The sequence below is a fragment of the Paenibacillus xylanexedens genome (genome assembly GCF_017874615.1).
Lineage (GTDB): Bacteria > Bacillota > Bacilli > Paenibacillales > Paenibacillaceae > Paenibacillus > Paenibacillus xylanexedens.
On sequence record NZ_JAGIKV010000019.1, the window covers coordinates 57672 to 150359 of the forward strand.

Consider the following 92688-nt stretch of genomic DNA (forward strand, 5'->3'; position numbering starts at 1 on the left):
AAGAGCTCGAACACTGGAATGCGTTCAAGAACAAATGGGAAGCGTATCTCAAGATTAATACGCAATCGATCAAACTGAGTGATGAGGGTCAGACACAGCTGGCGAAGGAAGTAGCTGATAAAGGTGCTGATTCCTTCGACACGATGCAAGTCGATCTTGATTATCTCGTGGAATACAATCAGGAACAGTCCAATCTTGCGGCGGCCCAAACGATCAGATCGGTACAGGATGGTAGATTAATCATCATTATCGGTGTTCTTGTCATGATTGCCATTACAGCGATCAGCATTCCGATTATTCGTTCACAGGTCGTGAAACCACTGCTACGTGTCATTAGTGCGGTGAAACTGATTGCAGAAGGACAATTGAATGTTCAGGACATACATACCAAACATGAGGATGAAGTTGGTGTTCTGGCCAAAGCGGTGAATGACATGAAAGGTAACCTGACTTCCATGGTTCTGAGCGTCAGACGAATTGCGGAAGCTGTTAATCTGCAAAGTGGGGAACTGGCAATATCCTCAGAAGAGGTTAAGATTGGTAGTCGCCAGATTGCTGTGACCATGGAAGAGTCAGCCAAGGCCGCAGAGAGCCAGGCAGAGACAGCCGTGGAATCAGCCCGTACGGTTGAAGTGTTGAATGATCACATTCAGAATCATACGGAACAAGGCAGCCAGTTGCGCGTCATGTCGGATCTTGTACTGGAGCAAGGGTTGAATGGTCGCAAGGTGATGGAACAATCAGTGCAGCAGATGCAACAGATTTCCGGTTCGGTCTCTGCTTCCATGAACAAGATGGAACGATTGAATCGTAAAAATGAAGATATTTCCAAGCTGGTTCAGGTCATTCATGACATTGCACGCCAAACCAATCTGCTAGCATTAAATGCCTCCATTGAGGCAGCGCGTGCGGGAGAGAGTGGACGCGGATTCGCCGTAGTGGCATCAGAAGTGAGGAAGTTATCTGAGGCTGTGCAGACTTCGGTTGAAGAGATCACGGCGATTACCGAGGATATTCAGCAGGAGTCACAAGGGGTGGTTGCGGAATTACGTACGAACGTTCAGGAGACCGAACTGGGTCAGGAACATGTTCTTACTTCAGGTCAACTCTTCCGTACAATTAATGAATCGGTGGAAGGCATGGTTGGTGTCATCGGCACTATGACAGATGGTCTCGCAGGCATGCAGGAAGCAAGCGGACGAATGAATGATTTCAGTCAGCAGATTTCCGCTGTTTCGGAACAATCGGCAGCGAGTGTGGAAGAAGTTTCTGCATCGGCGGAAGAGCAAGTAAGTTCTATGGAAACGATTAGCGGCAACATTCAAAGTCTGAAAGAATTATCGGAAGATTTGCTTACATCCATTGAAAAATTAAAAATATAACCTTGTTCTTATAATAGAAGAAGCTGGAATCACGCAGGCGGCTAATGGTGAGAAATCAGTATGATATATGAGCTGTTGGCCTATAACGTTTACTGGCAAGAGCGATTAGATTTTCAATGTTATAATCTCAAAATAAAGTAAGGCGTTCCTCAACAATGGGAACACCTTATTTTTTTTCTTTCCAAATAGATACGTGCAAGGAAATGGATAGTTGTCTAGGAGCCTAACATTGTATACAATGACTACCTGAAAGCAAACGTATGAGTCGTATTTGATATGTCTTCAATGAGCTTACTATTTATATAGAAGAAACATGATTAATGAAGGAAGGAGAGGGGAATTTTGCCTGATGAAACACTCGGTATGTACGCTACTTCTGGGAAACACCTCTACACCTTTGCTTGCCACGAGAACGAGCAAGAACTATGCATGCTGGAGCTGACTACGCTGCTTGAACCGAGTTCGGAGATCCGTATGGATATGGGGGCGTATGTGTGGTCTGAACGATGTATTCCACCTGGACGCAGTCCTTTTATCCACGGCAGACTAGACGTGATCGGCGAAGGGGAGACTGTGATGGATCTGCTTCCTCTTGCCAAAAATATTCACCTGTTGCCAGATGAGACATTCAAGGTAGTTTGTCTAAAAGAAGGGGATCAAGCCCCTGATTATGCACAGTCTCGTCAACTGGAAAAAGAAGTTGGCATGTGCATTAAAGGCAAGGCACAGATGAAACAACCTAAGGTGACTTTCGGCCTAATCCGAACAGGAGAAAAATGGATCTTGGGCCAGTGGACAGAAGCGGATCGATCATGGCAGATTCATCGGCAGAAGCCGCAAAATTACTCAACTGGATTTGGCATCACACTTGCGAGAGCGCTCGTTAATATTGCTGTTCCGAGAGTAGAAAATCATCGATTGCTTGATCCATGCTGTGGTATGGGAACGGTTGTGATTGAGGCTTTATCCATGGGAATTGATGCAAAAGGTAACGATCTCAATCCTCTGGCTGTCCGAGGTGCGCGAATCAATCTGCCGCATTATGGATATGATTCAGATCGAATCACACTGGGGGATATGAATGAACTGCAAGATTTGTATGATGCGGCAATTCTGGACATGCCCTATAATCTCTGCTCTGTACTTCCGGATGCTGAGCAACGAGCCATGCTGGAGAGTTTGCGCAGATTGGCAAAACGGGCGGTGATTGTTTCCACAGAGTGGGTAGAAGAGCACTTGTTGGAAGCGGGATGGACTGTAAAAGAGTACCGAACAGTACACAAAGGCACGTTTATACGTCATATTTGGTTGTGCATGTAAGCGTAAAAAAACAAAAACGCTACCTTTAAGGGAATTTAGATTTCCCAGAGGTAGCGTTTTTTATTGCGTACATATCCATTGAACTAATTGATATTGATTTGCACAATATTGCATGGGAACGGGTGTTTGTGTTAATATTTATGACTATAATCCACAAGGTTCACCGGCAGGGTATCGCCAGCGACGTAAGCTTCTAGATTTTTGACGAAAATATCGACTGCTCGATCCGCGTATTGCTCTGTACTTCCTGCGATATGAGGCGTAATTAACACGTTCTCCATGCCCCATAGCGGGTGGTCTGCAGGAAGAGGTTCTTCTTCGAACACGTCCAGTGCGGCGAAGGCAACTTGGCCGTTTTGGAGTGCATTCAGCAACGCTTCCGTTTTCACACTGGGGCCACGGCCTACATTGACAAAGCAGGCACCGGATCGGAACTGCTCAAATGCAGTTTGATCATATATATGTTTGGTTTCATCAGTTAGCGGTAAAATGTTAATTACATAATCGCCCTGGTTCAAGGCTTCATGTAAATCGGTCATGTCGTACATTTGGTCCACATTGGGGACATCCTTACCTGAGCGACGAACTCCGATTGTGTGCATGCCGAGTGCTTTGAGAATACGGGCTGTTTCCGTACCGATCTCACCTACACCAACGATGACCGCTGTTTTGCCATGTAGTTCCGGCAGTGGTTTGGCAGGAGCTTTCCATTCGGACTGCTGTTGATGCAGCATAGCTTGTCTCAGCCAGCGACTGTGGGATAACATCATGCCCAGAATAATTTCGGTGATTGGAATCGCGTGAACTCCATTTGCACTGGTGACCTGGACGTTCTTTTGTTGCAAATCTGCGAAGGGGAGATTGTCCACACCAGCAGACCAGACCTGAACCCACTTCAACAGGCTGTCCTGTTTCAATGCATGTTCTGTGACGAGTGGGGACCAGCCGAGAATAATCTCAGCTTCTTTCAACTCAGCGGGGTCCAATTCCTTGGCTTTTCCGAATTTCAGGGTGTATTCTGGTGCAGCATTCTGAATGCGTTGTTGCTGTTCTTCGGATAGAGATGGAAAACATACAATTTTACCCATAATGTGTGGTCCTCCTGAGATAAATAGTTTGATGAGTTTGATAATTAAAGTGTATCAGATTTGGTGTTGGATGTGCATTAAGGTGGGAAATGCAGGAATCTAGCCTTATTTGCAAATGGTTATATTTGTGTCACTCTATACTTACCCAACTTGAAACGATATGTATAGTTATGAAATAATAGAGCGAACTTTAGAGAGGTGTATGCAATGAATAACCAATCACATCAGGATCATTCATCCCGACGGGAAAGATTGTTTGTAGCAATTCGTCTTCCTGTTGCTGTTCAGCAGTCTCTTCAGATGGATGCGAGGCTTGTACAGAACAAGCTAGATTTTCGTAAATGGACAGATCATAGAGATTATCATATAACCTTGCAATTTTTGGGGGATACGTTAGTTAGTGACATTGGGCACCTGCGAAAAGCATTGCGCTCAGCAGCAAGCGGATTTCAGCCGTTTGAACTTCAGCTTTCCGACTGGGGCACATTTGGACTTGAAGAAGCACCTAAGGTGCTTTGGAAAGGTGTTAGCGGAGAGATAGAGCACTTGTTTTCATTGCAAAAACAAATCGTGCAGGCAACTTCGCCCCTGGGGTATGAAGCTGAATTAAGACCTTATGCTCCCCACATTACCATTGCCAGAAAATATCTGGGACAGCTTCCAGGTAATGAAAATAAAGGGGTATCGGGAGTGCTTCCGGAACATTCCACAGGTGTTAATTCATGGATGGTGGAGGACGTTGTACTTTATGTGACAAGGCTGGGACAATCGCCAATGTATGAGGTCGTGGATACGTTCACTTTTTCCTGATAATCATTTTTATGCCATAAAATCACATTGACATAACGTTTATCCCTATGTAATATTAGCCATCGTTATTCAAATTCTTTTTTTTGGGTTACTTAGTTAAGGGAATTGTTTCGACAGGAGGAATCTTCGAATGAACATTATAAGCAAAAATCGTTGGGTAGCACCGATGTTATCAGTGCTGCTTGTATGTATAGTGGGGGTAAATGTCGTTCAGGCGACGGGGAAGTGGAATGAAGCTAGTGATAGTAAACAGATGACCGAACTTGCGGCTTCTGGGCAAAATAACCAAACATCTACGCAAGAAGAGAGGCGCATGATGGAAGATGGGACAAGTCTGTCCTCTAATCTGTCTGCCCAAACCGTAGCGTGGACTGAATCTCTGCCAGCGAAGAACTGGCTTACGACTGCTCAAGAAGAGCAGGAACTGCAAGAAGCCAAGGCCAAGAACAAAGCTAGAGCGGTAGCTGCGGCCAAAGCCAAAAAAGAAGCTGCACTGAAATTGGCCAAAGTGAAACGTGCCAAAGAAGTCGCTGCTGTAACAACTCCCCCCCAAAAACTATACTTTACACGGACCAAACTTCTGAACCAGGAAGACTCGAAACTTGCAACCTGGTCATACAGTGTGTCCGATAAAGAACTGCATCTGCTGCAAAAAATCGTCATGGCAGAAGCGGAAGGTGAACCGTACGAAGGCAAAGTGGCAGTTGCCAATGTTGTCTTAAACCGGCTGCGGTCAGCCAATTTTCCCGATACCATTTACAAGGTCATCTATCAGAAATCCCAGTTTAGTCCTGTAGCGAACGGACGTATGAAACGTGTAGTTCCCAACGAGGACAGCATCAAAGCAGTGAATGCTGCGTTGAACGGGAAGAAGGAAGTTGCCGATGATACGTATTATTTCTTATCATTGACGCTTGCCGACGATCTGACAGTTGCTCGCTCGCAGAAAAAAGTAAAAACGATCGGTCATCATACTTTTTACAAGTAATCGACCCGTAAATTCTGCAAACAGGCAGGGTAGTTAACTGTGTGTGCATCACACGGCCCTTAAAAAAGCCTGAATCGTAGTTTTATTTCGTTATTTAAAAATATCGTTATACTCTAAATTACCCTTTTTTCTGTCAAATCATACGGTGGAATTAGCGAAAATAAAAGAAGGTTCCCTTCCAAAAATTCGGAAGGGAACCTTCTTTGTATATCGAGAGCAATTGTCTTGTCCCCTATAACACCTCGTGAGAGCTGTTCTATAGGTCCATAGAGGCGTCAGAATGGTATTCTGGTACCTGACAAGGACGTGGCAGTAATTCCGGCTGTGAAGCGCTCCAAAGAGGTTGTTGTGACTTCGGCTGTAGTCGGGAACAATAAGTCATGAACAGCTTGAGCACAGCACTTCGGATCATAGACCGAATGGTTACCTGAATGATGTGCTACGTTCAGCGGGCTTTCAGTTTGAGTAGATGCCTGCTCAACTAGTTGTCTGAAACGATTGGTAATCACGTCGGCAGAGTGAATGACTTGGCCGTATCCGGCTTGTACAAAGTATTCACAGTTCTCTTCCTCTTGGCCTGCAATCGGAGGAATGAACAACATCGGTAGACCCTTGGCCAGCGCTTCAGTGCATGTCATGCCACCTGGCTTCGTAATCAGCACATCGGATACATCCATCAATTTGCTTACTTCCCGTGTATATCCCAGAATACGAATATTCGGATGCTGGAAGCAAGGCATTTCCTTCATTTTTGCGATCATTTTTTCATTGCTTCCTAGACAGAAGACCAATTGAACACGATCTGCCCAAGACGTGAGAGCTTTCATATGATCCTCATCAAACGAAAGTCCCCATCCGCCACCCATAAGTAGCGCTGTAGGCATGTTCTGAAGCCCCATCTCTTCCCGTAGCTTCACCTTATCTCCAGCTTCCCAGAAGTCTGGATGCACAGGGATTCCCGTGATCTGAATATGGGAGGGATCGACACCCCGGATCTCAAGCAATGCTTTGACCTGAGGGGTAGAGACTAGATATTTGTTCACTTCCGGATTAATCCATGTTCCGTGCACGTCATAATCCGTCACAACCGTATAGAGCGGGATATTCAGACCCTGGCGTTTGAGCCGGGAGATCACAGCATTCGGAAAAGGATGGGTACAGATCACCGCATCCGGTTTCAGTTGAGATACGACCTGTGCCGTCTGTGTATAGAAAATTCGGTGCAACGCCAGCTTGGTAAAACCATTTAGTGATTTGTTGTACTGTGTGCGGTACAACAGGCTGACCAGTTTGGGTTGAACCGATAGTGTCTTTCGATATGCAGAGAAAATTAGTGGAGCTACCGTTGGGTTCAAAAATTTGCCTAGTTCAATGACACGACTGTGAACATGTGGACTGACTTTTTTGATGCCATGTGCCAGCGCATGAGCGGCCTGAGTGTGACCGGTACCGAAACCTTCCGATAATAAGAGCACTCTTGGTTTTCGCATGAGTTCACCTTTATTCATAAGTTTTAATTCAAAAAGAAGATATTCATTGTTTATTCTAGCTATGGAATGCGTTACTACATGAATATACATTGAAGCGCAAAATCATGTTTCTTCTATAAATATTTACACCATATATCTTACAATGAGACAACTTAAACTTCATTAATACACGTATTATCTGAGTCATCTTACACTATAGACGACGACAGAAGGAGTTTCCACTGCATTTAGGTTAAAAAATATTAACACAATTTTTAGAATGTTAGGGTTGCAATCTGTTTTCGAAGGTGGTATTGTAGTTTTTGACCGAATGACCGAATTGTATTTTTGGTCATTTATGTAGAGCGATTGAACAATGAATCAGCACAAAGGAGGGATTAGATGGCTCCGATTGACAGGAGACAGCAGGTTATTCATGCAGCAGCCCAGTCGTTTGCCATGTTTGGATACAAAGCAACGACGATGGATCAGGTCGCCAAGATTGCGAACGTTGGCAAAGGAACGATCTATACGTTTTTCACCAATAAGGAACAATTGTTTGATCAGATCCTGGTAGAAGTGATTCAGGAAATGAAGAACATCGCGCATCGTGAAGTACATCAGGAAAGTGCATTTTTCGATAATCTGTTTCGAGTACTGGATGCCTTGTTAGAGTTTCGTCGTGACCACGATCTGCTCGTTAAGTTATCTCAGGAGCTGAAGGACTTTGGAACACTGCAGGCCAAGGAAGGTTTGGACAAGGTGGAGAAAGTAATCTCCGACTTTCTGGCTAAGGAGCTTGAGAAAGCAAAAGACAATGGAGAGATTCGAGATTGTGATCCGCAAGTCGTCGCATTTATGATGATTCGCCTGTATATTGCACTCACCTCAGACTGGAGCAAACAACATCAACCGCTGAGCAAAGAGGAAATTAAGACTTACTTTCGCCTTTTCTTAATGGAAGGAATTGCTGCTGTAGCGTAATCCGAATTTAATCTACTATAATATAAGGATTTTCACGCGTATCAAGCAGGGAGGCTTGTCGGAAGACAGGTTGTTTTTTTGTCCTAAAGTGACCGTTTGAGGAAAGTAGTCACTTCGTGTTTCAGTATGTTTTCTGGAATGTGACATTGTATTTCATTATGGTTATTCCTGCTCATGGAGCAGAGAGATTAAGGGGAGAAAATGACATGAAATCTTTATCCGTGTTTTTCAAGGATGTGGGATCGGCCGTGAGAAACCCGAAGGTGTTGATCCCTGTTATTGCAATTATGTTTATACCGATCCTGTATAGTGGCATCTATCTGGCAGCCTATTGGGACCCGTATGGTCATGTGGATGAGATGCCGGTTGCCGTTGTTAATCTGGACAAAGGCGCTGAGCTGGAGGGCAAATCCCTCCATGTAGGTAGTGATCTGGTGGATGAGCTGAAGAAAAATGCCGATTTTAAATGGGATTTTGTCAGTGCCAGTCAAGCCAAAGAAGGCATGAGTAATGACAAATATTATATGCAAATTACGATTCCGGAGAACTTCTCATCCCAAGCAACAACATTGCTCGATGACAAGCCGGAGCCGGCTGATCTGATCTATGAACCGAATGGCAATTACAGTTTTGTCGGTGCACAGATCGGTAAGACCGCTATTAAGGACCTGAAAGCAAAAGTCTCAGCCAAAGTAACGGAATCCTATGCAGAAACATTGCTCGACAAGTTCTCCGAAGTATCGGATGGCTTGGCTGAGGCAGGCGATGGGGCAGGTGAACTGAATACCGGCGCAGGCAAACTGGATGATGGTGCTGTTAAGCTCAAGGATAACCTGGCGAAGCTTGCATCCGGAACGCTTGAACTTCAGGAAGGACTTTCTCCATTAAGTGATGGTGTTAACGCGCTGCACACAGGGGCAACCAAGCTTGAAAGTGGAACATCGAATCTTGTATCCGGTCTGCAACAGCTTCAGGCAGCCGCATCGAGCCAGCTTCAGAGCGGAGCAGATCAGTTGAAGGATGGCAGCGCCAAGTTGGAAACCGGACTCCAGTCTTCAATGGATGGCACAAGTAAGTTGCAGGCTGGTCTTAAATCATCAGAACAGGGCAGTGCGAAGCTGTCGGATGGTCTGCAAAGTGCCGTTCAGGGCAGTGGCACACTGGCAACAGGCCTGCAATCGGCTGTAGATGGCAGTAGCAAGGTAGCTGATGGCGCACAGGGCGTAGCCGCCGGATTGAAACAGCTTGCTGCATCGAACCCCGAACTGGCCGAAAATGCGGATGTACAGAAGCTGCTTGCGGCAAGTGAGGCTGTTGCTGACGGCAGTGCACAACTGCATGAGAGCGAGCAGAAGCTGGCACAAGGTGCAGATCAGCTGCATCAGGGTAACCAGCAACTGGCTGCGGGTGCAACCGAGCTTCACGGAGGTCAGGAGCAACTTCTTGCTGGTGCGAACCAACTGGTGGATGGTCAGCAGCAATTGCTGGCTGGTGCCGGGCAGCTTAGCCAAGGAGGAACGAAACTCTCTGATGGCCTGAAGCAGTTTAGCGGCAAGTTGGGTGATGCTGCAAGTGGTGGTACATTGCTTGCAGATGGTGCCAAGCAGCTGGGCTCAGGAACAACAGCTTTGCAAACGGGTGTAGGTAAACTCAGTGGTGGCGTTAGTTCACTAACCGATGGTTCCAAGCAACTGGGTGATGGCGCAGGCAAACTGGCTGACGGCCTTACTGAGCTAAAAGATGGCTCAAGTGAACTGGCAACCAAGCTGAATGATGCCGCACAGAAAACATCCGAAGTTAAGAAAACGGATGATGTAGTGAACATGTTCGCTGAACCTGTAAACTCCTCGGAGAACACAGCAGAGAACGTAAGCAATTATGGTACAGGATTGACACCGTTCTTCCTGTCGATCGGTCTGTTTGTGGGATCGTTGATTTCCACGATTGTATTGAAAATGCGGGAAACGTCCGTACCTGGTGCAACAGGCTGGAATCGTTTTGTCAGCCGGACACTGGTATTTGGCTCCGTGAGCATTTTCCAATCGGTTATCGTGGCAAGTTTCATGTTATATGGTCTTGGACTGGAGACGCACAGCGTAGGGCTGTTCTATCTGTTTACCATTATTACGGGGCTGACCTTCATGTTGATCGTTCAGGCACTTGTAACTTGGCTGGATCTGCCTGGACGTTATGTTGTCATTCTGCTTCTGGTCTTCCAGCTTGCGGCTAGTGCAGGAACCTTCCCGGTAGAACTGATTCCATCATGGCTTCAGGCATTTAGCCCTTGGTTGCCAATGACACACAGCATTATGGGCTTCAAAGCCGTGGTATCGAGTGGTAATCTGGATGTGATGTGGCATCAGGCAGGTATTCTTAGCATCTATGCAGGTGTATCCATTCTGCTGACGCTTGCTTACTTCCTCTGGAATGGCAGACGTCCGAAAAAAGAAGTCGAACAGGCTGATTCTGGTCAAGTTGTGACGGCATAAGTCGAACCTGATCTTCAGCAGGGTCATATTTTTGAAAAAAAACTTTATTTTCTTGTAGTGAAATTATGCAATATAGTAGTCAAATAGTGCAAATAGCCTGTGACCCCAAAAAGGGGTTGCAGGCTATTTTGTATACAAATGCATAGAGAAGTAAAGTTTCGCTGGCTTAAGCAGTGAAAATTTGGTGGAATTATGGATAAACGTAGGCTGCACATGGAACGATTTTCTTCTGTCAGCAATTTAATTCAGTTGTACTCTGGCTTAAAAAGTGTATAATTATTCGAAAAAGAGATGAATTTAAACGTCACTACTGTAAAGCTGTACTGCAAAACATTTCTTATCAGAGGTATTAAAAAGTTTAAATTGCGCTGATGTTAGGTCGGTGTTAAAATAATAGAACTATATCGAAAAAACGTCGCTCCATTTCAGTAGCCGTGCCAGCGGCTGCGTGTTGATTTATACAGGCTGTTTGCCGGATCGTCCGGATCAGCTCATCTCATTTAATGGCTTCTGCCCAATAGCAGGCATTATTTTTGACAGTCTCATGCTGTTACCTCTTCTATCTAGCAGGCTCTATCGCAAGCGAAAGGCCGGCTCCTCCCGTTTCATTGTTGCCTGTTGCCTATGTTCTTGATCTTTCCGAAATACTTCATTATAGAAAGGTTGCGTTCCATGAGACACATCGGATTACCTCCAAAACAGGGTCTGTATGACCCGCAGTTCGAAAAAGACGCATGCGGAATGGGTTTTGTTGCCAACATCAAAGGAGTACCTTCACACGATATCGTTAGTCAGGCACTGACTATGCTTAGTAACATGGAGCACCGTGGAGGACAGGGAAGTGAACCGAATTCCGGTGACGGAGCAGGTATCCTGATTCAGATTCCACATCGCTTTTTTGCACAGGAAGCGGAACGTCTTGGTTTTGCATTGCCTGAACAGGGCTTCTATGGCGTAGGGATGTTGTTCCTTTCCCAGGACCCTGCCATTCGCAGTGCGCATGAAGAGAGCCTTAAGAAGATTATTGAAGAAGAAGGTCAGACGTTCCTGGGTTTCCGGGATGTTCCTACTTTTGATGAAATGCTTGGCCGTTCTGCACTTGCAGCGAAACCTTATGTACGTCAGGTGTTCATTGGAAGATCCGCAGATGTGAAGGATGAGCTTGGATTCGAGCGTAAGCTGTATGTTATTCGCAGACGTGCTGAGCTGGCTATTCGTTATTCGGCAGATGAAGCAGAAGGTGGTTCTTTCTACCTTCCGAGCATGTCATGTCGCAAAATTGTATATAAAGGCATGCTGACAACCGAACAGGTTGGCGGGTTCTATCTGGATCTGCAGGAAGAACTCGTGGAATCGGCCATTGGACTTGTGCATTCCCGTTTCAGTACCAACACCTTCCCAAGCTGGGAACGTGCCCACCCGTATCGCTTCATGATTCACAACGGTGAGATCAATACGATGCGTGGTAACGTGAACTGGATGCATGCACGGCAATCCTTGTTCGAGAGCGAGTTGTTCGGTAACGACATCGCAAAAGTAAAACCGGTTATCAATCCGGACGGTTCGGATACAGCCATGTTCGATAACACGCTGGAGTTCCTGTATCTGAGCGGCCGTTCTCTGCCACACGTGGCCATGATGATGGTTCCTGAACCATGGAGCACAGATGAGGGCATGGACCCTGCCAAAAAGGCATTTTATGAATATCACAGCACAATGATGGAGCCTTGGGATGGACCAGCAGCAATGGCCTTCACAGATGGTTTGCAAATTGGTGCAACACTTGACCGTAATGGGTTGCGTCCAGCTCGTTATTATGTAACCAAGGATGACCGTATTATCCTGTCCTCCGAAGTTGGGGTACTTGATATCGCGCCGGAAGAGATCCTGTACAAAGATCGTCTGCGTCCAGGTCGGATGTTGCTTGTGGATACACAAGAAGGCCGCATCATCGCGGATGAGGAAGTAAAAGCAATCATTGCAGCGGAGAATCCGTACCAGGATTGGCTTGATGAGCATTTGATGGATCTGAGCGAGTTGCCGGAAGCACCGGAACTTCCTGATCCAAAACATGATAACGTGACCCAGCTTCAACTGGCATATGGTTATACATTTGAAGAACTGCGTAAAATCCTGGAGCCGATGGCAACAACAGGTATGGAAGCTACGGGGTCGATGGGTTATGATGCACCGCTGGCTGTGCTGTCGGATCGTCCGCAGCGTCTGTACAACTACTTTAAACAAATGTTCGCCCAGGTAACCAATCCGCCAATCGATGCAATCCGTGAAGAGATTGTAACGTCTACGGCAACAACCATTGGTCCTGAGCGCAACTTGCTGAACCCTGAACCGGAGAGCTGTCGCCAGATCCGTCTGGATACACCGGTATTGTCCAATGAAGACTTTGCGAAGATTCGCCATGTGCGTCGCCCAGGCTTCCGCTCCATGACGATTCCAATCTTCTTCACCGCTGCGGAAGGAGCAGAAGGACTTCGCAAAGCGATGGATTTGCTCTTCGAAGCTGCAGATCGTGTCATCGACAAAGGTCATAACATTCTGATCCTGTCTGACCGCGGTGTGGACGCAGAGAATGCTGCCATTCCTGCATTGCTTGCTGTAGCAGGTCTGCATCACCATCTGATTCGCCAGGGAACCAGAACCAAAGTCAGCATTATGCTCGAATCGGCAGAACCGCGTGATATTCACCACTACGCGTTGCTGCTGGGTTACGGTGTAAGTGCGGTGAACCCTTATCTGGCTTTCGAAACGCTGGATGACATGATTCAGCAAGGGTTGTTGCGTGGTATCTCGCATGAGAAAGCAGTGAAAAACTACATTAAAGCAGCTACCAAAGGCGTTACTAAAGTGTTGTCCAAAATGGGGATTTCTACGATTCAATCGTATCGTGGAGCTCAAATCTTCGAAGCGGTGGGTCTGAAATCGGACTTCGTTGACCGTTACTTTACCTGGACACCTTCCCGTATCGGTGGAATTGGGTTGGAAGAAGTGGCAGCCGAAGCGTTGACACATCATAACCGTGCCTTTACGGAAAAAGACGGTAACGATAAAGTATTGGATTCCGGTGGGGATTATCAATGGCGTAACGACGGAGAAGAGCATCTGTTCAATCCGCAAACCATTCATACCCTGCAACATGCAGTACGCACTGGGGATTACAAGCTGTATAAAAAATATTCCAAACTTGTACAAGGTGAGAATGATCAATTGTTGACCATTCGCTCCATGCTGAAGCTGAAACCGGTGGGAGCTTCCATTCCACTCGAAGAAGTTGAATCCGTAGAAGATATCATGCGTCGTTTCAAAACAGGTGCAATGTCCTTCGGTTCGATCAGTAAAGAGGCGCATGAAGATCTTGCCATCGCTATGAACCGTGTTGGAGGTAAATCCAATACCGGTGAAGGTGGAGAAGATCCGGCTCGCTTCATTAAAGATAGCAACGGGGATTCCCGTCGCAGTGCGATTAAACAGGTAGCATCCGGACGTTTTGGTGTTACATCCAACTATTTGGTTAATGCCGACGAGATTCAGATTAAAATGGCTCAGGGAGCAAAACCGGGTGAAGGCGGACAGCTGCCAGGACGTAAAGTGTATCCTTGGGTTGCCGAAGTCCGTGGTTCAACACCGGGTGTAGGTCTGATCTCGCCACCACCGCATCACGATATCTACTCGATCGAAGATCTGGCAGAGTTGATCTATGACTTGAAAAATGCTAATCCGCGTGCTGAGATTAACGTGAAGCTGGTATCGGAAGTGGGCGTGGGTACCATCGCAGCTGGTGTAGCCAAAGGCCGTGCCGACATTATCCTCGTCAGCGGTTATGACGGTGGAACAGGTGCATCACCGCAAGGTTCGATTCGCCACGCAGGTATGCCTTGGGAACTGGGTCTTGCAGAGACACATCAAACGTTGATGCTGAACAATCTGCGTGACCGTGTTGTCCTCGAAACAGACGGCAAAATGCTTAACGGCCGTGACCTAGCGATTGCAGCCTTGCTTGGAGCAGAAGAGTATGGTTTCTCTACAGCACCGCTCGTTGCACTTGGCTGTATCATGATGCGTGTCTGTCAGATGGATACCTGTCCGGTTGGTGTAGCGACACAGAATCCGGAATTGCGTAAAAATTATATGGGTGATCCAGCCCATGTGGTTAACTTCATGCGATTTGTTGCTGAAGATGTGCGTGAGATCATGGCTGATCTTGGTTTCCGTACGATTCAGGAGATGGTCGGACGTACAGATTGCCTTGAAACGGTAGAAGCCGTAGATCACTGGAAGAAAAAAGGTGTGGATCTGTCTGTATTGCTGCACGTGCCTGAAATGCCGGAAGGCTCTGCACGTTACCGCACACAGCATCAGAATCACCAATTGGAAGAAACGCTGGATATGCAACAATTGTTGCCACTGGCACAGTCTGCTATTGAATCCAGTCAACCGGTTGAAGCGGTGCTTCCAATTACAAACGTTAACCGTGCAGTAGGTACCATTTTGGGTAGTGAGATCACACGCAAATATGGACTCGCAGGATTGCCTGAAGATACGGTTAAATTCAAATTTGTCGGCTCTGCCGGACAAAGCTTTGGGGCCTTTGTACCTAAAGGTATGACCTTGACCGTTGAAGGGGATTCCAATGACTACGTAGGTAAAGGACTGTCCGGAGGTAAACTGATCGTGATGCCTTCTCCGAAAGCAACGTTTGAGGCGGAAGATAACATCATTATCGGTAACACGGCTCTCTACGGAGCAACAAGTGGTGAAGCGTATATCCGTGGTATTGCGGGTGAGCGATTTGCTGTACGTAACTCGGGCGCCAAAGTCGTCGTTGAAGGTGTAGGCGACCATGGTTGTGAGTATATGACTGGTGGACGTGTCGTTGTGCTCGGCGATACAGGTCGTAACTTTGCAGCAGGGATGTCCGGAGGTATTGCCTATGTGTATGATCCGGAGGGCACATTCCTGAAACGTTGTAATCTGGAAATGGTTCTTTTGGAGCGTATCGAAGATGTGGCCGAAAGTGCAGATTTGCGAGGCATGATTCAACGTCATGTTGCCAATACAGGAAGTGCTGTCGGTCAGCGCATTCTGGATAACTGGCAAGATGCGCTGAATCAGTTCGTTCGGGTTATTCCGAAAGACTTCAAGCGTATGACAGAACAGATCGAACGCATTCAGGCAACAGGTTTGACTGGAGAAGCAGCGCTGCTTGCAGCGTTTGAAGCGAATATGCGTGAACTTGCACGTGCTGGAGGCTAATACCTTCCTTGTTCAAGTATAAGTTGCATGAACAGGTTGTATTAAGAATAATAGGAGCTATAGGGTTGCCATTCCGGCACCGTATAGCTCCTATTTGGCTTTCGACAAAATTAGAACCCCATCAAAAAACGTTATCGCCATGAGACGACAACATCGAGGAACTTTCTCAAGTATAATAAGGCTAGTTTTGGAGGGCAGGGAAAGTATAAAGATAAGAGAGGTTAGCGGAATGAATATGAAGCATCCAAACAGGGACGATCGTAGGCCGACAGGTAAACAAGTCGAAGCAACCCAGATGGACATCATGAAGGTTTTACTGCAATGCGGAATCGACCCGGAGCGTTGGAACCATTTCGTATCCTCCGTCAACAACAAGCGTCCTTGACACAATAGACAAGCATGGAATAAAAGGGAATTAAGACACAAAAAAAGCCCAGAAGCCAGAGATGTTATCTCTCGGGAACTGGGTCCTCTTTTCGGGTTTAGTCCATGCTGCGTTCCATTCGGACAAATGCAATAAAACGACGTGCCTCTTCTTCTGTTAAAGACTTCCCATCAATCATCAGATCGAAGCGTTCTAACACTTCTTTGTCCGATAACTCCAAGGTATCCACGAATTCACGTACGTCTTCATCCATCACGACATCACTTTGCTTTGTACGTCCTATAAGATAATCAATAGACACATCAAAGATGTCAGCAAGTCTCGTTAACACTTCGAAATCCGGTTTACGTCGGTTCTTCTCGTAGTGGGAGAGAGCAGCTCTGGTAATATGAATGGAGCTCGCAAGTTCTTCTTGAGTAAGTCCCCGCTGTTCCCGTAATTCCGCAATGCGATTTCCGTAGCTCATAAGCTATTTCCCCCTGAACGACATCAAATATATATTGAAACAATCCTGAGCCAAGTGTTTGATCAGGGCAGCTTTCCTGCAAAAGAGTAACTCCTCATGTGTTTCCTTTAACCCATTTCCATTTGTAAATAGGTCTGTCTAAGGACATCTCAAATTGTCGTAAATCAAAAGAACCATGTCCAAATACCGCTTGACATGATACGTATTGTATCGTAAATTGGACGTATGGAGTTACAAAATGTATCATTTGGGATATTTTAAGTATCTCCTGGTTGCCTGGACCATATACCTGTGAGAAGGAAGTAGAGGCAGTCCATGTAGGCTAATCCATTCTAAAGGAATGAAACCATGTATTCAATAATTCAGGAATGGGCTGATATGAAATTAAATGTCCATATGTACATTCAGGAGTTTCGTGGGAAAATGGTAGACCGCAAAAGACGCCCTGTTCTGTTACTTGGAATGGACACTCAAGCAATCACCTTCCTGAGCGACCTGAACTTGCCGGTATCATCAGAAATGCTCATTGGTTTGGATGTTGAAGATCAACATGTATGTGTACGACTTCACGCAAGGTTGCAATGGAAACAGCCCTTCGGAGAGCTCACAATGTATCATTCAAACTTGCATATTCAGCACGAACAGAAACTATATATAACTGGACAGTTAAACACAATGCTTACTGAAGTTCAGTTTCCCGCGGTTTCCCGTTTTCAGTATGAAAAGGCAACAGAACAAAAGGCTCTGCAAGAACCCTATCATTACATTGATTTCACCATATAATTCCAAGTCGATTCTTAACATTTTCTGAACAAAACATGTACTTAACGCCATTTTACTATATTTCATAGCGTTATGCATTAGTTCTTTAACACCAAAAGCATTTGCGCAATGAATAAAGGGGCGAGGGGGCTCATACTATTTCAGGAAGTTTGAATCTGGTTGAAATGCACTGCCACATATTATCCGGCCTGGATGATGGTCCTGTTCGAATGGAGCAGTCCGTTGCGATGGCTGAGAAGGCGGCAGCCTCAGGAATTACCTCCATTATTGCTACTCCGCATCACCTGAACGGGCAATACAACAATGAACCGATGGTGGTCAATCAGGCCGTGAACCTGCTTCATGCAGAACTTCTCAAACGCAACATTCGCCTGGAGATCCGTCCCGGACAGGAGATCAGGGTGCATGACAACCTGATTGGAGACTTATATGCAGGAAAGTGCTGCACACTCGCCGGAAGTCGTTACATGTTGCTGGAACTGCCCTTTGGTCACATTCCCTCACAGTTCCCCAGGATACTGCATGAATTACGAATAGCGGGAATTACCCCTATTATTGCTCATCCGGAACGCAATCGTGTCATTTTGAAGAAGCCAAAGTTGTTGGCTGATTACTTGAGTCAAGGCGGACTATGTCAGCTCACAGCTCAATCTTTCACTGGGCTTTTCGGACGGAAAGTTCGGCAGTGGTGTTTTCATTTTTGCAAAGAAAACGGGTTTCATTTCATTTCATCAGATGCACATGATACGTGCAAAAGGACATTTGCCATAAGTGAAGGAGAGCGGGTCATCGAGCGTCGATTTGGAGCTGAAGCCGTTAAAAGGCTGGCAGAGAATACGTCGCACATTCTATCGAATTCGTGTCTGGTCACAGAACGCTGGAAACCTCGCAAATGGCTACTGTCCATCTGGTAGTTACATAGGATAGATCACAACGTATAGGAGGAATGAAAGTGGAACTGAAAGGATATTTTCGACTCTTACAAAAGAAACTGTGGTTGATTGTTGCAATTGCTTTGATAGCCGGTGTGGGTGCAGGGGTCAAAAGTATTTTCTTCACCCAGCCCATCTATGAAGCAAGTTCCAAACTGATCGTGAACCAGACCTCTAACGTTCAAGGCCAGGCGATGATGGACTTCAGCATGATTCAAACCAATATCAAACTCATTAACTCATACAGAGAAATTATTAAATCTTCCGCCATTATGGATAAAGTCGCTACCACGTATCCGGACCTGGGCTTAACCTCTGCTCAGCTCATGAATAGCACTTCCGTCTCTACAGCCAGCGAATCCCAAGTGATGAGCATAACTGTACTAGGGACTACCTACGAAAAAGCCGCAAAAACGGTCAATGCCATCTCCAACGTGTTCCAATCTCAAATCCCCCTAATCATGAAAATCGATAATGTGGCTATCCTCAGCGAAGCAAAAGTGGATACTAATGCATCTCCAATTAATATGAAAACCACATTAAGCATCATTGTCAGTCTGTTCGCAGGTCTTGTGCTCGCGATTGCACTTGTATTCCTGATGGATTATCTGGATGACACATTCAAATCCGAAACTGAACTTGAAAAAGAGCTGGGCCTGCCTGTGCTTACAGTGATATCCAAAATGAAAAAAGATGATCTGAAAAATACGAAAAATTACGTATCTCAACAGAAAGTGGGGGATGGCAAATATGTCGCGGCAAACCAATGAAAATAACAGTCTGGTGACCTATTTTAACTCCAAGTCTCAAATCTCGGAGGGATACCGTAAATTACGGACGAACATCCAGTTCTCCTCAATCGACAGTCATATCAAAAAAATCATGGTGGCTTCCGCTGAATCCGGCGAAGGCAAGACCACAACCATTAGCAACCTGGCGGTAACCTATGCCCAGGAAGGCAAGAAAGTTCTGCTGATCGATGCGGATCTGCGTAATCCTTCCTTGCACCAGGTGTTTTCTGTACCGAATCATATCGGTCTTAGTAGTGTGCTGTCTAATCAGTACAGTGTGGAAGACGTGCTTAGAGAGAGTTATATCGACAATCTCCAATTGTTCACTTCTGGCCCAATTCCGCCGAACCCTTCCGAGATGATCGGCTCCAACCGGATGAAAAGGCTGATTGAGAAGTTAGAGGATCAATATGATGTCATCATGTTTGATACACCGCCGGTGCTCGCAGTAACGGATGCACTCATTGTGAGTTCGCTGTGTGATGGTGTGCTGCTGGTTGTGAACTCGGGCAAGGTCAAGAAGGAACTGGTGAAGAAGACCAAGGCTGCTCTGGAGCATGTGAATGCACGAATTCTGGGCGCAATCCTGAACAATATCAAAAACGTTGCAGTTCCGGTGAGCTACGGAGAGAAGTAAATCTTCCATCCAATGCTCCCAAGTAAACAGGTAATGTCTACCGCACCTTTATCACTGTAGGCACTCGGTCATGCTGTGGGTTCAATGAACCTTAGACGTTAATCGTCGAAGGTATGACGTGAGGACGGGTTAGATGCCCTGGTTCAACTTTTATCAAACTAAAAAAAAAGAGGATAGGGTGGTATTTATGAAAAAAGTGAGAAAAGCAATCATTCCTGCAGCTGGACTAGGTACACGATTTTTGCCAGCCACAAAAGCGATGCCCAAAGAAATGCTCCCTATTGTGGACAAACCAACCATACAGTATATCGTTGAGGAAGCCATTGCCTCTGGAATCGAAGACATCATCATCGTAACGGGTAAAGGGAAGCGCGCGATTGAAGATCATTTCGACAACGCTTTTGAATTGGAACATAACTTGCTGGAAAAAGGGAAGCTGGGCCTGCTTGAAGAGGTTCGCAAATCCTCTAACGTGGATATCCATTACATAAGACAAAAAGAGGCCAAAGGACTTGGTCATGCTGTCTGGTGTGCACGTAACTTTATCGGTGACGAACCTTTTGCCGTGTTGCTCGGAGATGACATCGTCGTATCGGAAGTTCCATGCACCAAACAATTGATTGATCAATATGATCAGGTTCAACATTCCATTGTTGGCGTACAAACCGTACTTGCTGAACAAACAGACAGATACGGCATTGTAGACCCGCTTCATTCGGATGGCCGTTTGACAGAGGTTCTCAGGTTCGTAGAGAAACCTGCCCAAGGCACAGCGCCTTCCAACCTGGCGATTATGGGGAGATACGTACTGAGTCCAGAGATTTTCGAACATTTGGAGCAACAAGAGATTGGTCAAGGGGGAGAGATTCAATTAACAGATGCGATTCAGCGCTTAAATGAGACACAAGGAGTGTATGCATACGATTTCGAGGGAGTACGTTATGACGTGGGCGAGAAACTGGGATTCATTTTGACAACCATCGACTTCGCTCTGCAAAAACAGGAACTTAGAATTCCAATGCTGCAAGCTCTGCAACAGATTCTGGAAAAAGAGTCGGTAGAACATGCAGCCGGGGGGGAGTTTGAATGAGTCCATCTCCCCAAACGAAGGAAGCAGAGATCGTTATGGACCCAAGTCTGGGGTACAATGCATCAACGATGTCAGGACAAAATGCGGATAAAGTGTATCTATTTATGAAAAGAATGCTCGATTTGCTGGGTTCTTTCATAGGTTTGATCATTTTGTGCCCCTTGTTTGCGGTCATCGGATTACTCATCAAAATCGAGGCCCCGCAGGGGTCTGTTTTTTTTCGTCAGGTACGGGTCGGACAGAATGGAAAAGAGTTTCATATGTACAAATTCAGATCCATGGTTGCGAATGCAGAAGATCTGCTGGAACAGCTGATTGATCAGAATGAAGTGAACGGGAATATGTTCAAAATGAAAAATGATCCCCGCATTACCCGGATTGGCAAGTTCATTCGGAAAACCAGTCTGGATGAGCTGCCTCAGTTGTGGAACGTGTTCAGAGGAGAGATGAGTCTCGTTGGACCCAGACCGGCTCTGCCTAGAGAAGTGAAGAATTACAATTCCTATGACAGACAACGCCTTCAGATGATTCCGGGATGTACGGGATTATGGCAAGTCAGTGGTCGAAATAGTGTTGGTTTTGATGAAATGGTGGAGCTGGATCTGACGTATGCCCGTGAGCGCAGCATGATGGTGGATATCAAAATTATCTTCAGAACGTTCAAGGTGCTGGTAGGTTCGAAGGATGCGTTTTGAAACACGATTCTGGCTTTGAGGTGGCATAGTAGATATGCAAAAGACCGGTATACTTGCTGCATTAAATATGAAGTCGTTTAATATCATTCTTTTTTCGCTGGTAATTGTCTTCGCAGCAATCTATCTTCCACTAGTCTCGGTTGTTGCACTTATAGCTGTGATTCTGCTGGGCGTTTATATTAAACAGCCCAGCTGGATTTTTATGATTCTCATCGTCAGTTTTTCATTGTCCATTGATAAAATATTTAGCATTCATCTGGCAGGACTGGATTCGCTGTCCTTCTACAAGCTGGCGATTCTGGGTTTTGTCGTCTCTCTTTTTTTACGCTTTGGTATCCGCAAAGAGTTGATATATCCTGCACTGGCGATTGGTTTTTTATTTGTGGAGAGTTATTTTCTATCGGATCTGCCCAGTAAGGTTAGTCCGCTCGATCCATTCAAGGCGTTTCTGGGAGTCATTGTTCCTTTTTTGTTGCTGATGCCCCACTTTTCAAGAGAGATCAGTCAACGAATTATACGTGTACTCGCATGGTTGCCGCTGTTCAGTCTTGCTGGTGGTTATATTCTGCAACTCGCCGGCATATTGTCCATTACTAACCTGGAGATGTCGGGTGTAACCCGATTACAGGGAGCTAACATCGCCGCGCATCTGGCCATGTTGTGTTTTATCTCGATCTGCGTCTGTCTGATTCAGATCAAGCAAGGCCATCAGGTTGTTCTGTATTACATGCTTACCTTGACACATCTGGTCATTCTGGTCCAGACGGGAACAAGGGGGCCGCTTATTGCGCTTATTCCGATTATTCTGGTCTATCTTTTTGATCAACTGAAAGCCTTCATCAAAGGCAGAGTCAGTGCCATTATTCCTCTCATTCTGTTCGTTGTCGCTGTGGCCTATATGGTGATTGCGCAGTGGGACAATTATGAGATGAGGTCAGAGAGCAAAGGCCTGTCGGGAAGGGATGTAGCTTGGAATTATTTTATTGGCAAAGCAAATGAGTATCCGATATTTGGACGTGGACTCGGCTCAACTCTCGTAGCGAATGATGGAAGTATTTTTTCTGGATTCGTTGTTCCGCATAATGAATACATTCGTTTTTATTACGATGGCGGGTTAGTTGGAGCCATTCTGTTGTTTCTATCGCTGCTGCTGGTGTTTCGGGCTGTTTACTTCCGATTGGGCGGCATGATCCGGTTGTATTTTGCCGGTATGATTATCGGTTTCCTGACCTATTCCTTTTTTGACAATACCCTGTCCACGGTTCATCTGATTGCTCCATTCTGTATCTTCCTGAACGCGTTATATGCTACGGGAAATGGAGTTCATTCCAAGTCAGGGGCTGAAGCAGAAGTGGATATACAGATACAGCGAGCCAAGGACGTATCCTTTTCAAAGGAGATTAGAACATGAAGGTCTGTTTGATCAGTTCTACAGGCGGCCATTTTGATGAATTAACCAAAATTATTCCTGCGGTTGAAGAACATGATTATTTCCTGATTACCGAGAAGAACAAAAGCAGAAAAGTAGATTCGTCTCAGGGCAAAGTATACTTCTTAATGCAGCAAGAGCGTAAAAACGCGATGTTCTTACTAATCTTTGTGGCTAATATTATCAAATCGTTCTTTCTATATCTGCGTGAGCGTCCAAAGGTGATCATTACAACAGGGGCGGGAGCCACATACCCTTTTTGCCTCATTGGTAAAATCTTCGGTGCCAAGCTGATTTATATCGAAAGTTATGCCAAAATCTATTCCTCCAGCGCAACCGGGAGATTGATGTACAAAATCTCGGATGAGTTCTTCATCCAATGGGAAACGTTGCAGGATAGCTATCCCAATGCAAAGTACAGGGGGGCTTTATTTTGATATTTGCTATCGTTGGAACCCAGCGTTTTCCCTTCAATCGGATGTTTGAGCTTATTGATGAGGCGATTGAGGCAGGAATTATTGAAGAAGAGGTTGTCGCCCAATCCGGATATACCGAGTATCAGCCGCGAAATTTCACTGTGATTCCTTTCCTCACGCAGGAAGAGATGAATGAATATGTGGAGCGCAGCAGATGCATTATTTCTCATGCGGGTGTTGGCTCCATTACAAATTGTCTTGAACGCGGCAAGCCGGTTATCGTCATTCCACGCCGGAAAGAATGGGGTGAGCATGTGGATGACCATCAGCTTGAGATTTCCAAGGTTTTTCAGGATAACGGCTATGTGGCCGTCGCGGAGAGTCAGGTTGAATTGCAAAAGCTAATACCTTGCATAGAGGAGCTGTCGTTCCAGCCTTATGTGAGAAAACAGTCTGATCTGATCTCATCCATCAAAAATTACGTGAACAGCCTGTAAGAGGTCGGAAGATTAACCATGAAAAAAAAGGAGTCTATCATGAAACCAAAAGTATTGGTTGTTGGATCATCCTTGAAGGATATGGGCGGAATAGTGAGTGTCATCAAAAACATTGAGGATTCCTCCATCTCGGAAATGTACGCCATGCAGCGGGTCGAAACGTATATCACGGGCAGCGTGTTCTCACGACTGCTTATTTTTATACGGGGATTCATGCAATTCTGGATGAAGCTGTACACGTTTAAGCCGGATATCGTGCATATTCATATGGCAAACAATGGGAGCTTTTATCGGAAGTCTCTATTCCTGCTAACCGCACGAAAGTTGTTTCGAAAGTCAGTTATTCTGCATATTCATGCGGCCAGCTTTGATGACTTCTACAATCAATTTGCTCTGCAGCGCAAGTATTGTCACTACATTCTGAATCAGGCAGACAAGTTGATTGTCTTGTCCCAGACGTGGAAAGAATACTTTGCTACGATTGTGCCGGAGACAGCGATTGAAGTTCTTTATAACGGGGTCTTTGTCAAAGAACCGTTTGAGAGAGAACAACAGGCAGCCGTTAATGCTCTCTTCATGGGCAGACTGGGTGAGCGAAAAGGAGTCTACGATCTGCTTCAGTCCATTCAGCAATTAAAGGCGCTGGGCGTTACAGCCACCTTTAATCTGGCAGGGGATGGTGAAGTCGAAGAAGTCAAAGCAATCGTGCAGCAGTATGGAATAGAGGATCGTGTCAATGTACTCGGCTGGATTAACGGAGAGCAAAAGGAAAAGCTGATGCGGGAAGCGGATCTACTGGTCCTGCCTTCTTATCATGAGGGATTACCTATGGCCATACTTGAAGCAATGAATTGTGGCTTGCCCATTATATCGACCACCGTCGGAGGCATCCCCGAAGTGATTACATCCGGTCATAATGGGCTGTTAATCGAGCCGGGAGATGTGCACGGGCTGACATCAGCACTGGAATATCTCATCACGGATGAAGAGGTTAGAGCAAGAATGGGTTCACATAACAGAGAGATTATATCGGATAAGTTCGATATGAATCTTCTCGTGGGCAGATTGTCAGGAATATATGATGCACTTCAAGTGAAGGTATCCTAGTGAACAGGAAAAGGTGATGAAATGAACCCCTTGGTATCTTGCATCATTACGACCCATAACCGGGCCGAGTTATTGAAGAATGCGTTGAGAAGTGTACGTGAGCAAACACATCCGTATCTGGAGATTTTCATTGTGGATGATGGTTCAGAAGATCAGACGCCAGAGATCTGTCAGGCTTGGACCCGGGAAGATTCACGGATTCGGTACATCCGGGTTCCATATCCCAAAGGAGCCAACCATGCACGGAATGTAGGGATATCCCAAGCCAATGGCAAGTACATTGCCTTCCTGGATGATGATGATGAATGGCTGCCTGACAAAATAAAAACCCAGGCGGAAGTGCTGGAACGAACAAAGGAATCATTCACCTTTTGCAGCAAGTATCTCGCATACACGAATGAGCAGCATCAGGTGGTCAAACGGAAATTGTCGGTGGAACCTCGCGATGTTATTCGGTATGAGGATCTGCTTACATTCAACTGGATCGGGGAAACGTCCAAAATCATGGTACTTACCTCACTGGCCCGTGAAGTTCGATTCGATGAAAATCTGACATCCGCTCAGGATTATGACTTTTATCTGCGTATATTGAAACGAGGCTACATCGCCGTGAATGTGAAAGAACCGCTGGTGGATATCAACATCCACAGTGGTCCACGAATTTCAACCTCTACAACAGCCAAGTACAAGGGCCAACGCAAGATTATTTTGAAATACTACAATGACATGTCCAAGGAACAGAAGCGCCGTCAGTTACACCATTATCGAATGCTCGAATGGTCGAGAAATACACTTCGCAATAACGTTTATTTGAAAAAAGCACTGTCGCTGTATCCTTGGTGGAAAGATTGGGTGCTGCTCAAGCGTAATACAAAAATTATGATGCAAGGATTTCTAATGAGATTTCATGCAAGACGCGCAGTTGGTACGTATACAGAGGAACCTGTGCGAATGAAACTAAAGTAAGAGGTGCCTGGATGGAAAATCCGACGGTGTATATGCTGCCCAAGATGATTGAGAACAATAAATTCAATGAGCTGTTATCCGATTCCATTGAGAACAAAGGATGGGAAGTGAAACAGTTTACCAAAAGAGATCTACTCAAACTGAAAAAAAATGATGTGTTGCATTTTCATTGGCCCAGCTTCTATTACAGAGGTTCATCCGTGCTGACAACAGTGATCAAATCCATTCTATATGTATTGATGATTTGTTTTGCACGCTTGCGCGGGGCCAAATTGTTCTGGACGGTGCATAACATCTGGCCTCACAACAGCGGCAAGACGCGGTTTGATTATTGGATGAGAAAAATACTGGTCCAAAATTGCTCCAAGCTGATTGTCATGGGTAAACCCTTGATCTCGGAGATCTGTTCGACGTTTGGGATTGATTCCAGCCGGATCGAGGTCATTCCGCATGGACATTACAAAGGAGTGTATCAGGGGAAAGGTGTGAATATCCGCTCCCGGTTTGGCATCCCGGAGGATAGTTATGTGTATGCGTTCTTCGGTCAGGTGTCGCCGTACAAGGGCGTGGATGATTTGCTGGAGGCATTCAAGGATATGGATTCCGAACAAGCCCATCTGTTGATTGCCGGCAAAAAGGTAAAGGATTATGACCTTGGAGATGAATTTCTCAAGAGTGGACATATTCATACCCATTTTCATTTCATCGAAGATGATGAATATTCGGATTATTTTGATGCAGTCGATTCGATCATTCTTCCATACAAGCAAATTGCCACTTCAGGCAGTGCAATTCTGGCATTGACCTTCTGTAAACCGGTGGTGGCACCACGGATTGGCTTGTTGGAGGAATACCTGCCTGAAGATTGTGCGGTACTCTATGAACCTTCCGATCCGGATGGATTGCTCAAGGCAATGAATATGATCCGATTAAAACAATCGGAGTTTCAGGAAGGCAGTGGTTTTGTCAAAGCGTTGGAACGGCTGGATTGGCCAGTGATTGCCCAAAGGACACTTACCCTGTACTCCAGTTAGTGCAGATGAACGGGTGGACCTAATTGAAAAATATGGGGATGAAATGATGAAGGTAACCGTCGCGATCTGTACGTATAACCGTGCACATGATGCGGTAGAGGCCATACGAAGTGCAATACAACAGAATTACGCAAGCAGCGACTATGAGATCATACTCATTGATAACAATTCGAAAGACAACACACGGGAAATCGTGCTTCAAACCATTTTGCAGCATGAGAACCATTCGATCCGGTATGTTCTGGAAGAAAAGCAAGGCTTGTCTGTAGCCCGTAACCGGGCCATTCTCGAGGCGCGCGGCGAGTATATCCTGTTCCTTGACGATGATGCCTTTGCTTGCAAGGATTGGATTCGCCAGATCGTTAGCGTGTTTGAGATGAATGAAAATATCGGTTGTGTCGGTGGCAAGATTGATCCGATTTGGGAAGTACCTGAGCCGATGTGGATTCCACCCGAGAACAGGTCACTGTTCACCATTCTGGATTTTGCAGATGAAGTCACTGAAATGAAAAGTCCTTATATTCCATTTGGTGCAAATGTGGCTTTTCGCTTATCCGTCTTTGATCAACTGGCTCCCTTCCGTGAGGACCTTGGAAGAGTGGGGAATAATCTTCTCTCCAGTGAAGAGAGTGAGTTGATTGCAAGAATACGGACAAAGTTCAAGGTATATTACACGCCGTATGGTGCAGTACAACATAAAGTAGCCAAAGAGCGAACGACAAAGAACTGGTTTCTGCGCCGAATCTATTGGCAGGGTGTGAGTGATGCCATTCGGGATCAGGATCGTGGTGTTGTGCGTACGGCCAAACATGGCATCAAGCTTGCACAGGGGATCACAACCTCACTGATCTACATTTATAATGCAGATCGGTTCACACGTCAGCTTGCCAAAGTATGTTACCGAAACGGCATGATTGTTGGGTCGCTTCGTCAAAACAGTAAGGGATGAGGATCGCTATGGCGCAAGTTGCACTTCGCAAAGTATTCAGAGGAAACGGCTTAATGAGTGCCATATTTCAGACAAGTGGAACCAATCTGCTGGTCATGACACTGACGATGTTGTCTTCCATTTTGACGTCACGCATGTTCGGGGTAGAGGGAAAGGGCGCATTCTCGGCCATCCTGTTCTGGCCAGCGCTCTTAACCGGATTGGTCGGATTTGGACTACCCACTTCTATCATTTATAACATTAAACAGAGCGCAACCGAGAAGAGTGCACAGTATGTTCGGTTAAGCTTTCTTTTTCAAGTTCCGGTGTGCATCATCATTGGTATTGTGGCCTGGTTTGGGTTACCTTTCTGGCTCTCCAGCTTTCCGCCGGAGGTCGTGCAGATATCCAGATGGTATACGATTGCTACCGTTCCTGTACTTATTGTCATCAATCTCATATCAGCCCTCTCGCAGAGTCGGGAGAAATTCGCTGTATATAATGGTATCCGGTTAATGATCCCCCTGTTTAATGTAGGCGGGCTTTTTGTGTTATGGGGCCTGGGCATGCTGAGCATTCAGCTCGCGGCTGCGATCTATTTTGTAACCAGCTTCTCCGTGGTGGCGTGGGCTATCTATGCGAACCGTAATGAATTAAGACTGAGATGGTTCAAGGATCGGGTGGATCAGAGTTCGGCCAAGAAGCTTTTTGGTTATGGCAGCAGGGTGTATGGTGTTGAATTGTTAGGAACGCTGTATACCCAGTTTGATAAAATCATTATTTTGGCTTTGCTCACCCCGCGTGACTTTGGACTGTATTCCGTCGTATTTGCGTTATCCCGAATCTACAATGCGGTTCAGACGGCGATTAGCAATGTTGTTTTTCCAAAAGTGACCGGATTACCTCAAGAGCAGATTATTCGAACGGTCGGCAGAGCCTTCCGCATCTCGCTCATGGTTATGATGATCATTGTAATACCCACCATGTTTGTAGGGAACTACCTGATGGGTCTTCTGTTTGGCTCCGAATTCCTGGAAGCGAGCGTTGCGTTTTATATTTTGGCTGTGGAATGCATCATTGGTGGTGGCTCCTGGATTCTGGCATCCGCATTTAATGCACTGGGTCGGCCTGGACTTGTGATGATCAGACAGCTCATTGCACTCTCGGTAACGGTGGCTTTGTTCTTTGTATTCACCCCGCTGTGGGGGCTCAACGGAATTGCAATTGCTTTATTGATCGGGTCCATTGTACGAATGGTGGTTACTGTAGCCGCCATGAAGATTGTATTTAAGGTGAAGTTTACCGCCATGTTCTATGACAAGGAAGATCTGTCGTTTCTCTATGAACGGTTAAACAAAAAAAGAAGAAGAGTCACCCAAGGAGGAGATGGAGATGCTGGGCACTAACAATATTCATCCAATGGAAGAGTTGAAGGGACATTTACGTCAGATTTTGAAGGTCATTCCACCACGTACCGAAATCTATTATTTGGATTACCCGGTGCATAGCAATGGCGGCGATTTGTTGATTATGAAAGGTACTGAGGCTTTCTTCCGGGACAATGATATTCATGTACGTGCCAGATACAGCATTCTGGATTGCCCTTTGTCCCTCAAGGTTCCGGAAGGTATCACGATTGTGTTGCACGGGGGAGGTAACTTTGGTGATCTGTACCCTGCCCATCAGAAATTGAGAGAACGAATGATTGCCCAGCATCCGAATCACCGGATTGTCATTCTGCCACAGACGATGTTTTATAAGAGTGATATTGAATTGAAAAAGACAGCCCAAGTATTCAATCGTCATAAGGATGTACACTTTTTTGTCCGGGACACCTTATCTTATGAGATAGCCAGTAAAGAATTTCAACAAACCAATGTGTATCTATCTCCGGATATGGCGCATCAGTTGTGGCCTTTGAAGTCCAAGAGCAAGCCTACTGCTGAGATGTTGTATTTCTTTCGTAAAGACATTGAGAAAACTCAGAATCAGGTGCATTACGAATCCGTCAGTGGACCTAAGGCCACGTTTAAAGACTGGGAGACATTGTACAACCGGGTAGACCGGAAGATCATTCGCATGATTACATCCCGGTTAAAGTCAGGGAAAGGCAGCTCTTTCGCCCGCTGGTTGTGGTACAAATACTCTGATCGGATGGTACATACGGCCATTAAGGAATTCAATCAATACCAAACCATCACGACATCCCGTCTGCATGGACATATTCTGGCCTGTCTCCTGGATCAACCGAACATCCTGCTGGATAATTCATACGGCAAGAACTCGAATTATTATGCAGCTTGGACCAAGAGCAATCCGGCAGGCAGACTGGAATCCAATCAGACCAGCACATATAACAAGCCAACCGAGACCGGCAAGGGAGCAAGTACGGTTGTGCTGTCGGATGGTGCAGCCCTATGAGAAGTATTCTGTTATCCGGTGGTTCTGGCAAGCGTCTCTGGCCGTTATCCAACGATTCCAGATCCAAGCAATTTCTTAAAGTTCTTCATGGGCCAGAGGGAAGTCCGGAATCCATGGTACAGCGGGTATGGAGACAGCTGAATCATGCCGGACTTGCATCAGAGGCGCTTATCGCGACCAGTTTGCCACAGGTGGAGATTCTGACTTCTCAGCTGGGAGACGATGTGAGACTGGTTGTGGAGCCTGAGCGCAGAGATACGTTTCCTGCGATTGCGCTGGCAGCCTCCTATCTGTATTCCGTAGAGAGTGTGAGTCTGAATGAGACGATTGCAGTGTTACCTGTAGATCCCTTTGTTGAAAAAGAATTCTTCGAAGTGCTGGCAACCTTGCCGGAGATGCTTGATAAGTCTGGTGCTGATCTGGCCTTGATGGGAGTTGTGCCGACGTACCCGTCAGAGAAGTACGGATACATCATTCCGCAATCCCTATCTTCCAGTGAAAATAACAATAAATACGTGAATGTAGCGAAGTTCCAGGAGAAACCCTGCGAATCCGATGCGGTCCTCATGATTGAGCAGGCCGCATTATGGAATTGCGGGGTTTTTGCTTTTAAGCTTGGTTATTTGATCAATCTGCTCATTGAGATGGAACTGCCGATCCAGTATGACGAAATGCTGAAGCAATACGGAAGATTGAACAAGATCAGTTTTGATTACCAGGTTGTCGAGAAGGCAAATCAGATTATAGCTATTCCGTATAACGGCTTTTGGAAAGATTTAGGCACGTGGAACACACTCACGGAAGAGATGGGAAACTCGGTTGTAGGAAAAGGGTGGATTACGGGAGATTCCCTGAATACCCACCTGGTCAATGAATTGAACATTCCGGTTGCCATATTGGGATTGTCGGATGTGGTGGTCGCCGTGAGTCCGGATGGCATTCTCGTCAGTGACAAAGAAGCGAGCCCACGTATCAAGGAAATCTTGAAGAATGAAGATCAACGCCCCATGTATGAGGAGCGTAGGTGGGGTTGCTACCGGGTTCTGGATTACACAAGAAACGAAGCTGGCGGCGAGGTTCTCACCAAACGCATCTGCATCAGTGCCGGGAAAAACCTGAGTTATCAATATCATCTGCTCCGCAATGAGGTATGGACGGTTGTATCGGGAACAGGGGAATTGATTCTGGATGGGCAGAGCCGAATGATCGGGCAAGGAGATACGGTGATCATTGACCGGAGTATGCTCCATTCCGTCAGAGCCGTTACGGAACTGGAGATCATTGAAGTACAGATCGGTAGCCAGCTGATTGAGGAAGATATCGTTAGAGTGTCTACCGAATGGCAGGACATTGTTCAGACATATGTGAAGCACGCGTAACAACACATTAGAACATGGGGGAGATTATGGAATGAATATTACGGTGATTGGCACAGGGTATGTGGGTTTGGTATCGGGCGTATGTTTTTCGGAACTGGGAAATAACGTGATCTGTGTCGACAACAATGTGGAAAAAGTGAATATGTTAACGGACGGTCATGTTCCGATCTATGAACCGGGTCTGAAGGATATCATGAATGCCAATATGAAAGCAGGAAGGCTGTCATTCACCACCAACATTCAGGATGCCATCAGTCGTTCGGATATCATCATTATCGCGGTGGGTACGCCATCCTTGCCTAATGGCGAAGCAAATCTGAGCTTTATTGAGCTTGTCGCGCGAGAAATAGGTTCTTATATGGATAATTATAAAATAATAATGACTAAAAGCACGGTTCCTGTCGGAACCAACGATCGTATTCAGGAATGGATCAGCAGTTTGACGAATCATCCATTCGACATGGCATCGGTACCGGAGTTCCTGCGAGAAGGTACCGCTGTCCAAGATACGCTCTATCCTGACCGGATAGTCATTGGGACACATAGTGAGCGGGCAGTCGCCACGTTGAAAGAGCTGCATCAGCCATTAACCGATCAGATTATTGTTACGGATATTCGCTCGGCCGAAATGATTAAATATGCATCCAACGCTTTCCTGGCAACCAAGATCTCATTTATTAACGAAATCTCTAACATCTGTGAAAAAGTAGGAGCAGATGTCAGCCGTGTTGCCGAAGGCATGGGCTATGACAGACGAATCGGTGCCTCCTTTCTCAAGGCAGGCATTGGTTACGGAGGTTCCTGTTTCCCTAAGGATACACAGGCTCTGATTCAAATTGCAGGTAATGTGGATTATGACTTCAAACTGCTGAAGTCCGTGGTGGAAGTGAACAAAGATCAACGCTTCAACGTCATTCGTAAACTGGAAGACGCACTAGGCTCACTCGAAGGGAAGGAGATTGCCATCTGGGGGCTCGCTTTCAAACCGGATACCGATGACGTTCGTGATGCTCCGGCGATTGAGATCATTCAGCGTTTGCTTGAGCAGGGAGCAGTGATTCGGGCATATGACCCCATCGCTACCGAGAACTTCCGCAAAGAGGTGGATTCCCCATCCATTACGTGGGAAGAGCGTGCCATGAAAGCGGCGGAAGGTGCTGATGCACTCTGTGTTCTGACGGAATGGAAAGAGTTCATGGAGGTTAATCTGACTGATTTGGCAGCGCATATGAATCAACCCATCCTGATTGATGGAAGAAACATCTACGGAGAAGATCAGATTAAAGATACTTCCTTCCAATACTACTCCGTTGGTCGTCCAGGTCTAACCAATATCGATGGAAGAAAAACGGCAGTCATCTAACGGAGGCCATAACATGAGACGCGGGATCAAAATAACATTAGGTGCCATTTCCCTTGTTGCAGTTGTCATGATTGGATATTCTGTGTACCTGTATCTGCATGTTAAATCAGCGGCGGATCAAATGTATGAACCCCGGGAACCCATCAAGCAGGTATCTATTGTCGACCAGCGGGGTGGGGGAGATTTTCCTGTGGACATGGAGAATGAAGAACCTTTTAATGCTTTGATCCTGGGTGTGGATGAACGTTCCAATGATCGGGGGCGCTCCGATACCATGATTGTATTAAGTGTTAATCCTGCGAAACAATCCGCACTTATGTTTAACATCCCCCGAGATACCAGAACGAATATTGTTGGTCACGGCACGGAGGATAAGATCAACCATGCCTATGCTTTTGGGGGCGTTAACATGTCGGTGCAAACGGTAGAGCAATTGCTTGACGTTCCCATACATTACTACATGAAAGTGAATATGGAGGGCTTTGCACAAGTCATCGACATGGTGGGTGGAGTGAATGTGAATAACCGGTTTGCATTTGACTATGAGGGTTATCGGTTCGAGCAAGGAAATATTCATCTGGACGGTGCAGCAGCTTTGGGATTTTCGCGAATGCGTTATGATGATCCGAAGGGGGATCTCGGGCGCAATGACCGTCAGCGGGAGATTATCAAACAAGTGCTGAAAAATACGGTTCAGGTATCCAACGTGTTGCAACTGGAGACGTTGCTGGATGAAGTGAGTGCTCACGTGAGAACTGACGTTACCTTTGATGAAATGAAGCAGATGTTCTCCAATTATCGCCCGGTGCTGAATCATATCGAGTCTGTTGAGATCAAAGGCACGGGCAAGAAAATAGACGGAGTGTATTATTATATCGTGGAACAGTCAGAGCGAGACAGAATACATCAGATGATTGAAGAACATTTAAAATGATCGGATAGGGCGGTGAACCAGATGCGTATCTCCAGGCTATTGAAATTATCCCTGATTGTGCTCCTAATGTATATGCTCATGATACCTGCAAGTACAAACGTTGTTCAATCAGCTCAAAACTATCAATGGAATAATATACCTATTGGTGGTGGGGGGTACGTTACAGGCGTGGTTATTCATCCGACTGAGCCTGATCTGGTTTACGCTCGAACTGACGTTGGAGGAGCCTATCGGTTGGATGCAGCCTCAGGAGATTGGGTCCCACTACTTGATCATTTCGGAGATGAGGACAGCAATCTGTACGGTGTGGATGGGATTGCACTGGATCAGCAAAATCCTAATATCGTGTATATCGCGGCAGGTAAGTACGGGAATGTGGGGCCGAGCGATATTCTGAAATCTACAGACCGGGGAGAAACCTGGATTCGAACCGGACTCAATCTTCGGAATGAATCGAATGGAAATATCCATCGCGCCATGGGAGAGAGCATCGCGGTCAATCCAACCAACTCCAATTATCTGCATGTCGGTACACGATATGATGGATTGTACACCTCCAGTGACGGTGCAGCTACGTGGAGCAAGGTGTGGGATGTACCGAACGGTTTGTCCGGTGAGGGCATACGGAGTGTAGCCTATGGATTAAATCCGGTGACGAAGCAAGGTCAGGTTGTGTATGCAGGAGTTCGCGGCGTTGGTGTCTACAGCAAAGCACCAAGAAGCAATGGGCAGACCACATGGCAGCTTACCGGGAGAAGTCCTGAATATCCTGCACGTATGACTGTGGCGAAGAACGGAACGTTATATGTGACCACTGATAATCAGGGCGTCTACAAGTTCAATGGTGTGCAGTGGACGAATATCACGCCAAGTTCCAGTTATTCTTCTTATTATGGCATCACAATCGATCCCAATAACGATAATCATATCCTGGTCGCCGTTCGAACAGGTGGAGATAATCTGCCCTTGTATCGTTCGGTGAACGGCGGACAGAGTTGGACAACAGTGAGCAAAACGCTGGTATCCAAACCGTCCTGGTGGACACCCAACATGTTTTTCTCAGCGACATCCAGTATCAAGTTTGATCCGCATAATCCGGGCACCGTATATGCTACAGACTGGTTTGGCGTGTACAAAACGGAAAATATCAATGGTACCAATGGATTGACTGGCAATACAGCGAGCACTTGGGAAGCCATTACCGATGGTCATGAAGAAGTCGTCGCACTCACGGCATCCACACCACCTCAGGGTGTTTCATTCTTCAGTGGTTTAACGGATCAAGTCGGATTTAGACATGAAAATGTAACCGATGTTCCTCTTAATAAAATCCCGCTCGCAGGTATGCGAGAAATTGTGAGTATTGACTATCACGAGGCAAATCCGAAATACATGATATTTCTGGGAAGCAGTGACTGGTATGGTACGACCACACGTTTATTTGTCTCTTCCAATAACGGAGTTACGGTAACTCCAATGAATGTTCCGGCTGGCTCCAAACTGGGGAGGGTCGCCTACTCGGCCATCAATCCGAATGTAATTGTTTATTACCCCCAGACCGGTAATCCGGTCAGAAGCACGAATCGTGGCGCAACATGGCAAAATATGAATGGTGCCCCTTTTCAGGCCATCGGGGGAAATATGGTCTTTGCCTATAATCATCCACTGGCTGCGGATCGCATCAATGGATATAAATTTTATATGTATGCTGCTGGTTATCTGTATCGGTCTACGGATGCAGGAGCCAACTGGTCCAAAGCGAATACAGTTCGCCTTCCGATTAATACGGATATCAATACAAGCTTCATTAAAGTCGAGGCTGCACCTGGCGTGGCGAATAATGTATGGGTGAGTCTGGGAACCGATGGATTATATGCATCAACGAACTCGGGAAATACATTTTCCAAGATCCAGGGTGTGCAGAATTCCAAATTATTTGCCTTTGGTAAAGCTCAGCCCGGCAGATTGGTTCCAGCTGTCTATGTATATGGCACCGTAAATAACGTGAATGGATTCTTCCGTTCAGATGATATGGGGGTAACCTGGAACAATATAGGTCCTTTAGGTGATGGAATCGGGCTGGGCAATGAACCGCAAATTATGGTGGCAGACCGGCAAATCTATGGTCAGGTATATGTAGGTACAAATGGCAGAGGTATGTATGTTGGATCAATAGAATAACGAGAGAGATATGAAAGTGGTGAAGATCAAAATGATGGAGGAGGGCTCCGGGCGCACGAGACAAAAGCATGTACGAAGAACGTACGGATTTCTCATTGCTCTGCTGTTGATTGTGATCTGGATTCTGGTCATCTGGTCCATGTCCACGCAATCCTCTCAACAGCAAGACATTCAGCCTTTGCTTCATAAATGGTCTCAAAAGTTGCACATCGGTTTTACACTTCCCGATGTGCAATTCACTTACGGGGAGTATGAGTATTCGCTGAAGCAGCGGCCGTATGATTTTGCAGAGTTCATCTTTCGCAAGAGTGCGCACTTATTTGTATACGCTGTGCTCGCCGTGCTTGTGTACGGCGGGCTGCGGTACAGAAGAGCATCCCTTGTGACCAGTATCGTTTCTGCTCTGGCTGTAGTGTTCATTATAGCCTCCATTGATGAGTATATTCAGCAGTTCAGCCCGGACCGGACAAGCTCGATACGTGATGTTGGAGTCGACTTGCTCGGCGGTTGCTGTGGGATTGTCATATATGCAGGACTTCAGTCCATTATCCGAAGGATCAGAAAAGGAAAGCGTACTTCCATTCACAGCGAGTGATTTCCCAGGAAATTAGATGTATCGTTCAACTTCTACTTGTCTGCCATCCATCATAAGTATGGAGTAGGACAAGGAGGACTGGACATGCTGCGAAGAAGGAACCGGAATGCTTTGCTCAAAAAGATCGGGTTCATCACGATCATTGTATTATTGCTGTGGTTGATTGCCAGAACCATTCCGTATCTGTTTCAGGCAGATACATCGGATGAAGCTGCTGCTGTTGCCGAAGAGTTTTACAAATATGAGCAGACGGGTGACTTCGGCAGTTCGTGGGAACTCTTTCATCCCCTGATGAAAGAGCGGTTTCCCAAGAGTGCTTACGTACAGAACAGAGCACATATATTTATGCAGCATTTTGGCGTGGAAACGTTTGAGCTGGAGATGGAGAAGCCGGAGCACGAGTTCGATGTAACCGTGATCGAAGGGGTTAAGCCATTTTCTGAAGCCTACAGAATCCGGGTCACCCAGAAGTACTCAGGTACCTTTGGCCAATTCGATATTGTGCAGACCTGTTATCTGGTAGAGGATGGCGATGAGTGGACCTTACTTTGGTATTATCCAAATCAGAAAAATGAGGATACCTCGCAGGTCGACAAAAGTCACTGATCAGGAAATAATATTAACCCATACATTGAACCGAATTGTATCATTTACCTAACACAAAGCTCCATAAATGCGAGACTTTTGTCGCATTTATGGAGCTTTTTTTCGTTTTATTTGTTTTTATTCCGTTATAAGCCTTGACATTAGTCCCGGTGTCAAGTAAATTACGAGGTAGGATACAAAATGTATCAATTTTCAGCTTCTAACGACAAATAACAGGGACTTCAATGCTCCTTGTGAGGGGAAGGAATATCATTGATCGAAACGGGCCGCTTTTACTGTGTCAGTTGTGGGATGATTGTGTCGGTCACTAGAAGCTCTGTCGAAATGAAGGAAGAGGGCAATGGAGGCAATCACGTATTTCGCACCGGATTCTACCGGAGTGAAATGCCGCTTGGATGCTGTGAAGCGTGTGTAGTTGAAGCGAAACGTCAGGGGAAATCCCAGTTTGCGGGACAATATACTAAAGATTATGATACACTATGTTCATATGAGAAACGGGCATGAATGATGTGCTCGTCCATGAAGGAGGGGATTGAATGCAGCAGGAGCCGGTCGTCCGGATTCAGGGCGTCAGCAAAATCATATCCTCCCGATCATTGGTCAGCGACCTGACTCTGGATATTTCTCCGGGGCAGGTTTTTGGTTTTTTAGGACCTAATGGCGCGGGGAAAACAACAACGATTCGGATGATGGTTGGACTGATGTCCATCAGTAAAGGTGACATTTTGATCTCGGGACACAGTGTGAAAAATGAATTTGAACAGGCGGTAGCCCAGGTAGGAGCTATTGTGGAAAATCCGGAAATGTACAAGTTTCTGACCGGGTACCAGAATCTCGTTCACTTTGCCCGCATGTCGCCGGGAGTTACCAAAGAACGTATTGCGGAAACGATTGAGCGTGTTGGGCTTACGGCCCGTATCCACGATAGAGTCAAAACCTACTCATTGGGCATGCGCCAGCGTCTGGGTGTCGCGCAAGCGATATTACATAAACCGAAGCTGCTTGTACTGGATGAGCCGACCAATGGTTTGGACCCACAGGGTATACGGGAACTGAGAGACTACTTGCGTGAGCTCACCCGAGAGGAAGGTATTACGGTCTTTGTATCCAGTCATTTGTTATCAGAGATGGAACTGATGTGTGATACGGTGGCCATTATTCAGAACGGCAAGTTGATTGATGTAAGAAATCTTCGGGCTGAAGCTGGGGCGGATGCATTAATCGAAGTTGCTTTTGAGCTGAATGATGCTGACCGCGCTGCGGATCTGATTCAGGGTGCTACCGTACAGGGCAATGTCCTGGTGATGCGTGTGTCTCGTGAGCAGATTCCGGATATCAATGCCAAGCTGGTTAGCGAAGGGTTTCAGGTATACGGTATTCGTAACGTGACTCACACCCTGGAAGAACAATTCTTGCAAGTCACTGGGGGTGGAGGCATTGGGTAGTTTTGGTAATCTGATATTGAATGAGAATATGAAAATTTTCCGTCGTCCCCGTACCTGGATCATGTTGGCCATTCTGGCTTTGATCTCACTGTTAATGCCAGTGTTATTGCGGGAAGGCATGGGAACCGATGGTGTTTCGTTCTGGCAAGCGGCGGTAACAACGATACAAATTGTGTTCTTTCTGAATACGATCTTCTGTGTAGTGATTGCAGCGGAAGCGGTAGCTGGAGAGTTTACCTGGGGAACCATTAAGCTGTTGCTGATTCGGCCATGGTCACGAAGCAAGATTCTGGCTTCCAAATATCTGACCGTGATCATCTTCAGTATTCTGAGTACACTGCTTGTCATTGTAATGGCAACCGGAATGTCCTATATGCTTTTCTCGCATGACACGCTGGACGCTCAGCCAGGAAGCAGCAGCTCAGCAACGAATTCACTAGCATTATGGGGATATTTGTACGTTGATCTGTTCATTACGCTTGCGATTGCCTTTATGGTGTCCTCCGTATTTCGTTCAGGTGCACTTGCGATTGGATTATCCCTGTTCATTATGTTCTCACAGAGTATCTTCTCCCTCATATTCAATCCGGTCCGTTATGAGTGGGCCAAGTATGTTCTATTCAACAACATGGATCTTAGCAAATACATGACCTCCGGGGCGGATTTTGCGCTAATGGGTGGTCCAAGTGCAGGAATGACACTGGGTTTCTCCATTGCAGTCCTGGCGGTATATTACGTTATTTTCATGGTGATTTCCTGGGTTGTATTCAGCAAAAGAGATGTGGCAGGCTAAAGCCTGCTTCTTTTTTTTGCTCCAATGTTTGTTGTGGAAAGAAAAAAGTGTATATTCAGCATTGCCTGTGGCATGACTGTCATTTAAGGGTACTTAGTATCATAAGTAAATGACTAGATATACATATGAACGCCGCAGTCACTTTGGCAGAGCAGCGCATGGAGGGATCACGTTTCTTGATAAATAACAAGTTCTACCGCATCTGCACAGCGATTATTCTGCTGCTGCTCATCGTGTATCTGGGGGAAAAAGTAAACTTTATTTTCAGCCCCCTGACCTCACTGATTCACATCATCATCATTCCGCTGCTGATTGCTGGTTTCTTCTATTATCTGCTGCGCCCGCTCGTCGATTATATGGAGAGGCATAAGATCAAGCGTGCATTGTCAGTTCTGATTATTTATATCGTAATTGCATTAATCCTCGCAGGTTTTAGTGTGCTGGTATGGCCTTCATTGAGAGAACAACTGATGAATTTTGTGGAGAATGCTCCAGCGTTGGTTACTTCACTCAGCGACCAGTTGAATGCACTTGAAAAGAGTAATGTTGTTTCCAGATATCTGCCTGATGATTCCAATCTATTCTCACGATTATCCGATGTTCTGAGCCAAGGGATCACTCAGGTAACCAATTATGTCTCCGGGTTATTCTCCGTGGTATCCAATTTGGTTATTATTCTGGCAACGTTCCCGATCATGCTGTATTACATGCTTAAGGAAGGCAGCAAGTTTGGAACGAATCTGACCTTATTGTTGCCAAGACATTATCGGAAGGATGGGGAAGAAACCGTCCATGAGATCGATGAAGCACTAAGTAACTATATTGTTGGCCGGGTTATTGTTAATGTAGCGCTGGGGATTCTGATGTACATCGGTTTTCTCATCTTAGGTTTGCCTTATGCATTGCTGCTGACGGTTGTATCGATTATTCTGAACTTCATCCCTTATGTGGGTGCTTTGCTGGCAGCTATTCCGGTTGTCATTGTCGCGTTTATCGAATCACCTTCGATGGCGATCTGGTCACTGGTCATCATTGTAATCGCACAGCAAATTCAGGATAACCTGATCTCACCTTATGTCTATGGCAAACAGCTCGATATTCATCCACTGACTACCGTTATCCTTTTGCTCGTGGGTGCTGACCTGGGAAATATCTTGGGTATGATTATCGTGATTCCCCTATATATGATTCTGAAAATTATAGTTCTCAAAATCCATTATCGGATTGTTGAAGATAAAACTGAAACTTAAATGGAGTTAGAAATACATCTCTGTCATGTGCTCGACTAATGTTTGTTCTTGAATCACATAGATAAGCTCATCAGGATAAGCCGCATATCAATGGTGAAGGGTCAGGTAAGTTTGCCCTCGCCATTGATATGCGGCTTTTTTTTCATACATATTGCTCACTCATGTTATATCTGTTATACTTGATATATAACAGATAACAAAAAAGAAGGTGAACCCTTGATTATTCAACTGGATATGCAATCCGAACTGCCCATTTATTCACAACTTGTTTATCAAATTATTGAAGGCATTGCTAGTGGTGAGTTGCAGCTAGGTGAGGCGCTACCTTCGGTTCGGAATTTGGCAGCAGATATTGGTGTTAACCTTCACACCGTCAACAAGGCTTATACACTACTCAAGCAAGATGGATACATTCTGGTTCATAGACAAAAGGGAGTTGTAGTAAACCCTGATGGAATGCCTGATTTAACGGATGATTTTTTGAAAAAGCAGCAAAGCGAATTAAGACCGATTATTGCCGAAGCGATCTGTCGTGGAATGACCAAAGAGGAACTATCTACGGTGTTAGACCAAATATATGATGATGTAAAGATGGGTCACAACAGAGAATAACGAATCAAGGGAGTGTGTTATGTATGCAACTATTTAGTATATTACCTATCATCCTAATGTTTGCTCCATTAGCCTTACTTCTATCCTTTGCACCATATCTGACAAGGGAAACCATTAGCTTTGGGGTTACGGTAAGTCAATATAATTACTACACACCCATCTTACGTAAGCTACGGAGTGCGTTTGCTACAGTAAGTCTGATCGGAAACGGGATGATTATACTTGTCTGTCTGTATTTACTCCGATCTGCTAATGAAGAGTCTACCGCAATGATCACAGGTGTGAGCACAGTAATATTCATTGTGTACTGGTCAGCACTACACATCTTATTTCATTTCAAGATGAAAAAAATAAAGGGAACACTTACAACTGTAGAAGCACCTCAAAGGGTTAAAATCGATACCACCTTCCGCCAAAATAAACTCACCTATTCCAACTATTGGTTTCTCATTCACATTGCTATTATTGTAGCCATTGCGATCATTTCGATCCTGAATTATAAGGCACTCCCTAACGTCATTCCAATAAAATATGATCTTCAGGGCCATGTCACTTCCAGTGTGCCTAAAACCTACCTCTCGGTACTGGCTATTAATTTTGTACAGCTAGGAATCATTGCACTTATGATGTTGGTGAACTGGAGTATTAAAACAAGCAAACAGCAGCTTACTACGTCTAATCCGGGCCAATTTGCTGCTGAAAATATTCAATTCCGCCGTAAATGGTCCCTATTTACGATCATAACAGGGTTCCTTCTTACCATTTTATTTGCCTTCATTCAGATCAATATGTTCGTCCCTAATCTGTTTTTGCTAACAGCGATTAGCTTTATCACTACTGTGGTGATCGTGTTAGGTGTTGTATGGCTGTCTCTCACAGGCAGACAAGGCGGTGGGAAAATTCGTAATCATCAAGAGGACCACGAACGATCTAAAGAGCAGCCTGTGAATGACGATGATTATTGGAAGCTTGGTTTTATTTACTTCAATGCCAATGATCCTTCTTTTACCGTAGAAAAGCGTTATGGAATAGGCTGGACGATTAACTTCGCTCGTCCACTATCTTGGGTCCTGTTGTTATTCATCATTGCTATTGTTGTTATAAGCAGAGTTCTGAGCCAATAAATGCTCATAGATCTATGCATAACATAAAAATGATTAGGAGGAGTTATGACGATGAACAATTGGAAAAAGCTATTACTTTCTCTTACTTTCGTAGGTCTCATCCTTCCGGTGACATCCATCTCAGAAGCTGCTGAAAAATCCGTGGGTAGTGAAAATCTTGTTCCTATTCGTGAGATTGCAGAAAAGAATGGGGCAGAGGTATCTTGGCAACAAAAGACAGGACAAATCACAATACGAAAAAGTGAGCTTACTATTGTAGTTAAGGTAGGAGAAAAACAGGCGATGGTGAATGGGCAAGCCATCTCCTTAGACAATCCTGTTCAGTTAACGAAAGGAGCTACCTATATGGATGGGGGATTTCTTACCGAGACGCTGAAGGCAGCACCTGAGGACAGATTCATTTCACTTATAAGTGAGGGCGATGGCAAGGAGGCTGCCAAGTATGTTCATACCTCTGTGAGTGGAGTGTTGTCACCCACGTTGTTGAGTCAGCTGTGGGGAGCTTTAGAAGGACAAAATGGCAAAATTACAAGTGAAGCCATAGCTAAGCATGTAGAAAATAATACAGTACATCGCAATGTTACCTATACGTTCAAAACAGAGCTCACTCGTTTAAATATTACGGTCAGAATGAATCATAACGGACTTGTGGATGATTTGCATATTGCCGCCGCTACGCCAGATGTGTATCAAAAACCAAGCTACGACGACCCATCTGCCTATACAGAACAAGACATTACGGTTGGTCAGGGGGATTTAGCTTTACCAGGGACACTAACTTTGCCCAAGGGAGAGGGACCTTTCCCGGTTGTCATTCTGGTACACGGTTCTGGGCCTAGCAATCAAGATGCTGCCATTGGTGGGGCAAAGCCGTTTCGCGATCTTGCGGTAGGTTTAGCTTCACAAGGAGTTGCTGTATTAAGATACGATAAGGTTACGTATGAGCATACCTATAAGGTGGCTTCACAGCCTAAATTCACATTAAAACAAGAGAGCGTAGATCAGGTAAACGATGCAGTGGAATTCCTTAAAAAGAATACACATATTGATTCTACAGTGATTTTTGTAGCTGGACATAGTCAAGGCGGGTTTGCAATTCCGTTAATCATTGCTGAGGATAAACAACATGATATTGCAGGAAGTATTTTACTTGCTGCACCAAGTAGTAGCTTTGCGGATGTGCTTACCGAGCAGCAGGACGAATTGGTAGAGCGGATGAAGCAGCTTGGTTTAGACACGGATGTCATTCAAGGGCAAGCTGATTTTTATAAAAATGTAGCTGCGATGGTTAAAGATCCAAAATATTCTGTAGATCATCTTCCTGAGGCGTTTCCACTTCAACCTGCTTATTGGTGGTTTGAGCAAAGAGATTATGTGCCTGCGGAACTGGCTAAAACACAAAATACACCTATGCTTGTTATACAAGGCGAAAACGATGTGCAAGTGTCTATGAATCAATTCCAAACCTGGAAATCGTCTCTTCAAGGTCATTCCAATGTAACGTACAATAGCTATCCAAAGGTAAATCATCTTTTATCCAGCTATGATGGACTTTCAATCGGTCAAGAGTACGCTGAGCCATCTAATGTCTCCAAAGCCATTATCGATGATATTGCGATGTGGGTATTAAAATCAAACTAAAAACGGGAGTTCCATTCTTAGGTTGAATGATAACTTGGAGAAGTGACGGATAGGGCGAGATATAATAAGAAGAGGAGCACTTACCAAAATAGGCAAGTGCTCCTCTTCTTATTTATAAATTTGCTTTATTTAGACCAATTGGACTCTTTCTCGTCTTCATCTGTATAATCAGACATGGTCAGTGGTTCCTTGGGAACAACGGCCACTTTGTAGAACCGATTCTTGTCTTTTTCCAGCAAAACAAAGATTAGATTCTCGAACTCATATTCTTCCTGTTCGTTCATCTCGGGACGATGGCTGTAGAGCCATCCACCAATGGTGTCCCACTCATCTGCATCCAGGCTGGACATAAACATGTCGTTCACCTTCGATAAGGAAACCTTGCCGTCCATAATGACATAGTTCTCATTGATGACTTGAATATCTTCCACTTCGTCTGCGTCGAACTCGTCGCGAATCTCACCAACAATCTGCTCAAGCACATCCTCGATGGTTACAATTCCGGAAGTTCCTCCATATTCGTCGACAAGTACGGCGATATGTACGCCATCCTTCTGCATTTTCTTGAGCAAGTCCTTCACAGGAGTTGTTTCGTGAACAGCCGATACAGGCTGAATCAGGGAGGATAGATCAACAGGTTCATCGTTTCCGTATAGTTCCAGGAAGAATTGTTTCGTATTAATGATACCGATGATATCGTCTTTACTCTCATTCACTACTGGAAAACGTGTATATTGTTCTTCACGAATGATCTCCAGGTTTTCCTCGTTTGTTCTATTCACATAAAGGCAGACCATATCGGTCCGGGGTACCATGATTTCTTTGGCTAACATCTCATCAAAAGCAAAGATCCGGCTTACATAACCGAATTCGGCTTGGTTGATTTTACCACTTTCAAAGCTTTCATTAATAATGATCTGCAACTCTTCTTCGGAGTGTGCATCTTCATGTTCAGAAGCAGGTTTGATTCCGAACAGTTTCACCAGTTGGTTCGCTGAGCCGTTTAACAGCCAGATAAAAGGATACATAATTCGGTTAAACCAGATGATAGGTGTAGACGTCAGCAGTGCAACAGTTTCGGCTTTCCGGATTGCAATCGTTTTTGGAGCGAGTTCACCAACCACAACATGCAGATACGTGATGGAAGCAAACGCGATAACAAACGATAAGAATGAAGAAACCGCCTCAGGAATTTGCAAGCTTTCGAACACAGGGTGGAGAATCTTCTCTACCGTTGGTTCACCCAGCCAGCCCAGTCCCAGGGATGTGATCGTGATTCCAAGCTGGCAGGCAGACAAATATCCGTCCAGATTGGCAACGGCTTGTTTAACAGCCAGCGCACGCTTGTTTCCTTCTGCAATCATTTGGTCGATCCGGCTCGGTCGAACCCGCACCAGAGCGAATTCCACTGCAACAAAAAACGCCGAAAGTCCTATCAAAAAAGCAACCATTACTAAATTTAACGCATACCTCTCACTTTCCATTCACTGCTCTTCTCCTTTAGGTAATAAGTTTTTAACGATTATTATATCTAATTTTACGTAAGAAGACCACCTCCAGACAAAGAAATGAGGAAGAGTCTGGAAGGTGGAATGAGCAAATTGGCGTCACAATGCGAATCTGCTCCATGATTAAACTGATATGTAGAAGGTAACACAGTCAGAATATACAATGAACAAAGTAGAAATTTGAATTTCCAGAATCAAGTATTCCGTCTGCTTATGTAAAGTTTTATCTAAAGCAAACGTTACGAATAGGGGGTACATTGGGTATCTATGATTAGCTGTATACATAATCGTCAAAGATGTGTAGGTGAGAGAAAGGCAAGGTCATGAAGATTGCCACTTGAGGAGGAAGCCGAATGTTCTGGCTGGTCATTATATTACTCGTATTTATTTTCCAGGCAGCCACAATTCTTTTGCTGGAATTTCGTAATCCGGCTAAAGCTGTGGCTTGGCTGTTTATTTTGTTCTGCGTGCCTTTGATCGGTTTTGTAGTGTACTATTTCGTGGCGCAGGATTATAACAAACGAAAAAAACTCCGCAAGGGTGGATCGCGCATCTTCCGTGAAATGAAGGATACGATCTGGGAACAAGCCCACATCATTGGAGATGTCGAACAGATGCCTGGCGATCGTTTCAGCCATCAGCATCGATTGTTTAACCTGTTATCCCATCTGTCGGAGAGCCCGATTACAGGTTGTAACCACAGTACGGTGCTCACAAATGGTGAAGAGGCGTTTGCGGCAATGCTGAGGGAAATGGAAAAAGCCAAGCACCATCTGCATGTGGAATTTTACATTTTCCGTGATGATGTGATCAGTACGAAGTTTCAGGATGTCATGATTCGCAAGGCGCAAGCGGGCGTGAAGGTTCGGTTTATCTGCGACGGTCTCGGCAGCCACAAGATGAAAGGAAGCTTTATCCGTAAACTTCAGGATGCAGGTGTGGAGTTTCATTATTTTCTCCCACCGCTGATCGCTACGATTGACCGCAGAGTAAACTACCGGAATCACCGCAAAATTGTTGTGGTGGATGGAAAGGTTGGTTTTGTGGGCGGTATTAACGTAGGTGATGATTATCTTGGACAATATCCTGAGGTGGGTTTCTGGCGGGATACACATGTGCAGATTGAGGGAGACGCCGTGTACTTTCTGCAAAGTACGTTTCTTAACGACTGGAAATTGGCTGCTGGTGAGCGAATTACCGAACCCCAGCTTGCAGGATTATTTCCTCCCCATATTTGTAGTGGAGAAGAGCGAATTCAGATACTGGCTAGTGGGCCGGATCAGGACTGGGATGCCATTCAGGAAATGTGTTTTGGGGCCATTTCGGTAGCCTGTGACCGGATTTACATTACCACACCTTATTTTATTCCTGATCCTGCCCTGTATGAGGCACTCAAAACAGCTGCTGTCAGTGGGGTCGATGTGAAAATTATCATTCCTTATCAATCCGACTCCAAGCTTGTTCATCTGGCGTCACTTTCATACGTGGAGGAGCTGCTGCGAGCAGGTGTGCAGTTCTTCCAATATCGCAAAGGTTTTGTACATGCCAAAGTGATGATTGTGGATGATTTGCTCGCTACAGTCGGAACAGCCAACATGGACATGCGTAGTTTTTTCTGTAATTTCGAGTTGACTGCGGTAATGTTTGAGACCTCCCCGATTGGTCGTTTGGTTGCTGACTTTGAACGTGACCTCAATGAATGCAGTCAGATCGATGTGCGGGTATTTCAGAAGCGTTCACGGTGGCAAAAAGGCGCAGAAATGCTTTCTCGGATGCTTTCTCCGCTTCTTTAGCCGATTTAGGGCAGATTTCTGAAGATAAGTTCACTTTTTGTGAATTTATCTTCTTTTTGCTAAGTATTTTGCGCAAATTTGATCTTTTATGATATAATAGATATATAAATCATGTCTTGGCGAAGGAGGGGAGTCTGCGGGAAAACAGGCTCCCTTTTGCTCTCTTTTGAAAGTGCAAACCGGGATGAATAACATTTTGAATCCATTTTATATCGCCTTTAGATGCTTGCGCTGTATAGCCAGGGTACATATAGAACGCAGTTTGCTGTTCTCCATATGTAGATTCACCCTGAGTATTTAAATGATTTATAAAATGGATTCACACACTGATTTAACGGGGGGGATACCATGTCCAATGTAACGGTGAAAGAACTAACAGCCAAGCAAGCTGACCGCGGGGTCAAAAGCTCGGTGTTTACATTAAAGCTGCTGCAACGTATTGTGATGATTCTGATCGGTGCTGCACTAATGGCTGTATCGCTTGAAGTGTTTCTCGTACCGAATGGTGTTATTGATGGTGGGATTACGGGGATTTCAATTATGGTGTCAGAACTTACACATCTGCCACTCGGAGTATTCTTGACCTTGCTCAACTTGCCTTTCCTGATTCTGGGTTACAAGCAGATTGGTAAAACATTTGCGTTATCCACATTGCTGGGGATCGTGGTCATGTCCATCGGGACATCATTATTGCACCATGTGCCTGCATTAACACCAGGGGAGCCTTTGCTCGGAGCTGTATTTGGCGGATTGATCCTGGGTGTGGGTGTTGGACTTGTCATTCGGTCTGGCGGTTCACTGGATGGTACGGAGATTGTGGCGATCTTGCTTAGTGAGAAGTCACCTTTATCTGTAGGACAGATCGTATTGTTCATTAACGTGTTTATTTTCGCAGGTGCAGGATTTGTATTCGGCTGGCCGAATGCCCTGTATTCCATGATTGCATATTATATTGCGATGAAGATGATTGATATTGTGAATGAAGGACTTGACCAGTCCAAATCGGTATGGATCATTAGTGAGAAATATCGTGATATCGGTTCAGCCCTGACAGACCGTCTTGGTCGTGGTGTAACTTTCCTGGATGGAGAGGGCGGATTCAGCGGGGACGAGAAAAAGATCATTTTTGTCGTGATTACCCGTTTGGAAGAAGCGAAGCTGAAGACCATCGTTGAAGATTGGGACCCGCAAGCCTTTGTGGCTATCGGTAACATTCATGACGTGAAGGGCGGACGTTTCAAGAAAAAAGGTATCCATTAGCGATTGATATATACATGAATGATAATAGCCGACACCCTTGTGATGAGGGAGTCGGCTATTTTTTCTTCAAATGTTTGAGAATGAGCTCTACCGGTTGGGGTTCAACAGCTGCGATTAAATCACCGGTTTGGTTCAAGCGTTCAATAATGTTCATCAGATGGTAATCCTGGATGGAGACGTTACTTCTAACCTCATCCCAGGTAAGGGGTGTAGAGACAGTGGCGCCAGATTTGGCACGTGGTGTATAGGGAGCGGCAAGGGTCTTGCCTCCATAATGCTGGAGATAGTCAAAATAAATGCGGTCTCCACGGTCCTTTTTGAGTCGTTCCAGTGTGAACAGATCCGGGTGCTTCTGAGTGACATATTTGCCTACAAAATAACCAACCTCTCTCAATTCATCAAAGGTTACCCCTTGCACAATGGGAACGATGATTTGAACTCCTGTTGCGCCCGAAGTTTTGGGAATGGACCTCAGACCAAGGGAAGTCAGGGTTTCGCCAACGATGAGTGCAGCTTGCATGATCCGCGGTTCATGTTCCTGAGAGGGGTCTAGATCAATCATCCATTCACAGGGCAGATGGTTTCCCACAGCATGCAGAGAAGGATGAAATTCAAGTGCGGCCAGATTGCCAAGCCATAACAATTCGGGAAGTCCATTCATGACCACATAGCGGATGCCGTCGTGAACTTCAGTCCGCACATAATCTGGTACAGGCTCAGGAGCATTCTTTTGATAGAAAAATGTCCCTCCAGCGCCGTGGGGATATCTTATCGTGGTGAGAAGTCGATTGCTCGTATACGTGAGCAGATAAGGAGCCAGGGCAGCCAACTTTTGCAGATAGATGGCTTTGGTGACACCCGCATCCGGCCACAATAGCTTGTCCGGGTTCGTGACCGTCAGCTCTGTGCCTTCTATTATGATGGTTCCCTGGATCTTGGGGGCCATACGGAACACCTCCTATACATAATCAATCTTGGACTGACTCATTGAAGAAGCTGGTTCGCCAGACAATCCTCACGGGTTACATCCGCGAAGGTCTGAATACTGGGATGGCGTAGAGTGTTATGATGAGTCAGCTCCATATACTGCACTTTGACTCCTATTCGCGGTTCCACCCAGGTGGTCTCTGCACTGCGCTCAGGTACATTATGGAACGGTCTGTCCTGCCTGATCAGAGGCTCGACTTGATGTGTGAGTTCCCGCCACGTATTGGAGTTCAATTTGCCAGTCCCGACATGACCAATATAGACAAAGTTAGGCCCATCATATACACCGACCGCGACGGCATTCACAATACCGCTCCGGTACGTGACTCCCCCAATCATGGCATATACATCATGCATGATTTTGACCTTCTGCCAGCGCTGGTCCTTGCCCTGTATGCCATAACTGCTGGTGAGATCCTTGCAGACGATGCCTTCCATCTGATGTTGTCTCATGACCGTAAGCAAAGAAGCGGCATCAAGCGTATTGGTGACCTCCTGAACATGGGGAGCGGTGTTAAGGACCTCGTGCAACAGGCGCTGTCGATCTGCCAAAGGCTGATCCGTCACCCATTTTCCCTCATAGAACAGGATATCAAATACCATATATGTGACCGGAATCTGATGTATGGCTTGCGCGATACCTTCGGGTCTGCTCATCCGATCCCGCCGAAGAACGTGATAAAACGAAGGTTTTCCGGTGTCCGGGTCCAGCGCAATAACTTCTCCATCCAAGATATAGGAGGAGCCTGAACATAAATTGCGTGGTGTTACCAACTCGGGATACTGTGCGGTTCGATCATGTAATCTGCGATTCACCAGGCGCAGCGCATGCCCGTCCTCATAGGCAAGCATGCGGACTCCATCCCACTTGACCTGGGCGATCCATTGCGGTCCTGTGGGCAAGGTATCCCTGGAGATGGGTTCGAACGGAATCAACGGGTTGAACATGGGGGACTCCTTCCTCGCCCTAACCAATTAGCGCAGGTTAATTCGGAATTTAGTTATATTTTTTGAAAGCGGGACTTCATATGATGTACCAGAATGAGCAGTAACGGAAGTGCTATGCCACAGGTCAGATCCCAATCAATCCAATAGGGAATAACGACTTTGAGATAAAAGTTCTCGTTCGGAGAGATTAGAATGGACATGGCGAGAATAAGCATGGAACCCGGCAGGATCAGAGAACGGTGACTGGACAAGCGAAACAGATGAGCGACGCCCAGGACAAAACCGTAGAAGAACAGAGCGGCTTTGAAGAAAACAGCGATAATCCAGACCGATGTCATGAAGGCTTCGATGCGTTGCAAAAAGTTTCCGATATTGATCTTCTGTGAAAGGTTAAACGAGGCGAACCAGTGATGCTGGGTCATCCATGGTCCCATGACGAGCAGACACATACTCAACGTCAGTGTGAGTAACAATCCACCAATCATCCCTGCTAACAGAATGTCCTTCTCCAGATGGGGTTCATTTTTCGTGTACGGAAAGAGCATCATGAAGATGCACAACTCGCAGTAGGGATATGTGAGTACAGCAACAAAACCTTTGAATGGATCAAGAAACCCTTGTGCCAGCACAGGTTGGATGTTAGCCAAATGTACATGGGGGATTAGAAACACCGTCAGAATAAGCAGGAACAACACGATCAGAGGAAGAAAGACCTCAGCAGTTTTACCAATGCTCTCCAGACCCGACAGAAGCCCCCAGACAAGCGAACACATAAAAACCAAATGCAGAATTAGTAATGGAGATTCCGGCAAGATCTGGGTAGACATAAAATCGCCAATCTCCCTAATGAACGTTGAGGTACTGATCAGGAAATAAAAGAGATAAAAAGAGCCAAACAAGGTCCCGATCCAGGGTCCCAGTGTTCGAAGGGCATTTTGAATCAGATTTAACCGGGGATGCAGTTTGTAGGCAACAAGCATAATGAAGAGTATGCCAAGGCCCCCTGCGACACCCAATAAGGCTGATAACCAGGCATCCTGATGAGCGTAGGATGTGATCATGGAAGGGAAGACCAGAATCTGCTCCCCAATTGTACACAGGAACAGGAGTGAAGCGAGCTGTCTAACAGTCAAACGTCCCTTTTCGATCATGAGGTATCTCCTTAACATATCTTGTCTATTTATTGGTTAGAATGCACCAATTGTGCCAGTTTTATAAAAGCCAACTCAAAAAGCCCGTGCAGCCGATCTCTCTGAGATGAAGAGAAATCAGTTACCTGGGCTTAATAAAATGAGGTTAAGCAAACATATTGTAACGCCTAAACAAAATCAGTTCGCAGTTGTCAGACGTATACGAATATTTTGTGGGTCTACCGTAAACCAGGTACCTTCCACTTGTGTAACGACTGCACCGGATTGACGCAATTGTTCAAGTGCCTGATCCAATTGTTCCTGTGTGGCGTACACAATGGTGAAGTAGTCAATTCCTGTAGCGTTATCTGGATTAACAGGTGCGTTCACTCCCGCCCAGATATTAAGTCCCAGATGATGATGATAGCCACCTGCGGATACAAATAGTGCTGACATGTTGGCGAAGTTACCCACGATATCAAAACCGAGTATGCCGGTGTAATAGTTGCGTGCTTCTTCCAGGCTGCGGACGTGGAAATGTACATGACCAATAACGGTGCCAGCAGGCAGACCCTGCCAAGGTTCATTCTCCGAGATGGCAAACAGGCTTTCCACATCAACAGGATCACTTGCCATCACGTAGTTATTGTCACTATCCCGTTTCCAGGTATCACGTGCACGGTCCGCATAGATCTCAATCCCGTTCTGATCGGGATCGGAGATATAGAAGGCTTCGCTGACCAAGTGATCGCCTTGGCCGATATCGATGCCGGATGCAGCCAGATTACGAAGAGCAAGACCCAGGGACTTGCGGTCAGGCAGCAGGATGGCGAAATGATACAAGCCAGCGTGTGAGCGTTCCGGCAGGGTAATTCCATCCGTGAGCTCTTCCAATCGCAGCAGGGACTGTTTACCGTCGGCTGTCAACGTGGCCAATTTGTCACTACGCTCCAGTAATTTCAATCCAACCACTTCGGTATAGAACTTAATTGAACGGTTCAGGTTCATGATTCGCAGACTCACTTCACCCAGATGGGTTGTGGCAGGGATTTGATACGTTGTATTCATGATTGTTTCCTCCTGATAATAGATAATATGGGTGCTCGTTTAATTGTGTATATGCGTTGAAAACGGATAATTTAATTGCATATTGTTGAAGCAGAATTACAGCGTGACTGTATATTCATAAATAAGTTACTTTTCATAAGTTAATATAAAATATAAATCAGCTTTCGTCAATCGTATTTTACGATTAAAACTGGAGTTTTATTGACAAGAACTGCTTCAATAGTTCTGTAAAACAAAAAAATCCGACTGTGAAGCCGGATCGGAATAAACATCATTACAGGGGTTATAAAACGGAATCGTTCTTGCCTGAGCGACATTCAAACTTTTGGTTTGGGTGTAGCCTTTTTTCTTTTGGCTGGTGCAGCAGGTGTATCGGATTCTCCTCCAGCAACCGCTTGAGCAGGCGTTTTGCGCGGTGCGCGTTTCTTAGGCTTGGCCGTTGTTGTCCCAGGGTCAGCCGGAATAGGCTTCACGGCCTCGATACTTGCCTGCAAGGCAGCCATTAAATCCATCACATTAGCTTCAGGTTTGGCTGGAGCAATCTTGATTTCTTCGCCCGCCACTTTGTGTTGGATTAGATCCAGCAGTTTGCTGCGATAGTCATCGGTGTATTTACCGGGTTCAAAAGGCGTGGACAGTTGGTCAATCAGCAGCTTCGCCATCGTGAGTTCCTTTTCATTCACTTTCTGTACTTCTGGCAGGTTGGGCACCTGGGAGACAGGACGAATCTCGTCCGGATAGAAAATCGTCTCCATCGACAGGCAATCTTCCAGCACACGTATGGCAGCCAGACTGCTCTTCGAGCGAATGGAGATTTTGGCGATGCCAATTTTGCCGGTATCCCGCATCGCGTTCATCAACAGCTGGTAAGCATTTCCTCCAGCCTGATCGGGCGATAGGTAATATGTTTTCTGAAAATAGATCGGATCAATCTCAGTCAAGTCGACAAAATCCAGTATGGTAATGGTTTTGCTGGTGGAATCATTCAACGCTTCCAATTCATCTTTCTCGAAGAGAACAAACTTTCCTTTTTCATATTCATAGCCTTTGGTGATCTCTTCCCACTTCACGTCCACTTCACAGGATGGACATTGACGAACATAAGCGAGCGGGCTACCGCAGACTTTATGGATATAACGCATCGAGATGTCTTTGTCTTCGGTAGCCGAGAACATTTTGACAGGGACATGCACAAGGCCAAAACTGATTGCACCTTTCCAGACGGTATGCATAGATCGGCTCCTTTCAAAAGGTTGTTCAAAAATTCCATCTTCTCGGTACTGAAAACCGGACTTTTTGAACACGGATTTATATTTAATAGTATGGGCATCTGGCGCGAGGGATAATCGTCTTGTAGACGAACGAATTCGTATGGTTCGGCGAGACTCGGGGATGATAACAGAAACATGTTTGGATTCCGACAGGAAGATGAGCATGGGATTAGGTAGTTATTCTCGCAGCACATATGCCGGGAGGTGCAATATTGAAGAATAGACGTGATGAGGAAGAAGCACACAAGCATGCATTTTCTCCGTATCCTCTTGCCAAAGCCGAGAGTGCTGAAGAATTCTATACACCTGCTACAGCTGTAAACTGGGAAGCGGTCACTTCGGAAGAATTGCCCCTTGATCGGGAGTCGTTCATGCTCGACATTGACCGGATGGTGAATGAAGGGTTAGGCGGGGGACAGGTTACGGAAGATAACGGTTATATTGGTGAAAGTACAACAGATAGCATGGTTCGTGAATCACATGATGATCCGGAAGGGGAGTATGAATAAGATGATGGATGCAAAGCGCGCCAAAGCGATCTATGATTCGAAGGATACCATTGCCGTTACGCTGGAGGGCGATCCAGTCTGGATCGAGAATGTGGATGAAGCCAATGACATGGCGACCGTTCAGATTGGCAGCAGACCGGGAAATACCCAGACGGTTCGTGTGGATCGTTTGGAGGAGTAGATACAAGTAGCATATCGTTATTGAGGGATTCGAGAATGAATAAAAGCTGAAATATATGCATAACACGGCCGGTACCGAGAGGTGCCGGTTTTTTGGTTTTTCCTAATAGGGGCCTGAAACTTCAAAGGAAGCGAGTTTTGAGACACGTCCAATCATGCATGTTATATTTCCGCTTGCCTCCTTGGATGTTGCGGGGGAAGAAAGGGACCGATATAATAAGGTTCAAAGTGAACTCAGGCGGCTGGACCGCCAAAGGTGGGGCGAATATTGAATCAGACGCACGAGCAGTGGGTGTATCAATCCCATGGCATTGCAGATACAGAAGCACTCGCTTCCGCACTCGCCAGACAGGCAAACGCCGGCATGGTGGTTGCTTTGGATGGTGATCTGGGCGCGGGGAAAACGGCATTTTCACAGAAATTTGCCTGGCATTTGGGTGTACGTGATGTGGTAAGCAGTCCCACATTCACGCTAATCAAGGAGTACGAAGGGCGTCTGCCTTTATATCACATGGATGTATATCGCATATCGCTGGAAGAAGCGGATGAGCTTGGACTTGATGAATATTTCTATGGAGCCGGAGTCAGTCTGGTGGAGTGGTCGAGTATCATTCCCGAATTGCTGCCGCAAGAGCACTTGCATGTGCAGATTGAAACAACGGGCCTGGAGGATCGAACGATTACACTGGATGGGTACGGCGAGACTTATGCAGCCATGTGCCGACAGTTCAGACAGAATGGGGTCAAATGATGATGGAAGACTTACAAAAAGAGCCGCGTCAGCGGTTTTTGGCGTTGGATACGTCCACCGCAGTGATGGCAGCTGCGATGATGGAAGGTCATGCGCTTCTGGAAGAACGCAATGAACGAGCTGAGCGCAACCATTCGGTACACGTCGTACCGGTGATGGAGCAGCTGCTGGCCGCCAGCAACACACAGCCTGGCCAACTGGACGGCATTGCCGTTGGCGTTGGCCCAGGCTCGTACACGGGCATCCGCATTGCGGTGACCGCGGCGAAGACACTGGCCTGGGCGTGGGACATCCCCGTAGCCGGGGTGTCCAGCCTTCAGGCCCTCGCTTGGGGCGGCTGGCACAGCGGCCTCGCCGCCAAGGCGGAAGCTGCGGCAGAGGATGCCGCAGCAGGGCCTGGCGGAACGCCATCCGCGGACAGGGGCAGCACAGGTGCTGCCCCTGTCCACTGGATCGTTCCGCTTGTGGATGCACGGCGCGGTCAAGCCTGCACCGCGCTGTTTGCCTCCGCCGGGAGCGATGCGCCCCGGCGTCTGGCGCCTGATGCCATCCGCAAGATGGACGGATGGCTGGAAGCCCTCGCCGCCCGCATGGCGGAGGCGGCGCCGGAAGAGCGGCCCGCAGCCGTCTGGATCGTCGGCGAGACGGGCCCACATGCTGCGGCAGCGGCGGAGCTTCGCTGCCCCGCAGGAACGGCGCTCCAGCTCGTACCTTATGAGCTGGAAGGCCGCTGGGTTGGGCGCCTTGGCGCCGCCGCGCTGCTTGCAGGTCAGCGTGATGACGTGCATGCGCTGGTGCCGAACTACACCCAGCTGTCTGAAGCGGAAGCCAATCTGCTGCGCAAAGGCTGAAGGGGGGAGGGGAAGCAGATGGACAATGTGGCGAATAATAAGCAGGAAGCAACGCTTCAGTTTAGGTTCATGACACTCGCGGATATTCCCGATGTGATGGAGATTGAATATGAGGCCTTTACCCTGCCCTGGACGGAAGAAGCATTTCAAAATGAATTGACACACAATCAATTTGCTAAATATATGGTGATGGAATTAGAAGGCAAGGCCATTGGCTATGCAGGTATGTGGACGATCATGGATGAAGCTCATATTACCAATATTGCAGTCAGAGGCGCGTATCGTGGACGCAAGCTTGGCGAAAAGTTACTGGATGAATTAATGAGTACAGCGGCTTATCTCGGGATGGAACGAATGACGCTGGAGGTCAGAGTCTCGAACAGCATTGCTCAGCGTTTATATCAGAAAAAAGGGTTTGAATCGGCGGGTCTTCGTAAAGGATATTACTCCGATAATGGGGAAGATGCGATGATTATGTGGGCGAACTTGCCGTCTGCAGGCCGGAGCGGCGAAGAGGAAGGAAGCGTACTGGATTCATGAACGAACTTAATGAAAAAATAAATTCTGCACCATCCTACATTTTGGCGGTGGAGACAAGCTGTGATGAAACATCGGTAGCAGTAGTCAAAGATGGACGGGAAGTGCTGTCCAATCTGATCTCAAGTCAGATCGAGACGCATAAGGCATTTGGTGGTGTTGTACCTGAAGTGGCTTCACGCAAACACGTTGAAGTCATTACGTTGATGCTGGAACAGGCGATCGAACAGTCAGGCATTCGTCCACGTGATCTAAGTGCAATTGCTGTAACACAGGGACCTGGGCTGGTCGGAGCACTGCTGGTGGGTATCGTTGCGGCCAAAACGATGGCGATGGCACTGGGCAAACCGCTCATTGGCACACATCATATTGCCGGGCATATCTATGCCAACCGACTTACTCATGAACTGCAATATCCGGCTATGGCACTGGTCGTATCCGGTGGACATACAGAACTCGTGCATATGGAATCCGAGGGCAAGTTCAAACTGATTGGTCGTACACGTGATGATGCCGTAGGCGAAGCGTATGACAAAGTAGCACGTGCATTGGGCTGTCCTTATCCGGGTGGCCCGCATGTGGACCGGATGGCATCTGAAGCGGAGGATGTAGTGCCATTACCACGGGTATGGCTGGAAGCAGGTTCGTACGATTTCAGTCTCAGTGGCCTGAAGTCTGCTGTACTGAATGTGCTCAATCAGGCTAAAATGCGCGGAGAAACCTTGGAGCCGTCTGCGGTTGCACGTGGTTTCCAGGAAGCTGTTGTTGAAGTGTTGGTGGAGAAAGCCGTTAGAGCAGTTCGTGAGTATGGTTCGCGTCAACTGTTATTATGCGGTGGTGTTGCAGCAAACCGGGGATTGCGCTCAGCATTACAGGAGCGTTGCACGAAGGAAGGGCTTGAACTGTTAATCCCGCCAATGGAATATTGTACGGATAACGCTGCCATGATTGGAGCGGCTGCGTATCTGAAATGGCAGCGGGGAGAAATTGCTGAATTTGATGCCAAAGCAGACCCTGGACTTTCTCTGGAGGAATGGTCTGTTCAATCCGTATAGGCAGGCAGTTTGAGATTAAGAGTTGACAGCAGGGATGTAAAGAATGTATATTTAGTTACAAATTTAAACAGGAATTCAGATTCCTGAACTGATAAACGCGATGAACAGGAATAGTAAGGTCATTCCCGGTCTTAGAGAGCTGCGGTATGGTGCAACGCAGTCGAAGGAAACCTGAAACTCACCTGGAAGCGGAACGATGGAACACGGTGACTCCCCGGGAGAATCCGAAGGCCGATCATGGCCCAAAGTACATGGTTACGGGTTGCCTCCGTGAATGGGCCGTTGTTGGTAGGACCGTTATTATAAGGATCAACTGACGATAACTGAGGGGGCTTTCAGGCTGCTTCAAGTGATCCGGATATGCGAAAGCATTCAGGGGTTGTCTTGAATGAACAGGAAGGAAGTCAACAAGAGTGGTACCGCGAAGGTGAACAGCCTGTCGTCTCTTGCATTATTGCATGAGGTGGCAGGCTTTTTTTGATTTTCAAAATAAGGATGAATGAAGTTAGGTCATATTATAAATGTGATGAACGGGAGCAGTAGAACGATAAAGCGCTCAGAGAGCTGCGGGGTGGTGCGACGCAGTGGCTGGAATCATTCGAATCTCGCCCGGGAACGGAGCTGTGGAAGCGTGGGGATGATATCAATCGCCCAGTTGTCCTGATGGACAACAACATGTGTTACACAGCAACGGTTAACCCTCGTTATAGGGTGTTTCTCCGAATTCCAGTGATGTCGTGCGTGCACGCACATCCAGCGGATCGGAGACGACGAGGTGGATGGAGTCCGGCGCAAGTCTGGCCCATCAAGCGAGAGTGGTACCGCGGAGGGGATAATAACCCGCCGTCTCTTATATGAGATGGCGGGTTATTTGTGTTTGCTGCCGGCAGCAGGGTGGGCATGGGAAGAACCATATGGAGATTGAAGAATCAGAAGGTCAGGGTGTAAGTCGACGTACACTCTGTCATGAGGGTAAGCAGGATATACAACGAACGATTAATGAACATTGAACAACAAGTATAGGCACTAAACATTCAACAGGTATTACTGATCACCAAGGACTAAGCTACAAACAACATACGTGTTTACAAACAAAATATATAACAACAGGGACGGCGATCAGCGGGTGTTCTGTGGCTCGTGGATCGTAACGAAAATATTTATAAAAATTTGATGGAGGTTGATGGATATGACAACGACTAATAACAAACGCATGATTGAGATTTTTGATACAACGCTGCGTGATGGAGAACAGGCACCAGGGGCAAGTCTGCAACCCGAGCAAAAAATTGAATTGGCACACCAACTGGCTTCTCTGGGTATCGACGTCATTGAGCCTGGATTCCCGATCTCCAGTCCAGGTGAGTTCGCGGCGGTTCAGGCGATTTCGAGACAGTTGCAGAACGTGGAAATCTGTGGGTTTGCGCGTGCGGTCAAAGGTGATATTGATGCAGCTGTTCAAGCAACAGCGGATGCAGCACGGCGCCGAATTCACCTGTTTATCTCTTCTTCGGATATTCATATTGAGCATCAGCTGCGCCGTCCGCGCAGTGAAGTGGTTGCTACTGCTCGTGAGATGGTATCTTATGCACGTCAGTTCACGGACATCGTAGAGTTCACAGCGATGGACGCTGCTCGTACCAAGATGGACGATTTGATTGAAATGGTTGAAGTCGCCATTGAAGCCGGGGCCAGCATTATCAATCTGCCGGATACGGTCGGTTATGCCCTGCCACATGAGTATGGTGAGATGTTCCGCCGGGTGCGTGAGGGTGCAAGAGGCGGCGATCAGGTTCGCTATAGTGCTCACTGTCACAATGATCTGGGCCTGGCCGTAGCCAATAGTTTGGCTGCGATTGCCAATGGGGCTACCCAGATTGAAGTGACCATCAATGGTATCGGAGAACGGACGGGGAACTGTGCACTGGAAGAGCTGATTATGGCGCTGGAGACTCGGGGAGACGCAATTGGTGCAACGACGAACATTAAGCTGAATCAGCTGTATGAGACTTCACGTCAGATTAGCCGTGCGATGCACTTCCCGATTGCATACAATAAGCCTGTGGTGGGACGTAATGCATTCCAGCATGAATCTGGCATCCATCAGGATGGTCTGCTGAAGAATCGGAACACTTATGAGATTATGGATCCGGAAGCGCTGGGTATTCCGCGCAGCATGATTATTTTGGGTAAACACTCCGGTCGTCACGCCCTGAAGGATCGGGTTCGTAAATACGGTTTTGAGCCGGATGAGCAACAGATGGAGCAATTGTATGAGGTGTTCAAAGAAACCGCAGACCAGCAAAAAGTGGTCAGTGACGACCAGTTATTACAGATGGTTAGCCAGACCATGAATATTCCTGCGCAGGATTACGAGCTGGTTGAATTGCAGGTGACGGCGGGCAGCATGACGGATCGAATGGCCGCCGTACGTATTCGCACAAGCGCTGGAGAACAATCTTACTCCGCTGTTGGCGGCGGACCTGTGGATGCGACCATTCGTGCAATTGGTCAGAGCATTTCCGATGATATTGCATTTGTAGATATGGAGATGCATGCCTTGAGTGGTGGAGAGGGTGCAAGTGCGGAAGCTGTAGTTACCGTGGAGCGTGCAGGACGTGAGTTCCGGGGAACAGCAACACATAATGATATCGTCATGGCTGCCGGTCTTGCTTATGTAGCGGCTTGTAATGCTGCTGGGCTGAAGGCGGAGTCTTCCGAACATCATGAACAAGAAGCACATGCGTAAAACATCTTTTGCCAGATCGCATCTACAGCGGCAATAGTAGCAATTGCGATTCGATGTAAATATGCATGGCATATAGTAAATAAATGATGGGCAGGCCTTGAACGACAAAGGTCTGCTTTTGTCTTATTATGGAGGAACATTGAGGAGTGAAGGATGCATTTGTCAAGGTGTGACTATAGTTATCCACATATCCAGTGAAAATTGTGGGTAACTAGGATAAAGTCAAACCAGTATAGTTTTCGAAACGAAAAGGGTTTAGGGGATAGAATGGCCCCCTGTTATCAACAAATTTGTGGATAATGTGTATAACTTAGTGGATAAATATGGTTTTTGTGTGAAAAAGGCTATTCTACCGCTGTATAATTAAGCTTATTAATATGCTTGCTATCTTGCTTTCTTGTGGATAAGTGTGAGGGGGGATCATACAAAAATATTTCTCTTCTTTCGAGTGAATTTGACAAAAGCCAAAACATCTCACCCAACCTCCGTATGTTAGAGTGCAATCTCAAGGATATAACAAACATAAAGGAGCGAAATAAGCATAGCTTCAATATACTCATCCTAAACATACTCATCTTAAACAAACAAAAAGCTGATCCCAATAAGGAATCAGCCGGTGGTACAACTATATTTGTATGGGTGCGATCAAGCCATGGTCTGAGTCTGTACTATTCGTACTATTCCATAGCTAGTTCTTCCCAGTCCTCGTATGCCTTGGTGAGTTCTGCTTTGTGTTCCTCCGATTGTTGCTGGAGTTCTTGCAGCTTCATATAATCCTGATAGATTTCAGGCAGAGCCATCTGTGCCTCAAGTTCGGTAATCTTCGTTTCCAATTCCGCAATCTGTTGTTCCAGAGCTTCCTGCTTGCGTTGCCGGTTACGCTCTTCACGCTTCGCCTGTTTTTCCGCTTCGAATGAAGCCGCTCCGGATTTTTCGGTTGTGGCTGTGTTCAGATCGGATTTGGACGAGTTCTTGGCTGAAGCCTGACGTGCCTCAGCAGCTTCACGTGCGATGTCTTCAAGCTCCTGTTTTTTCTCCACATAATCATCGTAATTACCGAGATATTGTTCTGTGCCGCCTGGATGAAGTTCAACAATGCGTTCAGCCATTTTATTGAGGAAATACCGGTCATGGGAGATGAACAGCAGGGTGCCTTCATAATCCATTAATGCCGCTTCCAGCACTTCTTTGGCAAACAGGTCGAGATGGTTCGTAGGCTCATCCAGAATGAGCATGTTGGCTTCCTTCAACATCAGCTTGGAGAGAGACACACGTGCTTTCTCACCGCCGCTGAGGGAGGAGATTTTTTTGAGCACATCGTCACCGCTGAACAAAAAGTTCCCCAGTACGGTCCGAATGCGTGCTTCTTCCATCCCCGGATAGGCACTCCACAGTTCTTCCAGAACCGTGTTGGACGGATTGAGCCCAGTCTGTTCCTGATCGTAATAGCCGATCTGCACTTTTGTTCCCCATTGGATCTCCCCGCTTACCGGACGTAAACTTCCCGTAAGACACTTCAGCATGGTGGATTTACCAATACCGTTTGGTCCAATCAGAGCAACCGTTTCCCCGCGTCGCAGATCGAAGGATACGTTGCGGAACAATGGAGAAGCCTCGTCATAAGCGACAGACAGCTGATCCACACGAAGAACTTCCTTGCCTGACATAACGGCGGTTTCGAAGGAAAAATGGGCTTTTTTCAAATCTCCCATCGGTTTATCAAGCCGCTCCATTTTGTCGAGGGCTTTGCGCCGGCTTTGCGCCCGTTTGGTCGTCGAAGCACGTACGATGTTTTTCTGAACAAAATCCTCCATCTTGGAGATTTCGCCTTGCTGTTTCTCATATTGCTTCATCTGATTTTCATATTCGGCAGCTTTGAGTTCCATATAACGGCTGTAATTGCCCGTATATTTTTTGGAGCGGTGACGTTCGATCTCAACGATGGTCGTTACGAGTCGATCAAGGAAGTACCGGTCATGGGATACCACGAGCAGTGCGCCTGAATAACCTCTCAGATAATCTTCCAACCAAGTAAGAGTGGCGATATCGAGATAGTTGGTAGGCTCGTCCAGCATGAGCAGATCAGGTGCCTGAAGCAAAATACGAGCAAGCGCAAGGCGTGTCTTCTGCCCGCCGCTCAGAGTAGCAATGGGGGTGTCTGGCGAAAATTCGCCGAATCCCATCCCGTGCAGTACGCTGCGAATGCGGGTTTCCATTTCATAACCGCCATGGTCCTTGAACCAGTCGGAGCGTTTCGCATAACGTTCCAGCAGGTCAGCATACTTTTTCTCATCTTCCATCTGGGCAGGGTCGGCAATATCGCGTTCCATCTGACGCAAATCGGCTTCAGCCTGTGTCAGGTGAGCGAAGACGTTCATCATTTCTTCCCAGATGTTACGGTCGGATTGTAGCCCGCTGTTCTGAGCCAGGTAACCGAGCGTCGTTTCTTTGGATTTGAAAATCTGTCCTCCGTCATAGGACATTTCACCGGCTACAATTTTGAGCAAAGTGGATTTCCCTGCACCGTTTACACCAACGAGGCCGATGCGCTCGCGTTCTAATATTTGTAAGTTCACGCCGTCCAGGATTGGATCGACACCAAAACGTTTGATAATTCCGGATACTTGCAGCAGCATAAAATTAAGTTCCTCCATAGGTCCAGTTCTTGATATGACAACTATATCTCAGTTTACATGAAATACAGAGCAATTGCACCGATTGGGAACGCATGGGGCATGTAGTCTTTTTGATCAATCAATGATAAACTGAAAGAAGGCATGTTATTACATGAGGATTTTGCAGAAAATGAATCATTTTAACCATTTCAACAAGATGACAACTGGTCATAACATATAAATTGTTTTTAATGAGAGCTTTTTTCTACCTTCCCTATCAACAGGAGGTTATTCAAGGATATGCAGGATCATGCGGAACTGAAAAGTCAGCTTCGATCCAGACTAAGACAGAGCCGTGATCTGATGGATGCAAGCATACATCAGCAGGCGATGACTAAGATTAATGCTGGAGTGAAGCGGGAGCTGGAGCGCCTTAGACAGGTCAAGAGCAAGGTTGTGAACAAACCACTCGTCATATTCAGTTATCTGTCCTATGGAAGCGAAGCGTCCACAGCTTTTTGGTTTCAAGAGGGCTGGAATCATGGAGATGTGATGTTTGCACCAAAAGTGTTGGCGAATCCACCTCGAATGGAACTACGGCGGGTGACCGGAGAACAAGATCTGGAGCCAGGCATATGGGGGATACCGGAACCCAAGGATTCCTGTGAGGTCCTGACGCCTGATGATTGGCCGGATATCGATCTCGTTTTGGTACCTGGGCTTGGTTATGATCTCCATGGCGGGCGTATTGGTTATGGTGGCGGTTATTATGATCGTTTTGCCGAGACTCTTGCAGCAACATGTGCGATGACGAGCAAGAAACCATTGATGGCTGCGATGGTATTGCCGGGTCAGCTACAAGAGGAGATCCCGATGGACCTGCTCGATCTGCGGATTGATCTGTTGATAACAACCGAAGGTATATTACATATCGAATAAAGGGTTGTGATGTGATTGAGTTCAGAAGTGAATAACGGCCAGTCTTCGGGTGGCAAACTGACCCATTTTAATGAACAGGGGCGGGCCCGGATGGTTGATATTTCAGGTAAGGAAATTACCGTACGTACGGCTGTGGCCGTAACGAAAGTGACGATGAATCCAGATACACTGGAAGCGATTCGGGAGGGCCGAATCGGCAAAGGTGATGTGCTGGCTGTGGCTCAGATTGCCGGGATTCAAGGCGCGAAGAAAACGTCGGACTGGATTCCGATGTGCCATCCGCTGGCACTGACGGGTGTGGATATTCGTTTTCATGATAACGGAGTGGATGAATTACACATTGAAGTTACTGTCAAAACCGAAGGCAAAACGGGTGTTGAGATGGAGGCACTCACGGCGGCTTCGGCTGCGGCACTGACGGTCTATGACATGTGCAAGGCCATGCAAAAAGATATGATTATCGGTCCAACCATGCTTAATTCCAAGAGTGGTGGCAAAAACGGTGATTACAGCCGATAGGCAATATTTATTTTCATAGAGGAGAAGGGTGATCTTTATGGTGTGGAGAACAGCAATCCTGACAGCCAGTGACAAAGGAGCCCGCGGGGAACGTGAGGATACGAGTGCACAAGTCATTCGGGAGCTGGTGGAAGAAGAGCTGGGTGGTCAAATCGTGGAGTACCGTATCGTTCCGGATGAACCCGATGAGATTATTGCGGCTTTGATTGAGATGACGGATTATTTTCACGCCGATCTGGTGCTGACTACCGGTGGCACGGAGCTGGCCATTCGTGATATTACTCCGGAAGCAACCCGGCGCGTAATTGAGCGGGAAGTTCCCGGGATGGCAGAGGCCATGCGGTACAGTGTAATGAGCAAAAACCGTTCTGCAATGCTGTTCCGTGGGGTATGTGGCATTCGTGGACGCACGCTGATTGTTAATCTGCCAGGTACACCGAAGGGTGTGCATGAACATCTGGCTGCCATTATGGATCAGCTTCCGGAAGCGCTGCTGATGGTTACGGGTCAGTTCAAGCAATAATCGAGCACGGACTCTGGGGCAAGATATCCGATTAGCCATGAACCGGTGTTAGATTGTTCTAGTGACATCTCTTATTTGTGAATTTTGCGGGTTATGTAAGTGGTTACATCTATGGTATGATGGGCTTAAATTAAGAACGCAGCAGAGACATCTATGAACATCTGGCCGAGTATGCGCATCTTCGAAGCTTGAGACGAGGAGGATTATCAATGTTAAGTTCCATTGGACCAACGGGTTTTATTTTGCTGGCCGTGATTGCATTGTTGTTGTTTGGACCCAACAAACTTCCGGAACTGGGACGTGCAGTTGGGCGTACCTTCCGTGAATTCAAAGAGGGCGCTCGCGAGATTATCTCTGAGGATGACTCGTCCAATCGTAAAGAGCAGGAGAAGGCGAAACCGCTGGCGGCTGAGAGCACACCTGCAGACAAGCCTGCTGATAAACGCCTGCCGGAATAATCTTGACGGCAATGAAAGAGAAATCCCTTCCTGCCGGAAGGGTTTTGTATTTTAAGCTGGCAATAATGGGGGGCAGGCATGACGCAGCAAATGGAAGAAATGTCGATTACGGAACATCTGAGCGAGCTGCGCAAGCGGCTGATCTACGTATTAATTATTTTTGTGCTGGGACTGATTGCAGGATTTTTTGTGGCGGACCCGGTATACCAATATCTGACGAAGGCAGAGTCGGCCAAAGGTTTTGTATTACATGCCTTCTCGTTCTGGGACGGGATTGGCATCTACATGAAGATTGCCGGTTTGTTTTCACTTATTATTACGCTGCCGTTTACGGTGTATCAGATCTGGAAGTTTGTTAGTCCAGGGCTAAAGCCGCGCGAGCGAAAAGCAACGCTAAAGTATGTGCCCTATGTATTTCTGTTATTTCTGACGGGTATGGCTTTCTCGTATTATGTTATTTTTCCGATGGCACTTGCCTTCACAACAGCGATAACGGAGAAAATGGGGCTTGTGGAGACCTACGGGATGAAACAGTATTTCAGCTTCCTGTTTGGCATTGTGTTGCCTGTGTCCCTGTTATTTGAACTTCCTTTACTTATTATGTTTCTGACAGGACTGCGGATTCTGAATCCAATTCGTCTTCGCAAAATGCGCAGAGTAGCTTATTTTGTGCTGATCTTCATTGCAGTGGTCATTACACCTCCAGACTTTATTTCCGATCTGCTGGTGATGATTCCTTTGCTCCTGTTATATGAAATCAGTGTGTTATTATCCGCAATCGTATATCGCAAGCAGCTTGCAGCCGATGAAGAGATCGAATCCCGCTATGTTCGTGCCGAGGATAAGAAACATGTGGGCTGAATGAGGATAGGCTGTAATGTGCCCGGAAAAGACGGTATGTTCTTATCCGGGCTATTTCTGTAGACTGCCGACCACCACGACAGGACAAGCAGGCATATTATGTTCAACAATGGATACAATGGGGAAGGGACTGTCTGCTAACGTTGCAGAAGGGCTAAACAATTTCGTAGAATAAGATTAGTGAATTGCAACATAGAACCAGGCGCAGCGGGTGTAATTTGGCTATGTTTGTGTAAATTCAACGTAAATTCTCGCAGGAATTCGTCGAAAGGACTTGAAATCATGCTTCAAGTTGAGTATCATAAAGTTGGTTGTTAGCACTGAACACTGTCGAGTGCTAATACATATGGCTACAACCTACAATGTAACGTTATATAATTTCAAAAGGAGGCTATTTTTCATGATCAGACCTTTAGGTGAACGCGTATTGGTAGAACCACTGGAGCAAGAACAAACAACTTCTTTCGGGATCGTACTCCCGGACTCCGCCAAAGAAAAACCGCAAGAGGGTAGAATCATTGCAGTTGGTGCTGGAGTATTGAAAGACGGCGTACGTGTAGCTCTGGAAGTGAAAGAAGGAGATCGCGTTATTTTCTCCAAATATGCCGGTACAGAAATCAAATTCGAAGGTAAAGAATATTTGATTATGAAAGAGAGCGATATTCACGCGATTCTCGACTAATTCAAATTTAATCGGATAACCGAACCATATAGCACTACCATTTTCCAACAAAAACTAGGGAGGTTTTCTTAACATGGCTAAAGACATTAAATTCAGTGAAGACGCTCGTCGCTCCATGCTTCGTGGTGTGGACGCATTGGCTAATGCAGTAAAAGTAACACTCGGTCCTAAAGGCCGCAACGTGGTTCTGGAGAAAAAATTCGGAAGCCCACTCATCACTAACGATGGTGTAACCATTGCTAAAGAAATCGAACTGGAAGATGCATTCGAGAACATGGGTGCACAACTGGTTAAAGAAGTAGCAACGAAAACCAACGATGTTGCCGGTGACGGTACTACAACAGCAACTGTATTGGCGCAAGCGCTGATCACAGAAGGTCTGAAAAACGTAACTGCAGGCGCTAGCCCAATCGGTATCCGTAAAGGGATCGACAAAGCGGTTAAAGCTGCGGTTGCTGAATTGCAATCCATCTCCAAACCAATCGATTCCAAACAATCCATTGCACAAGTTGCAGCAATCTCTGCAGCTGACGAAGAAGTAGGCGAACTGATCGCTGAAGCTATGGAAAAAGTAGGTAAAGATGGCGTAATCACAGTAGAAGAATCCAAAGGATTCGCTACAGAGCTTGAAGTGGTTGAAGGTATGCAATTCGACCGTGGATACATCTCTCCTTACATGATCACTGATACGGACAAAATGGAAGCTGTTTTGGACAATCCGTACATCTTGATCACAGACAAAAAAATCTCCAGCACGCAAGACATCTTGCCATTGCTTGAGAAAATCGTTCAACAAGGCAAACCGCTGGTATTGATCGCTGAAGATATCGAAGGCGAAGCACTGGCTATGCTGGTTGTGAACAAATTGCGTGGTACATTCAATGCTGTAGCTGTTAAAGCTCCAGGATTCGGTGACCGTCGTAAAGCAATGCTGCAAGACATCGCTGCCCTCACTGGTGGCCAATTGATCACGGAAGAACTGGGTCTGGACCTGAAATCCGCTGTTGTGGAACAACTGGGTACAGCTCGTCAAATTCGCGTAACAAAAGAAAACACAATCATCGTTGACGGTGCTGGTAACAAATCCGATATCGATGCACGTGTTAGCCAAATCCGTACACAATTGGAAGAAACAACTTCCGAGTTCGACAAAGAGAAACTGCAAGAGCGTCTGGCTAAATTGTCCGGCGGTGTAGCAGTAATCAAAGTTGGTGCGGCTACTGAAACAGAATTGAAAGAACGCAAACTTCGCATCGAAGATGCCCTGAACGCAACTCGCGCTGCGGTTGAAGAAGGTATCGTATCCGGTGGTGGTACAGCGCTCATGAACGTATATAGCGCGGTTGCGGCTGTAGCTCTGTCCGGTGACGAACAAACAGGCGTAAACATCGTCCTGCGTGCTCTGGAAGCACCAATCCGCACAATCGCAGCTAACGCTGGCGAAGAAGGTTCCGTAATCGTGGAACGTCTGAAAAAAGAACAAACTGGCGTAGGCTTCAACGCTGCAACTGGCGAGTGGGTTAACATGATCGAAGCTGGTATCGTTGACCCTGCGAAAGTAACTCGTTATGCATTGCAAAACGCTGCTTCTGTAGCGGCAATGTTCTTGACTACTGAAGCAGTTATCGCTGACAAACCAGAACCAGCAGGTGCTGGTGGCGGAATGCCTGACATGGGCGGTATGGGTGGAATGGGCGGCATGATGTAATAAAGGTGTAAAAACCTTTAAAGCATCACGTGCCTGGCAGAGTGAATTCTCGTTACGATGTGACAAGAATTTGTGAAGCAGTCACTGTTACAAATTATAAATAAACCAATGACCACTTCTTAATATCTATTAAGGAGTGGTTTTTGTGTTATTGAGTATTTTATAATCAAAGTTAGTATCAAGAGATATGGAGGGCATATATCATGAAACATATTAGAAAGATGATAGTGGTTGGTTTAGTGTCTGCTGCTGTTATCATCTTAATCTATAATTTCACTTCCAATTCTGAAGGGAGATTAGCAAATGAACCTAGAAGTACTCCTTCAACTCCATTAACAGTAATCAATAAAGAGAATTTCGCAGGTACTACAAATACGCATCGGTTTGATATTCGGGCAGGATCTAGTTATATGAAAGTGAGTTTTAAAAACACGGGTTCGAAACACTTCACGTTCACGATCAATGAAGGATCTACTAGTGGAACCGCGATAACGTCTGGAAGTGTTCCAGCAGATGGAAAAGAGCATACATATTATAGTGACAAAGCATTGTCGACGGGTTCGTATTATGTAAGTACCTCTTCTGCGCAAGGAATGTCGGGCATATTGGATGTTTCTCTTGGAACTGATGTTAATTAAAGATTCGGTAATTCGCTCTAAATGTAGATTTGAAGCCCTGAGATTGAAACCTCGTTCCTATGATTTCATATGTACTGTGATATATTTACAGCTTATCAGTCAGCAACTATTTGAGGAGGAAATGATTTGAGAAAGGGTACAAAATGGATATTATGGATACTGGGCTTGATGCTCGCTGCAATATTTATCAACTTTTTTATGAATCTATATAGCTTTGCTTATGCACTGATTACTGTGCTTATACTTGCCTTTATGGGGTGGGGTTTCTTAGCGAAATTAAAGAACGACGTTCGTCAGCATGAAGATTACCATAGAAGAGAGCATCAGTATGCGAACGATGACATCGATAGATACACCAGGTAGAATTCAACCAACCTATCATACTTAGCACGTAGCATACATGAGAAGATATAAGAAACTTGCACTGAAATGATTAAAAGGCTCCCGTGAGGGAGTCTTTTTAATGGCTGATCTTGTAAAAGGAAGTAGTGATGTTTTCTTCTATTGCTAAACAGATAGTTGTTAAGTAAAATAAACACATGAATAAGTACTCATATATTAATATATAGACGATATTGGAGATGATACATATGTACGATGTATTGGTTATAGGAGCTGGGCAAGCAGGCTTGGCAGCAGGTTACTATCTTCAACAGTCGGGGTTAACCTTTTTAATCGTTGATGCTGCCTCATCTATCGGGGAATCTTGGCGTAAACGGTACGATTCCTTGCGTCTTTTTACCCCACGAATGTATGATGGGTTACCGGGAATGCCGCTTAGTGGAAATGAAAATAGCCTGCCAAGCAAAGATGAAATTGCAGATTATTTTGAAAACTATGCTAAACAAATGGAGCTTCCAATAAAGTTAAACTGTAAAATCTCCCGTCTCTCGAAGCAAGATGAGGTGTACTATGCTGAAACCAATGATGGAACGATTGAAGCGCGCAATATTATCGTTGCCACGGGGCCTTTCCAGACCAAAAATGTTCCTCATTTTGCGAAAGCATTATCCGAGCATGTGATTCAGCTTCACTCATCAGAATATAAAAATATCTCTCAATTTCTTCCTGGAACAACAGTAGTTGTAGGCGGAGGGAATTCAGGTGCCCAAATCGCCGTAGAGTTGACATCAGATGATAAACAAACCGTATACATATCCATAGCTCGAAATATTACCTTTAGGCCTTTGCATATTATGAGACGAAGTATATTCTGGTATTTTGAAAAGATCGGAATATTACGTGCAAGTGCAGATCGTATGGTTGGAAAATGGTTGAGAAATCAGCCTGAGTACGTATATGGCTATGAGTTAAAAGAATTGATGACCCAGGGGAAAGTTAACCTGCGCCCACGTGCCATTAATGCAATAGATGACCGCATCCTATATGAGGATGGTAGTGAGACACGAATAGACAATATTATCTGGGCGACTGGGTTTAAGCGAAATGATAGTTGGATCGATATCAATACTGCTTTTGATGCCCAAGGTGTAATTATACACGAGAGAGGCGTATCACCGGTTGCTGGATTGTACTTTGTAGGGCTACCTTGGCAAACATCACGGGGTTCAGCACTGTTGGGATGGGTTAAATACGATGCTCAGAAAATCGTTAATCATATCATTCAAAGGTAAGACACATTATACTAGGCAGGTGCTCGGGATGAGTAGAAAATATCATAACTCACATTTTTGGGTATATTCCTAAAAGGAGGGATTTTATGAAAATATTTAAACTACCAATGATTCTATGCATTATAGTACTTTTATCTATTGTCTCAGCTTGTGGTGCGGATGATATAATACACGGAAAGAGCGATAACTGGGATGTTTCTCTACAGAGATCAACAGGGAGCTATAGTATTACTTATATAGGTGATGAAAAGCGTATAAAAGATTTTGTGTTTGACCTTACTGGCAATAATATAGAACAACAGGGGAAAGCGCTGGAAGAACAGGAGGTCCCTTTCAGTATGTCGGGAACGGTTACTGAGGCGGAGAAAACGAAAGACCCGATTACCTTTAAAATGAGTTGGAACAATCAAAGCGAGACTGTAACTTTTGAGTAACTCTCGCATTCGGGAGGTGTTCATCGTTGGTTTGGTGGCAATTACTGAATCATTCTTAGTACATAACACACGTTAGGCCGTTCCTTCATGGAGTGGCCTTTTTGCACAATCGCATCTTATCTCGCAACAGTTATTTCAAAAGTAGAGTGCTCAGAATCCTGAACGCTGAAGCGATATTCTAATCCGTTGCGAATAGTCGCTCCATCAAAATCAGACTGATTCACATCACGATCCAATAGACTGATATCCTGGATGACATCTTGTGCATCGTTATACGTGTACTCACTATTGGTTGTGAGAATGAGTGTGGCGATAGCAGTCAAAAAAATTCCACCTGTTGGTTTACGCGTATCACCAGTTCCGTACAACCTGACTTCCTGTATGCTCTCATCTGCATTCACTGCACCAACCAAACGCAACTCGTCATTGAATACATACTCGAAAGTGCCAGTGCCCTGCTCAGAAGACTCTTGTATATTCAAACGGGTAATACTCAAACCATTCAGTCGGTATTTGCCCACGGCGCCATTAAACTTATTTTTAAATTCATCGGCAGTCATATGGAGGCCAGAAAGTTTAATCTGGGGTGAAGGGGTCTGATCTATTTCAGGCTGAGTAGAGTTCGAAGATAAAGTCAGCATGCCATACAAGCCTATTGAAGCAATCGCAAAACAGGCCGTTGTTAGAAAGATATATCTGATTGGCAACCTATTGCCTTTGCGAATAGATAAGATCATCCCAACAACAAATCCCAAGAAAGCGATCAAGCCAAGAATGAAGAGAGTGGTAAACAGATATTGCAAAGTCTCACCTCGTAATAGAGTAATAGCTGGTACAAATCTTTCTTGCACCTCATTCATTATAATGTTCCGATGACAAAGTTCAAACTCCCACTATTCACTGCCCCAACAAAAAAAGCACTGCGGGCATACTGCCAGCAGTGCTTGCTTAGTGTTATACAGGTCTTACCGTAAAGGTGAAGTGATACGCGCGGTTGGCTGGCAAGGTGTATTCGGCATGGGTACGTGCGCTCCAGCTGTCATCTCCGCCAACACCCATTTGTTTGTAATTGATGCGTGCGACAGTCTGTGTGCTCTGAGGTAATTTGTACACATGGTCGTTTGCTTCCAGTTCCTCTGGTGTCCACGGCAACGCATTGATTTCAAATGGTATGGTGGCTTCAACATGAAGGCCAAGCTGACCATCCGCTGACGTAATTTCTGCAAAGCGTACATCCGTTTTGTTACCACACTCTTGTGGCTTCAGATATGGAACAAATTGATCTCGAACCGCACCTGTGTAATAGCCGAGACGTGCACTGGTTAGACGGTCTGCATAATTGTCATGCGGGCCTCTGCCGTACCAAGAGATTGTATCCAAGCGGTTATTCAGTTGTAGCAGCATACCAAATTCCGGTAGATCAGGTAAGCCTACGCCTGGAATAAGGGTTTGACTGATTTCCAATACACCATCCGCATCAATTCGGTATGTGATGGACAGCGTACATCCCGGATGTTGATCCCACGTATAATCGGTCGTTACGAGAATACCTTGCTCGTCTGCATGGTGCTCAAAGCGAATTAATCTGCTGGTAGCGTGAGCATCTCTCCAGAAGGCAGAACGCTCATTCAGGCGGTTCCCCATATCATTGTCTGTCATGGCTCTCCAGAAATTCGGCCGGACAGGTGCGAGCAATTGATCCTGATTGTTGATCTGATAGGACGTTAACGCGCCAGTGGCTGGATTGAAGCTCAACGTGACTTGGCCTGTAGATACTTTCAATTCATCTTGCAGATCCTGTAACTGCGGCGCATTGTCTTGGCCTTGACGCATCGGTTGGATTGGACGTAATCGCGGAGATACCACGAATTGATCCCAGGCAATCTCATGACCTATTCCTGCCCATTTGGTTGCCACTTTTGTAACCAAGGATACAGTCAGCACCGCTTCCTTGAGCAAATCAGACGATGGCGTGTATGGGATACGCACTTCAACCGATTCGCCAGGAGGTACCGCGATATCGAGCGTGCCGTTCTCTACGGATACACCATCGTGTGTTACTGTCCACACGAGCGAATATTCGCTCAGATCCGTGAACAGGAACTGGTTTCGGATGCGTAGCAGGCCGTCTTTTACATCAGTAGCTTCCATACGAACGTTCTGATAACATTTCTTCACTTCTTCAAGCTTCGGCGTAACTGTCTTATCGGCCAGAATCAGTCCGTTCCCGCAGAAATTGCCATCATGAGGAGATTCACCGAAATCGCCGCCATAAGCAAAATATTCTACACCGTCTGCCGTAGTGGTACGAATGGACTGATCGACCCAGTCCCAGATGAATGCACCCTGCAACACATCATATTTATCGAACAACTCCCAATACAGATGCAGACCTCCACAGGAGTTACCCATGGCATGGCTGTATTCGCAGATAATATAAGGCTTCTTAGGTCCCTTCATGCGCGCGTACTGCTCCACATCTTGTGGGCTGATATACATTGTCGATTCAATATCGCTTGCCGAATCAGAAGGGCGATAATGGAAAGTCCCTTCATAATGAACGAGACGTGTTGGATCGACTTGTTTCAGATAATCGTACATGGCGATGAAGTTATCGCCGCCGAAGGATTCATTACCCAGAGACCAGATAATAACGGACGGATGGTTTTTGTCCCGCTGGAACATCGAGTTACAGCGATCTATTACGTTATTACGCCATTCCGGTTTGCTCGCGGGAATATTGTTCTCGTTCATTTCCTTTTGCCCATATTCCCAGGTGCCGTGAGTTTCCAGATTCGTTTCGTCAATGACATAAAGGCCATATTCATCACACAGTTCGTACCAGAGAGACTGATTTGGATAATGGGATGTGCGCACGGCGTTAACGTTATAGGACTTCATCAACTCGATGTCACGGATCATGTCTTCCCGCCCAATGGCTCGACCCTTATCCGGGGAAAATTCATGACGATTCACGCCTTTGAACACAATGCGTTTGCCATTGATTTGCATCAGGCCGTCCTTCAGTTCAAACTTGCGGAATCCGATCCGGCTGCGGACCGCTTCCAGTGTTTCGCCTGATTCGTCCTGAATGGACAGCACAAGTGTATACAGATGAGGGGACTCAGCGCTCCATAGAAGCGGATTGATAACCTCTGCTGACAACTGGAATGAAAGTTCATCCTCGCCCTGGAACGTAACGGCCGCAGTAAGTGGTTGCTTCAGCACAGTCTGCTGTTGTGCATCATAGAGCTGCGCCTGAACGGACAATCCGGTAGGGGTCTGCGCGGCATTATGATTAAATAATTTCAAATCCAGCAGAAGCTCTGCATCCTGATACGCGTCATCCAGTTCAGTACGAACAAAGAAATCGGCGATCTGAACCGGTGAAGGTGAATGCAGGTATACACCACGGAAGATTCCACTTAACCGCCAGAAATCCTGATTCTCCAGCCAGCTTGCGTCACACCAGCGATATACCTCTACAGCGAGCTTGTTCTCACCTTCCGTTAGATACGAAGTGATATCGAATTCTGCGGGCGTGAACGTGTCCTCACTATAACCGACGAGTTCCCCGTTAACCCATACATAAAAGGCGGATTCAACACCCTCGAAGTGCAGCAGGACAGGACGGTCTTTCCAGTCAGCAGGAACCGTAAACGTGCGGATGTACGAACCCACCGGATTATAAGTTGTTGGTGCAAATGGTGGCTTCAGTTCAGGCTCACGCTCGACCCACGGGTACGTCATATTTGTATAGTGGGGATAATCGTACCCTTGTAGTTGCCAGTTGGAAGGAACGGCGATCTCGTCCCAGTCACTGGCATCATAGTTGTTCTCATAAAAGGATGTAATCCGTTGCTCTGGTGTCTCCGCAAAGGCAAACTTCCACTGACCATTCAGTGATTCGTACCATGGCGATGCGTTGGATTCACTCGACAATGCTTCTGTTATAGATGGAAACGCTACCATAGAAGCATGTGCGGGTAGACGGTTTACTTGAAAAGTCTCGGGATTATTGTTCCATTCCGGGTATCCATTTGCCGGAGGGGTGTGTACCAGTTTCTTTCGCATAACAGCAACTCCTTCTGAAATGTTATAATATTGTCATTATAGAATTGAATGATGACTTAGAGAATAAAGAATATTGCCCATATATATCACAATATGAAACTAACGATGAAGGAAGTGGTGTACTGGATGGATACCCGGATTTTTTTTGGTAAAACAGAAGAAGCTGCTCGCCTGCCGATCTATATGACCACGGTTGGTTACTGGGAACACCAATATGAAACCGAGCGTCCAGAGGGGTTCCCGGATTATCAGATCCACCAGATTATTCATGGTCAGGGGAGACTGATTATACAAGAAGACGAGTATATCGTTGGACCGGGTGACGTTTTCTTTCTGTATCCCGATGTCCCGCATCGATATATGCCCATTAGTGACCGTTGGGAGCTAGCTTGGGTCTCGTTTCAGGGGAGAGAAGCCAGCCAGTTATTATCTTATGCGGGGATAACCGGTTCACGCGTATGCAGACTCAGGACAGCAACGCTGCTGCGTGGCCTGGAGCAACTTCTGGTTAGAGGAGAGAATGGCGGTGATACGGATTACGCAGATTACGATGTTGAATGCTCCAAACAATTATATGCCCTGCTGCTGGATCTGAAGCCACTACTCATCGCATCCGCCAATTATAATGATGAACTGGAGCGCTTGAAGCCTGTGCTGCGTTATATCGCAGAGCATCTGGATCGTTCACTTTCGCTGAAGGAACTGGCCGATGTGGCTGTGGTATCTCCCCAATATTTGTGCAGGCTGTTTCAGAGGGCACTCCATACCAGACCTGTATTTTACGTGAACCAGGAACGGATCAATCGAAGCAAACAACTCATGTTCAGTGAGAGAGAGCTTCGAATATATGAAGTGGCTGATCGGGTGGGTTACGAGAATGCCAGTTATTTCTGTGCGATGTTTAAAAGGCATACAGGCATGAGTCCGGAACGTTTTCGCAAACTGCACGGACTGAATTGAAAGCCTGAATACTATTATTCATTTTGAATTTTGATCTCTTATTCATCCCAATTTCAGTTTCCATTAAGGTTGGGAAGGTAAGATAAGTCTTGTAAACCCCTTCTCGTGTTAAATAGATGTGTGACTGGCCCTATCGGATTGTCCTCCGGTAGGGCACTTTTTTTTCTTCATTTCTGCGGTTGGTGGTATGATAGATGAATACATAATGTGTAACCAACTCTAGTGACCGGAGGATGGAATTGTGGATCACAGTTTGCACCCGTTGTTTAAGCCTATTCAGATGAATGGAACGTACCCTAACAGTTATTATGTTGAGAAAGTACCTGCTGCTGGTCTGATGGCTTATGTGGCCTGTTATTGGGAATCAGGATCTCTTCCGAACACACATGCGGATGTTGCTAAGAGAGAAGGTCCAGAGCGATCGATGATGACGGTACCTGCCCGGGTATTACCGGATGGTTGCACGGACATGCTGATTACATACGACCCGGTCTGTTCAAAGCACTCCTATGCTTACTGTGGCAATTATACACATCCGTTCGCTGTACCTGAGCCATCCGATGATGGTTCCCCTGCTGGAGACTACACCTTTGGTGTCCGGTTCTTCCCGGGTGGAGCGCATGTCTTCCATGGCATGCCTCTGGAGTGGTTTACGGATAAGCGAATTGCCCTTCAGGAATGTTGGCCGGAGAAGCTGAACGAGCTTCAGGAACGGATGGCCGAAACGAATCATTTTGCAGAGCGAGTAGAGGTTATGAATGCGTACTTGAGTCCGTTGCCCGTGCAGGCAAGCACATCTGAGAACGATCTGATGAAAAACGTGCTGCACCGCATCTTTATCGATGGGGGACGTATGAGTGTCCAAGAGCTGGCGATTCGTGAAGTGATCAGTGAACGGCAGTTGCATCGCAAGTTCTCGGAATGGGTCGGAATCAGCCCCAAACGATTCAGTGAGGTGGTTCGTTTTCATCGTGTGCTGAGTGATATTCATCAGGGGAACACGGCAGACTGGGCAATGCTTGCCCAGAATCATGGATTTTTTGACCAAGCCCATCTAATTCGGCAGTTTCGCAAGTTTTATGGAGAGACTCCGTTGACGGCAGCTAGGGAGCATGGCAGAATGTTGTCCGATTTGTACAATAGATCTGTAGCACCTTCGGTTATACTGAAGTCGTGAGAATAAAAGATAAGGGAGACATCATATATGAATGGAACATTGCAGATTCGGGATCACTTGTTAAATGAATTGGAAACAGGCGTACGGACGGGGGCTTCGTTAATTCGCTTGATCCGTTCGGAGGATTGGTCGTATCGTCCACAGGAGAATATGCGTTCATTGGTGGAGCTAGTGCATCATTTTATCCAAATCACGGCATCCGATCTTGCCATTATGCAGGAAAAAGGTGAAGCTGAGGTTGGGATAGTGGAGAATAGCCTGTTGGGGATTGAAGATATCGAGAAGCTTGAAGCAACATTATGGAGCAATTTCGAATCCTACAAAGCCTATATCACGGGATTGAGCGAAGATGACTTTTTGAATCGTTCAACAAAAGCTTTTTATATGGAACATGGTCACTTGCAGGTTCAATGGCAGATTGAAACGGTAACGCATGTATTCCATCACCGTTCACAGCTGTATAACTATCTCAAGCAGCAGGGCCATGAACTGAACTTTTTCATGCTGTATGCGTAATTAAACTTGTTATATTAAAGTAAGCTTAGTTGGCTCTACCGGATGGTCCGGTGGGGCTTTTTTTGCGTACAGTCGTCTATCAATCTTTGAAGTCTATCAAAATTGGACATTATGACGCTGGTAATTCACCGTTGCTTTAATAGATTTCAAGCATAGAATACCGTATCAAAGCAAAAGGAGGTGATTTGAAATGGCCATCATTTCTCACAACCTTCCAGCCGGAGTGGGCAAGTCCTTCTATGAAAATCTGTCTGGAGGCGCCAATGCGACCGTTGCGGTAAACAATTTCGGACCCGCTGCGGTATCGCTCGTTATCACTCGAGTCGACGCACCAGTCGTAACGTATGTCATTCCAGTGAACAGCGGCCTTATCATCACAGCAAGCGGCGTTCTGGTTTTCGCTTTGCTCGCGAACCAGGGCGGAGATGCTGTAGGAACGATTGAAGTTATTTTGTCGTAATCCTGATCGTTGTAGCTTGTACAGACCTCTGTCCGACATTGTCGGCGGGGTCTCTTTAATAGAAGTGTAATATGGAGAGCAGGCTTTTGTACTATAGTATTTATACATATTGTTTACTGGAAACCTCATGCGATTAATCTATAGTATAGACAGGTATAGGCAGCACACTGAGATGTGTTGGAAAAACGGGAGGTTATCGATGATGAATAGAACAATCTTATTTGACACGGAACGGTTGGAATGTGCGACTTGGAACGAAGGAGATCGTGCGCTGGCGTTTGCATTGTGGGGCGATCATGAGGTTGCCAAATGGATTAGCGGCAAGGGATTTCTGAGCGAGGATGAAGTAGAAGCGAGATTAACACAGGAGATTCAAAGGCAGAAGGAAGCGGGTGTGCAGTATTGGCCCCTTTTTGAGAAAGATTCCGAGGTGTTTGTCGGTTGCTGTGGCCTGCGTCCGTATTCTCCGGAAGAGGAGATCTATGAACTGGGATTTCATCTAACCCGGGATCACTGGGGGAAAGGGTATGCACAGGAAGCCGCGCGAGCGGTGATTGATTATGCCTTTGACAAAATGAACGTGAAGGCACTGATTGCCGGGCATCATCCGGATAATGAAGTGTCACGTCACATCTTGATCAAGCTGGGATTTGAGTATACAGGTGAAGAACGTTATGAACCGACAGGAAAGATGCATCCATCGTATATGCTGCGAAAATAAGAAACCCCGACCAATGAAGGACAGGGATTGGGTGAGTCTTGATCCGAATACCATGTTGTTCTCAATGGGCACAGATGAGATTGAGGGCACCTGGTTTTCTCTTTTTTATAGAGCTAATTCATTCGAAACAATGCGATGTGCGGTGACGATTTGCCCGGTGCTGTCTTTTCCCCACACTGAAATTTCAGTTAGTGCAGCTGCGCCTCCACCCGTTGTGAATACATATTCGTATCCATCCAGGTTGGCATAGTAGGTTTGAGAGAAGACTTGCCCGGGGGTCAGATTAACGGATTGCAGCACATATAAGGTCCTCGTTCCATTCAGGAAATAACCTTCAATGAGTACATTGGACGTATTGATGGAATCGGTGTTGACCATTTTGATGGTGACCTGTTGTGTAGGTCTGCTGCCACCGGAGAGGTTGTTCTCGATCGGGCCTGTAGAAAGGACTGCCATAGGTCCATCTCCTTTTTTTTATGAATGTCTTTTCCTGAGAAAAGCTAGAATAGCATATGTTAGAATTGACGAAAGCGTTTGGACAGAGAGATATATGTACTGAATGAAAAGGAGTGACTGAATCTTCTGTCCAAAGGGGATATATGTTTTCATGCTTTTTTTATTTCGCTTTCAGCTTCTATTAAGGTAGCGGAGGTAAGATAAGTCTTGTAAACCCCTTCTCGTGTTAAATAGATGTGTGACTGACCCCGCCGGGCGCCGGTGGGGTATTTTTTTGTTTGATTTTCAAATAAACAAAACTAAACAAAACTAAACAAAACTAAACAAAAGTAAATAAAAGTATATTTCTGTGTTTGTTATTGACTATCAAAGATAAACAAAGGTATAATGAATGTGAAATAAGGAACTTACTATGTGCGTGGCAAGCCATTTGATTTTCAATATAAGGAGAGATTGATCATGAACGTGACCCTTACCAATGAGACAACGCAGGCTGCAGGTTTTGATATTCCATTTGTCCGTGAGATGGCCGAAATTACACAACATATGTGGAAAAATGGCTGGGATGAGCGCAATGGTGGTAATGTCAGCTATCTGCTGGAGGAAGAGGAAGTTGCCCAATATATCGATATCCATCATGTGATTCGCAAGATCAAACCGGCATTTTCGGTGCAAGAGCTGGCAGGCAAGTATTTTATCGTGACCGCATCTGGGAAATATTTCAAAAATGTACTCGCTGATCCGGAGAGTAATCTGGGGTTGCTACGTGTATCGCAAGATGGACAGGAGCTGGAAGTGCTCTGGGGATTGAAGTCGGGGGCGAATCCAACGAGTGAGTTGCCTACGCATTTCATGAGCCATATCGAACGTTTGAAATTGGACTCCAACCACCGGGTTGTCATGCACAACCATGCCACTCATGTATTGGCTATGACGTTTATCCACGAATTGGATGAAGCAAAATTCACCAAGACCCTCTGGCAGATGTGCACGGAGTGTGTGGTTGTATTTCCGGATGGGATTGGCATTATTCCATGGATGATTCCTGGATCGAATGAGATTGGCCGCGAAACGGCTGAGAAAATGAAAGAATACCACGCGGTCATCTGGCCGCAACATGGCATCTTTGGAACAGGTACAACGATTGACGAAGCATTTGGTCTGATCGAGACGATTGAGAAGGCAGCCCAAGTGTATATGCTGGTTGCTGGTCACGAGATCAGGCAGAGAATTACGGATGAGCAGCTAATCACACTGGCGCAAGCGTTTGGTGTTACCCCTCGTCCCGGCATTCTGGGCCCAGTTAATATAGTCAACGCATAGATCAAGGAAATGGTCTTTGGTTCATTGAACCAAAGACCATTTCCTTTTTTTTGACGAACAATCGTCATTTTGGTTCAAAAAAGTTCAAATTGCTGAACAAGAATGGCTTTGTTATCGATTATTGAATCGTAGAATGCATTATCACGCGCTGGCGAAATTCGGGTGAAATGACGTATTGTCAACGGCTCTGCGATTTTGCATAATAACAATGCTTCACAGATGAGAGACGGAAGGAAGTTATGATCATGCTTGGCAAAATGAAGAGAATCTTAATAGGCAAGCCCATGAAATCGGCTGAACTGGATGGAGAAAAATTAGGGAAATGGAAGGCACTTGCCATCCTGTCCTCTGATGCCCTATCGTCCGTTGCCTACGGTACGGAACAGATTTTGCTGGTGCTCGTTGCTGCCGGATTCGCCGCCCTGTGGTATTCTGTTCCGATTTCCATCGCCGTACTGGGATTACTCGTCATTTTAATTTTTTCTTATCGCCAGACGATATTTGCTTATCCAACAGGGGGCGGCGCTTATATCGTAGCCAAGGATAACCTGGGTACAACATCCAGTCTGATTGCCGGAGGATCTCTGCTGGTCGATTATATTTTGACCGTTGCGGTAAGTTCGTCCGCAGGGACGGATGCGATTACGTCGGCTTTTCCTATGCTGCATGACTACAGTGTTGTGATTGCTCTGATTATGATTGTTTTTCTAACCATTATGAATTTGCGGGGAGTGACGGAGTCAGCGTCTGTGCTGGCGATCCCCATTTATCTGTTTATCTTTTCGATTGCGGTTCTGATTATCTCGGGCGGAATCAAATTTCTTGCCGGGGGGATGGAAGCAGCTGCACCAGAATTCGGAACTAGTCTATCCCATGTGAGTATGTTTCTGTTATTAAAAGCATTTAGCTCCGGTTGTTCGGCCTTGACTGGCGTGGAAGCGGTAAGTAACGCAATCCCGAACTTCAAGCAGCCTGCTGAGAAAAATGCCGCGGGTACATTACTGCTCATGGGTTGTATATTGGGAGCCATGTTCATCGGTATCACCTTACTGGCTTATGGGTACGGAGTGAAGCCTGATCCCAAAGCAACGGTCATTTCCCAGATTGCTGAAGCGACGTTTGGCAGGGGCACGATGTATTTTATCATCCAAGGTGTAACGGCACTGATCCTGTTCCTCGCAGCCAACACAGCTTATTCGGCTTTTCCGCTGTTATCCTTCATGATGGCAAAGGATAAATACATGCCGCATGCATTTATGGTCAGAGGAGACCGCCTTGGTTTCTCAAACGGGATCATTTTTCTTAGTGTGATGTCTGCGCTGCTGGTGGTCGGGTTCAAAGGTAATACGGAAAGCCTGATTCCGCTCTATGCGGTAGGGGTGTTCATTCCATTTACGCTGTCACAGCTCGGTATGATGATTCGCTGGATCAAAGTCAAACCGTCTGGCTGGCAGATGAAGTTGCTGGTCAATACCGTCGGTATGCTGACTACATTATCGATTACTCTGATCTTTATTTTCACCAAGTTCACACAGACATGGGTCATCTTTATCTTTTTGCCGCTCGTTGTTTATGTGTTCATGCGTATTCACCGTCATTATTGCAACATTGCAGATGAGCTACGGATTGATATTCAGGTCGATAAGCCAGCTAAAAAAGGCAATACGATAGTCATTCCTGTTGCGGGCATTACCCGGGTTGTTATGAATACGATCAGTTACGCCCAGACGATGTCGGATCACGTGGTCGCACTTTACATTGGCTTCGATGATGAGGCCATACGCAAGATGGAGCAGAAGTGGGAAGAATGGAATCCAGGTGTTCGTCTGGTTGTGATCAAATCGAGATACCGTAGCATTATGGGGCCGCTGAAGAAATTTATTGATACCGTAGAGTGGAAAACGGCCGAGACCGATCACATCACCATATTGATTCCACAATTCATCACTAAGCACTGGTGGCAAAATGTACTGCACAACCAGACCAGCTTCATGATCCGGGCCTATCTGATCAATTACAAAGACGTGATTGTCACCACGGTGCCATATCATCTTAATCGTTAACTCGAACGGTTAATCGCTTTACCTCGTTTGGAAGATTTACAGATTATTGTAAAATGAGTCGCTTTTATTAATAGACAAACGTTCATATTCCATTTACACATCAAACCGCAGGGATATCTCCAAACAGGGGAGTTCCTGCGGTTTTTTGTCATGAAATCTAATTCTAATTCCGGCGTAGAGTTGATCCCTGGTTCCGTAAAGTCCCTTGTCCATGATTAACGTTACGTTGATTCAGAATGAATTTTGCTGTGACATTCGACTCGTACACTAGATAACGTGGTGCTGAAGTTGATGTAACATCTCACACACACTGAATGCGTGAAACAAGGGGGAAGAAAATCCGATGAGTGAGCTTGATAACCGGATCAGCTTGCCCGCCGCCAAAAGGCGTGTATCCGGTACGAGTGAGCGCCGGACAGTCTCGCTGCGTGTGCAGCGAATGCGGGAGAATATGCTGGCCTATGGTTTCCTGGCACCATCGCTGCTTTTGTTTGCAGTGTTTCTGTTTTACCCGATGTTTAAGTCCGTTTACCTCAGTCTGCATTCCACAGATCCGACGGGACAGATTGCAGCTTATGTAGGACTGGATAACTTCAAGGCCGTGTTCCAATCAGGACTGTTCATGCAAGGGATGAAAGTGACGTTACTATTTGTCCTGTTTACAGTCCCCACGGGTATTCTGGCTGCTCTGATTCTGGCTGCACTGACTCACAACCGATTCAAGGGAATGCGTGTGTTCCAGTTTGTATTCTCGCTGCCCGTGGTGTTATCCGTTGGTTCGTCAGCGGTCATCTGGAAGTTTCTGTTCCATCCGACCTTGGGCATGCTGAATTATCTGCTTGGCAAAGTAGGCATCGATCCAATTCCCTGGCTTACCAGCCCGGATTGGGCATTGATTTCGATCTCCATCATGACGATCTGGATGAACCTTGGATTCAACTACATTATTCTATCCAGTGGTTTGGCGGGCATCCCGGATGAGATCTACGAGAGCGCCAAGATTGACGGCGCAGGGCCATTGCTGACGTTTCGCAAAATCTCGATGCCGCTACTGTCACCAACGTTATTCTTTGTCACGGTCGTATCGATCATTGGCGCTTTTCAATCGTTCGGTCAGATCAACATTCTAACCCGGGGTGGCCCGATGGACAGTACAAATGTTTTTGTATATTCCATCTATCAGGAAGCCTTCGTTAATTTCCGCTTTGGTACAGGTAGTGCGCAGGCACTGATCCTGTTCGTGGTGATTATGCTGCTGACCCTGATCCAGTTCAAATGGGTAGAAAGGAAAGTGCATTACCAATGAGTGCTACATGGACCAAAACGCTGTTGTATGTATTACTGACCATCTGTGCAGCGCTTGTGCTGTATCCGGTGATGTACACCTTTTTCATGGCCGTGATGACGCCGGAAGATGCGAGCGCTTATCCGCCGCATATCATTCCAAATTCAATCGATCTGTCCAACTTTAGCGAAGTATTCGATATTGTTCCGATCGGTCGATTTATCGGCAATACCTTTCTTGTCGCAGGACTGACAACGCTTGGTCAATTGATTACAGCGAGTATGGCAGCCTATGCTTTTACGAAAATGCAGTTCAAAGGCAAAAACGTCATCTTCAGCATGTTTGTCGCAACGATGATGATTCCATGGGAAGTGACGATGATCCCCAACTACCTGACGGTTCGCAGTTGGGGCTGGCTAGATAGTTACCAGGGGCTTACCGTGCCATTTCTGGCAACGGCGTTTGGTACATTCCTGCTAAGACAGTTCTTCATGCAGCTACCCAAGGAATTGTTCGAGGCGGCGAAGATCGACGGTTGTGGTCATATTCGCTATTTCATATCGCATGTCTTGCCTTTGTCCCGTCCGGCACTTGGAACACTGGCAATCTATTCATTCCTTAGCATGTACAATTCGTATCTCTGGCCGCTGCTGGTGACAAACACACCGGAAATGAGAACCGCACAGATCGGAATCTCGATGCTGGAGTTCCAGGAATCCACAGCGTGGAATCTTGTATTTGCCGGAACAGCCATGGTCATTCTACCATCCTTGTTGCTATTGATTTTCGGGTTGAAACAGCTTGTCCGCGGAATGGCCGCAGGCGCGCTGAAGGGGTAGGGAGAGAAAGTTTTACAACTATTTAATTGAAGTGGAAGCTCTGAAGGTTTTGATCTAAAGATTTTAATTTAGAGGTTTTGAATTAAACCTTGTATCTTCGTACAAGGCCCACGGTTTGGATACCAGGAGCGAATAAAATGAGGCTCGTGCTTCAAATAAAATGTTGAAATGAACGACGGTAGTAGTGGAGGGGACGAAATCGATTCTGAAGAAGCAAAGCGTTCGCCTTTATCCCCGGATTTTCCCCTTTGAGAGGGGGAATGAGAAAAATCCGGGGATAACAGCGATCAAAAGAACGATTCGTAACCGTAACGGCCACACCGCGTCATCCCCAAGATTTTATTGTACGCGAGTCATATAAAAGGAGAGCGATTATGAACGGATTTCGTATAAAAAAAAGAGGAACATTTGCATTAATGCTGGCTGCACTCATGTTGGTCATCTCCGCTTGCGGAACGAAAGCAGAAACAAGCAGCCCGGCAAGTGGCGCACCAGCAGAAGCAGCCGCCGCTGAAACAACACAATTGACGTGGTGGCACTCCATGTCTGGAGCTGGGGAGAAAGCCATTAACCAACTCGCTTCCGACTTTAACGCTAGCCATCCAGAGATTCAGGTGAAGCCCATCTATCAAGGGAAGTACGATGAAAGTCTGAACAAACTCAAAGCATCCATGGGCTCAGACAGCGGTCCTGACATTATCCAGGTCTACGAGATCGGTAGCAAGTTCATGATCGATTCGGGCATGATTACGCCAGTACAACAGTTCATCGACAAGGATCAGTTCGACCTGTCCCAACTGGAGCCAAACATTATCCGATACTACACGATCGATGGCAAACTGAACGCTATGCCGTTTAACACATCGAACCCGATCTTGTACTACAACAAGGATATGTTCAAAGCAGCAGGTCTGGACCCGGAGAACCCGCCGAAGACGTATGAAGAGTTTGAGCAAGCGGCAAAAGCACTGGCGAAAGACGGTAAGCCAGGTGCATCCATGGCGATCTACGGCTGGTTTATGGAACAGTTCTTCGCAAACCAGAATGCAGATTATGTAAACAATGGAAACGGAAGAACCGAAGCAGCTACAGAGTCTCTGCTGAACTCCGAAGCTGGAGTGAAGACATTAACGTGGTGGAAAAAGATGATTGATGAGAAGACTCTCTCTAATCTGGGACGTAGCACAGACGATACAACAGCAGCATTTACCGCTCAGCAAATCGGTATGACCCTCGATTCCACGGCTGGCCTGCGCAAAATCGTAGAAGGTTCAGGTGGCAAGTTTGAACTGGGAACAGGTTTCCTGCCTCGTCCAGCGGATGCCAAAGAAGGCGGCGTTGTAGTGGGTGGAGCGAGCTTGTACATCATGAACAACAAATCAGAAGCTCAACAGCAAGCAGCATGGGAATTCATCAAGTACTTGGCTACACCAGAGGTGCAAGCGAACTGGAGTGTTGCGACAGGATACTTCCCTATTACGACAGCAGCCTACGAAGAGCAAGTATTAAAGGATAATATGGCGAAGTACCCGCAATTCCAGACAGCAGTCGACCAATTGCACGCTTCCGCGGATTCGACAGCAACATCCGGGGCATTAATGGGTGTATTCCCTGAAGCCAGACAACTTGTGGAAGGAGCGATTGAAACGGTCCTGAATGGACAAGGTACACCACAGGAAGCATTGGATGCAGCAGCCAAACAAATTACAGAAAAGATTGCGCAATATAACAGTACGGTGAAGAAATAATTGTAGGCTAATCTCAAAATAAAGATACGGCGATCATTCCTGATCGTCGTATTGTTATGCCTGTGTCTTGAAATTCTATAAGACTTAAGTCTGATTTTTCTTGAGAAGGGATGGAAAGATGCTGCAAATAAATGTCGAAATACTAAGCGATTTATATCTTATGTGTTAATTTATCTGACGTAAATAGTTTAATGTGCACATAAACATGACTTAAAAAGATCGAAAAGACATGATTTTGATCTGAAATTAGTCCTAATTAGCTTTAAAAAATAGAAAATAGTTTCTTTCTGTAATGTATATGTTCTATTTTCTTTCAAATCGAAGAAATATTGTTTACACCATTCTGTTATTCAGTTATCTTATATTTGAACTAATGTACAAGCTGTCTGAACAAATGATTATGATTATAATTTAAAAACATGGAGGTAAGTAAAAAATGCATGTTCTGCAAATGAAGAGGTTGCTCAGGTTGTTCCTGGCCATGGTCCTGCTCATCACAGGTGCAATTCCGGCTGGATTGTTCAGCAGTAAGGCAGCCGCGGCGGATGAGCCTTTAACTGTTGCTCAAGCGATCGCTCGCAACAATGATGGATTACCGGGGACGGTGGAAGGATATGTTATTGGGTATTTTGATGGTTCAAAAAATAAACTGCAAACTATAGCTCCGTTCAGTGGAGGCAGTAATTTTGGACTTGCGGACAATCCAGGTGAAACAGATTTAAATAAGATCCTTTCTGTTCAAATCCCTAATATAATTTCAGTACGAAATACGTTTGGATTGAATAGCAACCCCGAACTTCTTGGAAAGAAAGTTAGAGTAACCAATGGGACGCTAACTTCTTATCTCTTACTACCTGGCATCAAATACATTGACTCCTCTTCAACAACCTTCCAACTAATCGATGAGGCACCTGAAACTAAAGTGGCAAGCGTCAGAGCTAATCCATCCTCTGGTGCTGTTCCGGTAGGAACGCAGGTTACATTGGAAACACCCACAGTCGGTGCAACCGTTTACTATAAGCAAAATACGGACGCTGATTATCTTCCCTATACCGTGCCCATTACAATAAATGATGCGATTCACATTGAAACCTACGCAGCCAAAGAGGGGATCGACAATAGTGATGTTACCAGTTTTGATTATACCCTTGTCGACACAATTCCTATTTCAATCTCAGATGCAAGAAAAGCAACTGAAAATACGACCGTTAGCGTTCAAGGCATTGTAACCTATAGCGAATTGTCCGGAAGTGTATCGAATCTGTATATTCAGGATAACGATGCCGGGATCGTTGTGCGCGGTAATGCTTCTGGTATAGAAGTTGGAGACCAAATTGAAGCCTATGGGCCAATTACGATTTACAATGGCCTTGTTCAGGTTGAAGCAAGCAAATCTGGATTTCAGGGTGGCTATATTCGGACTGTCGAAAAGTCACAGGATCTACCTTCACCTGTATCGCTAAACTCATCCCATTTTGTTCCAGGTGCGGGGGGGGAGTAAGGGTTCTGGAGGGCAGTATGAAGGGATGCTTGTCGAAGTAAACAATATTAAAGTGACAAAAAGAAACACGCCCACTTACACGGCGACAGATGAACATGGCGGGGAAATGCTGATTTATGCCAAAAACAGCCCGTCAGCTCTCTCCGTTGGCAAATCGTATCATAAAGTGACAGGAGTCTTGACTTACCATTCCACTTACGGTCTGGAGTTGATTCCTCGAACGGCGTCGGATATTCTGGAGGATTTGCTCTCCGTAACAGCGAGCACACCTTCCGGTGGTATTGTAAAAGGAACGGAAGTTACGTTGTCTTCCCCTTATGTAGGTGCCCAAATTTTCTATACACTGGACGGTTCTGAACCAACTGAGAATTCCATGAAATACACACAGCCTATTACGATTACTCAAAATCAAATCATTAAAGCTGTTGCCACTGCTGATAGCAGAGTAAGCACCATTTTTTCTTTTGAATATACTGCGGTGGATCGGGTGGATGGTGTACGTATTCACGAAATTCAGGGGGCAGGCCATTATTCCATCTATGATGGATTGAATGTACAGAATGTAGATGGGATTGTTACATCTCTAGTTAACGCAGATTCATTCTATATGCAATCCATTCCTGGTCAGGAAGATGGAGATCCGGCAACTTCTGAGGGGATTTTAATCTATAAGAAAGATCATGGAATGAAAGTCAAGGACCAGGTAAAGGTTGCCGGCAAGGTGAAAGACTATGCAGCAAGTGCAACAGACTTGCCAACCACTGAAATTGTAGCTTCTGAGATTACGTTGGAACAACCCGATGTTGGATTGCCACAATCCGTAATCATTGGAAAAGGTGGCCGCGTAATACCGAAAGTCATTGATTCGGATGGATTGGGCCAGTTTAACCCTGACGTGGATGCCATAGACTTTTATGAAAGTTTGGAAGGCATGCGTATTCAATTAGATGATGCTACTATTCTCGGACCTTATTCTTACAATCCTGGATTAGCAGTAACGGTAGACAACGAACCAAATGATTCATTGCAGACTCCGGCAGGAGGATTAATCTTACGTGGAGACGGAGCAGGAAAGTTTGAGAGTTCTCTAAATCCTCAACGTTTGTTAATTAATAAAAAACCTCCTCAATCTGTGACAACGGGTGATAAATTTAGAGGATCCATTAAAGGTGTGCTTTCTTATTCGGGTGGTAATTATAAGGTTAACTTGGAAGGCGATTTGCCTCCGATTACGTCCAATGGTTTGAAACAAGCAACAACATCAATTGAGCCACAACAAGAAAAGCTGACTGTTGCCACGTTTAATGTCGAGAACTTCAGCAAAAAAGATGCAACACGAGCCAATAAAATCGGTAAAATTATCGTGGATAATCTGAAAACGCCAGACATATTAGGAATAATGGAAGTTCAGGATAACGATGGTGATGCCGACACGGGTAAAACAGTAGCCGATGAGAGTTTTCAGACACTAATTGATGCAATCAAAGCGAATAAAGGACCCACATATCAATACAGTGAGATTGCTCCGGAAAATAATAAGGATGGCGGGGCACCAGGTGCCAACATTCGTGTAGGATTCCTGTATCAGCCGGACCGTGTATCGTTAGCTGCTGGTGTTAGCAAAGGTAATGCCACGACAGCAATCGCAGTCAAAGCAGACGGTAGTCTCTCGGTTAATCCGGGGCGTATTGCACCAGGTGACGAGGCATTTTCCAGTTCCCGCAAACCGCTCGCAGCAGAGTTTGAATTTAATGGTGAACGTGTGGTTGTTATCGCTAACCATTTCAATTCTAAGGGTGGGGATTTAGCCCCATTTGGAAATATTCAGCCTGTAACTCGCATTAGTGAAGTACAGCGTGCGCAGCAAGCAACGGTTGTCAATAAATTTGTCAATGAATTAATCAATAAGGACCCGGATGTAAATGTTGCTGTCCTCGGGGACTTTAATGACTTCCAGTTCTCGAAAACATTGAGCATTGTCGAAGGTAATGAACTGGACAATCTGGTAAATAAACTGCCTGAGAACAAGCGTTATTCCTATATTTATGACGGAAACTCTCAGACATTGGATCACATTTTGGTTAGTAAAAACCTGACGGATAACGCAGCCATTGAAGTGGTGCATGTGAATGCTGACTTTGAAACAGCAGATGGTCGAGTGAGCGATCATGATCCATTGCTTGCACAATTAACCTTTATAGATAACGGAAATGGAAGCAATCCTGGTAATGGTGGCGGGAATAATGGAAGTAATCCGGGTAGTGGTAACAGCGGTGGAGGGTCTACAACACCTACCCCGCCCGTAACTCCAACCACACCGACTACACCAACCAATCCTACGAATCCTACTACGCCAACCGTTCCGGGTGATGGAGGTACTAATCCAACCACTCCGGTTGTAGACCTGAAGGACATCGGGAATCACTGGGCAGCAGTTGCCATTGAACAGGCCATTTCCCGGGGAATTGTGAAGGGGTATCAGGATGGTAATTTCCGTCCGAATGCACCAGCTACACGCGCCGAATTCATTGTTATGTTGGGAAGAGCATTTGAACTTCCAGCCAGCAACAAGGCATTGACGTTTAAGGATGCTGCCGGGATACCTGCATGGGCACAATCTTTTATTGCTCAGGCAGTGGATCAAGGCATCATTAGTGGGTATACGGATGATACGTTCCGTTCATCGGGTAAAGTATCGCGGGTAGAGATGACAGTTATGCTCGTCAGAGCACTCGGCCTCCGGGTACAGTCGAATCCGGCACTGAGTTTCGCGGACGCAGATAAAGTACCGGCGTGGGCTGTTCCATATATCGCTGCTGCATATGATGCAGGACTGGTGAAGGGAACAGGCAAAAAAATGTTTAACCCCCTTGCTGAAGCAACACGTGCTGAAGTGGTGACCTTGTTATTGTTGGCAAGCGAATTTCAGGCGAAGTAATAAAGACTAGTCAATCTTCCTATGAAAAGGAAGCCAAAACCAGTTTTAACCTGAAACGCTAAACTCCTTTACTCTAATGAAAACAGCATGCAGATTTCCATCTGCATGCTGTTTTTTTACTAATTAATGCCTGTTAATTTTCACCAAGTGAAGGTATAGTAGACAGGATTATATTGAAGGAGTGTTGAAGACATGCAAGAACAACCCGTTTTAATCGCACTATTTGCCATAGCGGCAGGAATTTTTAGTTTGCTCGGTGGTATCAACAATTGGGACTGGTTTATGAAGAGTTTTAGAGCAGGGATTTTTGTGAAAACCATTGGACGTCAGGGTGCAAGAGTGGTGTATGGTATTCTCGGTGTTGTCATGATTGCCATTGGTGTACTATTGTTGCTGATTGGTGAAGTGTAGGAAAAGAAAAGAAAAAAATTGCAGATCCTGAGTACATAATTCAATTTCACAGCCTTTAATGTAGAAGGTAACGATTAGTACGTTTAGCTTTATGCTTGAGATTTTCGAAGTTAGTTAGGGTGTGGAGATTATCATTTTAAAATGTCTTGAAGCCCAAGCCTTTATACCCTGGGGAAAGGGAGACACTTCATATCCTTGAATAAGACGTCTCCGATTCGTTGCTATGAACGTTTTTGTCAAGCCCATCACAAAATGCTGCTTTTCGCCGAAGCCCTAAGCGCGGGAGTCCATATGCGAGCGACGGTTG

The 92688-nt window shown here is 46.0% G+C and carries 82 protein-coding genes and 1 other annotated feature (1 of these 83 cut by a window edge); of the genes, 69 read left to right on the top strand and 13 right to left on the bottom strand.

The genetic code is table 11. From position 1 onward, the window contains the following. Positions 1-1382 carry the 3' portion of a methyl-accepting chemotaxis protein gene (locus J2Z28_RS22055; protein WP_076251419.1) on the top strand. Its footprint begins 331 nt before the window's first position, so only the last 1382 of its 1713 coding nucleotides appear in the window; the start codon falls outside the window, past its left edge; its stop codon occupies positions 1380-1382. A gap of 342 nt (positions 1383-1724) precedes the next feature. Continuing rightward, entirely contained in the window at positions 1725-2702 is a 978-nt protein-coding gene (locus J2Z28_RS22060) for a TRM11 family SAM-dependent methyltransferase (protein ID WP_244988465.1), read from the top strand. A gap of 131 nt (positions 2703-2833) precedes the next feature. On the opposite strand, the gene J2Z28_RS22065 is transcribed toward J2Z28_RS22060, so the two are convergent. Then, the gene (locus tag J2Z28_RS22065) at positions 2834-3790 is read right to left on the bottom strand and encodes a D-2-hydroxyacid dehydrogenase (RefSeq protein WP_211084306.1); all 957 of its coding nucleotides are present in this window, start codon (positions 3788-3790) and stop codon (positions 2834-2836) included. 207 nt (positions 3791-3997) lie between these two features. On the opposite strand from J2Z28_RS22065, the gene thpR reads away from it, so the two are divergent. Further along, entirely contained in the window at positions 3998-4600 is a 603-nt protein-coding gene (gene thpR, locus J2Z28_RS22070; protein WP_211084307.1) for an RNA 2',3'-cyclic phosphodiesterase, read from the top strand. Between the two features lie 130 nt (positions 4601-4730). Further along, positions 4731-5588 (top strand): cell wall hydrolase, encoded by an 858-nt coding sequence (locus J2Z28_RS22075; protein ID WP_091015454.1) that lies wholly within the window; start codon positions 4731-4733, stop codon positions 5586-5588. Positions 5589-5863: 275 nt separating this feature from the next. Here the strand turns inward: J2Z28_RS22075 and J2Z28_RS22080 are convergent, their stop codons facing one another. Further along, the gene (locus J2Z28_RS22080; RefSeq protein WP_036611351.1) at positions 5864-7078 is read right to left on the bottom strand and encodes a UDP-N-acetylglucosamine--LPS N-acetylglucosamine transferase; all 1215 of its coding nucleotides are present in this window, start codon (positions 7076-7078) and stop codon (positions 5864-5866) included. Positions 7079-7459: 381 nt separating this feature from the next. On the opposite strand from J2Z28_RS22080, the gene J2Z28_RS22085 reads away from it, so the two are divergent. The 4 genes from J2Z28_RS22085 to J2Z28_RS22100 all read left to right on the top strand — a co-directional run bounded on the left by J2Z28_RS22085 (position 7460) and on the right by J2Z28_RS22100 (position 16186). Continuing rightward, a complete protein-coding gene (locus J2Z28_RS22085) occupies positions 7460-8041 on the top strand; it encodes a TetR/AcrR family transcriptional regulator (protein ID WP_211084308.1) in 582 nt (193 codons plus the stop codon). A gap of 206 nt (positions 8042-8247) precedes the next feature. Beyond that, positions 8248-10530, top strand: a complete 2283-nt coding sequence (locus J2Z28_RS22090) for a YhgE/Pip domain-containing protein (protein WP_211084309.1) — start codon at positions 8248-8250, stop codon at positions 10528-10530. A 672-nt stretch (positions 10531-11202) separates the two neighbouring features. Beyond that, complete coding sequence (gene gltB, locus J2Z28_RS22095; RefSeq protein WP_211084310.1) at positions 11203-15801, top strand: glutamate synthase large subunit; 4599 nt, start codon at positions 11203-11205, stop codon at positions 15799-15801. 229 nt (positions 15802-16030) lie between these two features. After that, positions 16031-16186: a hypothetical protein gene (locus J2Z28_RS22100; RefSeq protein WP_017690128.1), complete on the top strand. Its 156-nt coding sequence runs from the start codon at positions 16031-16033 to the stop codon at positions 16184-16186. 97 nt (positions 16187-16283) lie between these two features. On the opposite strand, the gene J2Z28_RS22105 is transcribed toward J2Z28_RS22100, so the two are convergent. Continuing rightward, a complete protein-coding gene (locus J2Z28_RS22105; protein ID WP_047841965.1) occupies positions 16284-16652 on the bottom strand; it encodes a helix-turn-helix domain-containing protein in 369 nt (122 codons plus the stop codon). 378 nt (positions 16653-17030) lie between these two features. Between J2Z28_RS22105 and J2Z28_RS22110 the strand changes: the two genes are divergently transcribed. The 28 genes from J2Z28_RS22110 (at position 17031) to J2Z28_RS22245 (ending at position 44301) form a co-directional block, all read left to right on the top strand. Continuing rightward, a complete protein-coding gene (locus J2Z28_RS22110; protein ID WP_152417062.1) occupies positions 17031-17435 on the top strand; it encodes a hypothetical protein in 405 nt (134 codons plus the stop codon). Positions 17436-17584: 149 nt separating this feature from the next. Beyond that, entirely contained in the window at positions 17585-18349 is a 765-nt protein-coding gene (locus J2Z28_RS22115; protein ID WP_211084311.1) for a tyrosine-protein phosphatase, read from the top strand. A gap of 32 nt (positions 18350-18381) precedes the next feature. Continuing rightward, positions 18382-19137, top strand: a complete 756-nt coding sequence (locus J2Z28_RS22120) for a YveK family protein (RefSeq protein ID WP_244988466.1) — start codon at positions 18382-18384, stop codon at positions 19135-19137. After that, the gene (locus tag J2Z28_RS22125; RefSeq protein ID WP_211084313.1) at positions 19118-19795 is read left to right on the top strand and encodes a CpsD/CapB family tyrosine-protein kinase; all 678 of its coding nucleotides are present in this window, start codon (positions 19118-19120) and stop codon (positions 19793-19795) included. Before J2Z28_RS22120 ends, J2Z28_RS22125 begins: the two co-directional genes overlap by 20 nt. Positions 19796-19982: 187 nt before the next feature. Next, the gene (gene galU / locus J2Z28_RS22130; RefSeq protein ID WP_211084314.1) at positions 19983-20885 is read left to right on the top strand and encodes a UTP--glucose-1-phosphate uridylyltransferase GalU; all 903 of its coding nucleotides are present in this window, start codon (positions 19983-19985) and stop codon (positions 20883-20885) included. Next, a complete protein-coding gene (locus tag J2Z28_RS22135; RefSeq protein ID WP_211084315.1) occupies positions 20882-21580 on the top strand; it encodes a sugar transferase in 699 nt (232 codons plus the stop codon). Before galU ends, J2Z28_RS22135 begins: the two co-directional genes overlap by 4 nt. A gap of 34 nt (positions 21581-21614) precedes the next feature. Continuing rightward, on the top strand, positions 21615-22991 hold the full coding sequence (locus J2Z28_RS22140) for an O-antigen ligase family protein (protein WP_076319065.1): 1377 nt from the start codon (positions 21615-21617) through the stop codon (positions 22989-22991). Next, complete coding sequence (pssD, locus tag J2Z28_RS22145) at positions 22988-23446, top strand: PssD/Cps14F family polysaccharide biosynthesis glycosyltransferase (RefSeq protein WP_091033847.1); 459 nt, start codon at positions 22988-22990, stop codon at positions 23444-23446. The genes J2Z28_RS22140 and pssD overlap by 4 nt, the downstream gene beginning before the upstream one ends. Further along, on the top strand, positions 23443-23922 hold the full coding sequence (gene pssE, locus J2Z28_RS22150) for a PssE/Cps14G family polysaccharide biosynthesis glycosyltransferase (RefSeq protein ID WP_211084316.1): 480 nt from the start codon (positions 23443-23445) through the stop codon (positions 23920-23922). The genes pssD and pssE overlap by 4 nt, the downstream gene beginning before the upstream one ends. Positions 23923-23961: 39 nt before the next feature. Further along, positions 23962-25029, top strand: coding sequence for a glycosyltransferase family 4 protein (locus J2Z28_RS22155; protein WP_211084317.1), 1068 nt, complete (start codon positions 23962-23964; stop codon positions 25027-25029). A 21-nt stretch (positions 25030-25050) separates the two neighbouring features. After that, complete coding sequence (locus J2Z28_RS22160) at positions 25051-25995, top strand: glycosyltransferase family 2 protein (RefSeq protein WP_211084318.1); 945 nt, start codon at positions 25051-25053, stop codon at positions 25993-25995. Between the two features lie 11 nt (positions 25996-26006). Beyond that, complete coding sequence (locus J2Z28_RS22165) at positions 26007-27029, top strand: glycosyltransferase (protein ID WP_211084319.1); 1023 nt, start codon at positions 26007-26009, stop codon at positions 27027-27029. A gap of 43 nt (positions 27030-27072) precedes the next feature. Continuing rightward, positions 27073-27978: a glycosyltransferase gene (locus J2Z28_RS22170; protein ID WP_244988467.1), complete on the top strand. Its 906-nt coding sequence runs from the start codon at positions 27073-27075 to the stop codon at positions 27976-27978. Between the two features lie 8 nt (positions 27979-27986). Beyond that, positions 27987-29363: a lipopolysaccharide biosynthesis protein gene (locus J2Z28_RS22175; protein WP_211084320.1), complete on the top strand. Its 1377-nt coding sequence runs from the start codon at positions 27987-27989 to the stop codon at positions 29361-29363. Further along, complete coding sequence (locus J2Z28_RS22180; RefSeq protein WP_036668919.1) at positions 29350-30378, top strand: polysaccharide pyruvyl transferase family protein; 1029 nt, start codon at positions 29350-29352, stop codon at positions 30376-30378. Before J2Z28_RS22175 ends, J2Z28_RS22180 begins: the two co-directional genes overlap by 14 nt. Further along, positions 30375-31757: a sugar phosphate nucleotidyltransferase gene (locus tag J2Z28_RS22185; RefSeq protein ID WP_211084321.1), complete on the top strand. Its 1383-nt coding sequence runs from the start codon at positions 30375-30377 to the stop codon at positions 31755-31757. Before J2Z28_RS22180 ends, J2Z28_RS22185 begins: the two co-directional genes overlap by 4 nt. Positions 31758-31788: 31 nt before the next feature. Beyond that, a complete protein-coding gene (locus J2Z28_RS22190; protein ID WP_091033824.1) occupies positions 31789-33120 on the top strand; it encodes a UDP-glucose dehydrogenase family protein in 1332 nt (443 codons plus the stop codon). A gap of 13 nt (positions 33121-33133) precedes the next feature. Next, positions 33134-34054, top strand: coding sequence for an LCP family glycopolymer transferase (locus J2Z28_RS22195; protein ID WP_211084322.1), 921 nt, complete (start codon positions 33134-33136; stop codon positions 34052-34054). A 21-nt stretch (positions 34055-34075) separates the two neighbouring features. After that, entirely contained in the window at positions 34076-36235 is a 2160-nt protein-coding gene (locus tag J2Z28_RS22200; RefSeq protein ID WP_211084323.1) for a WD40/YVTN/BNR-like repeat-containing protein, read from the top strand. A 10-nt stretch (positions 36236-36245) separates the two neighbouring features. Further along, positions 36246-36830 (top strand): VanZ family protein, encoded by a 585-nt coding sequence (locus tag J2Z28_RS22205; protein ID WP_211084324.1) that lies wholly within the window; start codon positions 36246-36248, stop codon positions 36828-36830. An 84-nt stretch (positions 36831-36914) separates the two neighbouring features. After that, positions 36915-37436 (top strand): hypothetical protein, encoded by a 522-nt coding sequence (locus tag J2Z28_RS22210; protein WP_211084325.1) that lies wholly within the window; start codon positions 36915-36917, stop codon positions 37434-37436. A 252-nt stretch (positions 37437-37688) separates the two neighbouring features. Then, positions 37689-37940: a hypothetical protein gene (locus J2Z28_RS22215; protein WP_143760279.1), complete on the top strand. Its 252-nt coding sequence runs from the start codon at positions 37689-37691 to the stop codon at positions 37938-37940. Between the two features lie 32 nt (positions 37941-37972). Next, positions 37973-38881 (top strand): ABC transporter ATP-binding protein, encoded by a 909-nt coding sequence (locus J2Z28_RS22220; RefSeq protein WP_211084326.1) that lies wholly within the window; start codon positions 37973-37975, stop codon positions 38879-38881. Then, positions 38865-39674 (top strand): ABC transporter permease, encoded by an 810-nt coding sequence (locus J2Z28_RS22225; RefSeq protein WP_415841489.1) that lies wholly within the window; start codon positions 38865-38867, stop codon positions 39672-39674. Before J2Z28_RS22220 ends, J2Z28_RS22225 begins: the two co-directional genes overlap by 17 nt. 176 nt (positions 39675-39850) lie before the next feature. Next, complete coding sequence (locus tag J2Z28_RS22230) at positions 39851-40924, top strand: AI-2E family transporter (protein WP_244988468.1); 1074 nt, start codon at positions 39851-39853, stop codon at positions 40922-40924. Between the two features lie 216 nt (positions 40925-41140). Further along, entirely contained in the window at positions 41141-41536 is a 396-nt protein-coding gene (locus tag J2Z28_RS22235) for a GntR family transcriptional regulator (protein WP_211084328.1), read from the top strand. Positions 41537-41559: 23 nt separating this feature from the next. Continuing rightward, positions 41560-42660 (top strand): DUF1648 domain-containing protein, encoded by a 1101-nt coding sequence (locus J2Z28_RS22240; protein ID WP_211084329.1) that lies wholly within the window; start codon positions 41560-41562, stop codon positions 42658-42660. A gap of 51 nt (positions 42661-42711) precedes the next feature. After that, on the top strand, positions 42712-44301 hold the full coding sequence (locus tag J2Z28_RS22245) for an alpha/beta hydrolase family protein (RefSeq protein WP_211084330.1): 1590 nt from the start codon (positions 42712-42714) through the stop codon (positions 44299-44301). A 125-nt stretch (positions 44302-44426) separates the two neighbouring features. On the opposite strand, the gene J2Z28_RS22250 is transcribed toward J2Z28_RS22245, so the two are convergent. Further along, complete coding sequence (locus J2Z28_RS22250; RefSeq protein ID WP_076209623.1) at positions 44427-45785, bottom strand: hemolysin family protein; 1359 nt, start codon at positions 45783-45785, stop codon at positions 44427-44429. A 377-nt stretch (positions 45786-46162) separates the two neighbouring features. Between J2Z28_RS22250 and cls the strand changes: the two genes are divergently transcribed. Both cls and J2Z28_RS22260 read left to right on the top strand, forming a co-directional pair. Beyond that, the gene (gene cls, locus J2Z28_RS22255; protein WP_211084331.1) at positions 46163-47602 is read left to right on the top strand and encodes a cardiolipin synthase; all 1440 of its coding nucleotides are present in this window, start codon (positions 46163-46165) and stop codon (positions 47600-47602) included. Positions 47603-47950: 348 nt separating this feature from the next. Continuing rightward, entirely contained in the window at positions 47951-48862 is a 912-nt protein-coding gene (locus J2Z28_RS22260) for a YitT family protein (protein ID WP_036668942.1), read from the top strand. Positions 48863-48917: 55 nt separating this feature from the next. Here J2Z28_RS22260 and ligD read toward each other — a convergent pair whose 3' ends face one another. From ligD to ku, 5 genes are all read right to left on the bottom strand, one after another. Then, positions 48918-49808 (bottom strand): non-homologous end-joining DNA ligase, encoded by an 891-nt coding sequence (ligD, locus tag J2Z28_RS22265; protein ID WP_211084332.1) that lies wholly within the window; start codon positions 49806-49808, stop codon positions 48918-48920. Between the two features lie 38 nt (positions 49809-49846). Beyond that, positions 49847-50797, bottom strand: a complete 951-nt coding sequence (locus tag J2Z28_RS22270) for an ATP-dependent DNA ligase (protein WP_211084333.1) — start codon at positions 50795-50797, stop codon at positions 49847-49849. 53 nt (positions 50798-50850) lie between these two features. Beyond that, positions 50851-51948 carry a GerAB/ArcD/ProY family transporter gene (locus J2Z28_RS22275; RefSeq protein WP_211084334.1) on the bottom strand — a complete coding sequence of 366 codons (1098 nt, stop codon included), beginning with the start codon at positions 51946-51948 and terminating at the stop codon, positions 50851-50853. A gap of 177 nt (positions 51949-52125) precedes the next feature. Further along, positions 52126-52995, bottom strand: coding sequence for a VOC family protein (locus tag J2Z28_RS22280; RefSeq protein ID WP_211084335.1), 870 nt, complete (start codon positions 52993-52995; stop codon positions 52126-52128). 317 nt (positions 52996-53312) lie between these two features. Beyond that, positions 53313-54227, bottom strand: coding sequence for a non-homologous end joining protein Ku (ku, locus tag J2Z28_RS22285; protein ID WP_211084336.1), 915 nt, complete (start codon positions 54225-54227; stop codon positions 53313-53315). Between the two features lie 251 nt (positions 54228-54478). Here ku and J2Z28_RS22290 point away from each other — a divergent pair, with 251 nt between their 5' ends. From J2Z28_RS22290 to J2Z28_RS22320, 7 genes are all read left to right on the top strand, one after another. Continuing rightward, positions 54479-54775: a hypothetical protein gene (locus J2Z28_RS22290; RefSeq protein WP_076209630.1), complete on the top strand. Its 297-nt coding sequence runs from the start codon at positions 54479-54481 to the stop codon at positions 54773-54775. A gap of 4 nt (positions 54776-54779) precedes the next feature. After that, complete coding sequence (locus J2Z28_RS22295) at positions 54780-54956, top strand: H-type small acid-soluble spore protein (protein WP_211084368.1); 177 nt, start codon at positions 54780-54782, stop codon at positions 54954-54956. A gap of 267 nt (positions 54957-55223) precedes the next feature. Then, positions 55224-55706 (top strand): tRNA (adenosine(37)-N6)-threonylcarbamoyltransferase complex ATPase subunit type 1 TsaE, encoded by a 483-nt coding sequence (gene tsaE / locus J2Z28_RS22300; RefSeq protein ID WP_211084337.1) that lies wholly within the window; start codon positions 55224-55226, stop codon positions 55704-55706. Between the two features lie 2 nt (positions 55707-55708). Continuing rightward, complete coding sequence (gene tsaB, locus J2Z28_RS22305) at positions 55709-56557, top strand: tRNA (adenosine(37)-N6)-threonylcarbamoyltransferase complex dimerization subunit type 1 TsaB (RefSeq protein WP_415841490.1); 849 nt, start codon at positions 55709-55711, stop codon at positions 56555-56557. 18 nt (positions 56558-56575) lie between these two features. Further along, a complete protein-coding gene (rimI, locus tag J2Z28_RS22310) occupies positions 56576-57097 on the top strand; it encodes a ribosomal protein S18-alanine N-acetyltransferase (RefSeq protein ID WP_211084339.1) in 522 nt (173 codons plus the stop codon). Further along, entirely contained in the window at positions 57094-58149 is a 1056-nt protein-coding gene (gene tsaD, locus J2Z28_RS22315) for a tRNA (adenosine(37)-N6)-threonylcarbamoyltransferase complex transferase subunit TsaD (protein ID WP_017690086.1), read from the top strand. The genes rimI and tsaD overlap by 4 nt, the downstream gene beginning before the upstream one ends. Before the next feature lie 517 nt (positions 58150-58666). Beyond that, positions 58667-59003: a binding site (T-box leader), on the top strand. Between the two features lie 335 nt (positions 59004-59338). Further along, on the top strand, positions 59339-60898 hold the full coding sequence (locus tag J2Z28_RS22320) for a 2-isopropylmalate synthase (RefSeq protein WP_091033768.1): 1560 nt from the start codon (positions 59339-59341) through the stop codon (positions 60896-60898). A 677-nt stretch (positions 60899-61575) separates the two neighbouring features. On the opposite strand, the gene J2Z28_RS22325 is transcribed toward J2Z28_RS22320, so the two are convergent. Then, on the bottom strand, positions 61576-63534 hold the full coding sequence (locus J2Z28_RS22325; protein ID WP_211084340.1) for an ABC-F family ATP-binding cassette domain-containing protein: 1959 nt from the start codon (positions 63532-63534) through the stop codon (positions 61576-61578). Positions 63535-63813: 279 nt separating this feature from the next. Between J2Z28_RS22325 and J2Z28_RS22330 the strand changes: the two genes are divergently transcribed. The 11 genes from J2Z28_RS22330 to J2Z28_RS22380 all read left to right on the top strand — a co-directional run bounded on the left by J2Z28_RS22330 (position 63814) and on the right by J2Z28_RS22380 (position 71909). Next, on the top strand, positions 63814-64452 hold the full coding sequence (locus J2Z28_RS22330; protein WP_211084341.1) for a 5-formyltetrahydrofolate cyclo-ligase: 639 nt from the start codon (positions 63814-63816) through the stop codon (positions 64450-64452). 15 nt (positions 64453-64467) lie between these two features. After that, positions 64468-64971: a cyclic pyranopterin monophosphate synthase MoaC gene (gene moaC / locus J2Z28_RS22335; protein WP_280530852.1), complete on the top strand. Its 504-nt coding sequence runs from the start codon at positions 64468-64470 to the stop codon at positions 64969-64971. A gap of 37 nt (positions 64972-65008) precedes the next feature. Then, on the top strand, positions 65009-65494 hold the full coding sequence (locus J2Z28_RS22340; RefSeq protein ID WP_017690080.1) for a MogA/MoaB family molybdenum cofactor biosynthesis protein: 486 nt from the start codon (positions 65009-65011) through the stop codon (positions 65492-65494). Positions 65495-65703: 209 nt separating this feature from the next. After that, positions 65704-65952 (top strand): twin-arginine translocase TatA/TatE family subunit, encoded by a 249-nt coding sequence (tatA, locus tag J2Z28_RS22345; RefSeq protein ID WP_036611264.1) that lies wholly within the window; start codon positions 65704-65706, stop codon positions 65950-65952. 78 nt (positions 65953-66030) lie between these two features. Continuing rightward, positions 66031-66813 carry a twin-arginine translocase subunit TatC gene (tatC, locus tag J2Z28_RS22350; RefSeq protein WP_211084342.1) on the top strand — a complete coding sequence of 261 codons (783 nt, stop codon included), beginning with the start codon at positions 66031-66033 and terminating at the stop codon, positions 66811-66813. Between the two features lie 400 nt (positions 66814-67213). Continuing rightward, on the top strand, positions 67214-67495 hold the full coding sequence (groES, locus tag J2Z28_RS22355) for a co-chaperone GroES (RefSeq protein WP_017690077.1): 282 nt from the start codon (positions 67214-67216) through the stop codon (positions 67493-67495). Positions 67496-67568: 73 nt separating this feature from the next. Continuing rightward, positions 67569-69203: a chaperonin GroEL gene (gene groL / locus J2Z28_RS22360; RefSeq protein ID WP_017690076.1), complete on the top strand. Its 1635-nt coding sequence runs from the start codon at positions 67569-67571 to the stop codon at positions 69201-69203. A 203-nt stretch (positions 69204-69406) separates the two neighbouring features. After that, positions 69407-69841: a hypothetical protein gene (locus tag J2Z28_RS22365; RefSeq protein WP_211084343.1), complete on the top strand. Its 435-nt coding sequence runs from the start codon at positions 69407-69409 to the stop codon at positions 69839-69841. Between the two features lie 126 nt (positions 69842-69967). Further along, positions 69968-70204, top strand: coding sequence for a hypothetical protein (locus J2Z28_RS22370; RefSeq protein WP_211084344.1), 237 nt, complete (start codon positions 69968-69970; stop codon positions 70202-70204). A 218-nt stretch (positions 70205-70422) separates the two neighbouring features. Beyond that, positions 70423-71475 (top strand): flavin-containing monooxygenase, encoded by a 1053-nt coding sequence (locus tag J2Z28_RS22375; protein WP_211084345.1) that lies wholly within the window; start codon positions 70423-70425, stop codon positions 71473-71475. Positions 71476-71561: 86 nt separating this feature from the next. Continuing rightward, a complete protein-coding gene (locus J2Z28_RS22380; protein WP_211084346.1) occupies positions 71562-71909 on the top strand; it encodes a hypothetical protein in 348 nt (115 codons plus the stop codon). Between the two features lie 116 nt (positions 71910-72025). Here the strand turns inward: J2Z28_RS22380 and J2Z28_RS22385 are convergent, their stop codons facing one another. Further along, on the bottom strand, positions 72026-72712 hold the full coding sequence (locus J2Z28_RS22385; RefSeq protein ID WP_211084347.1) for a hypothetical protein: 687 nt from the start codon (positions 72710-72712) through the stop codon (positions 72026-72028). Between the two features lie 151 nt (positions 72713-72863). Next, positions 72864-75983, bottom strand: coding sequence for a beta-galactosidase, LacZ type (lacZ, locus tag J2Z28_RS22390; RefSeq protein WP_211084348.1), 3120 nt, complete (start codon positions 75981-75983; stop codon positions 72864-72866). Between the two features lie 126 nt (positions 75984-76109). Between lacZ and J2Z28_RS22395 the strand changes: the two genes are divergently transcribed. The 5 genes from J2Z28_RS22395 to J2Z28_RS22415 all read left to right on the top strand — a co-directional run bounded on the left by J2Z28_RS22395 (position 76110) and on the right by J2Z28_RS22415 (position 79817). Continuing rightward, positions 76110-76943 carry a helix-turn-helix transcriptional regulator gene (locus J2Z28_RS22395; protein ID WP_047841994.1) on the top strand — a complete coding sequence of 278 codons (834 nt, stop codon included), beginning with the start codon at positions 76110-76112 and terminating at the stop codon, positions 76941-76943. Positions 76944-77184: 241 nt separating this feature from the next. Continuing rightward, positions 77185-78120 (top strand): helix-turn-helix domain-containing protein, encoded by a 936-nt coding sequence (locus J2Z28_RS22400; RefSeq protein ID WP_211084349.1) that lies wholly within the window; start codon positions 77185-77187, stop codon positions 78118-78120. Positions 78121-78147: 27 nt separating this feature from the next. Beyond that, a complete protein-coding gene (locus tag J2Z28_RS22405) occupies positions 78148-78636 on the top strand; it encodes a DinB family protein (RefSeq protein ID WP_211084350.1) in 489 nt (162 codons plus the stop codon). Between the two features lie 190 nt (positions 78637-78826). After that, on the top strand, positions 78827-79096 hold the full coding sequence (locus tag J2Z28_RS22410; RefSeq protein WP_211084351.1) for a hypothetical protein: 270 nt from the start codon (positions 78827-78829) through the stop codon (positions 79094-79096). A gap of 199 nt (positions 79097-79295) precedes the next feature. Further along, complete coding sequence (locus tag J2Z28_RS22415; RefSeq protein WP_211084352.1) at positions 79296-79817, top strand: GNAT family N-acetyltransferase; 522 nt, start codon at positions 79296-79298, stop codon at positions 79815-79817. Between the two features lie 105 nt (positions 79818-79922). Here the strand turns inward: J2Z28_RS22415 and J2Z28_RS22420 are convergent, their stop codons facing one another. After that, a complete protein-coding gene (locus tag J2Z28_RS22420; RefSeq protein ID WP_211084353.1) occupies positions 79923-80273 on the bottom strand; it encodes a hypothetical protein in 351 nt (116 codons plus the stop codon). A gap of 459 nt (positions 80274-80732) precedes the next feature. On the opposite strand from J2Z28_RS22420, the gene rhaD reads away from it, so the two are divergent. From rhaD to J2Z28_RS22460, 8 genes are all read left to right on the top strand, one after another. Further along, on the top strand, positions 80733-81596 hold the full coding sequence (gene rhaD, locus J2Z28_RS22425) for a rhamnulose-1-phosphate aldolase (RefSeq protein WP_211084354.1): 864 nt from the start codon (positions 80733-80735) through the stop codon (positions 81594-81596). Positions 81597-81841: 245 nt separating this feature from the next. Then, positions 81842-83659: an APC family permease gene (locus tag J2Z28_RS22430; protein WP_036669004.1), complete on the top strand. Its 1818-nt coding sequence runs from the start codon at positions 81842-81844 to the stop codon at positions 83657-83659. 343 nt (positions 83660-84002) lie between these two features. Beyond that, complete coding sequence (locus tag J2Z28_RS22435) at positions 84003-84965, top strand: carbohydrate ABC transporter permease (RefSeq protein WP_211084355.1); 963 nt, start codon at positions 84003-84005, stop codon at positions 84963-84965. After that, positions 84962-85783, top strand: coding sequence for a carbohydrate ABC transporter permease (locus tag J2Z28_RS22440; RefSeq protein WP_211084356.1), 822 nt, complete (start codon positions 84962-84964; stop codon positions 85781-85783). The genes J2Z28_RS22435 and J2Z28_RS22440 overlap by 4 nt, the downstream gene beginning before the upstream one ends. 374 nt (positions 85784-86157) lie before the next feature. Next, positions 86158-87531 (top strand): ABC transporter substrate-binding protein, encoded by a 1374-nt coding sequence (locus J2Z28_RS22445; RefSeq protein WP_211084357.1) that lies wholly within the window; start codon positions 86158-86160, stop codon positions 87529-87531. 469 nt (positions 87532-88000) lie between these two features. Further along, complete coding sequence (locus tag J2Z28_RS22450) at positions 88001-89032, top strand: DUF6359 domain-containing protein (protein WP_211084358.1); 1032 nt, start codon at positions 88001-88003, stop codon at positions 89030-89032. Positions 89033-89057: 25 nt separating this feature from the next. Beyond that, on the top strand, positions 89058-91970 hold the full coding sequence (locus J2Z28_RS22455; protein WP_211084359.1) for an S-layer homology domain-containing protein: 2913 nt from the start codon (positions 89058-89060) through the stop codon (positions 91968-91970). A gap of 192 nt (positions 91971-92162) precedes the next feature. Then, positions 92163-92381, top strand: a complete 219-nt coding sequence (locus J2Z28_RS22460) for an immunity 17 family protein (RefSeq protein WP_211084360.1) — start codon at positions 92163-92165, stop codon at positions 92379-92381. The last annotated feature ends 307 nt before the right edge of the window (positions 92382-92688 follow it).

What these genes read in the sequence shown, in the direction of transcription:
- J2Z28_RS22405 (WP_211084350.1), top strand. Translation starts at nt 78,148, where the DNA reads ATGAATGGAACATTGCAGATTCGGGATCACTTGTTAAATGAATTGGAA.
- J2Z28_RS22455 (WP_211084359.1), top strand. Translation starts at nt 89,058, where the DNA reads ATGCTTGTCGAAGTAAACAATATTAAAGTGACAAAAAGAAACACGCCC.
- galU (WP_211084314.1), top strand. Translation starts at nt 19,983, where the DNA reads ATGAAAAAAGTGAGAAAAGCAATCATTCCTGCAGCTGGACTAGGTACA.
- J2Z28_RS22155 (WP_211084317.1), top strand. Translation starts at nt 23,962, where the DNA reads ATGAAACCAAAAGTATTGGTTGTTGGATCATCCTTGAAGGATATGGGC.
- J2Z28_RS22240 (WP_211084329.1), top strand. Translation starts at nt 41,560, where the DNA reads ATGCAACTATTTAGTATATTACCTATCATCCTAATGTTTGCTCCATTA.
- J2Z28_RS22195 (WP_211084322.1), top strand. Translation starts at nt 33,134, where the DNA reads ATGAGACGCGGGATCAAAATAACATTAGGTGCCATTTCCCTTGTTGCA.
- groL (WP_017690076.1), top strand. Translation starts at nt 67,569, where the DNA reads ATGGCTAAAGACATTAAATTCAGTGAAGACGCTCGTCGCTCCATGCTT.
- J2Z28_RS22460 (WP_211084360.1), top strand. Translation starts at nt 92,163, where the DNA reads ATGCAAGAACAACCCGTTTTAATCGCACTATTTGCCATAGCGGCAGGA.
- J2Z28_RS22110 (WP_152417062.1), top strand. Translation starts at nt 17,031, where the DNA reads ATGAAATTAAATGTCCATATGTACATTCAGGAGTTTCGTGGGAAAATG.
- J2Z28_RS22190 (WP_091033824.1), top strand. Translation starts at nt 31,789, where the DNA reads ATGAATATTACGGTGATTGGCACAGGGTATGTGGGTTTGGTATCGGGC.
- J2Z28_RS22330 (WP_211084341.1), top strand. Translation starts at nt 63,814, where the DNA reads ATGCAGGATCATGCGGAACTGAAAAGTCAGCTTCGATCCAGACTAAGA.
- J2Z28_RS22420 (WP_211084353.1), bottom strand. Translation starts at nt 80,273, where the DNA reads ATGGCAGTCCTTTCTACAGGCCCGATCGAGAACAACCTCTCCGGTGGC.
- J2Z28_RS22185 (WP_211084321.1), top strand. Translation starts at nt 30,375, where the DNA reads ATGAGAAGTATTCTGTTATCCGGTGGTTCTGGCAAGCGTCTCTGGCCG.
- J2Z28_RS22260 (WP_036668942.1), top strand. Translation starts at nt 47,951, where the DNA reads ATGTCCAATGTAACGGTGAAAGAACTAACAGCCAAGCAAGCTGACCGC.
- tsaB (WP_415841490.1), top strand. Translation starts at nt 55,709, where the DNA reads ATGGAAGACTTACAAAAAGAGCCGCGTCAGCGGTTTTTGGCGTTGGAT.
- J2Z28_RS22280 (WP_211084335.1), bottom strand. Translation starts at nt 52,995, where the DNA reads ATGAATACAACGTATCAAATCCCTGCCACAACCCATCTGGGTGAAGTG.
- J2Z28_RS22135 (WP_211084315.1), top strand. Translation starts at nt 20,882, where the DNA reads ATGAGTCCATCTCCCCAAACGAAGGAAGCAGAGATCGTTATGGACCCA.
- J2Z28_RS22430 (WP_036669004.1), top strand. Translation starts at nt 81,842, where the DNA reads ATGCTTGGCAAAATGAAGAGAATCTTAATAGGCAAGCCCATGAAATCG.
- J2Z28_RS22375 (WP_211084345.1), top strand. Translation starts at nt 70,423, where the DNA reads ATGATACATATGTACGATGTATTGGTTATAGGAGCTGGGCAAGCAGGC.
- J2Z28_RS22245 (WP_211084330.1), top strand. Translation starts at nt 42,712, where the DNA reads ATGAACAATTGGAAAAAGCTATTACTTTCTCTTACTTTCGTAGGTCTC.
- groES (WP_017690077.1), top strand. Translation starts at nt 67,214, where the DNA reads ATGATCAGACCTTTAGGTGAACGCGTATTGGTAGAACCACTGGAGCAA.
- J2Z28_RS22325 (WP_211084340.1), bottom strand. Translation starts at nt 63,534, where the DNA reads ATGCTGCTGCAAGTATCCGGAATTATCAAACGTTTTGGTGTCGATCCA.
- rhaD (WP_211084354.1), top strand. Translation starts at nt 80,733, where the DNA reads ATGAACGTGACCCTTACCAATGAGACAACGCAGGCTGCAGGTTTTGAT.
- J2Z28_RS22365 (WP_211084343.1), top strand. Translation starts at nt 69,407, where the DNA reads ATGAAACATATTAGAAAGATGATAGTGGTTGGTTTAGTGTCTGCTGCT.
- J2Z28_RS22090 (WP_211084309.1), top strand. Translation starts at nt 8,248, where the DNA reads ATGAAATCTTTATCCGTGTTTTTCAAGGATGTGGGATCGGCCGTGAGA.
- J2Z28_RS22415 (WP_211084352.1), top strand. Translation starts at nt 79,296, where the DNA reads ATGATGAATAGAACAATCTTATTTGACACGGAACGGTTGGAATGTGCG.
- J2Z28_RS22125 (WP_211084313.1), top strand. Translation starts at nt 19,118, where the DNA reads ATGTCGCGGCAAACCAATGAAAATAACAGTCTGGTGACCTATTTTAAC.
- J2Z28_RS22435 (WP_211084355.1), top strand. Translation starts at nt 84,003, where the DNA reads ATGAGTGAGCTTGATAACCGGATCAGCTTGCCCGCCGCCAAAAGGCGT.
- J2Z28_RS22275 (WP_211084334.1), bottom strand. Translation starts at nt 51,948, where the DNA reads ATGATCGAAAAGGGACGTTTGACTGTTAGACAGCTCGCTTCACTCCTG.
- J2Z28_RS22160 (WP_211084318.1), top strand. Translation starts at nt 25,051, where the DNA reads ATGAACCCCTTGGTATCTTGCATCATTACGACCCATAACCGGGCCGAG.
- J2Z28_RS22170 (WP_244988467.1), top strand. Translation starts at nt 27,073, where the DNA reads ATGATGAAGGTAACCGTCGCGATCTGTACGTATAACCGTGCACATGAT.
- J2Z28_RS22140 (WP_076319065.1), top strand. Translation starts at nt 21,615, where the DNA reads ATGCAAAAGACCGGTATACTTGCTGCATTAAATATGAAGTCGTTTAAT.
- J2Z28_RS22395 (WP_047841994.1), top strand. Translation starts at nt 76,110, where the DNA reads ATGGATACCCGGATTTTTTTTGGTAAAACAGAAGAAGCTGCTCGCCTG.
- J2Z28_RS22210 (WP_211084325.1), top strand. Translation starts at nt 36,915, where the DNA reads ATGCTGCGAAGAAGGAACCGGAATGCTTTGCTCAAAAAGATCGGGTTC.
- J2Z28_RS22250 (WP_076209623.1), bottom strand. Translation starts at nt 45,785, where the DNA reads ATGGAAAGTGAGAGGTATGCGTTAAATTTAGTAATGGTTGCTTTTTTG.
- ku (WP_211084336.1), bottom strand. Translation starts at nt 54,227, where the DNA reads ATGCATACCGTCTGGAAAGGTGCAATCAGTTTTGGCCTTGTGCATGTC.
- rimI (WP_211084339.1), top strand. Translation starts at nt 56,576, where the DNA reads ATGGACAATGTGGCGAATAATAAGCAGGAAGCAACGCTTCAGTTTAGG.
- J2Z28_RS22380 (WP_211084346.1), top strand. Translation starts at nt 71,562, where the DNA reads ATGAAAATATTTAAACTACCAATGATTCTATGCATTATAGTACTTTTA.
- J2Z28_RS22175 (WP_211084320.1), top strand. Translation starts at nt 27,987, where the DNA reads ATGGCGCAAGTTGCACTTCGCAAAGTATTCAGAGGAAACGGCTTAATG.
- J2Z28_RS22205 (WP_211084324.1), top strand. Translation starts at nt 36,246, where the DNA reads ATGAAAGTGGTGAAGATCAAAATGATGGAGGAGGGCTCCGGGCGCACG.
- gltB (WP_211084310.1), top strand. Translation starts at nt 11,203, where the DNA reads ATGAGACACATCGGATTACCTCCAAAACAGGGTCTGTATGACCCGCAG.
- J2Z28_RS22120 (WP_244988466.1), top strand. Translation starts at nt 18,382, where the DNA reads ATGAAAGTGGAACTGAAAGGATATTTTCGACTCTTACAAAAGAAACTG.
- J2Z28_RS22440 (WP_211084356.1), top strand. Translation starts at nt 84,962, where the DNA reads ATGAGTGCTACATGGACCAAAACGCTGTTGTATGTATTACTGACCATC.
- J2Z28_RS22340 (WP_017690080.1), top strand. Translation starts at nt 65,009, where the DNA reads ATGGTGTGGAGAACAGCAATCCTGACAGCCAGTGACAAAGGAGCCCGC.
- tatA (WP_036611264.1), top strand. Translation starts at nt 65,704, where the DNA reads ATGTTAAGTTCCATTGGACCAACGGGTTTTATTTTGCTGGCCGTGATT.
- J2Z28_RS22180 (WP_036668919.1), top strand. Translation starts at nt 29,350, where the DNA reads ATGCTGGGCACTAACAATATTCATCCAATGGAAGAGTTGAAGGGACAT.
- J2Z28_RS22200 (WP_211084323.1), top strand. Translation starts at nt 34,076, where the DNA reads ATGCGTATCTCCAGGCTATTGAAATTATCCCTGATTGTGCTCCTAATG.
- J2Z28_RS22075 (WP_091015454.1), top strand. Translation starts at nt 4,731, where the DNA reads ATGAACATTATAAGCAAAAATCGTTGGGTAGCACCGATGTTATCAGTG.
- tatC (WP_211084342.1), top strand. Translation starts at nt 66,031, where the DNA reads ATGACGCAGCAAATGGAAGAAATGTCGATTACGGAACATCTGAGCGAG.
- ligD (WP_211084332.1), bottom strand. Translation starts at nt 49,808, where the DNA reads ATGGCCCCCAAGATCCAGGGAACCATCATAATAGAAGGCACAGAGCTG.
- J2Z28_RS22295 (WP_211084368.1), top strand. Translation starts at nt 54,780, where the DNA reads ATGGATGCAAAGCGCGCCAAAGCGATCTATGATTCGAAGGATACCATT.
- J2Z28_RS22105 (WP_047841965.1), bottom strand. Translation starts at nt 16,652, where the DNA reads ATGAGCTACGGAAATCGCATTGCGGAATTACGGGAACAGCGGGGACTT.
- J2Z28_RS22320 (WP_091033768.1), top strand. Translation starts at nt 59,339, where the DNA reads ATGACAACGACTAATAACAAACGCATGATTGAGATTTTTGATACAACG.
- thpR (WP_211084307.1), top strand. Translation starts at nt 3,998, where the DNA reads ATGAATAACCAATCACATCAGGATCATTCATCCCGACGGGAAAGATTG.
- J2Z28_RS22080 (WP_036611351.1), bottom strand. Translation starts at nt 7,078, where the DNA reads ATGCGAAAACCAAGAGTGCTCTTATTATCGGAAGGTTTCGGTACCGGT.
- J2Z28_RS22410 (WP_211084351.1), top strand. Translation starts at nt 78,827, where the DNA reads ATGGCCATCATTTCTCACAACCTTCCAGCCGGAGTGGGCAAGTCCTTC.
- J2Z28_RS22085 (WP_211084308.1), top strand. Translation starts at nt 7,460, where the DNA reads ATGGCTCCGATTGACAGGAGACAGCAGGTTATTCATGCAGCAGCCCAG.
- cls (WP_211084331.1), top strand. Translation starts at nt 46,163, where the DNA reads ATGTTCTGGCTGGTCATTATATTACTCGTATTTATTTTCCAGGCAGCC.
- J2Z28_RS22270 (WP_211084333.1), bottom strand. Translation starts at nt 50,797, where the DNA reads ATGTTCAACCCGTTGATTCCGTTCGAACCCATCTCCAGGGATACCTTG.
- J2Z28_RS22065 (WP_211084306.1), bottom strand. Translation starts at nt 3,790, where the DNA reads ATGGGTAAAATTGTATGTTTTCCATCTCTATCCGAAGAACAGCAACAA.
- tsaD (WP_017690086.1), top strand. Translation starts at nt 57,094, where the DNA reads ATGAACGAACTTAATGAAAAAATAAATTCTGCACCATCCTACATTTTG.
- J2Z28_RS22100 (WP_017690128.1), top strand. Translation starts at nt 16,031, where the DNA reads ATGAATATGAAGCATCCAAACAGGGACGATCGTAGGCCGACAGGTAAA.
- lacZ (WP_211084348.1), bottom strand. Translation starts at nt 75,983, where the DNA reads ATGCGAAAGAAACTGGTACACACCCCTCCGGCAAATGGATACCCGGAA.
- J2Z28_RS22165 (WP_211084319.1), top strand. Translation starts at nt 26,007, where the DNA reads ATGGAAAATCCGACGGTGTATATGCTGCCCAAGATGATTGAGAACAAT.
- pssD (WP_091033847.1), top strand. Translation starts at nt 22,988, where the DNA reads ATGAAGGTCTGTTTGATCAGTTCTACAGGCGGCCATTTTGATGAATTA.
- J2Z28_RS22445 (WP_211084357.1), top strand. Translation starts at nt 86,158, where the DNA reads ATGAACGGATTTCGTATAAAAAAAAGAGGAACATTTGCATTAATGCTG.
- J2Z28_RS22220 (WP_211084326.1), top strand. Translation starts at nt 37,973, where the DNA reads ATGCAGCAGGAGCCGGTCGTCCGGATTCAGGGCGTCAGCAAAATCATA.